This window comes from Thiopseudomonas acetoxidans (assembly GCF_030362935.1).
GTDB lineage: Bacteria > Pseudomonadota > Gammaproteobacteria > Pseudomonadales > Pseudomonadaceae > Thiopseudomonas > Thiopseudomonas acetoxidans.
The window spans coordinates 113444-228786 of record NZ_JAUCDY010000003.1; the positions used below are offsets into that span (position 1 = coordinate 113444).

Here is a 115343-nt window from a genome sequence, read left to right on the forward strand (position 1 = left end):
TTTTAAGGGGTTGCCTGCGTTTAAAAAAGCCTGGGTAAGTGTGCGCACTAATGAGCGCGAATACAGCAAGCTAGCCAATTTGGAAGAGGCAATTCGTTCGCTGCTGGGCGTAATTATGGCAACCTCAGCGTGCCCGATCCTTGGCCGTTTAAAGCCTATGGCGCACAGCCATTTACCCTTTGCAAGCAATAATGAGTTTACTCTGCGTACTATCTCCATGTATGTCATGCGCGAGTTTTTCCGTATGCATGAAGGGCAAACCCCAGACTGGCATTTAAATGACTTAACTAACGATTTCAAAGATTTGCAGCTGGTTAATCAAGCGCTATGGCATCGTATTAATGATGTATGTGCAGGGGATACCAACCTAAAAGCGCTGCTAAGTTTCTTCTCAATGGCTTCTAGCATGACGTATTCGCTTGATACTCAGCTGCAAAAAATCCGTTCACTAGTGATGGCCGACGATAACTTCGTTACACTTTAACCGTCACTTATTTAATCGCTGACTAATAAAACCCCTTGTATCTGCAAGGGGTTTTTAGTGGCACTTCGCATTTAAGGGTGTAGAAAAAATCTGGCAGCTGGAAAAAATGTCGGGGAACTTGGAAAATGTAAGCTCCCACAACAGCTGAGCCAAGCGACCGGCTGCGTGCAAACCGCTTTACTGTGGGACTGATAGCCAGGTGCTTGCTGAAGTCAGGAGAGTTTAGAAATCAGCTACACCCTTAAATGCGAAAGGCCTTTTTAGTTTGAGCCCAAGCAAACGTATAACCCACATCTCTTACGAGCCACCCCGAATTGCATAAAGCTCACGCGCGGCAGAATGACGCATCTTCACTTTTTTACGGAAGGAAGGAGTAAAGTTTTAAGCGCAAAAAGCATGCTTACTCAGCAATGCAATCAGGCAGCTTTAGGCAGGATTAAACAGGGCTTTACTCTAGCCCGCTGAACACCATCCATCATGCAAACATAGGTGAAACGTATGAAAACCAAGTTGTTGATATGTTCCATTAGCTTATCGCTTAGTGGTTTAGCTGTCGCCGGCACCCTTGAGAAACCAAATCTATCCGCAGCTTACCAAGCTAGCTTTCAGGGTGCTTGGAACAAAGCTGCAGCGGGGGAGTTGCCCGTTTATGAATGCACTCAGATTGTTGGAACTGCAACAAAAATGTTATCTGAGCCCACTACAGCTGTTGAAGCAAAGCACGCATACAAGGCGTGCTACGTTGACGCGATACTGAATTACTCTGAAGCATTTTTTAAACTCAATGCTCATGCATCAATAGAAAAAGACGGCATGCCCTACGGCTGCTCACTCTACTCACGTTATTTAAAGGGCCATGTTGTTTCTTTAGAAACCTATGCTGAACGTTTCGGTTTTAGCGCTACGCAATTAAACCACGAAATAAACACAAGGCTGCAAGAGCCTGCCTCTTTATGCCAAGTCGCATTAAATTAAGCACAAAGGCATCTTGTGATAGTCGGTGCAGCCAGTGGCTGGGTTTAGAAACTAATAGCCTGTACGCCTTTAGTTTCTAACCATTCTGCCGAAATAGGTGTAGATAAAGTCCCTTTGCAATAAAGGGATAGCACAACCACAGGAGCCATATCATGGTATCTCCAATTTCAAACAACCCTTTGTCCGATACCGGTAAATCTGCATCGAAAGCTAATCCTAAGGTTAAGCCCCAGGAGACAGTGCCGGAAGAAGCGCAAAAAGCAGCCGCAGCTAGCCCCCAAAGTCAACGTACGCAATTGGGCGCGCAAATTCTACAAGCGTCTTTGGATGTTTCTATCAGTGCCGGCAATGACGGGATGGCACTGCTATACCGCACTGCCATTGAGCACATTAATGAGCAGCTAGCCCCCGAACTAGGTCCCAACGCACTGCAGGGTGCAATGCAGCAAGACAATAGCGCAGAAGCCACGGCTGAACGAATCCTGTCACAATCAACTGCGTTTTTTGATGCCTATGCACGCCAACATCCCAATGAAGAGCCGGAAGAGGTCGTACGTAACTTTGTCAACTTAATCCGCGGTGGTTTTGAGCAAGGCTACAACGAAGCGGCCAACATCCTTAGCGGGCTAGGTGTAATGGGCGAAGGCTCCAATATCGCCGCTGAAATCGGCAAAACATTCGAGTTGGTGCAAAAAGGCTATGACGAATTCCTGCAGACTAAGCTAGAGGCATTACAAGCAGAAAAAGAGGGTGAAAACGCTGCAGAATAACTGATAGCAGTTTAGTCTAAATCCATTAACCAAAAAATCGGTCAGGGACTGTATCCACAGCTCCTAGCCGATTTATTCGTCAGCCATCAATCCGAGTTCTGCATGCTAATGAAAAATGCTTCGAATGCAGCTGCTGGTAATGGGCGAGAGAAAAGGTAGCCTTGACCGTAATCGCAGCCTATATCCAGTAATAGCTGGCGTTGTGCTTCAGTTTCGATTCCTTCGGCAATGACTTTCAGACCAAGCTTTTGCGCCATAATGACAATGGCTTCAGTTAGCACTAAATCGCTTTGCGCGGTATCAAGGTTTTGGATAAATGAGCGATCAATCTTGAGCTGATCAATGTCTAGATGTCTGAGGTAGGACAGTGCTGAGTAACCAACGCCAAAATCATCAATGGCAACATCAATCCCTGCATCACGGAACTGTAGAAGTTTATTTTTAACATCATCGTTAGCGTTAAGTAGCAATCCCTCTGTGATTTCAATGCTTAGAAACCTTGCCTCTAACTTTATCGTTTGCAAGTAAGCCAACCAATGCTCAATGTTTAATTGGTTACTTTGGAACTGCAGGGGTGACATATTTAACGAAATTTGTAACTCATGATTAAACAGTTCACACCAGCGCTTAGCTGTGGCGGCGGCTTCTCTAAATACCCAGTCGCCAATACTGACGATTAAGCCGGACTCTTCAGCCAACGGAATAAACTCAGCCGGACTAATCATGCCGCGCTCAGGGTGATGCCAACGTATCAAAGCCTCGGCCTTACAAATACGGCCAGAAACAAGTTTTGTAATCGGCTGGAAGTGCAGCTCAAACTGCTTGTTTTCGATGGCGCTGCGCATATCGTTGATCAGTTGCAGGCGATTACGAGCCTCATCGTGCAGTGCTTGGGTAAAGTAACTAAGTCGATTACGACCCAGCTCTTTAGATGCGTACATTGCTTGATCGGCGCTGCTGATTAAGAGTTCAAGATCCGTTGTGTCGTTCGGGCAGAAGGCGATACCTACGCTAGCCCCGACATAAATTGTTTTATCGCTGATCGAAAAAGGCTCTGCCAGTGCGCTGATAATTTGCTCGGCAATTTGCTCACCGTCGTTGATGTTTTTTAAGTTTGGCAAAATCACGCTGAATTCGTCACCACCCATACGCGCGACAGTATCGGTTTCCTGGACACAATTTTTGATTCGTCTTGCAGCCTGAATAAGCAGCTTGTCACCCATAGGATGGCCTAGGGTGTCGTTAACACCTTTAAAATGGTCGAGATCAATAAAGAGTAACGCGAGTAGTGCGTCTTCGTGCAAGGTCTTATGGATTTCCTGTTTTAAACGATCTTGAAACATATACCGGTTGGGTAAATCCGTCAGAAAATCATAGTTGGCTTGACGCCAAATTAACTCATCTGCATGCGCCTTACTGGTGATATCCGAGGCAACGGAGATATAGCGCAGAATGTCGCCTTTATCGTTACGAATAGCATTGGTAGTAAACCATGCTAGATATATTTCACCGTTTTTACAGCGGTTCCATACCTCCCCCTGCCAATAACCGCGCTGTGCAATACTTTCCGTCATGGCAGCGAAAAAATCAGCATCGTGACGATCTGAATGCAGAAGCACAGGGTCTTTACCGCGGATATCCTCAATACTGTAGCCTGTCAGCTTATTAAAAGCCGGGTTGCACGCGACGATTTTGTGTTCAGCATCTGTTACCAGCACGGCTTCTGAAATATTGGTGTATATGGATGACGCTAGATGAAGCTCCTCTTCAGCGCGCGCTCTATCTAAAGCAATGCCTAGCAAGTTGGCGGCACTTTCAATCAGAGCAATTTCCTGCTCGTCAGGACAGCTTGGTTTATCGCGGTAGATAGCAAAGGTTCCTAATACACTGCCGGATACGGATAAAATGGGTTCTGACCAACAGGAACCCAAACCCGCTTTAGCAGCAAAGTTTTTACTGATTTCCCAATAGGGATGAGCGCTGATGTCTTCGACAATCACACGTTGCCCCGTATAGGCAGCGGTCCCACATGAGCCGATACCTATACCAATACTAAAGCCATTAATAGCTTTGCTAAAAAACTCCGGCAGGCTAGGTGCAGCACCCGTAAAAAGGCGCTTTTTTTCTTGATCTAGAAGAAGGATTGAACACATAGACTCAGGGTAAATTGCCTCACTTAACTCGATAACATAAAGCATGATTTCATCAAGAGAGCAGCCTCTAGCCACTTTTTCCAAAGTGTGCTGGCGCATTTTTTCACGCCGTTCAGCCATTTTACGCTGAGAAACATCTTCAATTACCGAAACTGCATAGGCAAAACTAGTGTCTTTATTTCGAATTGCACGAACACTCAGGTGCGTATCAATTGCTTTACCGCTTCTACTTATAAAGCGTTTTTCCCGCGTGAATTCATCAATAGAGCCATCAATTAACTGTTGCAAAAAACTATTATCAGATTCTAGATCATCGGGGTGGGTTAGCGAGTCCCATGTCATACCTTCCAGCTCTTCGGCGGTATAGCCGAGCATATCGCAGAGTGCCTGATTAACTTCAAGCCAGTGTTTATCTGCACTACTCGCCGCCATACCCAGCATGGAACTTTCAAAATAAGCACGGTAATGTTGCTCGTTGGCACGTAAAGTTTCTAAGGTGCTTTGCCCTTGCTGTTCGCGGTCGAAGTTACCGGGAGCCGTACTCATGGTTGGCTCATTTGATTGTTTTCCTTCTTCGATTTCGCGCTCAGTTGTTTTAATCAAGATCTTTCTCGCTTTTATTGTAATTTTTATTACCAAAACGTCTGGGATTTTACTTAAAAAACTGCGAATAGCTATGAGTTGGTCGCTATGCGGCAATAATAAACAATGTAAAAGAAACTAGAACCTGTACCTAAGCACTACAGCAAAGCTATCCATGGAAAACTCATCAACAGTATGTTTCAACCGTTACTCGATATTTTCGACAGCTACTATCGCATGCGCCAGAGGTGGCCCAAGCTAATACGCTGCTCTGCATGTATGATAAACAGCAAGGCGTTAACTATTTGCATTTCCAGCTGTTGTGCAGTATATTGCGCGCCTGTTGAGTAGCGCTCAACTTTTGCGGTGAAGTGTCCGAGTGGCTGAAGGAGCACGCCTGGAAAGCGTGTATACGGGTAACCGTATCGAGAGTTCGAATCTCTCCTTCACCGCCATATTTTATTTTAAATCCCTGATTATCCAGGGATTTTTTTTTGCCTAAATCCTGGTTATATCCTCATAAGCGCTATATTTTAGCCTTAAGACGACGTTAAATATTTATTAAGCTGCACAGCGCTTATGCTATAGCTTTGGTTATAAAAACAGGGCTGTAGAAACACGGGCACCTTGCGTTTTACTTGGTTAGTCGACATATTCAAAGACTTCTTAGGTGTGGTTTGAATATGAATTTAAAATTTTTAGGGTGTAGAAAGGTTTTAATTGATCAATGCGAGGATAGCTACGGTCGCATTGCTGTGGATGCTATTGCTGGTTATAGATTTTTAGTGTTTGGTGAGAATGTAGAGCAAAGTTGCGTCAAAGTGGATAATCCGGCATGGCTGGAGTATCAATATACACGGGCGATGTTGCTGGGTGGGCTTTGTCATCCCTCGCCAGAAAGCGCTTTATTTTTAGGTTTGGGCTCAGGCGTTCTAACCCAGGCCTGTATGCTAGCTTTGCCGAGCCTGTATGACATCGAGGTAATTGAGCTACGTCCTGACGTGGTACGAATGGCTTCACAGCACCTTGGCTTTAATGCAGAGGATGAGCGTTTAACCTTGCGTTATGGTGATGCAATGGAGCTATTACAAACAGCAGAGCAGGCCGATTTGATTTTTATGGACCTCTATGATGAGAATGGTCCGGCGCGCGGTCATTTAGCATGGAAGTTTTTACAAGACTGCCGCGACAAGTTAAGCGAAAACGGCTGGTTGATAATTAATCAGTGGGCTACTGCGGATTACCAACCGTTGGCAGCAGCTTTGCTGCGCGGTGTGTTTGAGCATCATTATTGGGAGATCCCAGTAAAAGAGGGAAACGTTATTTTATTAGTCCCAGCCAGTCTCGAGCAAGACATACCTTTAGCCGAGCTCAGGCAGCGTGCAAAGCAGCTAACAAAAACATTAGGCTATAGGCTGGCTAGTGTTGTTGAGCGCATTCGAGCGCCTATTCTTTAGTTATTTGCGCGCAAGGACTGGTCGTCGCTTTGAAAATATACTCGGGTCACTTAGCTGTATTCAAATTAAGTAGGTAAGAATCAATGTCTTCTAAAAAACGTGCAAAAGAACGCCAAAAGGCTATGCGTCGCACCAGTCTTGTTGGCGCAGTCGTCAATCTAGCTTTAACCATTGGTAAAGTAATTTTCGGTATTGTGGGTCAGTCTCACGCGTTGATAGCTGATGGTGTGCACTCTTTGGCTGATTTGAGCACTGATTTGATGGTGTGGTTTGCCGCCAAGTACAGCAATCAGCCCGCTGATGAAGATCACCCCTATGGTCATGCGCGCATTGAAACCATGTTTACCGTAGCTTTAGGTGTCGTGCTTATTGTCACCTCTGTAGGGATTGCTTGGGACTCTGCGGAACGCTTATTGAATCCAAGCTTATTATTACAGCCTACGCCTATTGTTTTATTAATTGCTTTTATTTCTATTCTGGCCAACGAAGGGCTGTATCAGTACACCATGATCGCCGCGCGCAAGCACCGCTCATCACTGCTGAAAGCCAATGCGTGGCACCACCGTTCAGATGCGATTTCATCCGTTGTTGTACTGCTGGGTGTGGCCGGTAGCTTATTGGGCTTAACTTACCTTGATGCATTTGCGGCAGCAGTGGTAGCCTTTATGATTGCAAAGATTGGCTGGGAACAGGCTTGGAACTCAATCCGTGAGCTGATTGATACTGGTCTTGATGCTAAGCAGGTTAGCGCCATCAAAAAGCTGATTAAAAATATTGATGGTGTGCATGGCGTGCATATGCTGCGTACGCGGCGCATGGGGGGAAGCTCTATTGTTGATGTGCATATTCAAGTGGATGATTTTTTAAGCGTATCTGAAGGGCATCGTATTTCTGAACATGTGCGTCATATACTACTGGAATCCAATAAAGACATCGTAGATGTTGTGATTCATATTGACCCTGAAGATGATGAGGTGTCAGACCCAAGCAGTAAACTACCGTTACGCAGCGAGGTGCTTAAGGACTTGCGTAGCGTCTGGCAGGAAGACATTGAGTACCTGGATATGGAAAAAGTCGTGCTGCATTACCTTAATGGTCAAATCCATATTGAAGTTTTTGACCGTGCTGAGCCGGCACCCGAAGTCAGTGAGCGTTTGGTTGAAAAAGCACAGCAGCTTACATACGTAGGCCGTGTCAGCTGGTACTGTCCGCTAAGTCGGCGCTGAGTTCTAACCAAGTTCTTTCGCTGGTTTACTCGATTTTTATTAAGGTTTGAACGTAAAAACATTTACTGAGCTTGTAAAATTCGTCTAACGAAGTACAATGCATGCGCGCCCTATCTGGGCGATCTTCGATGGTGACTCTGTCGGTCCCTTCGCAACGATTATCCGTGAACCCGGTCAGGCCTGGAAGGGAGCAGCCGTAGCGGAGACATTGTGTGCCGAGGTGTGGCTGGCGGGGTCACCTCCAATCTTGCATTTATTGCGCATCTCATTATTTTTAATCTTAAAACCCATCTCTAAGCATGCATTTTTTCGTCTGCTCCGTTAGCATGTACGCTCGAAAAAATCTTAACATGGGGCGTTCATGAGTTATCAGGTGTTGGCACGCAAATGGCGGCCGCGTTCTTTCCGTGAAATGGTTGGTCAAGGGCATGTGTTAAAAGCATTGATTAATGCTCTAGACAGCCAGCGGCTGCACCATGCTTATCTGTTTACGGGTACGCGCGGCGTAGGAAAAACCACTATTGCGCGGATTATGGCTAAGTGCCTGAACTGTGAGCAAGGGGTTAGCTCTACTCCCTGTGGTGTGTGTTCCATTTGTCGTGAAATTGACGAAGGGCGCTTTGTCGATTTAATCGAAGTGGATGCAGCCAGCAAAACCAAGGTCGAAGATACCCGCGAACTGCTTGATAACGTGCAGTATATGCCCAGCCGTGGCCGTTATAAGGTGTACCTGATTGACGAGGTACACATGCTCTCTACCAGCTCGTTTAACGCCTTGTTAAAAACTCTGGAAGAACCACCGCCGCACGTTAAATTCTTACTGGCTACCACCGATCCGCAAAAATTACCGCCTACGGTGTTGTCGCGTTGCTTACAGTTTTCCTTAAAAAACATGCCCCCCGAATCTATCGTCGGGCATTTAAGCCATGTACTGGCTAGCGAAAATATTCCTTTTGAAGAACAAGCGCTATGGCTGCTAGGTCGAGCTGCTGATGGCTCTATGCGCGATGCCATGAGCTTGACAGATCAAGCCGTGTCTTTTGGTGAAGGTAAAGTGCTGGCGGAAGATGTACGCGCCATGCTGGGTACTCTAGACCAAGGACAGGTATTCAGCATTGCGAGCGCTTTATTAGCTGGCGATGCTCAGGCAATGCTCCAAGCCATTGCTGAGCTGGCAGAGCAGGGACCAGATTGGCAGGGTGTGCTAGCGGAGCTGTTAGGCGTGCTGCATCGCGTGGCGATTGCGCAGGTGATGCCCAACGCCATAGACAATGGTCAGGGCGATAAAGAGCAGATATTACAGCTTGCCCAAGCCATGCCCGCAGAAGACACTCAGTTTTATTATCAGGTGGCATTGATGGGGCGGCGTGACTTGCCATTATCCCCTGATCCGCGTGATGGTTTTGAAATGGTCATGTTGCGCATGCTAGCGTTCCGGCCCGCGAGTTTACCGGGTGCGCCGAGCACCCCACTGGTTTTTAACCAGCCGAAGTCATCAGAACCTGTGATGGCTTCGGCGCCGCCGCCAGCACCCGCGCAGACTGAGCCAGCAGCGCCACTTGCGCCTGAGCCTATTGTAACGGCAGAGCAGTCTACGTCACCAGAGCAGCCCGAAGAGCGCCCAGAGCCTGCTATAGAGCTCGATGTGCCCCCGGTAGAAACGACGGTGCTGGACAATTTGCCCGAAACGTTGGAAGCGCCTCCTGAGACTGTTAATTATGCTGAAGAAGAAAGGGAGCTTGATGATGAACAAGACATACCCGACTACAGTTATCTAGATTACGTAGAATCGCAGTCAGCTACTGATTCAATTCCAGAGGGTGATTTAAAGCCACATATCCCACCGGCCACCGGTTTGGCGGCTCGCTGGATTAGTCTATGTCAGCAACTGGACATCTCCGGCATGACAGCCAATATCGCTAGAAATTGCGCGTTGATAAAAGAAGAGGGCAATACCTGGTTGCTGCATCTTGATAGTGAACAGAGTGCACTCTTTAATGAAACACAGCAAAAGCGTATCAATGAGGCAGTCAACACTCAGCTAGGTCAAGAAATTCAATTGCAAGTTGAAATAGCGCCACTGACGGTAGAAACACCAGCTTTGGATTTAGCACGTAAACGAGCACAGCAACAACTTGATGCTGTGGCCTCATTAGAGCAAGATCCACTTATCCAAGCATTCAAGCAAGAATTAGGCGCTGTTTTTTGCGCTGAAAGTATAAAACCCATTAACCCAATTTAATTTGAGGACTCTATTATGAAAGGCGGTATGGCAGGCCTGATGAAACAGGCGCAAATGATGCAGGACAAGATGCAAAAAATGCAGGAAGAACTTGCCAATGCAGAAGTGACAGGCGAGTCTGGTGCAGGCATGGTTTCTGTGGTTATGACGGGGCGTCATGATGTGCGCAGAGTCAGTATAGATGACAGTTTGTTGGAAGAAGATAAAGAAATTTTAGAAGACCTTATTGCGGCGGCAGTAAATGATGCGGTGCGCAAAATCGAACAACGCAACGAGCAAGCTATGTCGGGTATAACGGCTGGAATGCAGTTACCACCCGGCTTTAAGATGCCGTTTTAGTTGAGTTTTTTCTATGTCCTTTAGTCCCGCTATTCGTGAGCTTGTAGAAGCGTTTCGTACCCTGCCAGGTGTTGGGCAAAAAACTGCCCAGCGCATGGCGCTGTATATTTTAGAGCGCAACCGTGCTGGCGGTGAACGCTTATCCCAAGCTTTGCAAACGGCTGTAGAACAGGTTGGACATTGCAATGAGTGTCGTACCTTAAGTGAGACAGATTTATGTCCAATCTGCGCGGATGAGCGACGAGACACAGGTTTGCTTTGCATTGTACAAGGACCGCTGGATGTGTTTGCTTTAGAGCAGACGGGCTACAAAGGGCGCTATTTTGTGCTGAAAGGTCATCTGTCTCCCTTAGATGGCCTTGGCCCAGAGGCCATCGGCATCCCTGAATTATTAAGGCATATTGATACGCATCAGTACACCGAGGTTATCTTGGCTAATAACCCAACGGTGGAAGGCGAGGCAACAGCGCATTACATCGCACAATTGCTACAAGATAAGCCACTGAGTCTGACACGTTTAGCTCAGGGTATGCCGATGGGTGGCGAGCTGGAAATGGTCGATGGTGGCACATTGATTCAAGCGTTTGCTGGGCGCAAGCCGGTGCAGTTTTAAGTTAGGCCTGCTCGATGTGTTCAGAACTTTGGGCTTTAGCAGGTGCGCACAATGAGGCGACACAGCAGCTAAGTATGCCGCAGTGCTAACAAAACCCCAGACTGGTTTGCAGTGCCGCCAAACCCATCTTTGACCAGCCCCACCAACTAAGCACTAGCAGGGCAGTCATCAGCAAGATAACTAAGGCCCAATACAGCTGTTTTTTACGCATTGCTTTGCTCCACAGGCAGCTCGCGGATAGACCAGTTTAAGGCTGCAGCGATAAGGCTTAGCGCAATAGACACGTACCAAACCATGTCATAACTGCCACTCACATCATAACCCCAGCCGCCGAGCCAGCCGCCCACAAAAGAACCTAACTGGTGAAACAAAAAAGCTATGCCGGTGAGCATCGACAAGTGGCGCACGCCGAACAGGGTCGCAATAGTACCGTTGGTTAAAGGCACCGTAGATAGCCACAACAGCCCCATGGCAATGCCGAACAAGTAGGCAGACAGCGCACTTACTGGCAAAAACACAAACAAGCTAATTACTACAGTGCGCAGCAAATAAATCCACACCAGCAGTCTAGGTTTAGAATAGCGACCACCCAGCCAGCCGGCAGTCCAGGTGCCTGCAATGTTAAACAACCCTACTAAAGCCAGTACCGCTGTGCCTACCTGTGCAGACAGTTGCTGATCCAATAGATAAGAGGGCAGGTGCACGCCAATAAAAACCACCTGAAAACCACACACTAAATACCCCATGCACAGCAGCCAAAAAGGCGTGTGACGAGCAGCTTGTTTGAATGCTGCTGCCACTGATGTTTTTGCCGTAGCAACACCGCTGGGTACGCTTTCTCGCAGCATCCAACTTACCGGCAGCAATAAAGCCACTAATACCGCACACACCAGTAAGGCAGCCGACCAGCCCAGCCACTCAATTAAACCTAAAGTGCCTGGTAGCATGGCAAACTGACCAAATGAGCCGGCAGCGCTAGCGATGCCCATTGCCATGCTACGTTTCTCTGGCGCAACACTACGGCCAACGGCTGAAAGCAGGATAGGGAATGATGTACCTGATAAACCAAACCCTATTAATAAGCCGCTGCTGATAATCAGGCTGGTTGAATCCGTTGCGTGGGCCATCATAAATAATCCCAGCGCGTAGATGCTGGCGGTAATGATGACGGTGATGCGCGTACCGTAGCGATCAGCAAACATACCCACAAAAGGTTGCGCTACGCCCCAAACTAAGTTTTGCATGGCAATGGCAAAAGCAAAAATCTCGCGCCCCCAGCCGAACTCTAGGCTCATGGGGTTTAGAAACAAACCAAACGCATGACGCACGCCAAGTGACACCGCTAAAATTATTGCGCTGCCGAGTAATAACAAGAAAATACTGTGTTTAGTGTTATTCGGGGTGGACATAAAAACTCGTTTTATAGGTTAGAAAAGCACTAGTAGGTATATTTCAACAGAAAACTGCAGATGCTGCACTGCTTATTGCCTGTCATGTTTTTGTTGGAACCCAGCCTCTAGACCAGAGCGCTTTATTGTAGGAGCGCAACTCTTGCGCGATGGGACTTTCAGCCAGCTCAAAAACCAAGTTTATGCAAATATTAACAGGCAAGGCTTGTTGGAGAGTTCAGTTTCTGGGTGAGGCAGGATATAAGGCTGGCATTAAGTGCTGCCGGTTAATCAATCGCGCATAAGATGCGCTCCCACAAAAGCTGTGCTCAGCCTCTAGACCAGAGCGCTTTATTGTAGGAGCGCAACTCTTGAGCTCCAACAGGTTCGATAAATGCTAGACTAGCGCACAATTTTTTTCGGATTTTAATGTGCAACACGCAGACTTTAAACAGCTTTCACAGCAAATAAATCAAGCGCTCTGCAAGGATCAGTACGCTTTACAGCGTCAGTTAGGTCAACTCAAGCGCCGGCCCAACGAGCAAGAATTCAACCAGTGGCAACAACGCCTCGAACGCTCGCTTGCCACCGTACAAACACGCCAAGCCAGCTTCCCAGTCATCAGCTATGACGAACAGCTGCCGATTGCCGAGCACCGCGAAGCCATTAAAGAAGCGTTAAGTAAGCATCAGGTGTTGGTGATTGCCGGTGAAACCGGTTCGGGCAAAACCACGCAGCTGCCCAAGCTCTGCTTAGAGTTAGGCCGCGGGGCGCAAGGCTTGATTGGCCACACCCAGCCCAGACGCCTAGCAGCACGCAGCGTAGCAAGCCGTATTGCAGAGGAGCTTAATACACCGCTCGGTGGCGTGGTAGGTTATCAGGTGCGTTATGAGGACCACAGTGATGACAACACTCTAGTCAAACTGATGACGGACGGCATCTTACTGGCCGAAACCGCCCGCGATCGTTTTTTGCACCGCTACGACACTCTAATTATCGATGAAGCCCACGAACGCAGTCTGAATATCGACTTTCTGCTCGGCTACATCAAAAATATTCTGCCCAAACGCCCCGACTTAAAAGTCATTATCACTTCAGCCACCATTGATCTGCAGCGCTTTTCCGAGCATTTCGATAATGCGCCTATCATTGAAGTGTCAGGCCGCACCTATCCGGTCGAAACCTGGTACCGCCCGCTGTTGGCCGAACGCGATGAGGACGGGCAAACACAAGAAGAAGACCTGAGCATTGAACAAGGCATTGTCCGCGCGCTGGCTGAGATTACCGATTACGAGCGCAGCCAAAAACGCCTCCCCGGTGATGTACTGGTGTTTTTGCCCGGTGAGCGAGAAATCCGCGAGTGCGCTGAGGTGTTGCGCAAAGCCGAGTTAAAACACACGCTTATTTTGCCGCTGTATGCGCGGCTCTCGCCCAGTGAGCAACAAAAAATCTTTCAGCCACAAACAGGGCGCAAGGTAGTGCTCGCTACCAACGTGGCCGAAACCTCGCTGACTGTGCCCGGCATTCGTTATGTCATCGACAGCGGCACCGCCCGCATCAGCCGCTACAGCTACCGTGCTAAAATTCAGCGTTTACCCATCGAAGCCATTTCCCAAGCCAGCGCCAATCAGCGGCAGGGCCGTTGTGGTCGGGTTGAGGCGGGTATTTGCATACGTTTATACAGTGAAGAAGATTTTCTTAATCGCCCAGAGTTTACCGATCCGGAAATCCTGCGTACCAACCTTGCGGCTGTTATTTTACAAATGCTGCATTTGCGTTTGGGCGCGATTGAAGACTTCCCATTTCTTGAGCCGCCAGAAGGTCGTGCTATCAGCGATGGCTTTACCATCTTGCAAGAGCTGCAAGCTGTTAGCCTGCAAGGTGAGCTCACGGCGCTGGGTCGACAGTTAGCGCGCCTGCCGATAGATCCAAGGGTAGGGCGCATGCTGCTAGCTGGTGCCGAGCACGGCAGTTTACGTGAGGTGCTTATCGTGGCCAGCTCATTGTCTGCACAGGATGTGCGTGAGCGTCCAGCGGATAAACAGCAGGCCGCTGACCAAGCCCATGCGCAGTGGAAAGACCCTGATTCTGATTTTGCCGCTATTATTAATCTGTGGCGTGACTTTGAAGAACAACGACTTGCTTTAGGGGCTTCGGCCTTGCGCCGTTGGTGTCGCAGCCAGTTTGTTAACTACCTGCGTCTGCGCGAGTGGCGCGATGCCCATCGACAACTGACCTTAATTTGTCGCGAATTGAAACTACCCTTTAATGACCAAGTCGCTGACTATGATGCGCTGCATAAAGCGTTGTTGCCCGGTTTGCTCAGCCATATCGGGCAGAAAACCGAAGACAACGATTATCTCGGCGCGCGTCAACGTCGCTTTCTGATTCATCCCTCCAGTGGTTTGGGGCGCAAACGCCCACAGTGGCTCATGGCGGCTGAACTGGTCGAAACCACAAGGCTCTACGCGCGCATGGTGGCACGAATTGATCCAGTGTGGGCGGAGCAGGCTGGCGAGCACCTGATTAAACGTACTTATCTGGAGCCACACTGGGAAAAGCGCCGCGGTCAGGTGGTGGCTTATGAGCAAATCACGCTCTACGGCCTGATTCTAGTCGGACGCCGCGCTGTGCATTATGGACCGCTGGACCCCGTATTAAGTCGCGAGCTGTTTATCCGTGAAGGCTTAGTCGGTGGCGACATTATCAGCCGTGCGCGCTGTTTGCGTGCAAACCGTGAACTGCTGGCCACGCTCGACAAGCTCGAAGCCAAGGCACGCCGGCGTGATATTTTGGCCGATGATGAAACCCTGTTTGCGTTTTATGATCGCCATGTTCCAGCGGATATTTACCAAACTACCAGTTTTGAGCGCTGGTACAAACGTGGCAGCGCTAAGCAAGCCGATCTGCTGATCATGACCGAAGCGGATGCCTTGCAGCGTGAGGCCAGCGAAGTCACGGGAGGGAAGTATCCTGACCACTTAGAATGGAATGGTTTGCAGTTGCCGCTAAGCTACGAGTTTGATCCCAGTCATCCGCGCGATGGCGTCACGCTCAGTGTACCTGTGCCCGTTTTACTGCAAATTCCACAAAGTCGTTTGCACTGGCTAGTGCCAGGAATGCTAGAAGAATTATGCATTGCCTTGGTGCGACAACTGCCTAAAGCCATCCGTAAAAACTTTGTTCCCGTACCGGACTTTGTCCGTGCGGCACTCGACAACATGCCCTTTGCTGAGGGCGAATTGACTGAGGTGTTAGCGCACCAATTATTGCGGATGACAGGCGTAAAAATTCCAGAAGATACGTGGAAAAACGCTTTTAACAACCTCGACAATCACTTGAGAATGAACGTTGAAGTTCTTGATGCAAAAGGAAAATGCTTAGGCGAGAGCCGTGACTTTTCTGCTTTGACCAGCCAATTTGGCGAGGCCAGTCAGACCGCGCTAGCTGAGTTGAAAAGTCAACAAAAGGACAACGCACCCGCCGAATTGGATGTGGCTGATTTCAAGCTTGAAGACTACCAGCAACAACAAATTGCCGGCCTGAGCATGACCGTCTATCCCGCCTTGGTGGAGCAAGAAGGGGTGGTGCAGCAAAGCCAGTTTGCCAGCCAAGTCCAAGCCGATTATGAACACCGCCGTGCTGTACAGCGCTTACTGGTGCAGCAGTGGGCCGAGCCGTGCAAATACATTCGTGAACAGCTTGGCAAGGACAATCAGCTGGCATTGCTCTATCGAGAGTTAGGACGCATTGAAGCGCTTAGCGAGGATGTGATGCTGGCTTGTGCTGAAGCACTGGTTCTGTCTGGGTTAGATAAGCTGCCGCGTGATTCAACCCAGATTATGCAGCTGGCTGAACAACATCGCGGCGCGGTAGTAGAGCAGAGCGAACAGCTAGTTAAGCGCCTGAAAGATATTCTGCAGCGTTGGCATGAGCTGAAAAAACGCCTTAAAGGCCGCATAGACCTTAGCATGGCCGTGGCGCTGAATGACATTAAAAGCCAGCTTGGTGGTTTGATTTATCCCGGCTTTGTTCGCGACACACCTAATCAATGGCTGCAAGAGTACCCACGTTACTTAAAAGCCATCGCCCATCGGCTTGATAAACTGGGCGCGCAATTGCAAAAAGACCGTGTCTGGACGCTGGAGCTCAGCGGCTACCTAGAAAAACTACAGCAGAAGCAAAGCAAGCATCAAAAAGAAGGCAAGCACGACCCTGAACTGCTGCTGTATCGCTGGATGCTGGAAGAGTACCGCGTCTCGTTGTTTGCTCAGCAGCTCGGCACCAAAATACCGGTGTCCGATAAGCGCATGGCCAAACAGTGGGCGCAGACGCTCGACTAGAGGTTGCGTGATACAAGTGAGTATGAATAAATAGAGCCATGAATAGACGCCAACTATTACAGCTTCTAGCCTTAAGCCCGCTAGTCACCTTAGTCGCATGTAAGCCTCAGCAGGTTCGCCGCTCAGTTGATGTGGGTCGACGAGTGGCACAAGGTGAACTCAAAGGCGCCATCGGCAGCCAGATTCCCTCCACAGGCATTCCGGAAGTCGACAGATTAGTCCGTGGGCAGCTTGAGCAATTGGCCAATAAGCTGGCTAAAAAGTGGGGCGACAAGCGGGTTGCCAGCAAAACCGAATACGTAAAATACAGCGATAAATACCAAACCCGTGCGGTGGTTAACTTTGATACGGGCGTGATTCGTGTGGAAACCATTGAAAAGAAAGATGCTAAAGCCAAGCTTGAGCAAGCTATCATTAGCACCTTATTAGCGCCTAGCGACCCATCTGGAGTGGACTTACTCAGCGACAAAGCGGTCAACATAGGCGCAGAACCCTTCTTACATGGTTTGGTCGTTGACCATCAAGGTCAAGCCATACGCTATGAGTGGCGAGCAGGGCAGTACGCCAAACATCTTCTGGCTAATGCCTATCAGCAGGATAAGTACAAAGGCAAAACCCGCTACTTCGTTAGCTTTGCCATGGTGCAAAACCATCATGCTAACTCACAGCACAAGTACGCCAGTTATGTGGCGCAGAATAGTCGCCGCTTTAAGGTTAAAAGCTCACTGATTTACGCGATTATGGAAGCGGAAAGTAGCTTTAATCCCTATGCCATCAGCCATGTGCCGGCCTATGGTTTGATGCAAATCGTGCCCACCACAGCGGGGCGTGATGCGCACCAGCTGATTTATAACAGGCCCGGAACACCCAGCAAAGACTATCTATTTATGCCGCAAAACAACATTCAGATGGGTGCTGCTTATTTGTCGATTTTAAATGACCGCTATTTAGCGCGAGTCACTCATCCGCTGTCGCGTGAATACTGCGTGATTGCCGGTTACAACACCGGTAGCGGTAATGTACTGAAAGCCTTCCACAGCAACCGCGATCAAGCCTTTGCCCAGATTAACCGCCTAAGCCCGGCGCAGGTTTATAACCAGCTAGTTGCCAAGCTGCCTTACGCCGAAACACGCCGTTACCTTCCCAAGGTTACCCAGTACCAACGTAAATACAGCTAAAAACTCCTATTGGAGCGCAGCTCCTGCAAATATTAACAGGCAAGGCTTGTTGGAGCCCAGCATCTGGGCGATTAGCATTAACCCTTCATACTTAAGCGTCAACATTAACCCCAATCGCGCATAAGATGCGCTCCCACGAGAGCGGTTTAGCCCGTGCAATTGCTGTGGGCTGCTTCTGTGAAGTGCTTCTGTGGGAGCGCAACTTTTGCGCGATGGGTCCTTCAGTCATTTCACAGGCCAATTACAGGGACTGGCTCTTCCAAAACCAGTAAAAAACTCATAGACAACGGCTTGCTTTAGCTATTGCAGTATGTTTGCAAATAATAACTATGCACAGCTAAAAGTTAGCTAGCAAAAGGCCATCAATAAAATATAAAATCACAACCGACTTCACTCTTGACTTTTCTAAGTGCTTGAAATAACTGGGTTTAATTTTAGTGCGCGTTTTTTAAGCATCCTGCTGCAGAGCTATAAACAATCGACCTTAGCGCCATGTGTTAGCAAGATACTCACAGAGTTATCCACAGGAGTTGTGGATAAAGAAAAGTATCGAGCTGGACGTCTTACTGCCAGCCCGATACAGCATCCTTTAAGGATTTGGCAACACACCATCAGCTCTAAACATGGCACGAATACCACGCAAAGCTTGGCGGGAGCGGTCAAGGTTTTCAATCAGGGCAAAGCGCACATGGTCGTCGCCATAATCACCAAAACCAATCCCTGGCGAGACACTGATTTTGGCATCAGCTAACAGTTTTTTAGAAAACTCCAGTGAGCCCATGTGTGCATAAGCCTCAGGTATTTTGGCCCAGATATACATGGAGGCTTTTGGCTTTTCTACCATCCAGCCTATTTCATGCAGGCCTTTGACCATCAAGTTGCGGCGCTGACGGTACTGTTCGGCAATATCAAGCACACACTGTTGGTCGCCTTCAAGCGCGGCGATGGCGGCTACCTGTACCGGCGTAAAGCTTCCGTAATCGTGGTAGCTTTTGATCCGTGCTAACGCGGCAACCAACTCTTCATTGCCGACCATAAAACCAATGCGCCAGCCAGCCATGTTGTAGCTTTTCGACATAGTGAAAAACTCTACGGCCACATCACGCGCGCCTGGCACTTGCAGTATAGAAGGTGGTTTCCAACCATCGTAAGCAATATCAGCATAGGCTAAATCATGCACCACGATAATATCGTGTTCGATAGCAAGCGCGACCACACGCTCAAAGAAATCCAACTCAACACATTGCGCGGTTGGGTTTGAAGGAAAGCCCAAAATAATCATCTTAGGTTTGGGGATAGAGTCGCGAATCGCGCGCTCTAATTCAGCAAAAAAATCCACACCCGGAATAAGGGGTACCGAGCGCACCTGCGCACCAGCAATCACTGCACCGTAAATATGGATCGGATAACTGGGGTTAGGCACCAGTACTGTATCACCCTGATCCAAAGTACCCAACATCAGGTGCGCCAGACCTTCTTTAGAGCCGATAGTAACAATTGCCTCAGTTTCCGGATCCAAATCCACGTCGTAACGTTCTTTGTACCAATGACAAATCGCACGACGCAAACGGGGAATGCCGCGAGAGGTGGAATAACCGTGCGTATCCTGCCGTGCTACCGTTTCCACCAGCTTATCAACGATATGCTGGGGTGTAGCGCCATCCGGGTTGCCCATGCTGAAATCAATAATGTCCTCGCCACGACGACGGGCGGCCATTTTCAATTCAGCAGTAATATTAAACACATAAGGGGGTAAACGATCGATACGCGCAAAGCGCCGAGAGCGACGAGTGTCGGACATGATAAATACCTTAAACGTAAGCGCCCAGAACCGTCTGAGCGACGTCGGCTCACTGCGAGCCAAGAAAGCAGGTTACGCCTGCACTTTGTGTTTTGCAAGAATCCCTGCTGATGGTAAAACCGCGATCGCGCATAAGATGCGCTCCCACATGGGCTTCAAGCATAAACCTTGGTGGAACCTAACTTCTGAGCAAAACAGGTTATAAAGCTAACTTAGATGCTGCCTGAAAATCACGAGCGCGCAAAAGTTGTGCTCCATAGATAGTTTAGGAGCCTCTGAATAACGTTACCGAGGACGCTAACACAAGGCGAAAACGTACGAAAAAGCGCAGTTTACACATAGTAAATGAGCATTTTGAGTACGTTTTTAACGCGGTGGTAGCTACGCAGGTAGTTATTCAGAGGCTTCTTTACAGCCCTCATTGCTAATTGGCTTGATTCAACTGATAGCCAATATCTATCGTGGCAGTAATTTTATATAAATAGATATATAAAATATAAATAGATAAAGTAAGCACAACTTAAACAAACCAAAGAGGTAACAGAGATGGAAAACCAAGCTCCTGTAGCATCTTTCCCACGCTTGAACGAAGCTGCTCCAGCATTTAAAGCAAACACCACACATGGTGTTAAATCACTTGAAGACTACCGAGGTAAGTGGTTGATTTTATTCTCTCACCCAGCGGACTTCACCCCAGTTTGTACCACTGAATTTATTGCCTTTGCTAAAGCTGCGCCTAAGTTTGCGCAGATGAACTGCGACTTGCTGGGCTTGTCTATCGACAGCTTGTACTCGCACTTAGCTTGGACGTTAAACATCAAAGAAAAATTCGGCGTGGAGATTCCATTCCCAATTATTGATGACATCAAAATGGAGGTAGCCAGTGCTTACGGCATGGTGCACCCAGGTGCGGCAGATACTCAAGCGGTACGTGCTACCTTTATCATTGACCCCGAAGGCATCTTACGTGCGATGGTTTACTACCCAATGAGCAACGGTCGTAGCATTGATGAGTTCGTGCGCTTATTGACCGCACTGCAGACCTCTGACAAGCATGGCGTAGCGACACCAGAAGCTTGGGTGCCAGGCCAGGATGTGATTGTTCCTCCGCCAAAAACCAGCGAAGCAGCCGACAACCGACCTAACGAAGGTTACAACACGGTTGACTGGTACTACTCAACCAAGTCACTCTAAGGTTAAAGCACAGGTGGGGTGCTGAACACCGCATCCAACATTAGCTGAAACTGCGGTCTTTGTGGCCGCAGTTTGCGTTGTGCATTCACTCACCCCATGGAGGCAACTATGGCCAGCTCATATCTACAAGTTGAAGGCTTTTTTGATCCCGACACTTGGACGCTCAGTTATTTGGTGCTCGATAGCCAAACCAATGCCTGCGCCATTATCGACAGCGTCTTGGATTACGATCCAAAGTCAGGACGTACCAGCACACAATCAGCCGATAAAATAATCGCTCGTGTCCAAGAGCTGGGCGCACAGGTGCAGTGGATTTTAGAAACCCATGTGCATGCCGATCATCTCTCTGCCGCGCCTTATTTACAGCAGGTGCTGGGCGGTAAGCTGGCTATTGGTTCGCGGATCACTCAGGTGCAAGACACCTTTGGCAAGCTTTTTAATCTGGATAGCGAATTCGCCCGAGATGGCAGCCAGTTTGATCGTTTACTAGTCGATGGTGATGTGCTCATGATTGGCGGTTTAAAGCTGATTGCTATGCATACACCCGGGCACACACCTGCATGCATGACTTACGTAGTTAGTGACGCCAGCCAACAGGTTGCCTTTGTTGGCGACACTTTATTTATGCCAGATTACGGCACGGCTCGCTGTGACTTCCCCGGCGGCGATGCACGCACACTGTATCAATCCATTAACAAAATTTTCAGTCTGCCAGACGACACTATGCTGTATATGTGTCACGACTACCAACCCGATGGCCGTGAGCTGCGCTATATCAGCTCCGTGGCTGAGCAGCGCGCCAACAACATCCATGTGCATCAAGGCGTGACAGAAAATGAATTTGTACAGCTGCGTGAAACGCGCGATGCCACCCTAGATATGCCCGTACTTATTTTGCCTTCAGTACAAATCAATATGCGCGCTGGGCATTTTCCACAGCCAGAAGACAATGGCATTGCTTACCTAAAAATACCGCTTAATTCATTGTAATAAAGCAGATTTAACTGGCGATGCCAGCATAAGTCGCTCGAAACACCTAATACATAAGTTAAATTCTCTCTGAATTCACCAATAAACAGGCGTAGACTAACGATAAATTTAGCTTAGTGAATGGTCCAATGCCTCAAACAATACGCCTTACCCAATACAGCCATGGTGCTGGTTGCGGCTGTAAAATTTCTCCCGATGTTCTCTCCGTTATCTTAGCCGGCAGGCGAGGCCGAGTTCTTAGCCGTCGCTCGCGCACAGTGCTTACAACTGACGCGTATCGGTGACTTTATCGCGCAGGGACCGCATGAGCTATACAGCCGTATGCAAGCGGCACCGGTTGTGGTGCTGACTGAAGACAAAGAAACCCGCATTGAGCGCATTCTGCGTGATTATGTGATCCGTCTGCATGAGGAGTTTGCTCAACTCTATGGGCAAGAGCAGGGCGATCAGCTCTATGTTGAACGCATGCAGCGCAGCCTGCTTAAAATACAAAGATGCCTAGGCCCCGAACGTCATCACGAAGTCCAGCAGCTGCTGAACCTGGGTTTACAACAGCAAATGCAAGGTGGACAGTTGGATGCACATCGCGCATGGATTGATATCTTGCTGAGCCAATATTACGACCCAATGTATCACTACCAGCAAAACAAAATTAAAGACCGCGTGGTTTTTACGGGCAACCATGCAGAGCTTTTGGCCTACCTGAGCAGCAATTCTCAAGCAAATTCTTAATCTAAAACAAGCGTTATACTTTGTGCTGACAGTAGAAGAAAGCCAAGGTGCGTATAAATAAAGCTAAGAATTTACGGGAGGATACTTATGAGCAGCTTGGCTGAATGGATTATCGAACAAACCTCGGATGCACTCATCTATGCCGACACTCAAGGCACTATTAAGCGCTGGAATCATGCGGCTGAAAAACTGTTTGGCTTTAGCGCAGAAGACGCTTTGGGTGAGAGTCTGGATATTATTATTCCTAAGCATTTACGCGAAGCGCACTGGCGCGGTTTTAATGCGGCGATTGCCAGCGGCAAGCTCAAACTTGCGGGCACGCCGACTTTAACCCGAGCAATGCATAAAGAAGGACATAAGCTCTATGTTGAGATGACCTTTGCGCTCGTGGTCAATGATACAGGTAAAGTACTAGGTAGCGTATCCATGGCACGGGATGTTACGGAACGCGTACAAAGAGAACGCGCAGCACGGAAATAGAAGAACTATACGTTGCACCAGGAAAAACAAAAAAGCCCCAATTAAGGGGCTTTAACGTTTCTGGTTACTGCGACTAATCGTCGTTGGCTACACCCAGAATGTGTAACAAGCTGAGAAACAGATTGTAGATAGAAACGTATAGGTTGATGGTTGCCATGATGTAGTTGGTCTCACCGCCGTTAATGATCTCACTGGTCTGGTAAAGAATTACCGCAGAGGAGAACAGGACAAAACCTGCACTAATCATCAGCTGAATGTTGGAGATTTCAAAAATCCAGCTCGCGATGATTGCGCCAAGCAAGACAAAGAAACCGACCATAATAAAGGTGCGTAGAAAGCTCATGTCTTTACGGGTAATCAGCACAAAGGCTGACAATCCACCAAACACTACAGCGGTCATGGTAAAGGCAGAGCTAATGACGCTTGCGCCGTTATTCATGCCCAAATAGAGATTCAAAATTGGCCCCAAGGTGTAACCCATAAAACCGGTTAGCGCAAAGGTGGTCAGCAAGCCCCAGCCAGAATTACGCAATCTCATGGTGGCGAAAAACAAACCGTAAAAACCAACCAAGGTAACTATTAGACCAGGGTGGGGCAGTTGCATTTGCTGTGAAACAAAAGCAACCAAGCCACTGAAAGCTAAAGTTAACGCGAGTAAGCCATAGGTATTGCGCAGAACTGAATTACCTGCGCGCTGGATAGCTACATCATGTGTGCTGTAACGCTGCATTAGTGTGTTACTCCTTAGTTGAGAATTATTACCGACGCCAAGCATAGCAAATTTGTTAAACAAAAGAAGTAAATATGTTTGACAGAATCTTTCAATCAGGTAGAATCACCGCCGCAAAGACGGAGGAGTGGCCGAGCGGCTGAAGGCAGCGGTCTTGAAAACCGCCGATGGGCAACTATCCGTGAGTTCGAATCTCACCTCCTCCGCCACATACTTAATTAAGCCCTTGATTTTCAAGGGTTTTTTTTCGCCTAAAGTTTGCGGTATACAAATTGGTATACAAGTCTGCAGGTATTCCAAAACTCGTACTTGGCGACTTGCTTGGATGCCCCAGGGTTGGCGGGAGCCAACCAATGGCTGGGAAAAAATAAACAGAATTAAATACTGAGTAAAAAGCAAGTGCCTTATGGTGATTAGCTCGGCAATCAGCGCCTGATCGCGGGACTCACTACTGAATTGAACGCTAACAATGCCATGATTTTTTAGGCCAGTAGACCAGTGCACGTTAATACTGTTTAAAGCATCGGTCACGACTGGGATTGTGCTGAGTGTCATCATTTTAACTTCTCCAAAAAGTCTGCCATTAGCCCCTGTATGGGATTAATGAGTTGAGGTACTTTTGTAGGCTATAACAGTTTTTGATTGGCGCAAGTGCAAGGCTAGAGGATACGATTACTCAGATACTCAGATACTCAGATACTCAGATACTCATTGCTATAAAAGCGACTTTATTTAAGTCTTTGCAGGTAGCCTGTGGCGTGCCTATAATACCACTGTTTTTTTATACAGTTATTTAGGTTCGGCTAATCATGCAAATCTTAATCATTGGCAAAAGTTGCAGCTCCACCTATATCGCTGACAAGAAGCTTGCTATCCCGTTTTTTCTCGATCGCGTTCCAGCTGGTTTTCCATCGCCGGCGCAAGATTATGTTGAGAGAACACTTGATCTTAATGAGCTGTGCATCAAGCATCCTGCGGCAACGTTTTTTGTCAGGGTTGAAGGTGATTCAATGATTGAAGCAGGCATTTATCCCAATGACGTTCTGGTGGTTGATCGCTCTGTTAGAGCAGAGCATGGTGATATTGTTATTGCCGGTTTTCATGGCGAACTGACTGTTAAAGAGCTTGAACTCAAGCCAGTGACGCGCTTGGTACCGCGTAATAAAGCCTACCCAGCCATTGAAGTGCCAGAAGGGTGCGAGCTGGATATTTTTGGTGTTGTCACCAGTGTCGTACGCAACATGCGGCGTAAGTCATCAGCCCAGCCATGAGCACTGTATTTGCACTCGTAGACTGCAATAACTTCTATGCCAGCTGCGAAAAACTGTTCCGTCCAGATTTAAAAAACGCCCCGCTGGTGGTGCTGTCCAACAACGACGGCTGCGTGGTGGCTCGCTCAAAAGAAGCCAAAGCGCTTGGCATTAAAATGGCTGTGCCTGTCTTTCAGATTCAGGAGCAAATACAGCAGCTTGGCATTCAGTTGTTTTCCTCAAATTACGCCCTGTATGCAGATCTTAGTTGTCGTGTCATGACCATCCTCGAAGGATTAGCCCCTAGGGTTGAGGTGTATTCGATTGATGAGGCATTTCTAGATTTAAGCGGTTTAGGCTCAACTGTGTCGCTGCTAGAGTTTGGTCAAAATATTAAAGAGACCATCGCGCAGTGGCTGGGTTTAAGCGTGTGCATCGGTATAGCGCCGACCAAAACGTTGGCGAAGCTCGCTAACCATGCAGCAAAAAAATACCCCGCCACAGGTGGTGTTGTTGATCTCACCAAGTACGAGCGGCAGCAGCGGCTGTTGGCCATTACCCCTGTCACTGATGTATGGGGGGTGGGGCGCAGGCTTGGCAAACGTCTGGAAATCATGGGTATTAAGACGGCGCTGGATTTAGCTCAATGTGCTCCTGCGACAATTCGCAACTCCTTTTCTATAGTGCTTGAACGCACTGTGCGCGAGCTGAACGGTGAATCCTGTTTAGACCTCGAAGAGCTGCCGCCAACCAAACAGCAGATCATGTGCAGCCGTTCATTTGGTCGCCGAATTACAACCCTTGAGCAGATGAGCGAGGCAATCGCGCAGTACACAGCACGCGCCGCGGAAAAGCTCCGCCAAGAGAATCAACAAGCCAAGATGCTGACGGTTTTTGTCCAGACCAGTCAATTTAAAGAAAGTCAAAAAACGTACAGCAACTCAGCCACCGGTGAGCTGATCTTGCCGAGCAGTGACACGCGGGAATTCAATGTCCTCGCGCTGCAATTACTCAAGCGTATTTGGCGCGAAGGCTACAGCTACAGCAAAGGCGGGGTGATGTTGTCTGATTTTTATGATCACGATGCCTACCAGCCGGGTTTGTTTGACGAAGTTGAGCAGCGTCCTAACAGTACAAAGCTGATGGCGGTACTGGATGAGATCAACCAAAGCGGTTTGGGTAAGGTGTTTCTAGCTCGGCAAGGCATGCAGAACACTTGGCAAATGAAGCGCGAGCACCTTTCTCCCGCCTATACAACCCGCTGGGCTGATTTGCCAAAGGTTAACTAAGAAGCAACGCTCTAGAGCGCTTTATAAGCCACCGCAGCAACTAAGAATGTGTTTGAAAAATCAGCCCATCCTCATGTTATATCGCCAATAGCGATTGTAAGTCTTTCTGCCAAAGTACTACTTGCCACCAAGATCATCCTCAAATCCTAAGCGCACAGCGGTTAGGGAATTGTTGGATTTGCATGTTCAAAGCAGCATAAAGCATTTTTAGGTACACTCAGTGTTTTTAAATAGCTTTTTCTGAACCAGCCAAAGGATTTGCTTGAATGCCCATAACGCCTTACCACGCCAAGTATTTCGCTTATGAGCTGACCCGCCAACGTCGTGGCGGCGATATGGACCGTATCTCTACGTCTTTGTTCGATGCTGAAGTAGATATCAATCCGCACCAAATTGATGCCGCCTTGTTTGCCTTACAGAACCCGCTCAGCAAAGGCGTGTTATTAGCCGATGAAGTGGGTTTGGGAAAAACCATTGAAGCCGCACTGGTGCTGTGCCAATACTGGGCAGAAAGGCGCAGACGCTTAATCATCATTTGCCCAGCAGCACTGCGTAAGCAATGGGCTAATGAGCTTAGCGAAAAATTCCAACTGCCCAATCAAGTGCTGGATGCCAAAACCTACAACGTCCTGCGCAAAGCCGGTGTGTATAACCCGTTTGAGCAAGAGACGATCAGCATCATTTCGTTCAACTATGCCGCACGCATGGCAGACAAGCTGCGCACTACGCCGTGGGATTTAGTGGTGATCGATGAAGCGCACAAACTGCGTAACGCGCACCGCGACAGCAACAAAACAGGCCAAGCAATTAAAATGGCCTTTGCGGGTTCAAGAAAGCTACTCCTTACCGCAACACCGCTACAGAACTCACTGATTGAATTGTATGGCCTATCGACCATTATTGATGAACAGTTGTTCGGTGATGTTAAAAGCTTCCGTCGTCAATTTATGCACGGTGAGCCAGACATTACGGGCTTACGCCACCGCTTAAAAGAATTCAGTAAACGCACCTTGCGTCGCCAAGTGCTCGAATACATTAACTACACCGAGCGCAAAGCCATTACCGTTCCATTTAACCCCAGCGACCAAGAACAAAAATTATACGACCTACTCAGCGGTTACTTACACCGTGCCGATAGCTACGGCATACCCTGGCGTCAACGGCACTTAGTGTCTTTAGTGATTCGTAAACTACTGGCCTCATCCACCGAGGCTGTTATTGAAACGCTCAATACCCTGTTAAAACGCCTCAAAAGCCTGCAACAAGCAGCGAGCACACAGCAGCAAGATTGGCTCGAGCAGTTTTTAAATGATGAAGACTTAGACGCAGAATGGCTAGAAGAACTGGAGCTTGAAGAAGGTGATACGGCCGAGCCAGCAATCGACCTAACTCAGCTCAAAGGGGAAATAGCCGAGCTAGAAAGCTACCGTGAATTGGCTCAAGGCATCCACAGCGACGCTAAGACCCACGCCTTGATCAAAGCCTTAGACATTGGCTTTCAGCGTATGCATGAACTAGGTGCAGAGCGTAAAGCCGTGATTTTCACCGAATCACGGCGCACCCAAGACTATTTGCATCAATACCTTGAACAGCATGGCTATGCTGGAAAGGTTGTAAATTTTAGTGGCACCAACACCAGTGCCGCCGTTACTGGTATTTACCAACGCTGGCTTAAAACCCACCAAGGCAGCGATAAGCTAACCGGTAGCCCAGCCGTAGACCGGCGCAGCGCTATTATTGATTACTTCAAAACCGACGCCGAAATATTAATTGCTACCGAGGCCGCTGCCGAAGGCATTAACTTGCAATTTTGCAGCTTGGTGATTAATTACGATTTACCCTGGAACCCACAGCGCGTAGAGCAGCGTATTGGTCGTTGCCACCGCTACGGACAAAAACACGATGTTGTAGTAATCAACTTTTTAAACCAGCGTAACGAAGCGGACCAGCGGGTGCTGGAATTGCTTACCGTTAAATTTGCGCTGTTTGATGGCGTATTTGGTGCATCCGATGAGCTGCTTGGCCGTCTTGAATCGGGTGTGGACTTTGAAAAACGTATCGCAGCCATTTACGACACCTGCCGTAGCCCAGAAGCTATTCAACACGGCTTTGATGAGCTGCAAAAAGAATTAGAAAGCAGCATCACCGAAAAGCTCAAAGAAACCGAAGCCAAGCTGCTTGAAAACTTTGATGAACAAGTGCATGAGCTGCTCAAAGTACAACAAGACAACGCCATAAAGCAGCTAGACCGCATCCAGCGTATGTTTTGGCAGCTCACCCATTTTATCTTGCGCGAGCAGGCCAGCTTTAATGAGCACGAGCTAAGCTTTGAACTGCATAAAAGCCTAAGCGTAGCCTCGCCTCAGGGGCGCTATCAACTTATTCAAAAAGGCAAAACCGCCGCCGAGCACAGCCATACCTATCGCTTAACACACCCTTTAGGCGAGCACGTGCTTAGCAGGGGTAGGAGCTTGCCTTGTCCTTTGGTCAAAATACAGTTTGACCTTTCTGGTTATCAAGGCAAAATCTCCGTCCTTGAAAATCTTAAAAGCGCTCAAGGCTGGCTAGAGCTTAACTTACTAGAGCTCGATAGCTTCCAGCGTGAAGAACATCTGGTGTTCAGCGCCTGTACCGATGAAGGCGAAATACTCGATACCGAGGCCTGTGAGCGCCTATTCAACTTAAGTGCTGAAGTGCTTGCCACCCAAACGACTGAACCACCGGCAAGCTTTACGCAACAGGTAGCACGGCAATTACAAGCCACACTGAGCCAAGCGCTGGAAGAGAACAATCATTACTTCAAGCGTGAACAAGAAAAGCTAGAAACCTGGGCCGATGAACAGATACAAGCGGCAGAACAAGCACTGGAAGACACCAAGCTTAAATTGCGCGACCTAAAAAGACAGGCCCGCCAAGCACAAAGTGTTGAAGAACAAAAAGCCGCACAAGAAGACATCAAAAAGCTCGAACGCCAGCAACGCCGCCAGCGTGAGCAAGTATTTGATGTAGAAGACCAAATTGAAGAGCGCCGCGACACGCTAATAGCCGCGCTTGAAAAGCGTATGCACCAACAAAGCAGTCACCAAACGCTATTTGAAATTCGTTGGCAGCTAACCTAATAAAGGCAATCAATAGGGTGAAAAATACTAAAATACAAGTGCAAGGCAGTGAAATAACAGTCTTCCGATTAGAGCAACACGATTTTATTTCTCTTACTGATATTGCCAAACACAAAACAGACGATAGTAGCGCGGCTATCGGTAACTGGATGCGCAATCGCAACACTATCGAATTCTTAGGTATCTGGGAGACGCTTTACAATCCTGAATTTAAACCCATCGAATTCGAGGGGTTTAAAAATCAAGCGGGATCAAATGCGTTTACGCTATCACCACGTAAATGGATTGAAACAACGCATGCCAAGGGGTTTGTTGTAAAGGCGGGGCGCTATGGTGGCACTTATGCGCACAAAGACATAGCAATCAAGTTTGCTAGCTGGATATCGGTTGAATTCGAATTATATCTCATTAAAGAGTTTCAACGCCTTAAAGAGGTAGAGCAAGAGCACCTTGGATGGAGTGTTAAACGCCAATTAACCAAGATTAACTATCGAATACACACCGATGCAGTAAAAGAGAACTTGATTCCTACTGCATTGACTGCTCAACAGGTTTCGTTGGTATACGCCACAGAAGCAGATTTGTTAAACATGGCATTGTTTGGGCAAACCGCTAAGCAATGGCGAGATAAAAACCCAGACAAAGAAGGCAACATCCGCGACTACGCTAATGTTTCACAACTAGTTTGCTTGGCTAACTTAGAAACACTCAATGCACATTTTATTCAACAAGGCATCGAGCAAACTAAACGTTTGGCACTGTTAAATAAAACGGCTATACAGCAAATGCGCTTATTGCTAGCAGATAAAGGGCTGCAAAAGCTGGCAGAGCAGCCCGATAAATAATGGCGTTTTTACAATGCCAAAGAGCGGGCTAAATGGGGAAATGAGTTATGCTGCCCATAAACAAGCCGTAGCAGAAGTAGTTTATAATTGTGCAGGTAACCAAAAGCCGCTATTACCAAAGGCGATAATGCGTACAAACAAAAACAAATGAAGTGATTAGGAAGCGATGCGCTTCTAAAACACATGAAATCCTTATCAACGCTCCGTTAGACTGCATTTTGAAATTATTTAGGAAACACCATGACACAGGTCGTAAAGCTTCGCGAAAAACTGGTTAATAAGCTTTCTGATTTATTTCAGCTGAATCAGCCCGATTTAGACTTTGGCTTTTATCGCATTATGCACGCCAAAGCGGCTGAAATTCAGCAGTTTATAGACCAAGACCTGCTAACCATTATTACCAATGCCTTTGGTCAGGCGGATGATAACCAAGTTGCGACAGCCCGGGGTAAGTACGAAGCGGCGATTCAGCAAGCGAAAGACTTTGGTGCGCCCAACCCAGAAGAAACCAAACCCGTGCAAGAAGCTAAAGCCGCTTACGATGCAGCACGGGAAAGCGGCAGCAATGAAGCGCAGGTATACGATCATTTGTATCGTTTTTTTGAGCGCTATTATGATGACGGTGACTTTATTTCACGCCGTTATTACACCCGTGAAACGGCCAGTAATGCTGCACCCTATGCCATTCCCTACAACGGCGAAGAAGTAAAGCTGCACTGGGCTAACGCCGACCAGTATTATATTAAGTCGGCGGAGTATTTCAGTAATTTCAGCTTTGATCTGCGCCAAGCCAAAGAAGTGCAAGCGCAAGACGGCTTAGATTTTGGGCAAAGCACGGAATCGCGCAAAGTGCATTTTCAGATTGTTGATGCCAGCGAAGGTGAACACGGCAATATCAAAGCGGCTGATAACGCCAAACGCGAATTTGTGTTGCATACGGCTCAGCCGGTGGCGCTTAATGATGCCAATGAGTTTATCGTCAATTTTGAATACCGCGTGCTTTCCAGCCAAGACGCGCTGACTAAAGAACAAGAAGAGGCCGTAAAAAAAGAGTTTGGCGCCAGCAACAAAGGCGACTTGCCTAACCTTCACATCACCCGCCAAATTCTTGCTGCGGCCAAAGCGCTAGATAGTTTACCCGCCGACTACCTAACGCTGCTTAGCACGCCTGCACCCACAGACAAAATCAAACAACGCCCGCTACTGGCGAAATACATCAATCAGTACACCAGCCGTAACACTATGGATTATTTTATCCATAAAGACTTGGGCAGTTTTTTACGCCGTGAGCTGGATTTTTATATTAAAAACGAAGTGATGCGTTTAGATGATATTGAAAATGCCGACGCCCCAGCGGTTGAAAGCTACCTCAGTAAAATCAAAGTGCTACGTCAAATTGCCCATAAGCTGATCGACTTTTTAGCCCAGTTGGAAGACTTTCAGAAAAAGCTATGGCTGAAGAAAAAGTTTGTTACCGAAACCAACTACTGCATCACCCTTGATCGCGTACCCGAAAAGCTGTACCCAGAAATCTGTGCCAACCAAGCTCAGCTAGAAGAGTGGATACAGCTGTTTGCCATTGATGACATTCAAGGCGACCTCAGCACGCCCGCATTTAGTAATCCGTTAACGTTAGAGTTTTTACAAGCCAACCAAAACTTATTGCTGGATACGCAGTTTTTTAGTGAAGAATTTAAAGCTCAGCTGTTGGCTAGCATTGAAGACTTTGATGAGCAGTGTGATGGGTTGCTGGTGCATTCGGAGAACTTTCAGGCGTTGCAGTTATTACAAGAGCGTTATCGAGAGCAGGTTAAATGCGTTTATATTGATCCTCCTTACAATACGGGTGGAGATGGCTTTCCATACAAAGACTCTTATAAACATTCATCTTGGTTATGTATGCTATTCAATAGGCTAAAAAGCACACCTAACCTAATGAATAAGACTGGAGCTATATTCGTTAGTATTGATGAAAAAGAATTACATAATTTAAAAATAATACTGAAGAATATTTTTGGAGAAGAAAACTCACTTGCGGATTTCGTCTGGCTTGCTGAGGGTAACTTTGATAATCAAGCAAAAATCAAGATGGCACATGAATATGTTGTCTCTTACGCCCTTAAAGAAAAAGATTTTGCACTACCGCCTGTAATTGATCCTTCAATTTCCGAAACTAGCAAGCTGTTCAACACAGAGATAAGAAACACTATAATTAAAAACGGGCCTAAAAATCCAGTAAGTGGGGTCAGTTTACCACCAGGGTTTCCTGCTAGCTTTGAGCGTGGAACTATTAGTAAAAGTGATGTCACTTGGCCACGTTACAGCTCTGATGTGGTCGTAGAAAACTATAAGTTGATCTACGAGGTAACTGGTGAAAGTGGATGGAGCTCAAAGTCACTTTGTGAAGATTTCATCAATAATAACTTACAACCTGTATTAGACAGTAAAGGGCAAAGTACTACTTTCTTAATTACGAATACCGGTGCTATTGAAGCCGTAAAAAAAAGAGATATACAGCAAAGCTATGTGACGTCAACTATAAAGGGGGTTGGCACCATTCAGTCCACGCGGGCCATGCTAAAAAGTATGGACTGTGAGTATAGCCACTATCCAAAGCCGCCAAAATTGATTTCCTATATTTCTTCAATGACTGGTTCTGAAAACCAATTAACCTTTGATTACTTCGCTGGCTCAGGCACAACAGGTCATGCAGTTATAGATTTAAACCGCGAAGATAATGGTAATCGTAAATACATCCTCGCTGAAATGGGCAACCATTTTGATACCGTACTCAAGCCCCGTCTTGCCAAAGTCGCTTATGCCTCGAAATGGAAAAACGGTAAGCCCGCCGCCCGTGATACAGGTATATCCCACTGTTTTAAATACATCCGCTTGGAATCCTACGAAGACACGCTTAATAACCTGCGCCTAGCGTCTGACCCTGTGCGCCAGCGTGCCATCGACGCCAATAGCCCGCTCAAGCAAGACTACATGCTGAACTACATGCTGGACGTTGAAACCCGCGGCAGTCAATCCTTGCTCAATATTGATGCCTTTGCCGACCCAACGGCTTACACCCTAGAAGTGAAAAAGCCAGGCAGCGATGAAAGCGTCGAGCGCACGGTTGATTTAATCGAAACCTTTAACTACTTAATTGGTTTACGCGTCGAGCATACCGCTGCACCGCAAGGCTTTAACGCTAAGTTCAAGCGCGTACAAGACGCTCATGCCCCACAAGGTCAAACCACGCGCCTAGTGCTCGATGGCCGCTTACAGCAAGACGACAACGGCCCTTGGTGGCTGCGTAAAATCGAAGGCTGGTTGCCAGCAGACCCCGCCAACCCAAACAATGGCGCACGCGATAAAGTACTAATCGTGTGGCGCAAACTCACCGGCGATTTAGAACAAGATAACCTCGTACTCGATGAATGGTTCAAAGCCCACCGCATCAACAGCCGCGACTTTGAATACGCCACCATCTACGTCAATGGCAGCAACAACCTACCCAACCTCAAAAAAGCAGAAGACCGCTGGAAAGTACGCCTAATCGAAGAAGAATTCATGCAACGCATGTGGGATGTGGAGGGGTAGATAATGCAATATATAAAAAAAATAAAGCTAAAAAACTTTAAAAAATTCAAAAAATTCGAGTTTGAGTTGCATAAAGGCTTGAATACGCTCATCGGCGATAATGAGTCGGGTAAAAGTAGTGTTCTTCAGGCTATTGAATTGGTTGCCTCTGGAAGTAGATATAAAGTTGAAAATTTAGGATTGGATGCTCTTTTAAATAAGGATGCAGTCAATGATTTTCTTCAATTACAGATAAAAACCTTTGAGCAATTACCTGAGCTGCATGCTGAGCTTTTTTTAGCTAAAGATGTTCAAGAGTTAAATGGAAAGTACAATACTGAAAATATCGAAACCACAGGATTGCACCTTAGCTGTATTCCAGATGAAAACTTGATTCAAGAAATTAATGAAGCCTTAAAAAACAATTCCAATTCTTTTCCTTATGAGTTTTACAGTATCAACTTCTTTGCCTTTTCTGGGGAGGGTTATACAGGGTACCGAAAAGCTTTAAAAACGTTATTGATTGATAACACTCAAATTAATTCTGAACATGCTAATAATGAATACATTAAAAGAGTGTTTGAGTCCACAGCAGAGCCAATTACAAGAGCAGAGCTTAATAATCAGTATAGAGAAGCTAAAGGTAATTTTAAGAACCAGCATTTAGTCGCACTAAATGCAACAATGGATGACTATATTTTCGATGTGCGTTCTGGTGCAAAGTACAGCTTAGAGTCTGATTTGACCCTTACTAAGGATGACGTGCCTTTAGAGCAGAGAGGTAAAGGACAGCAGTGCTTCGTTAAAACAGACTTTGCTTTATCCAGAAATAAAGATAAAGCTGCTATAGAAGTATTACTTATTGAAGAGCCTGAAAACCACCTGAGTTTTACTAATATGCATAAACTCATCTCAAGAATTGAAGAGACCGAGAAAGGCCAGAAAATAATTGCAACTCACAGTAGCTTAATTAGTACTCGTTTAGATCTGCGGCAATCTTTTTTACTTGCACCTGAGAGTCAAAATAAACCATTAACGTTAGAGTGTCTCGATAAAGATACGGCCAAGTTTTTTATGAAGGCACCTAACCATAATTTCTTAGAGTTCGCTTTATCACAAAAAGTAATTCTAATTGAAGGTGATGCTGAATATATGCTTCTTGAAGCGTTTTATAAAAATGTATCAGGCGGCACGCATGAAGATGATGGTGTGACTATTATTTCTGTTGGAGGAACAAGCTTTAAGCGCTATATGGAAGTAGCAAAAATACTTGGAATAAAAACAGCTGTAATTACAGACAATGATAAAAATTATCAAGAAAACTGTGTGGTTCGATATGGAACTCATACCAACGACTCTATCAAGGTTTTTAGTGACGAAGATAATACAAGGTATACCCTCGAGGCCTGCGTCTATCAGGATAATACAAGTGCATGCTCTGATCTTTTCCAGTCTAAAGATCAGTTACAGTCGATGTTAAATAACAAGTCAGAGGCTGCATTTAGATTAGTTGAAAATCATGCAGCTAACTTAATAGCTCCTAGTTATATTGAAGAGGCTATTCGATGGATAAACGAGTAGTTTTGGCTGTAGCAGGTGCTGGCAAAACCACCTACATCATCGACCAGTTAAAAGAAAATAGTAGGGCATTGTTAATCACTTATACAGATAACAATACTCGTAATATAAAAAATAGAATTATAAGTAAATATGGCTATATACCAGAAGGTATCAAAATACTTAGTTATTTTACTTTTATATACTCCTATTGCTTGAAGCCTTTGTGTGGGTATGAATTGAATTTAAAAGGAATTAATTTTGTTCAACAAATCCCTCCACAAATACTGTATACCAATAAAAAATCTCGAGAGCACTATATTGACTCATTTCAACGGATTTACTCTAACCGTATTTCAAAGCTGCTACTAGAATTTGAGCTAATGCCAGATGTGCTCGATAGATTAAAGAGATATTTTGACTGTATTTATATTGATGAGATTCAGGACTTCGCTGCAAATGATTTTAATTTTGTTTGCCAGTTATCTGGGTTTGAATCTGAAGTGGTTTTAGTTGGTGATTTTTATCAGCATACATTTGGTACAAGCAGTGATGGAAATACTCAAAAGGGTTTGCATGATTGTTTCGACAAATACTGTAAGAAACTAAAAAAATCTGGTTATCAAGTAGATATTATCTTGCTTTCTAATAGTTATCGTTGTCCGTCAGAGGTATGTGACTTTATTACGGATAACTTAGGTATACATATTGATTCTCATAAAGCCACATCTGGAAATATTAAGTTTGTAGATAGTTGCAAAGATGTGGATGCTTTATTCGAGAATGACAACGTAGTTAAACTTTTTTATCAAAATAGCAGTAAGTATCCTGGAAATACAGATAATTGGGGTAATGTAAAAGGACTTGATGACTTTGTGGATGTTTGTGTTGTGCTTAACCCCGCTACGTTAAAGGCATATCAAAATAACACTCTAAATGAGTTGGCAGCAACGACAAAAAATAAATTTTATGTCGCGTGTACACGAACAAAACAGAATTTATATTTTGTAGACGAGAAAAAATTAAAGAAATATAAAATATGAGAATTGATGCTGAAAAAGCACCAACAAAAGGCCAGTTTTTAATCTATCAAGCCGAAGAAAGTGAGCTAGCGTCGAAGGCAACCGTCAAAAAATATTTTACAGTTCACTGTGAGGGGAGTCCTGAAGTAAAGCTACCTAAATTATTTCAACAAACTGACACCTCCAAACAAAGCGGAGGTCGCTTAAATGACGACTGATAAAAAAGAAAATTCTCCTGTTTCATTAACAACCATGCCTGAAAGCTACGGTAACTGGTTGAGTGACTTAAAAAGCCGTATTCAAACTGCTCAACAACGTGCAGCGCGGGCGGTGAATCGTGAGCTGGTGGTGTTGTATTGGCAAATTGGCCAAGATATTTTACAGCGCCAAGAGGAGCAAGGCTGGGGTGCTAAAGTGATTGAGCGTCTTTCTCATGACTTGCGAGTTGCCTTCCCTGAGATGAAAGGGTTTTCTCGTGCCAATCTAATGTACATGCGTGCTTTTGCTGAAGCGTGGCCAGATCAAACAATTGTCCAACAGGCTGTTGGACAATTGCCTTGGGGACATAATCTAAAGCTGCAAACCAGCTTACCTAGCATCGAGCAAATAGAGCAGGGGCTAAAGGACAAATAACATGGCTAAAAAACCCACTAAAAAACAGCTCGCCTTTCGCAATAAGCTGGTATTAAACCAGTGGCTAATTAGCCTGTTTGGTATTGACCCTTTGGCCGAGCACAAACTGCAGGGCAAAACGATTCGCCCGTTTCATAAGCTGGCTGAGCCTATCCGTAATCCAAGCTTAGAAGGCTTGGACAAGGATAATTTGCATCATTTTTTCCATCACCTCGCTAACAGTCCGTTGTTCAGTCATGCAGGTGTGCAGCTGAATGACTTACAAATCAGCCGTGATCAGCTTATGGCCTATGAGCAAAATATTGTGCGCCATACGCAAGCGATTAATGAAAAACGTCATCGGCCGATTGTGTGGAAGTATTACCAGTGGCTTAGTCTGCTGTTTACTGAAGGAGCAAATGATGGGCAGTTATCAACCGCCTTTAACCCTTACCCCAAAAATCTTGAATCTGGTTGCCGCCATCAGTGAGCAACTGGGGCGTTATGACGAGCGTGAAAATAAAGCTCAAGCGCTACGCTTAAGACGCGCCAATCAAATCCGTACTATTCAAGGAACGTTGGCGATTGAGGGTAATAGCTTAAGTGTAGAGCAAATTACCGCCGTGCTTGAGGGCAAGCCGGTGATTGCCCCGCCACGTGAGGTGCAAGAAGTTAAAAATGCTTTGGCGGTATATGAGCGCTTTGCACAGTTTAATGCACTCAAAGAAGAAGATTTATTACACGCGCATCAACTGCTCATGCTTGGCCTTATGGATGAGGCGGGCCAGTATCGTAGTAGTGGCGTGGGCGTGATGAGTGGTCAAGAAGTGGTTCATATGGCGCCACCTGCCAAGCAGGTTCCTCGTTTAATGCGGGACTTATTCGCTTGGTTAAATAATACGGAGCACCATGCCCTGATTGCCAGCGCGGTTTTTCATTATGAGTTTGAGTTTATTCATCCTTTTGCGGACGGTAATGGCCGTATGGGCAGGCTGTGGCAAAGTATCATTTTGGCAAACTGGAACCCTGTTTTTGCCAATTTGCCTGTTGAATCACTGGTTTATCAGCATCAACAGGCGTATTACCAGGCCATTGCACAAAGTACAGCGCAAACCGATTGCGCCGCTTTTGTTGAGTTTATGCTGGAAACCATCGCCAATACCTTTACCCAACTTATTAACAAAGATAGGTTGGGTAAAGAGTTGGGTAAAGAGCTAAGCGATAGCCAGCAGGCCATTCTTAGCTTGGTTATGCTTGATCATAAAGTCACCATAAAAGAGCTGGCAGCGCAGTTAGGAATAAGCACAACCGCCGTTGAAAATAACATTAAAAAGTTAAGGGAATTAGCCTTGTTAGAGCGCAAAGGCGGTCGTAAAGACGGTTTTTGGCAGATTAACAACTAGAACCAGGCAAGTGGCTGAGCTTAAGCAGGATAACAAGATGGATAACACAATCACCGAAACGCCAGATCCGGCCAAAGGCCAGTTTTTAATTTACCAAGCCGAAGATGGTAAGTTGAAGCTTGATGTGCGCTTTGAAGATGAGTCGGTATGGCTATCGCAAAAGCTAATGGCCGAACTATTTCAAAAGGATGTACGCACCATTAACGAGCATATTCAGAATGTTTACGACGAAGGGGAGCTTGCATCTGAAGCAACTATCCGGAAATTCCGGATAGTTCAAACTGAAGGCAAACGCCAAGTTGCTCGCATGGTTGATTACTACAACCTCGATATGATTATTTCCGTTGGCTACCGTGTGAAAAGCCGTGTAGCCACACGCTTTCGTATTTGGGCAACCCAGCAGCTGTCTGAGTTTATCCGCAAGGGTTTTTTGCTGGATGACGAGCGCTTAAAAAACCCTGACCAGCCCTTTGATTATTTCGAAGAGCTGGAATGACCGTGATGTGTTAACCCATGCGGGTAAAATATCCCACGAGATGGCTAAGCAACATGCAGAGCTTGAATATGAAAAATTTCACCGTCTGCGTATTCAGCAAACAGACCAGCAGCCCAGCGATTTTGAGCAAGTAGTGAAACACCTGCAGCAAGAGTTAAAAGATAAATAACATGGCTAAAAAAACCACTAGAAAGTCTACTAAAAAGCAACTCGCCTTTCGTAATAAGCTGGTATTAAACCAGTGGCTGATAAGCCTGTTTGGTATTGACCCTTTGGCTGAACATAAGCTGCAGGGTAAAACGATTCGCCCGTTTCATAAGCTGGCTGAACCTATCCGTAATCCAAGTTTAGAAGGCTTAGACACGGATAATTTGCATCATTTTTTCCATCACCTCGCTAACAGTCCGTTGTTCAGTCATGCAGGCGTGCAGCTGAATGATTTACAAATCAGCCGTGATCAGCTTATGGCCTATGAGCAAAATATTGTGCGCCATACGCAAGCGATTAATGAAAAACGTCATCGGCCGATTGTGTGGAAGTATTACCAGTGGCTTAGTCTGCTGTTTACTGAAGTTTACTTAGACCGGTTTTTCAACGATAGCCATGTGTTGCTTGCTGCATTAAATGGCTTTGTCGAGCGCTTTAATCAGCACTGGCGTGATTACGCCGATGTACCAGCCTATGAGCTAGAAGACCTGAATAAAATCTGCTTGCAAAACTCAACGGGTAGCGGCAAAACCTTATTAATGCATGTCAACGTGCTGCAATACCGCCATTACGCCACGCAGTATGGCAAGGCGAATGCGCTGTCGCGAATTATTTTGTTAACCCCAAACTCAGATTTATCAAAGCAGCATAGAGATGAATTTCACGAAAGCGGAATTTCTGCTGGCGAATATTTAGCATCACGTGGTGGCTTGTTTGGTGCCGCTGCTGGTTTAGGCCATGTGGACACCTTAGAAATTACCAAGCTGGCTGACAAAGAAGGCCCAAACACTATTGCTACGCGCAGCTTAGGTGACCAAAACCTACTGCTCGTCGATGAAGGGCACCGTGGCTTAAGCAATAAAAATGAAACCGGCGTTTGGTTTCACCGCCGCGCCAGCCTGTGTGACAAAGGCTTTAGTTTTGAGTACTCGGCGACTTTTGATCAAGCCGTATCTGGAACCGGTCATGAAGATGATTACGCCAAAGCCGTGCTGTTTGACTATTCCTACCGCTGGTTTTACGAAGATGGTTTTGGCAAAGATTACCAAATTCTCAACTTGCCGCGGTCGTTCGAAGAAACCCGTGCGCTTTATATCACGGCCTGCTTGCTGAAGTTTTATCAGCAGCTGTGCATTTATGACGATAAAAAACATCAGCTCAGTGACTTCAATATAGAAAAGCCACTCTGGGTGTTCGTGGGTAGCACTGTTTCGTCTGGCAAGCTGGGCAAAGATGAGCAGCTGGTGGCGACAGACGTGGCGTTGATTATTCAGTTTATTGCTGAGTTTTTAGGTAACGAGTCGCAAGCTATAAGCCGTGTGCATGAGCTATTGACCGGTAAGGGCCAGGACACGGGCTTACTCGATGCCAACGGCAATGATATTTTTGATAGCGCATTTAATTATTTAGCAAAAAAAATCAATGCAGGTGAAAAGGTAGCAGAGCTATACCGTGATATTTTGCAGCGTGTATTTAACAACCAATCAGGTGGTCAACTCGTACTGGAGCGCGTTAAAGGCGATTCGGGTGAGATAGCCTTACGTATTGGTAACGCAGAAACACCCTTTGGTTTGATCAGTGTGGGGGATGCCAAAGGGTTGTGTGACCACATCAGTAGCTTTGCTAATCAGCAAGCTATTCCATTGGCTATAGCTGAGAGCGATTTTACCCATACCCTGTTTGCCAGTGTGAAAGAATCCAATTCGCCGGTGAATCTATTGATTGGTTCCAAGAAGTTTGTTGAGGGCTGGGACTGTTGGCGTGTGAGTACCCTGGGCTTAATGCATGTGGGCTCCAGCGAGGGCGCACAGATTATCCAGCTGTTTGGTCGCGGCGTACGCTTGAAAGGCTACCAGTGGAGTTTGAAGCGCTCGGGTCACTCTCAGGCAACTGTTCGACCTCCTTATATTGAAGAGCTGGAAACACTGAATGTGTTTGGTATCAAAGCTGACTTTATGGAGAAGTTCCGTCAGTTCTTAAGTGACGAGGGGTTGCCAGGGAATGAGCAGCGTAAGGTCATTCAGATCCGGTTAAATGTGACGCACGATTTTGGTAAGAAGCTAAAAATTCTGCGCCCTAAGCGTAAGGATGACGACGGCAAAGAATACGACTTTAAAACCGATGCCCGTATCCCAAGTCTGCATAGTGTTCCTGATTACCTGACAAAAAACCGGGTGGTGGCTGATTGGTATCCCCGTATCGGTGCCATTGCCTCACGTGATGCTAGCGATGCCGTGACCAAAGAAACGGTTAAGTTAGGTGCTCAGCACTTGGCATTTTTAGATTACGATCAATTGTATTTTGAGCTGGAGCGTTTTAAAAATGAGCGTAGCTGGTACAACCTCAATATCAGCAAAGAGGGCATTAAAGCACTGTTAAGGGACTCCAGCTGGTACCAGCTGTACTTGCCTAAAGCACGGCTTAACCCAAACAGTTACGCCGGTATTTTATTGTTGCAGCAAGTGGCCACTGAGCTGCTAAAGCGTTTTGCCGACCATTATTACAATTACGCTAAGCGTGATTATATGGAGCCGCGTTTAGAGTTGCGGGAACTTACGCAAGCCGATGAAAACATCCCACAGGAAGAGTTTTATCAGCTGATTGTCGATGGCAGTGAAGAGCAAGTTATCCAAGCGATTGAGCAAGTTAAAGCGGAGATAGCACTGGGGAAAGCTGATCTGTTGCAAGTAGGTGATATTAACGCGCTGAACCTCAAACAGCATTTATTCCAACCTTTACTGCACCTGCGTAAAGGCAGCAAAATTGCTATCCAGCCAGTGGCTCTTAATGAAAGCGAGTTTCAGTTTGTTGAGGATTTGAAAGACTGGTGTGACCAGCACCAAGAACGTAACGAACAAGAAGGTGTAGAGCTGTTTTTACTGCGTAACCGCAGTCGTGGCAAAGGGGTAGGCTTTTTTGAAGCAGGGGGATTTTACCCGGATTTTATTTTGTGGATGCTCAAAGACAACAAGCAATACGTGACCTTTATCGAGCCGCATGGTTTGCTGCATGAAGGCCCAGGCAGCGAAAAAGTTATGTTCCACCAAAAAATCAAAGCGGTAGAGAAACGCTTAGCTGATCCTGGTGTTGTTTTGAACAGCTTTATTCTGTCTTGGACTGAGTATGCTCAGCTCGACTGGGGCGCGCAACAAGCAGAGCTAGAAGCCAAACACGTGCTGTTTATGACCAACGATAGAGAGCAGTATTTGGACAAGATGTTTGAGAGGATAGGCTAGGTTGCTGGCTGGGGTAGTGTTGTGCTGCGCACGCTGTTCTTGCTTGCCTTTGCAGTGCAGTCCTGGTCGGTCGAAGTAGGCCAGGATGCTCTGGCGTATTTTTTCAGCGTTTTACCAAAGCTTTTACCTCGGTGACTGCTTTGGGCAAGTGGTTGTCCGTGTAGGTCATGCTTAGGTTGACACACAGGGGGGGTTGTTCAGCGTCTCCTTCAGTTTGTTTATGAGTAAAGTGTGATCTATGCACATGGCTTAACATTGCAGCTCATTTAGAATCCACCCCAGTCTGTTTATCACGCCTTGGTATTTTTCTAGGGATTGTCTGTTAAAACCAGCGGATCTATGTAGCAGTACTGCTGTATTTGAGGAGAGGGACAGGATGTCCGTCAGTCTAAAAATATTACGCATTGCTGTTCTGGCAGGATGCAGTGTCGCTCTTTGCGGCTTGCAGGCAGCGCCCTTGCCGGGTGACCGTGATCTGGCCCGTGAGCGTCAGCAGCGACTGCTGCAGGAGCAACAGCAGCGGCTGGATGAACTGCAAAGCCTGCCCGGTGCTCTACCCGATGCAGGCGCAGTGACTGCATCCGCGGACGACCGTTGTATTGACATTCAGCAGGTGGCACTGGCGGGCGTTACCTTGCTCAAGCCGGCAGTGCAGGCCGTCTTGATCGCCCCTTACCAGAAGCAATGCCTGACAGTCGCGCAGATCAACCAGCTGCTGCAAGACATCACCCATGCCTATATTGAGCGCGGCTATGTAACGACTCGGGCTTATCTACCCGCCCAGGACTTGGGTGGCGGCCAGCTGCACATTCAGGTGATGGAAGGGCGTGTCGAAGCGTTGGATGGGGCGGGCGTGCTGCTTCCGCAAGAGCTGCGCATGGTACTGCCCCTGCACGTCGGAGAGGCTTTCAATATTCGCTCGCTGGAGCAGGCAGTGGATCAGCTGGGTCAGCTGCCGTCCCGGCAGGTGCAGTTTGATTTACAGCCCGGCGAGGAAGCCGGTGGCAGCCGGGTGGTGGCTCGCGGCGAGCGCAGCAAACCTTGGCGTGTGGGCTTGAGCCGCCATAACGATGGCCAGCGCAGCACCGGCGAGCAGCAATGGAGCAGCTGGCTGGCCTGGGACAGCCCGTTGGGGTTGGCCGACCAGTTAAATATCCGCGGCAGCAAGGATGCGGTCAGTGACCGTTACCGCCACTCGGCCAGCCATGGTCTGAGTTATCAGCTGCCCTATGGTTGGTGGACCTTCAATTACCACTATAACCACAGCTATTACCGTACCCGCACCGAAGGGCAGGGCTTTTCGTTTGTGCTCGATGGCGTCAGCACCACTCAGGCACTGACCGCCGAGCGGGTGATACACCGTGACAGCACCAGTAAAACGGCCGTGAATGTTGGTATCAGTCACATACGCGGCCGCAACTATCTGGACAACTATCTGCTGGATGTCTCCAGCCAGCGCCTGACTGAATATCAACTGGGCTTTAACCATGGCCGGCGCATTGGCAGCGCCTTTCTCAACCTGGATCTGGGTTGGCAACGGGGTAGCGGCGCACTGGATGCCCAGCGCAAGGGCAACCCCAAAGGCTGGCAGCCGGTGGCCCGCTATAACAAGTACACCCTGACCGCCAGCTACCTGCAACCCTTCCAGCTGGCCGGTGAGCGTTTCAGCGTTGACAGCCTGTTCAGCGCCCAGCGCAGCGAGGATGTGCTCTACAGCCCACAACGCTTCAGCCTGGGCGGTTTGTACTCCATCCGTGGCTACAAAGACCAGAGCCTGACCGGCGACAGCGGTTACTACTGGCGTAACCAACTGCGCTGGAGCCGCCCAGTCACCTGGCACTGGTTACAACCCCTGCTGCAGCAATACAGCCTGCTGGCGGCCTACGACCTGGGTGCCATTCGTGGTGATAAATATAACCACGAAAGCAGCGGACGCATGGCCAGCCATGCATTTGAATTCAGCGCACAGGGCGAACATTTGGCCCTGTCGCTCACCAGCGCCCACACCCTGTCCCGCCCGGACGCCCTTGAACGCAAGGAAAGACCGGTTTATTTCCGCATCGACGTGTTCTTTTAACAGGATAGTGAAATGAATACCCAAAGCCCCTTGTTTAAAACCATTGCCAAGCTACTGATTGCTGTGATGTGGGCGCAGCCCCTGCACAGCATCGCTGCTAACCTGAACGTGGATCATCAGGGCGGTGGCAACACTCACATTACCTCGGCCAATAACGGCGTTCCAGTGGTTAATATTGCCACCCCCAATAGCAAAGGACTATCGCATAACAAATTCACTGACTATAACGTAGGTCAGCAGGGGCTAATCCTTAACAACAGCACCGACAAGCTAACCAGCACTCAACTGGGCGGCATCATTTTTGGCAACAGCCAGCTGGGTGGCAAGGCCGCCAACACCATTCTGAATGAAGTCACTGGCGGCCAGCGCAGCCAGCTCAAGGGTTACACTGAAGTGGCGGGCAAACAGGCGCATGTGATTGTGGCTAACCCGCATGGCATTACCTGCGATGGCTGCGGCTTTATCAACACTCCGCATGCCACCCTGACCACCGGTCAGCCGATGCTGGAGCGAGGGCAACTCAAAGGCTATGACGTGAACGGCGGCGACATTGAAATTGCCGGTGCAGGGCTCAACGCCACCAATCTCAGCCGCTTTGACCTGATCACCCGCAGCGCAAAAATCAACGCCGAACTGCACGCCAACGAACTCAACATCATCACCGGCCGTAACCAGGTGGAGGCGGGCACGCTCAAAGCCACTGCCAAAACTGACACAGTCAATGATCAACCCTTGTTGGCCATCGACAGCTCGGCGCTGGGCGGCATGTATGCCGGTGCCATCCGGCTGGTTGGTACCGAAGCTGGCGTAGGCGTGAAACTGGCCGGCGACATGGCCGCCAGTGCCGGTGATATCCGGATTGATGCCAATGGCCAGCTGGTGATTGCACGGGCAGCAGCCGGACAGAACCTGCAGTTGACTGCAGAGAGTATTGAGCTTGAAAAGGATGCTTATGCCGGCAAGAAGGCACAAATTACAGCTCAAACACTGCGTGTGCAGGACAGTCTGGCAGCAGGCGAGCTGATCGAAATCGAGGCGACGCGCTTCGAGAACACAGGGGTTACAGAGGCCGGTATTCGAACAGATGGTACAGCCCAGTCCGCCGGGCAGGTGGTTGTAAAGGCAGAGCAGGTTGTCAACAGTGGCGAGCTGGCCAGTCATGGCACGCTCGAAATGGCTGTGCACAGCCTGGATAACAGGCAAGGCCATATCAGCAGCACGACTATGGGCAGCATCTACGCAGATGATATAAACAACCACCAGGCCCACATCGTATCGCAAGGTGATCTGAACATTGCAGCGCAGGAGCTGAATAACGGAGATGGAGTGCTGCTGGCAGAGCGCAAGCTCACCGTGCAGGCGAACGCTGTGACCAATGCTGAGGACGGGTTATTGGCCGCGGGTACGGACGCTGACATTCTACTGTCAGGCGGCTTAAATAATGCGGGCCGTATTCAGGCTGGACAAGACTTGAGCGTGCACAGCGGGTCGGGAGCGCTTGTCAACAGCGGAAGCCTGGGTGCCGGCGCAGACGTACAGCTGACCGCAGCGCAGATACGCAATGATGAAGGAGTGATTCTAAGCGGTGGTGATCTGCAACTGACCGGCGAGGAGATTATTAATCGACGTGGCGATATGTTTAGCCTCGGCAGGGTGCTGATTACAGGGCAAGAACAAAACGGAATAGGCGGCCGGTTCAGCAACCTGTCCGGAACGGTAGAATCTGTGGATGATCTGCAGATACAGGCTGCCCAGATTGAAAACGCACGTGAGGATTTCGCTACACGCACCTATAAATATTCAGCTCGGCTGGTGCATGTGGGTTGTACTGACTGTAGCGGTGATAAGGAAAACTCACTTTTTCGGCTGGATGAGATTGATCGTACAGAAGTCACTCGCAACAGTCCGCAAGCGATGCTCTTGTCGGGTGGCGATATGCGGCTGCAGGGCCGGCAGGTGGATAACCGCTACAGCCTGATGGCTGCAGCCGGTAACTTGCATATTGATACACAGCGGCTGAACAACCAGGGAGCACAAACCGGTGATGTGTCCCAGTCGAGAGTTCTGGTATCCCATCGTGTACGCTCAACATCCGGACAAGTGTCTGCGGCCAACACATTCAGTGCCCGTAATTGGCACGGTAGTTCTAGTTATAATCCAGGCAATATCGCTGGTGAATTGAACAGCTTTATTAACAGCCATATTTATGGTGAGTACAGTCGCGCTGAACCGGCTTTGAGTAATGTGGAGTACCACCATGCGACTCTGCAGGCTGCCGGTAGCATACACATTGATGCAGAAGAGCAGCTCAACAACAGCCTGATTCGGCCATCTTTTATTTATGTATCAGATGGGCGTCGCGACGATGGTGATATTACCACTTTGGTACCGCTCAACCCTCAGCAGATGACCGATCTTACGCAGCAGCCGGTCGGAATTCCTGAATTTGTATTGCCCCAGGGTAGCAATGGCTTGTTCAACATCAACCGTAACCCTGGGCATAACTACCTGATTGAAACCAACCCCGCTCTAACGCAAATGCGCCAGTTTCTCAGCAGTGATTATTTACTGGGCGAACTGGGTCTAAGCCCGGAAAACATGCAAAAGCGCTTGGGTGACGGCTTGTATGAGCAAAAACTCATGCGTGAAGCATGGGTCGCCCGCACGGGGCAGCGGTTTATCGCCGGTCTGGACAGCGACGAAGCCATGTTCCGTTACCTGATGGACAACGCCATTGCCAGCAAGGAAGCCCTCAACCTGTCGGTCGGTATCAGCCTCAGTGCCGAACAGGTGGCCGCCCTGACCCACGACATCGTCTGGATGGAAGAGCGCGAAGTCATGGGCGAACTGGTACTGGTGCCGGTACTGTACATGGCTCAAGCGGAAGGTCGTTTGGCCCCCAATGGTGCCTTGATTCAGGGCCAGGATCTGGCTCTGATCAGCGGTGGCGACCTGAGCAACCAGGGCACGCTACGCGCCACAAATAACCTCAGCGCCCAGGCGCAAACCATTCAAAATAGCGGCCTGATGCAGGCCGGCGAACGCCTGAGCCTGCTGGCTGAAGACAGCCTGTACAATCGCCAGGGCGGCATCTTGGCCGGGCGTGATGTAGACCTGACCGCCCGCACCGGCGACATCCTCAACGAGCGCAGCATCACCCGTCACGAAAGCGCTCTGGGCACCAGCCGCTGGGAAACCAGCTTCGCCGACAATGCCGCCCGCATCGAAGCGGCCAACAGCCTGAGCCTGAATGCCGGTCGTGACGTGCTCAACTTGGGTGGCGTACTGGCAAGCGGCGGCGATATGCAAATCACGGCTGGCCGTGATGTCAGCCTGTCCTCGGTGGAAGAACGTCACAGCATCAGCCGTGGTAGCCATTACCTCAACAGTCAGACGGCCCAACTCATCAGCGACACTGTCGCCGGTGGTAACTTGGACATTCAGGCAGGACGCGATCTGAGCGCCGTGGCCAGCCGCATCGAATCCGGACAAGACATGCAACTGGTGGCCGGCAACGACCTGACACTGGCCTCAGCAGCCAATGAAAGCCACCACTACAGCAAAAGTAAAAAGCGAACCAGCCAGCGTGACCTGATCCAGCAACAAGGTACAGAAGTTATTTCCGGCGGCAGTTTTGCTGCAGTCTCTGGTAATGATCTGACGCTGATTTCCAGCAACGTAACTGCCAGTAACGAAGCCTATCTGGTCGCCGGCGGCAAAGTGCAACTGCTGGCCGAACAGGATCTGGACTACAGCTTCTTCGAGAAAAAGAAAAAAGGCAGTTTTGGCCGCAAAAGCTACCGCATGAGTGAAAGTGACAACAGTGCCGCAGTCGTATCGTCCATCCAGGCTGGTAGCGATTTGCTTATCCATGGTGCTGAAGCCATTGTGACTCAGGGAGCAGAGCTTAAAGCGGGCCAGCACCTTGAATTGCAATCAGGCGGTGATATCCTGTTGCTGGCAGCGGAAAACAGCAGCAGTCAGGCCAGTGCCAAGTCGAAATCGGGGTTGTTGTCGAGCAAGGGAAAAACCAGTAGCCAAAGCCAGACACAGGTTGTTGGCACAACGGCCGATGCGGGTAGTATTCTGATTGCTGCTGGGCAGGACTTGCAGGTCAGTGCAGGCGACCTGCGAGCGCAGGGTGACATGGCGTTGCAGGCAGGACGTGACGTTGAACTGTCCAGCGCCATGCAATACAGCAGCCAAAGCCAGAGCAAGCACTCAAGCAAGCTTGGCTTCAGCCATCATGCCTTGTTGACGCACACGCAAAAACAGCAAGCCGCTGAACAGGGCAGCGGTACAGCGGTGGGCAGCTATCTCAGTGCTGACAACCTGTTAATTAACAGTGGGCGTGATACCGATATTCAGGGCAGCACCCTGATTAGCGAGCGTGATATGCGCGTAAGTGCTGGCCGTGATTTGCATATTGGCAGCGCGGAAAATACTTCATATAACACCACATCATCCAGCCGCAAGAAAACCGGCGAGGTCGGTAGCTGGTGGCAACCGGCCACAGGTCAGGTGAAACAAACAGTCAAAACACAAGGCGAAACGCTTCAGCAAAGCGGTAGTCAGCTGGCTTCATTGACCGGAAATATCAGTCTGCAAGCGGGTGAAACTTACCAACAAACCGCCAGTAATGTGCTGGCCCTTGAGGGTGATATTCATATTCAGGGCAAGCAGGTGAATATTGAGGCTGGCTATGATCAGCTCAGTCACTCAGAAACACGCAGCGCCAATCGCACTGCAGTCGGTGGCACCGTCAGTATTCCGGTAGTGAATGCCATTCAGGGCATGCAGCAGGTCAACAAAGCACGTGAACGCACTGATGACCCGCGTATGCAAGCACTGGCCGCAGCCACATTGGCCATGCAGGGCAAAGCCGCCTATGACAGCGCTCAGGCATTGTATAACGGCAATGTCGGCGGGATTAAAATCAGCCTTAACCTGAGCAATAACAACAGCAAAAGCCACAGCACACAGCAGGGGCAAAATGTATCCGCAAGCAGCGTGATAGCTGGAGGTGATATTCACGTTCAGGCCACCGGCGCACAGGATAGCGATCTGAATATCATTGGTAGTCGCCTGTCCGCCGAGCAGGACATCAAGCTGGCTGCTGATCGTCACATTCTCCTGCGTGCGGCAGAAAATACCGCCACACAAAGCAGTAAAGAAAGTGGCGGAGGCTGGAGTGTGGGCGTCGGGTTTGGCTTGGGTGGTTCGCAAAACGGCTTCACGCTGGAACTGGCGGCCAACCAGTTCCGTGGCACGTCAGATGGCAACGATAGTCTGTGGAGTAACACCCAAGTTGAAGCGGGTCGGGAGGTGCATCTGGAATCCGGTGCCGATACCCGCTTGCAGGGCGCAGTGGTCACGGGTGAACAGGTCACCGCAGAGGTTGGCGGCAATTTGTTGCTGGAAAGTTTACAGGATCGCAGCACCTACCAGTCCAAACAAAGCAGCTCCAGCGCTGGTGTCAGCCTGTGCATTCCACCGTTTTGTGCCGGTACCAGCACCGCCAGTGCCAGCCAAAGCAGCAGTAAAGCCCAGGGTGATTACGCCAGCGTCAACCAGCAAACCGGTATTCAGGCAGGCGACGGCGGTTTTCAGCTCAAGGTTAAAGGTCACACTGACCTGACCGGTGCCGTGATTGCCAGCAGTGAGCAGGCGGTACAGGACGGGCTTAACCGACTGGAAACCGGAACTTTGGTGGTGCGGGATATTGAGAATTACAGCAAATACAAAGCCAGTTCATCCGGACTGGTGGCCAGTGTTGGCTTTGGTATTGGTCAAGAAAATAAGGCAGCCGCCACAACGGATCAGGACAACAGCTATAGACCTGACCTGACGGGCTCGGCAGTCAGCAAGATTTCGGGCAGCGATAGCGGTGTAACTCGCTCTGGCATCAGTCAGGCTGACATCGTTATTACTGACTTGAAGGCACAGCAGGAACTGACAGGCCAGACGGCCACTGCCGTGTTGGACAAACTGAATGATGCAGTACGTTCCGGTGATGACTCGGGTGGCATTGATAAAAATTGGGACGGCAAACAACTTGAGCGGGTGGTACAGGCTAATGCGGAGATTATGACGGCCTTTAGCCAACAGGCGGGTCATGCAGTAAGCGCCTATGTCCAGAATAAACGGGAAGAGCTGCTGGAACAGAAACGCAATGCTGACAATATCGCAGCACAGGATGAGATTCAGGAGCAAATCAACGCGCTCAACACTCAGGAGCGGGTGATGAAAACAGTGATTGGCGCGCTAACCGGCCAACTGGATACTGCTGTTGCTCATGCGGTATTGCAAGAAGCGGCGGATCAGATGCGTCAGTACAGCATCGAAAGCTCCAGCCGCTTTGCCGGGGTGATTGTTGGCGAAGATGAGCACGGCAATCCGCTGGTACTGAGCAACATCTCCGGCGACAGCGCCGGTGTACGGGGTGATGGTATCAAGCTGGGCGGTGTACGGGTGGATCTGGATTTGATTTGCGGCAAGGACAATAGTCGTTGTGCAACGTTAGAAGATGCCAATGGGAATCAGGTTTTGGATAGTAAAGGCATCCCAGTGTTGAAGTTGGAAAATGGCATGGTTGTTTATGATCCGAAAAAAGCAGAAATGACTTTTGAAGAGTTCCAGGAAACCAAAGACGGCCAGAAGATGAGTGGCTTGACTGGAGGAGTGCAAGGGTTTGAAGGAACCATGGCAGGCAAACCCTATGCGCCAAACAGCTTCTGGGATTACATGGTGGAAAGCTTTGCGGGTACTCACGATACTATCGGTGGAGGTATTACTGGACTGTATGACGAGCAGGGTAATACCACTCGTGGACTTAGTGATGCACAAAGTACGATATACAACACATGGAGTGCCATAGCGATTCTTCCATCAGCACCTTTTGCTATGTCAGAGGCATTGCCATCTGAAGCTTGGCAGGTATTAGATATTTTATTGAAAGGATGGAGATAATGAGAGTTACAATGTTTTTTATTGGTCTGTTCGTCCTTTTGGCTGGTTGCTCGTATCCAGTAATACTTGTGGGGCCTAGGCCTAAAGACAGTCCCCTACGAATAGAATCTTGGGTAAAGGCAGATACCAGTGCTGAGCAGCGAGTTTTGGATTCTATTGATTGCAAGGGAAATGAAAAAGGCGATCCGGTTTTTAGCCAAATAAATATTCAGGAGGCTATGCAGCCAGAAGATAAAGATCAAAGGGCTGCAAGAGATAGAATGTATGATAACTGGGAAAGATGTATGTTAAACAAAGGTTATCGATACACAGGGCAGTGTTTTCCATCGGAGTTTTCACGATCAAGGCCAGCCTGTGGTGCGCCTTAAGTTAGCAGTTATAAAACTTTCGGCAGTGATAGCAGCGTCACTCGCTCTGGCAACAGTCAGGCTGACATCGTTATTACTGACTTGAAGGCACAGCAGGAACTGACAGGCCAGGCGGCCACTGCCGTGTTGGACAAACTGAATGATGCAGTACGTTCCGGTGATGACTCGGGTGGCATTGATAAAAATTGGGACGGCAAAAAACTTGAGCGGGTGGTGCAGGCTAATGCTGAGATTATGACGGCCTTTAGCCAACAGGCGGGTCATGCAGTAAGCGCCTATGTCCAGAATAAACGGGAAGAGCTGCTGGAACAGAAACGCAATGCTGACAATACCGCAGCACAGGATGAGATTCAGGGACAAATTAATGTTCTGAATACTCAAGAGCGGGTCATGAACGTCGTGATTGGCGCTCTGACCGGTCAACTGGATACCGCGGTTGCCCATGCTGTGTTGCAAGAAGCTGCGGATCAGATGCGCCAGTACAGCATCGAAAGCTCCAGCCGCTTTGCCGGGGTGATTGTTGGCGAAGATGAGCACGGCAATCCGCTGGTACTGAGCAACATCTCTGGTGACAGCGCCGGTGTACGGGGTGATGGTATCAAGCTGGGCGGTGTACGGGTGGATCTGGATTTGATTTGCGGTGCTTATAATCAGCGCTGTGCAACCTTGGAAGATACCAATGGAAATCAAATTTTAGACAGCAAAGGTATTCCCGTGTTGAAACTGGAAAATGGCATGGTGGTTTACGATACAGATAAAGCAGGTATGTCTTTTGAAAAATTCAGATTAACCAAAGACGGCCAGAAAATGAGTGGCCTGACCGGAGGTGTCCAAGGGTTTGAAGGCACTATGGCGGGCAAACCCTATGCGCCAAACAGCTTCTGGGATTATATGGTGGAAAGCTTTGCGGGTACTCACGATACTATCGGTGGAGGTATTACTGGACTGTATGACGAGCAGGGTAATACCACTCGTGGACTTAGTGATGCACAAAGTACGATATACAACACATGGAGTGCCATAGCGATTGCTCCGTCTGCACCTTTTGCCATGTCAGAGGCGCTGCCGTCTGAAGCATGGCAGGTGCTGGAGATTTTATTGAAAGGAGGGCGGCAATGAGGCGTGGAATACTGCTGGTTGGCCTGTTTGCGGTTTTGGCTGGTTGCTCGTATCCAATAATTCTTGTCGGGCCTAGACCTTCCGAACCCGGTCCCCCACGAATAAAGTCCTGGATAAAGCCAGACACCAGTGCCGAGCAAAGGGTGCAGGATTCCAAAGAGTGTGGCGGTACACCACTTGGTTCCAGTTTTAATGATGAACAGATAGAAACTGAACGACAGTCAGGTGAGCTTATCCTGGCTCCATTGTCTAGGCTACATCATAAATGGGAGAGATGTATGTTGGGCAAGGGCTATCAGTATATTGGGCAATGCTACTTAGATGATTCTGTCTCACGTAATAGGCCAGCCTGTGGTGCACCTTAGATGCTCAACATCATCCAGCCGCAAGAAAACCGGCGAGGTCGGTAGCTGGTGGCAACCGGCCACAGGTCAGGTGAAACAAACAGTCAAAACACAAGGCGAAACGCTTCAGCAAAGCGGTAGTCAGCTGGCTTCATTGACCGGAAATATCAGTCTGCAAGCGGGTGAAACTTACCAACAAACCGCCAGTAATGTGCTGGCCCTTGAGGGTGATATCCATATTCAGGGCAAGCAGGTGAATATTGAGGCTGGCTATGATCAGCTCAGTCACTCAGAAACACGCAGCGCCAATCGCACTGCAGTCGGTGGCACCGTCAGTATTCCGGTAGTGAATGCCATTCAGGGCATGCAGCAGGTCAACAAAGCACGTGAACGCACTGATGACCCGCGTATGCAAGCACTGGCCGCAGCCACATTGGCCATGCAGGGCAAAGCCGCCTATGACAGCGCTCAGGCATTGTATAACGGCAATGTCGGCGGGATTAAAATCAGCCTTAACCTGAGCAATAACAACAGCAAAAGCCACAGCCCACAGCAGGGGCAAAATGTATCCGCAAGCAGCGTGATAGCTGGAGGTGATATTCACGTTCAGGCCACCGGCGCACAGGATAGCGATCTGAATATCATTGGTAGTCGCCTGTCCGCCGAGCAGGACATCAAGCTGGCTGCTGAACGTCACATTCTCCTGCGTGCGGCAGAAAATACCGCCACACAAAGCAGTAAAGAAAGTGGCGGAGGCTGGAGTGTGGGCGTCGGGTTTGGCTTGGGTGGTTCGCAAAACGGCTTCACGCTGGAACTGGCGGCCAACCAGTTCCGTGGCACGTCAGATGGCAACGATAGTCTGTGGAGTAACACCCAAGTTGAAGCGGGTCGGGAGGTGCATCTGGAATCCGGTGCCGATACCCGCTTGCAGGGCGCAGTGGTCACGGGTGAACAGGTCACCGCAGAGGTTGGCGGCAATTTGTTGCTGGAAAGTTTACAGGATCGCAGCACCTACCAGTCCAAACACAGCAGCTCCAGTGCGGGTGTCAGCCTGTGCATTCCACCGTTTTGTGCCGGTACCAGCACCGCCAGTGCCAGCCAAAGTAGCAGCAAAGCCCGGGGTGATTACGCCAGCGTCAACCAGCAAACCGGTATTCAGGCAGGCGACGGCGGTTTTCAGCTCAAGGTCAACGGTCGTACCGACCTGACCGGTGCCGTGATTGCCAGCAGTGAGCAGGCGGTACAGGACGGGCTTAACCGACTGGAAACCGGAACTTTGGTGGTGCGGGATATTGAGAATTACAGCAAGCACAAAGCCAGTTCATCCGGACTGGTGGCCAGTGTTGGCTTTGGTATTGGTCAAGAAAATAAGGCAGCCGCCACAACGGATCAGGACAACAGCTATAGGCCTGACCTGACGGGCTCGGCAGTCAGCAAGATTTCGGGGAGCGATAGCGGTGTAACCCGCTCTGGCATCAGTCAGGCTGAAATCGTCATTACGGATTGGCAAGCGCAACAGGAATTGACAGGCCAGACGGCCACTGCTTTGCTGGACAAACTCAATGATGCAGTACGTTCCGGTGATGGCTCGGGTGGCATTGATAAAAATTGGGACGGCAAACAACTTGAGCGGGTGGTACAGGCTAATGCGGAGATTATGACGGCCTTTAGCCAACAGGCCAGCCATGCGGTCAATGCCTATGTTCATAGCAAGCGGGAAGAACTGCTGGAACAGAAGCGAAATGAAGGTGACCCGAATGTGCAGGAGAGTATTCAGGGACAGATCAATGCACTCAACACTCAGGAACGGGTAATGAAAACAGTGATTGGCGCTTTGACAGGTCAACTGGATACCACCGTTGCTCATGCGGTATTGCAAGAAGCGGCGGATCAGATGCGTCAGTACAGCATCGAAAGCTCCAGTCGTTTTGCTGGGGTAATTGTTGGCGAAGATGAAAATGGCAACCCTTTGATTTTGAGCAACATCTCTGGTGACAGCGCCGGTGTGCGTGGTGATGGCATCAAGCTGGGCGGTGTGCGGGTGGATCTGGATCTGATTTGCGGTGCTAATAATCAGCGCTGTGCGACACTCAAGGATGAAAATGACCAAGATATTTTGGACAGTCGCGGTATTCCTGTGCTGGAACTGGAAAACGGCATGGTTAGCTATGACGTAAAAAAAGCAAAAATGCCTTTTGATGATTTCTTATTAACCAAAGACGGCAAGAAAATGAGCGGCCTGACCGGAGGCGTACAGGGGCTTGAAGGGACCATGGCAGGCAAACCCTATGCGCCAAACAGCTTTTGGGATTATATGGTGGAAAGCTTTGCGGGTACCCACGATACCATTGGTGGTGACATTACTGGGTTGTATGACGAACAAGGGAATACCACTCGAAGGCTCAGTGATGCACAAAATACGGGATATAACATCTGGAGTGTTATTGCGATTGCTCCATCTGCTCCTTTTGCGTTATCAGAAGCACTTCCATCTGAAGCTTGGCAGGTTTTGGAGCTTTTGCTGAAGGGGCAACAATAATGAAGGTTGTAATATTTGCTCTTTGTCTAATCGTGAGTTTGAGCGGCTGCGTGGTCGGATTTGGCGTGGCTTCTGAACCCGGCCCTCCAGAAATAGAATACTGGATAAAGCCAGACACCAGTGCTGAACAAAGGGTGCAGGATTCCAAAGAGTGTGGTGGCTCGCCACTGGGTGCAAACTTTAGTCGCAAACAGCTAGAAGCCGAGGGGCAACCCGGTGAGCATATTTTTCTGGGTCCACTGTCCAGACTGCATGATAAATGGGAAAGATGTATGTTGAGCAAAGGCTATCGATACACTGGGCAGTGTTTGGATAATTCTGTTTCACGTAGTAGCCCAGCTTGCGGTGCGCCCTAGATGAACAAAGTAAAAATAAGCGGTCTGACGCGGAGGCGTACAGGGGCTGGAAGGCACCATGGCTGGCAAACTCTATGCGCCAAACAGCTTTTGGGATTACATGGTGGAAAGCTTTGCGGGTACTCACGATACCATTGGTGGTGACATTACCGGGCTGTATGACGAACAAGGGAACACCACAAGAGGACGATCTGAAAAAATTAAGTTGATATATGAAGCTTGGAGTGCCATAGCTATTTTACCATCCGCTCCATCCGCTCCATTCGCTTTGTCAGAAGCTCTGCCCTCAGAGGCATGGCAAGTACTGAATATTTTGATAAAAGGTGATGTTAATTGAAGTCCAAGATATTGATTTTTTTCATACCATTTGTTTTTTCTGGTTGTGGTATCGGTGGTTATTGGATGAACGGGAATCCGTTTGTATCTGAACCAGGCCCCCCAGCAATAGAATACTGGATAAAGCCAGACACCAGTGCTGAGCAAAGGGTGCAGGATTCCAAAGAGTGTGGTGGCTCAACACTTGGTGCAAACTTCAGTGATAAACAGATGGAGGCTGAGCGGCAATCTGGTGAGAGAGGATATTTTGCTCCCCTTGCTAGGCTGCATGACAAGTGGGAGAGATGTATGTTGAGAAAAGGCTATCAGTATACTGGACAGTGTTTAGACAATTCTGTTTCACGTAGTAGTCCAGCCTGTGGTGCGCCCTAGATGAAAAAATGAGAGTGAGCGACTTGACCGAGGGCGTTCAAGAGCTTGAAAGCATCGTGGCAGGCAAACCCTATGCGCCAAACAGCTTTTGGGATTACATGGTGGAAAGCTTTGCCGGTACTCACGACACTATCGGTGGTGGAATTACTGGATTGTATGACGAGCAGGGAAATACCACTCGTGGACTTAGTGTACATCTCTCCCATTTATGATGCAGCCTGGCAAGAGGAGCAGAATATCCTTTTTCACCAGGTTCTCGCTCAGTTTCTATTTGTTGCTCATTAAAACTTGAACCCAGTGAATACATGGCTAAAAGCACAGACAAAGGCTGAGCCTGATGAGATTACCGTGTTGATGGAGGCAACCGGTATCTACCATGAAAATCTTGCTTATTATCTTTTTGAGCACGGTTATCAGGTCTGTGTTGTTAACCCGGCCCGAACCAAAGAATTTGCATCCAGTCTGGGCAATACTCACAAGACAGATGCCAAAGACAGCCAGATATTAGCTCTCTATTGCCACAGAATTCATCCTGAACTTTGGCAGCCGGAACGCCCGGAAATTCGTGAGCTAAAAGCACTTCTGGCACGTTTAGAGGCATTGGAGACAGACTTAAACCGCGAGACTAATCGCTTGGAGAAGGCCGAGTTTAACTGTTCGTCAGAGCGTGTCATTGAGTCATTAAACCTGATGATCGAACAGCTAAAAGCGGAGAAAAAGCGGCTTGAAGATGATATAGACAACCACATTGGCCGCTACCCACAGTTGAGAAAAGATCGTCAGTTAATGGAAAGCATCCCGGGCGTAGTGCCGATAATCTCTCGCTTAATGCTCAGCATTTTGCACAGTCGTTCATTCAGAACAGCGGGGCAAGTTGCTGCATTTTTAGGGTTAGTACCCCGAATACAGCAGTCTGGGCAATGGAAAGGCCGTAGCCGTCTAAGTAAACAAGGGCCCGCTAATGTCAGAGCAAAGCTGTATATGGCCGCAGTTGTTTGTTTGAAATATAACCCGGATATCCAGGCGCAATGCCAGCGCCTTATGGAAAACGGCAAAAGCAAAATGCAGGCTTTAGGAGCCGGAATGCGTAAGTTGGTACAGATTTGTTTTGGCGTTGTAAAACATCAAAGCGAATACCGCCCGCAAGTGGTTAGCTAACCCTTTACGGACGGTTCGGAGAGATGGTATCTACAGGAGCAGCTAAGCCCGGCAGGGTTCTCATCGCGCATAAGATGCGCTCCCTCAATCCCACAATCCCACAATCCCTCAATCCCACAGTAAAGCAAAGCGCTTTGCACGCAGCCGATTGCTTGGCACAGCTCTTGTAGGAGCTTACATTTTCCAAGTTCCCCGACATTTTTTGCAGCTGGCCAGATTTTTCTACACCCTTAAATGCTAAGAGCCTAAATACCAAGTGCCCATAGCCTTCTTATCCTGTTGTCTGTCGCCCATAAATAAAATAGGCAACCTCGCCATCACTCTATAAAGCGTTTTTGCGCTTGCGGATCGCGCTACGAATTAGCGCTGCAAACACACCTAACATGCCACCTAGCACAATGCCGATGGCGACGATTAGCTTTTTGTTAGGCTTGATTGGAGTGGCAGGTACTTCGGCTGCTTCATCAATGGTTACCACGGAAACATTTGTGTCATCCAGTTTATAAGCGCGCAACAGTTCTAACTGTGTATTGAGCTCACGAAAACCAGCAATAAACGGCTCATCACTGGTGCGTTTTTGCAGCACATCCAACTGGGCACGTAAGGTTTTTGCGCCACGAGTGTAGATCAAATCATTATCGATGTAGCGGTTACCGCCCAACGAGGCTTTGTTTTCTAAGCCGATAGACTCAGCGATATAGAGAGCTTCTTTCAGTAAGTTGACTTGATCTTCACGTTCTCTTTTTGCTATAGCAAGAAGTGAATTGGTTTTAACAGTCAAAGCATCAATATGCACCCTTTGCTCTGCTTCAATATTATTTTCTATTTCGAGCTTAGCCGCGGTAATCGCACGTGCAATATATTGCTTAACCCAGTCAGCTGCTTCAGTAGGGTTGTCTAACTCTGCGCTAACCAAGTACAAGTTTGGGTTAGTTTTAGCATCCCCCTGCTTAACACTAAGTATTCTATTAAAGGTTTTAAGTAAGCTTTCACGGCTATTTTTTTGTTGCTCAGCGCTGAGTGATGGCAAATACACTTCTTCAAAAAAAGCATTACGCAACTGTGAAGAGTTAAGGTTTGTTTTGAAAATGCTATAAACTTCATTTGCAGTCAGCTCTTTCACCCCAGTATTACGAAAAGCTTCCATGCGTCCCTCGTTATAACCTTGAATCGCATAAGCCGGCGGAGGTACTAATGTCGCTTGCGTCTGATAAATTGGTGTTGCTGCAAGCGCATAGAACAGCGCCAGCCCAGTGACCACGGCGGTGATAATAACGATAAGAATTTTTTCTTGCCAGATCGACTGAAACAGCTCAAAAAGATCAATTTCATCTGCATCTGGAGCAGTATTATTAGGCATGTGCGGCACGGGGATATTTGAACTCACATCGGCTCCTTGTTTGTTTTTCTGCATTTCTGGACGTGCTGGCCTCGCCCAAACGGATACGTCCTTGATCACCAAAATGTGAACGGGTCGTATATTAAGCGCTAGCAATATATTTTGCTAGTTTAAGGATGGCTTCATGTCGAGCTACAGTCATTTGTGGTGCATGAGGAAAAAAGAAAGTGGCGTATCCTGTTGGGCGTAACCATAGCGAAACACTGTGGAAAACTGCTGCTAAACTGCAATCACACCCGTAAAAAACAAAATTGCTGCGACGCAGAACATCGCGACAAAGCCCACGGGGATGCCCATCAGGTGCCTTAAGATAGGCCCCATGCTAGCTAAGGTGTGGGCGGTGTAAGCCCAGCCGCCAATAAACGCTAAAACGATTAAAAGCACTGCAATAATGGTCAATGTAATACTCCTTTGTATGTTTGCCATTGTCGTCTGTTTGGGGCTGCAAGTGCATGGTTGAGCCAGTTTAGCCCACACTATAACCGTGCACTTTTTCATCTTATAAGCAAATAGCTTTAGCGGACTTGATAGTTATCTGTTTTTAAAAACAAAGCTTGGCTAACAACCGTTACGTTACGTCATTAAACCTTAATAAACGGAACTTATACACTTACAGGTGAATCGCTACGAGAGCGACGTTTTTGTTATACTTTTCATTAAACTTAAGCAAAAATTTCTGGAGTAGGGCATGAGCTACGATTTTGATCTATTTGTCATCGGGGCAGGTTCTGGTGGGGTGCGGGCATCGCGATTTGCAGCGGGCTTTGGTGCCAAAGTAGCCGTAGCAGAAAGCCGCTATCTTGGCGGTACCTGTGTCAATGTGGGTTGCGTGCCAAAAAAACTCATGTCCTATGCGGCCCAATACTCAGATGAGTTTGCGCTCAGTGAAAGCTTTGGTTGGGACGCGCAGGTGAATGGTTTTAACTGGCAGACGCTGATTACGCACAAGAATAGAGAAATAGGGCGTCTAAATGATATCTACGGCAATCTGCTCAAAAACAGTGGCGTGACGTTGCTGGAAGGTCACGCGAAAATTGTTGATGCACATACGGTTGAGGTGAATGGCGAGCAGCATAGCGCAGCATATATTTTATTAGCTACCGGCGGCTGGCCGCAAGTGCCTGATATCCCTGGCAAAGAGTATATTACCGACTCCAACCAAGTGTTTTACTTGCCAGAACAGCCTAAGCGCGTATTGGTCGTGGGCGGCGGTTATATTGCACTGGAGTTTGCTTCAATTTTTAATGGTTTGGGCAGCCAAGCTTATTTATCCTACCGCGGCGATTTATTTATGCGCGGCTTTGATCTGGATATTCGTGAGCATGTGCGTGACATTATGCAAGAAAAGGGCGTTGAGCTGATGTTCAACACCCAAGTTGAGCGTATTGAAAAAGGTCAAAACAGCGTACTCACTGCTTTTTTCCAAGATGGCAGCACTTTGGAAGTGGATTGCATTTTCTACGCAACAGGCCGTCGTCCTATGCTGGATGATTTAGGGTTAGAAAATGTCAATGTGCAGTTAGATAAAGCCGGTTTGGTGGTGGTTAACGAGCATTATGAAACCAGCGAGCCGAGTGTTTTGGCCGTTGGCGATCTGATCGAAGGACCACAATTAACCCCTGTTGCGCTGGCTGAAGGAATGGCCGTGGCGCGTCGTTTATTTAAACCTGAAGAGTACCGTCCGGTTGATTACCGTGATATTCCAACGGCGGTGTTTACCTTGCCTAATATAGCCACCGTGGGTTTATCGGAAGAGCAAGCCACTGCTGAAGGCTACAAAATAAGCGTATTTACCAGCAAATTCCGCCCAATGAAACTGAGCTTTTCACAGCAAACAGAACGTATTTTTATGAAGCTGATTGTTGATAAGTCAACCGACAAAGTTTTAGGTTGCCATATGGTTGGCCCAGATGCAGGTGAGTTGATTCAAGGTTTGGCAGTAGCGATTAAGGCGGGAGCTACTAAAGCTGTGTTTGATCAAACAATAGGGATTCACCCAACTGCGGCGGAAGAGTTTGTCACCATGCGCACCCCAACACGTTAGTTGGGGCCGCATAGCGCATTATTAGTGCTAGCTAGTAGGTATCTTAGTGGTGCAGATGCTCAGCGCCAGTGCCGGCGTTCATGCCTTTCACTTGCACCTCAAGCTCCACGCTTCCAGCTTGCTCAAAATCAAGGCGAATAGGGAAGTGTTCGCCTTCTTTTAACGGCTGTTTTAAGCCAATGAGCATCACGTGATAGCTGCCGGGCTTAAGCTCTAAAGTACCGTTGGCGGGCACATCAATAAACTCGACCTCAACCATTTTCATCAAGCCGTCTTGGTGAATGTGGTTGTGCAGCTCTGTTTTTTCCGCTACGGGTGAATAGGCGCTCATTAAACGATCGGCACGACCTTGATTATAAATGTTGACGAACGTTGCGCCTGTATGAGCCGTGGGCGGCAATGCCCGCGACCAGGGTTGTTCAATACCTATGCTTGCAACTGTAGCAACATACTGACCTTTGATAGCTTCCGCTGCATGTACCGTGGACTCCGCAGCGTACGTGAACGGACTAAAACCAATGATGACTGCTAGTAAACTGTTTTTAAAAAATGTACTACGCATATGTGTTTCCTTTGTAAGTTGAGTATTAGGGCAGCGAGAGAATACCAAAACGCTGCTGGAGCAAGGATGCGGTGTATTGCAGCAGCCGTTCTATTGAGCTAACAGCCATTGTTGAGTCAGATAGGGCTTATCTACAAAGGCTGTTCTGAGCTCAATATGCTTTATAGCTAATTTAACATAATATTTATTATAGCTCATTTATGCATTATCTGAATCAGAACCCTGTGGCTCTAGCAAATCGTCAAAGTCTGTTTTAAGGTTGGTTTCCATCGACTCAAGCTCTGCCAACAAGCTACTAAAACTCAACTCACGCAGTGGCGTGCTTTCACTATCGTCATGCTGTGTTGATTCACTGTCCTCAGCGCTCACGCTTTTATCCACTGTCTCAAGTAAATTTTCTTGTAGCTTGTCAAACGCTGTGCTCAGATCACGAACTTCTTTTAGTGGCGGCAGCTGGTCTAAACTGGATAAATTAAAATAATCTAAGAAGGCTTTAGTAGTTGCCAACATAGCCGGCTTGCCGGGAACATCTTTATAACCAACCACTTTAATCCAGTCTCGTTCTTGCAGCGTTTTTATTATCTGACTGCCCACAGCCACACCACGCACATCTTCAATTTCGCCACGCGTGACTGGTTGCTTATAAGCAATCAAGGCCAAGGTTTCCAGCAAGGCTCTTGAATAACGTTGCGGGCGTTCTTCCCAGAGCCGGCCTATATAGTGGGCAAACTCTTGACGGATTTGGATGCGATAACCACTGGCAAGCTCTTTCAGCTCCAGTGCGCTGCCTTGCAAATTGTCTGCTAACTTTCGTAAACCTTGCTGAATAGTTGCTGCATTTAGCTGTTCTGCAGCAAATAGCTCTACCAGCAAGCTCATATTGAGCGGTTTGCCATGAGCCAGTAATACGGCTTGTAAGATAGTGGCGAGCTGGTCAGAGTGCTTTGCTACTGTGGTCATGAGTTACAGGCTCTTAGATAGATTTGTGCATAAGGCTGATTTTGCACTATTTCAATCAAGGCTTCACGCACCAGTTCCAAAATCGCCATAAAAGTAACCACCACACCTAAACGCCCTTCTTCGAGAGTAAATAACTGACTAAAGGGTACAAATTCATCGGCGGCTAAACGCTCTAAAATCAAACTCATACGCTCACGAGTCGACAGCGTTTCGCGGCTAATTTGATGACTTTCATACAGGTCGCTACGATGCAACACCTCAGCGAAGGCGCGTAACAGCTCGTCCAAATTTACTTCGGGCAGGCTATGCGAATTCTTTTGCTTTTCTATCTGTAACAGGGGAAGAAATACGTCGCGCCCTACTCTAGGCAGCTCATCAAGTTTTTCAGCCGCTTCTTTGAAGCGTTCGTACTCTTGTAAGCGGCGGACTAATTCAGCTCTTGGGTCTTCTTCATCTTCATCAGCCATACTCTGCTTTGGCAGCAGCATACGTGATTTTATTTCTGCTAACATGGCTGCCATCACGAGGTATTCTGCCGCCAGCTCTAAGCGCGCATCCTTCATGATTTCAACATAGCGCATGTATTGCTGGGTAATTGCTGCGACTGGAATATCAAGGATATCGACGTTTTGTTTGCGAATTAGGTACAGCAGCAAATCCAGCGGACCTTCAAAGGCTTCTAAAATTATTTCCAATGCATCAGGTGGAATATACAGATCCTGTGGCAGCTGATTTAAAGCTTGGCCATAGACCAGAGCCAGCGGAAGCTGCTCAGGATGCTGCGCTAATTCACTTGATGTTTGCATGCTAACCTATTGATTAATAAACGCACTTACGTCGCCAGAACCAACCCGCAACACTTCAGGCTCTTCATCAACCAAGCTGATAACCGACGAGGCTTCATGGGTACCGTAACCGCCATCAATAATCAGATCGACTTGGTTCTCCAGCAAGTCACGAATCTCATAAGGGTCGCTCAAAGGCTCGGTTGCACCGGGCATAATCAAGCTCACGCTCATCAATGGCTCACCCAGTTCTTCCAACAACGCTAAGGCGATTGGATTGCTGGGTACACGCAAGCCAATGGTGCGCCGCTTAGGGTGCATTAGCATGCGCGGTACTTCACGGGTGGCGTTTAAGATAAAGGTGTAAGGACCAGGCGTGTGCGCTTTTAACAAGCGAAAAGCTGTCGTATTGACCTTGGCATACAGCCCCAGCTCCGATAGATCGCGGCATAACAATGTAAAGTTGTGCTTGTCATCTAAGCGACGTAACAAGCGAATACGGTCTAGGGCAGGCTTGTCCCCTACTCTACAGCCGACGGCGTAAGACGAGTCCGTTGGATAAATAATGACGCCACCCTGTTTAATAATATCAACGACTTGGCGAACCAAGCGGTTTTGCGGGTTTTCCGCATGGATTTGAAAAAACTTCATTTCGTTAAACTCCTGTAGCCAGCTGCAAATCAGCTGGTAAGGCAAATTTATGCCATAAATACTCTAAATCTGTAGCTGGTGTTCGATACAGACCGACCTCAGAAAATTGATGCGGCGCATGAAAGTCACTGCCGGCACTGACGGATAAGGAAAACTCTCGAGCCAATATGGATAGTGCACCTACATGCTCTGCTGGTTGCAGGCCATTACTGACCTCTAAGGCATGGCCGCCGAGTTCAACAAAGTCGCTGATTAAGCGCCGTCTTTTGCTACGGGTAAAATCATACTGATACGGGTGCGCCAGACTTATCCAAGCCTGCGCCTCAGTCAAAGCGTGCATGACTTGCTCTAATGTTGGCCAGTGTTGCTTGATATCACCTATTTTCCCTGTGCCGAGCCATTTTTTAAAAGCCTCGCTGTGGCTTTTCACATAACCAGCCTGCACCATAAACTCAGCAAAATGAGGCCTAGCTGGGGGCGTTTGTACTTCACCCAACTGCTTTTGAACCTCCTTGGCTCCAGCCAGCGTATCCGCAAAGCCGGCTTTACTTAAACGCTGTGCTATTTCTTCTGAGCGTAACAAACGCGCATCATATAACTCATCAATAAGCTCGGTTAACACTTTGTTTTCCATAGAGAAATCAAAGCCTAAAACATGGATCGTTGCTCCGCCCCATAAACAGGACAGTTCAACCCCATTAACCAGGTGCATTCCTAGCTCTTGCGCCGCTGTGCGTGCCTGTTCAATGCCTGCAAGGGTGTCGTGGTCGGTTAACGCCAACAGCTTTACGCCTTGGCTATGAGCACGCTTTACCAGCTCAGCAGGCGATAAAACCCCGTCTGATGCTGTGCTATGACTGTGTAAATCAACTTTCATAAGGACTACTTTTACCAAACTTTGCTATTATGCGTGCTCTATTATAGAGGTTGCCTGCACTGTGAAACAATTTATTGATTTTATTCCGTTATTATTATTTTTTATCGTCTTTAAAACTGAACCCAGAGACATCGAGCTGCTTGGTCAAAGCTGGGTGCTGGGCGGTATTTTTAGTGCTACCGCTGTACTTATTATTAGTTCTGTGGTGGTTTACGGTACGTTATTTATCGTGCATAAACGCCTAGAAAAAACTCAATGGCTCACTCTACTTGGCTGTTTGTTTTTTGGTGGCTTAACTCTAGCCTTTCACAGCGAAACCTTTTTGAAATGGAAAGCCCCAGTGGTCAACTGGCTGTTTGCGTTAGGCTTTGCTGCCAGTCACTTTATTGGTAAGCAGCCGCTGATTCGACGCATGATGGGGCACGCCGTTGAACTGCCTGACTCTGTTTGGACTAAGCTTAATATCGCATGGGTAGCATTCTTTTTGGTGTTAGGCGGCACGAATTTATTTGTCGCTTTTACCTTCCATGAAATCTGGGTCGACTTTAAAGTATTTGGCAGCCTTGGCATGACCCTTGTGTTTTTAATTGCCCAGGGCGTTTTTATCGCGCGTCACATCAAACCCGCACCTGAAGATAACACAAAGGAGATATAAAAGTGCTGTATGCCATTATTGCGACTGATGTAGAGAACAGTTTAGAAAAACGTATGGCCGCGCGCCCTGCCCATCTTGAGCGTTTGCGTGAATTACAAAATCAAGGCCGTTTAGTTTTAGCCGGCCCAACTCCGCATATTGATAGCGAAGACCCAGGTACTGCCGGTTTTTCAGGCAGCTTAGTGGTTGCTGAGTTTGCTTCCTTAGCGCAAGCACAAGCATGGGCTAACACCGATCCCTATGTAAGTGCTGGCGTGTACGCACAGGTGCAAGTAAAACCTTTTAAACAAGTATTTCCCCAGTAAAAATATGCAAACAAGCCGGATTTTATTGGTTGATGACGACCAGGAGCTGTGTGCATTGTTGAAGGATTGGCTAAGTCAGGATGGCTTTGATATTACTGCCATGCATGATACAACCAGCGCGCGCAGCTATCTGCACACTCAAGAATTGCCCGATGCTGTGATACTCGATGTCATGTTACCCGACGGCAATGGCTTGGAGTTCTTGCGTACCCTGCGCACGCAACATAAAGGCTTGCCGGTGCTAATGCTCTCAGCGCGCGGCGAGCCAACCGACCGCATTCTAGGCCTTGAGTTGGGCGCCGATGATTACCTTGCCAAGCCCTGCGACCCAAGAGAGCTCACGGCGCGACTTAGGGCTGTGTTGCGCCGCAGTCAAAGCGCGGCGCTCTCTACTGTAGAAGAAGCCACAACGCCACTTATTGCATTCGATGATTTAGAATATAACCCTGCCACCGGTGTATTGCTGGTGAATAACGATGAAGTCAGTTTGACTGTCTCTGAGGGTAAGGTGCTAGAAATATTATTACAAAATCCTGGCGTGCCTATCGATAAACATAAGCTCACAGAGCTCGCGCTTGGACGCAAGCTGACCTTGTATGACCGCAGCATAGATATGCATATCAGTAATCTAAGAGGCAAAATAGGCACGCATCCCAACGGTGAGCCGCGTATCTTGTCTATCCGTGGGCGTGGCTATTATTATGCGCCTCATAAACCCTTAGAAAGCTCTGAATAATTTCCTGCGTTGTTAGGGTGTCGTTATTTTCTTTACCCACACTTTACAATCTGCTGACCGCGCTTTACATAGAGCAAGGCATACTAACTCCATGCCGGACACACCGGACATTACCAAGGAGAAATCAGATGCGTATTCAATTAACAGCCCTTGCCTTAGCCGCCTTACTACCCTTCAGTGCCCTGCAAGCAGCAGAAACTGCTAAACAGCCGGACGCTAAAGCGCAGCAGCAGGAATTAAGACAAAACTACTCTGGCCCACGTCTCAACCAAGAACAGCGCGACAAGATGCAAGAAATGCGTCAAGCGCACCGCCAAGAGCAACAAAAGCTTTATCAGCAAACATGGGAAAAGATCCCTAAAAAAGACCGTGATGCATACGACAAAAAGCGCGAACAAATGCTGGAAAAAAACCGCTCACAGATGCGCGCAATCTTAACTCCAGAACAACAAAAAGCGTTTGACCAAATGCGTGAGCAAAAGCTGGAACGACAAAAACAAAATATCGGTAGAGTTGGACAAGGCAAAGCCGGTAAAAACCGACAAAAAAACCAATACAAGATGCACAGACAGTATCGTGACTGTGATATGTATTAAACCAGTAACCACCCACCACGCTGCTGCTTAAGCACTAGGCAGCAGCGTTTTTATTTCAGGGGTTAGCATGCGATCGTTATTTTGGCGGGTTTTAGGTGCTTTTTGGTTAGCGCTTATCTTAACGGGCACACTAACCTTTCTATTGACGCGCTTCTTTAATCAAGATGCTTGGATACTGTCCCACCACCCTGCTTTTTCCCAACTGACTGAGCAATGGCTGCAGCTGTATGAGCAAGGCGAGTTATCCCAAGCCCAGCAAGCCTTGCATAAATTACGACAAGAACACCGTATTTACACCCAGGTCTTTGATGAAGACGGCCAGCTTGTTTCGACCAGCAGCAGAATGCGTAATGCGCCAATCAATATAAACAACCCGTCAAACAATACACATTCAAGCTGGCGCAGACTGGCGCAAGAAATTAGCACGCCACAAGGAAATACCTTCTTATTTATTCACCGCATTCCGCGCTCTGAACTGGCTAAATGGCAATACGGACATGGTTTTGGTCCATTGCTGCTGGTGCTTGTCGCGGTGGTTGTTTTAACACTAATTAGTCTGTTATTAACCTTCTCCATTACTCGCCCCCTTACGCGCTTACGCCATGCTGTGCGTGAGCTGGGAGAATCGGCTTATCAACAAAAACATTTGGCCGAACTGGCCCAGCGCAAAGACGAGTTTGGTGTGTTGGCTGCTGACTTCAACAAAATGGGGCAACGCCTGCAAAACATGCTCAACAGTCAACGCCAGTTGCTACGGGATGTCTCTCACGAATTACGCTCCCCTTTAGCGCGTTTGCAGGTTGGTTTAGCCTTAACTGAGCGTGCACCGGCGCAAAAACAACAGGAATTCTGGCCAAAGCTTGCCTTGGAGTGCGAGCGTCTTGATACCCTCATTAATGAGATGCTGGTATTAGCGCGCATGGAGCAAGAAACTCCTAAACCAGAAAGCTTTGAATTGTGCGCGTTATTGCATGAGCTACAAGATGATTGCGCATTTTTTACGCCTGAGCAGCAGATACAACTTAACTGCCCTAGCCCCGTAAACTTAAACCTGGCAAAAAGCCTTTTGCAGCGCGTCCTAGATAATCTGTTGCGTAATGCGGTACGTTTTAGCCCAGCGGATAAACCGGTTGAAATACAGGTCGTGCTACATAGCAATAAGCTGGTTATCACAATTAGAGACCACGGTCCCGGCGTGAATGACAGCTTGTTAAGCCAGCTCACGCAGCCCTTTGTACGGGAAAAAAACCAGCAAACCACAGGCTATGGTTTGGGCTTAACTATTACCGAACGTGCTGTGCACCAATTAGGTGGTCAACTTAGCCTAGCCAATCACAGGCATGGCGGTTTTATCGCTACCATTGAATTGCCCTATTTTAGTTAGGCCAGCTGCTAACAAACTCCGCTGGCTCTAACTGCGCTCCTATTTTACAGTCGCTGGAAGGCGTGCCTACATACATATAGCCGATAATTTGCTCATTTTCTTGCAGTCCAAGCTGCTGGGTAACGTGTTTATTATCTGTCATTTCACCAGAGCGCCAAAACGCACCTAGGCCTTGCGCTTGCGCCGCCAGCAACAAACCATGAGCTGCACAACCTGCCGCGATAATCTGCTCATACTCAGGCACTTTAGGGTGCTCTTGTTTGCAGGCGATAATAACAATGATCATCGGCGCTCTTAATGGCATTGCACGTGCCCGCTTGATCTGCTCGGCACTGGCTTGTGGGTTTTGGTGTATTAATGCCTTTGCATACAACTCACCCAATGCTTCACGCCCCTGCCCCTCTATGGTCAAAAAACGCCACGGTCGAACCTGACCATGATCAGGTGCTCTTAAAGCAACACGATACATAATATCTAGCTGCTCAGCATTCGGAGCGGGCGCCTCTAAGCGCGACATTGAAGTGCGTGTAAGCAATAAATCTAATGCGTCCATAAGTGTTCCTAATGCTGCTTGTAAGAAGAGTATACTAATACATTCGGCAATTTTTAGCGGCGGAGAAAATAGTGTTTCGATTAAGTCTAGCTAGAAAAAATAGCCATGTTATTATTGTGGTCGTGTAAAACAGGGATCTCCATATAATGAAGCAAGATGCAACTTCAAACACGTATTATGAAACCACTAACCTTCTGCTATCTGAATATTACTCGCGCACTTTAGCTTATTTACTGATTGCGGCTACTGTAGCGACAGGATGCTATCTAAAGCACTTCAATAATAACACTCTCATTTGGTTGATTCCTTTTGCTTTGCTGTACCCTCACTTTGTTAAGTTGCTGATAGAGCACTTCAAAGATCCTGCAGGAGCCGCCCAACAACAAAGCTTTAGATTTATCGATGCTGCCTTGATGGGTGGCTTTACTGCCCTCGTCGGCTTCTCCTTGATCCCCTCTTTATTAGCGGCATTGATAGTTGTCTTTTCTGCACTGATTCATGGTGGGATAAAAGCATTACTGGCCGGCTGCTTGGCGTTTATTTCAACGGCGTTGGCGCTATGGTTTTTCTTGCAACCGCCACTTATGTTGCAAACACCCTTGCTTATATCCACAGCCGCTTTTGCAGCCGCTGCTCTTTATTTTTGCTATATGGCGTATTACGTGTATTTTCAGGGAATGCTTCTATCAAAAGCCAAGGAACAGGTTAAACGTGAACAGGCTAAAGCTGTACATCTGGCCCACAGCTTGGCTAAATATTTATCTCCACAGGTGTGGGAATCTATTTTCTCTGGCAAACGTGGTGTAAAGCTAGAAGCACAGCGTAAAAAGTTAACGGTGTTTTTTTCCGACATCAAGGGTTTTACCGAGCTGTCTGAAGAGCTTGAAGCGGAAGCGTTAACCGATGTGTTAAATACTTACTTGAATGAAATGTCTAAGATCGCACTTAAGTATGGCGGCACTATCGATAAGTTTATCGGTGACAGCGTGATGATTTTCTTTGGTGACCCCAGCACGCATGGCGCTAAAAAAGATGCCCTGGCTGCGGTTTCCATGGCCATTGAAATGCGTAAGCATATGAAGGTACTACGCCAGCATTGGCGCACGCAAGGCATTGATAAACCTCTGGAAATACGCATGGGTATCAACACAGGTTATTGCACAGTCGGTAACTTTGGTGCAGAAACGCGTATGGATTACACCATTATTGGACGTGAAGTAAACTTAGCGAGCAGACTTGAAAGTGCCGCTGACGCCAACGAAATTCTTATCTCAACCGAAACCTACTCGCTGGTTAAAGACGTGGTTATGGGACGCGACAAAGGTCAGATACAAGTAAAAGGCTTTACCCGTCCGATACAGATTTTCCAAGTTGTTGACTACCGCCGAGATCTGGGCGAGACACGCAGTTTTGTCGAGCACGAGCTGTCAGGCTTTTCCATGTACATGGATACCAACAACATTCAAAGCTACGACAAAGAGCGCATTATTGAAGCTTTAAATCAGGCCGCTGAACATTTACGCGACAAAATCATTTAAGGAATGCATACGCCTGTTCAGTAGTAAAAGGCCAGTATAATTCAGCCTGCGTATCTAGGCGCATAACCACAGGAATATGTATCCCGTAGCGTTCCACCCACTCTTCCTTCTCAATGATATCTACCCATTCTATTTGCAAGGGCAGTACGCTCAATAGCGGTGCCAAAATAGCCTCTGCTTCATCACAGAGATGGCAACCTAGTGTGCTGAAAAGAATGCAGTGCAACATGGATTGGCTCCGAGACTGTTATTTTTTACATATTTTAGCCGTAAAAAAAGGGAGGATAAATCCTCCCTTTTTTGTGCAGTGAAACTAGAACTTAGTTCTGGTTTTCCATCTGCTGACGAATCAACTCACCAATGGTAGTTGGTCCAGCTGCTTCAGTTTCTTGCTTACGCAACTCTTTCATTGCATCTTTTTCATCTTCAACGTCTTTAGACTTGATGGACAAGTTAATGACGCGAGACTTGCGGTCGATGTTGATGATTTTAGCTTCAACTTCGTCGCCTTCTTTCAGTACGTTACGCGCATCTTCAACACGGTCGCGGCTGATTTCTGATGCTTTCAATACAGCTTCTACTTCATCGGCTAGGACAACAATAGCGCCCTTGGCATCAACTTCTTTAACAGTACCGCGAACGATAGTGCCTTTTTCGTTGAGTGATGCATAGCTGGAGAAAGGATCGTCTTCTAGCTGCTTAACGCCAAGAGAAATACGCTCACGCTCTGGATCTACGGAAAGAATAACGGTTTCTAGCTCATCACCTTTCTTGTAGTTGCGTACGGCTTCTTCGCCTGCTTCGTGCCAGCTGATGTCTGACAAGTGAACCAAACCATCAATACCGCCGTCTAGGCCGATAAAGATACCGAAGTCAGTAATGGACTTAATGGTACCTGAGATTTTGTCGCCCTTGTTGAACTGGCTAGAGAAGTCTTCCCATGGGTTAACTTTACACTGCTTGATACCCAAAGAAATACGACGACGCTCTTCATCGATGTCCAGAACCTGAACTTCAACTTCATCGCCCAACTGAACCACTTTGGAAGGATGAATGTTTTTGTTGGTCCAATCCATTTCAGAAACGTGTACCAGACCTTCAACACCTTCTTCCAGCTCAGCAAAGCAGCCGTAGTCTGTGAGGTTGGTAACGCGAGCCATGGTACGAGTACCCTCTGGGTAACGACCTTTGATTGCAATCCATGGATCTTCACCCAATTGCTTCAGGCCTAGAGATACGCGGTTACGCTCACGGTCAAACTTAAGCACCTTAACGTCAATTTCATCGCCAACGTTAACGATTTCGCTTGGGTGCTTAATACGCTTCCAAGACATGTCGGTAATGTGCAGCAAGCCATCTACGCCGCCCAAGTCAACAAACGCACCGTAGTCAGTGAGGTTCTTAACAATACCTTTAATTTGCTGACCTTCTTGCAGATTTTCTAGCAGCGCATCACGCTCAGCACTGTTTTCTGCTTCAAGAACGCTACGACGTGATACAACAACGTTGTTGCGCTTTTGGTCTAGCTTGATAACTTTAAATTCTAGCTCTTTACCTTCGAGGTGAGCAGTGTCACGTACTGGACGTACATCTACCAGTGAGCCCGGCAAGAAGGCACGGATACCGTTGACATCAACAGTGAAACCACCTTTAACCTTACCGTTAATAATACCGGTAACCACTTCCTCAGCATTGAAAGAGGCTTCGAGAACCAGCCATGACTCTGCGTTTTTGGCTTTTCTGCGGGATAACTTGGTCTCACCGAAACCGTCTTCAACCGCATCCAGTGCTACGCGAACCACGTCACCCACTTTAATGGTTAGTTCACCTTGCTCGTTGTAGAATTCTTCAACGGGGATAACGCCCTCTGACTTCAAGCCAGCGTCAACAGCAACCCAGTCGCCGTCGATGCTTACGATCATACCTTCAATGATCGAGCCTGGTTGCATATCAAGAGTTTTTTGGCTTTCTTCAAAAAGTTCTGCAAAGCTTTCGCTCATGTTTAATCCTGCTATTGAGAGTCATTCGACCCTATCCACATTCCAGACAATGTGGTCTGTATTTATAAGTACAAAACCTAGTTAATGTTTTCTGGATTAACCCGGCTTTATTAGAACGTTGTATTACAACGATTATCCAGTTAGGCCCCTTGAAGTGGCTTCACTTAGAATATGGTTTACTACCTGTTCGATGGTCATAGTGGTTGAATCAAGAACCACTGCATCTTCTGCAGGTTTTAAGGGTGCTATAGGGCGATTTATGTCGCGTTCATCACGCGCACGGATCTCCTCTACAAGATCCGCGAGATTAACAGTTTCGCCCGAATCCTTCAACTGTAAATAACGACGTCGCGCACGTTCTTCAGCACTGGCGGTTAAAAATACCTTCAACGGCGCCTCAGGGAAAATAACAGTTCCCATATCACGACCATCAGCAACGAGCCCTGGTAGTTCTCTAAATGCATGCTGACGTTTTAAAAGCCCTTCACGCACACTAGGCAAGGCAGCAATTTCAGAAGCAAATGTGCCTACCGTTTCACTACGAATTGCGCGACTAATATCGGCACCATTAAGCAAAATGCGCTCGCCAGTAAACTCAACCGGAAGCTGCGCGGCCAGTGTACGCAAGCTCGCTTCATTGGTGCGTGCGATGCCTGACTGCTCGGCAGCCAATGCCAGTATGCGGTACAGCGCGCCCGAGTCTAGAAGGTTCCACCCAAGAGCCTGAGCCACCAGCGCGGTAGCTGTACCTTTGCCTGAACCGCTAGGTCCGTCGATTGTGATTACCGGAATTACGCTCATGCTTGTGTCTCCGCGTTGACTGAAACGTGCATACCCACTTGCGCACATAAGGTTAAAAAATTGGGGAAAGATGTCGCCACATGCTGGCTGTCATGGATATATATTGGCTGCGTAGCACGCAAAGAGGCCACACTGAAGGACATGGCTATGCGGTGATCACCATGCGCCCAAACTTCGCCGCCGCCCATTGGCCCGCCATCAATAATGATCCCGTCCGCTAACGTTTCTACTTGTACACCTAGCGTGGTTAAACCTTCGGCCATTACCTGAATGCGGTCGCATTCTTTAACCCGCAATTCTTCTGCGCCGCGCAAGACCGTTCGCCCTTGCGCACAGGCTGCTGCAATAAAGAGCACGGGAAACTCATCAATTGCCAGCGGAACCAACTCTTCTGGCACCTCTATACCTTTAAGCGAGGCACTGCGTACGCGAATATCCGCCACACGCTCACCGCCCACTTCACGAATACGCTCCAAGCTAATATCTGCACCCATTAATTTCAGGATATCGATAACACCTGTGCGGGTTGGGTTAATGCCTACATGCTCAAGCACTAGCTCTGAGTTTTCCGCGATGCTGGCCGCCACCATAAAGAACGCCGCTGATGAGATATCTGCAGGCACTTCAATATGCGTGGCGGTGAGTTTATGTCCACTTTCAATTTTCGTTTTAGCGCCATGCACTTCTACCGGATAACCAAAACCTTGCAGCATGCGTTCGGAGTGATCGCGGGTTGGCGCAGGCTCCGTAACAGAAGTTGTACCTTTGGCATACATACCCGCCAGCAATAAGCAGGATTTAACCTGTGCGCTTGCCATTGGCATATCATAATGTATGCCGGTAAGTGGATGACCACCACGGATAGTTAAGGGTGGACGCCCTTCTGCTGCTGTCTCAATCATCGCACCCATTTCACGTAGCGGCTTGGCGATACGGTTCATTGGCCGTTTAGTTAGCGAGGCATCACCAGTTAAGATGGTATCAAAAGCTTGTCCAGCTAAAATTCCAGACAGCAAACGCATGGTAGTGCCTGAGTTGCCGACATAAATAGGTCCCGGTGGCGCTTGTAAACCATGTAGCCCCACGCCATAAATGACAACGCGTCCTTCGTGTGGACCTTCAATCACCACACCCATGTCGCGAAATGCTTGGATAGTAGCCAAAGCATCTTCACCTTCCAAAAAGCCTTCAACTTCGGTCGTACCCTCAGCTAATGAGCCCAGCATAATAGCGCGGTGGGAAATTGACTTATCACCCGGCACACGAATGCACCCGTTAACATTACCGCCAGGGTTGGCGAGAAAAACCAAATCATTATCAAGCATAGTTTGTATATAAGCCCGTTGTGCCAAAATTGTATTAAAGTGTTCGCGTGCAGCGCGTGCACGGGTGAAAACCCCCAGTAAGTAGTGACTGTCACCCTCTGCTATTGCTTGGCGCAGCACGACCAAATCCGCATTAAGCTCATCCAGTTGATGCAGCACTGCGTCCTTGTTGGATAGAAAAATGTCATGCCACATCACCGGGTCACTGGCGGCAATGCGGGTGAAGTCACGAAAACCACCTGCGGCATAGCGAAAAATTTCTAGGTTTTCGCTGCGTTTAGCCAGAGAATCAACCAAACCAAACGCCAGCAAATGCGGTAAATGGCTGGTGGCTGCCAACACACGGTCGTGGCTTTGCACATCCATGCATTCCACATCGGCACCAGTCGCCGACCACAGCTGGCGCACTCTAGTCAAAGCTAGCTCAGCGGTGTGCGCATGAGGCGTTAAAATAACTTTGTGATGCTTAAATAACGTAGCATCCGCGGCGGTTACTCCACTGCGCTCCGAACCGGCTATTGGATGGGCCGGCACAAGATTATGCGGCAAGTAGCCAAACGCACGTTGCGCAGCGGCAACAAAAACGCCTTTTACACTCCCCACATCGGTAATGACACAGGAGTCAGCCAGTTTAAGTTGCGCCAATTGTTGCAGTATTTTTTCTGTCGCCAAGACAGGCACTGCCAGCACTATGGTATCGGCGTGCAGAACGGCGGCCGGCAAGTCTTGACTGGCACTGTCCACCACGCCCATGGCAACTGCTTGCTGACACGAATCCAGAACGGTATCCACACCTACAACCTCAGCATACAGGCGCGTTGGGCGTATTGCCTTAGCTAGGGATGAGCCAATTAAGCCCATACCCACAATGACCAGCCTACCTAATGTTGTTGTTTTTACTGTAGGCATAGCCTTATCAACCATCGGATAAAATCTGTTTTAACACAGTCAGAAAGCGCGCGTTTTCTTCATGAGTGCCTATGGAAACCCGTAAAAAATTAGGCATGCCATAGCCTGCGACTGGGCGCACAATAACGCCGCGCTCCAGTAAAGCTTGGTTAATTGCGCTGGCATCCTGTTGGAAATCAACCGCAATAAAGTTGCCCTTTGAGTTAATCCATCGTAAGCCCAAGGCATTCAGTCCTAACTCCAACTGCTCCATACCCTGCTCGTTTGCCTGACGGCTGCGGAATAAATAATCCTCATCCTCAAGTGCAGCGCAGGCGGCAACTAGCGCCAAGCTGTTGACGTTAAAGGGTTCACGAATACGGTTGATTACATCGGCAATTTGCGCTGAGGAAATCGAGTAGCCGACCCGTAAACCGGCTAAACCATATGCCTTAGAGAAGGTGCGAGTCACAATTAAATTGGGATAGTTAGCCAAGTATTTCATACCGTCTGGCAACTCTGAACTGGCGGCATATTCAATATAGGCTTCATCCAGCACCACTATCACATGCTCCGGTACAGCGGCTAAAAACTGCTCTAGACTGGTGACATCAAACCAAGTGCCGGTTGGGTTATTAGGATTGGCAACGAATACCACACGGGTGTTTTCGTCAATCTCTTGCAGCATCGCTTCAAGATCATGACCGTAGTCTTTGGCTGGCACCACACGGCACTCAGCACCAGCGATAGTGGTGGCTATGGGGTAAACAGCAAACGCATACTGACTGAATACTGCGTTCAAACCCGGCGCAAGCCAGGCTTGTGCTACTAAGTCCAAAATATCGTTGGAGCCATTACCCAAGGTGACTTGCTCAGGCTCAACGCCATAATGCTCAGCCAGCTTTTGCTTAAGTATAAAACCATTACCGTCAGGATAGCGGGTTAACTCAGGCAGCTCTTTTTCTATTGCTGTCAACACCTTAGGGCTAGGTCCTAAAGGGTTTTCATTGCTGGCCAGTTTAACAATATCGGCTGGATTTAAGTCTAATTCACGCGCCAGTTCTTCTATAGGCTTGCCCGGAACATAGGGAGAGAGTCCTTGCAGATTAGGGCGCGCCAACGCTAAAAAATTACAGGTCATATAATAGTTGCCTTTGGCTTGGTTAGAGCACAGCTTTTGGATAAGAGCCTAATACTTTGACGCCTACCGATTTTGCGGTAATTTTCTCAAGCGCATCTTTAACCAGTGGGCTCTTTTGGTGGCCGACTAAGTCAATAAAAAACACATAGGTCCACTTACCACTGCGTGATGGACGCGTTTCAATGCGGGTTAAGTCAACACCGTTGTCATGGAAAGGTATCAAAAGCTCGTGCAATGCACCGGGCTTATTGCTTACCGAGACAATTACGGAGGTTTTATCCTCGCCTGATGGCGGCACTGCGTCATTACCAATAATCAAAAAACGTGTTGAGTTATCGGGACGGTCTTCAATTTTTTCAGCTAGAACAGTTAAACCGTAAAGCTTTGCGGCCATATCGCCAGCGATTGCCGCACTACTCCACTCGCTTTTAACTCGTTTAGCTGCTTCAGCGTTACTAGAAACGGCGACGCGTTCAACATTCGGATAGTGAGCATCCAGCCATTTGCGGCACTGCGCTAACGACTGGGCATGAGAGTAAATGCGGGTAATGTGATCGGTTTTCGTGTTCTCACCCACCAGCAAGTGATGGTGGATGCGCAGCTCGACTTCACCGGTAATAGAGATATCGTGCTCTAAAAAGCTATCCAGCGTGTGGTTGATCGCACCCTCGGTCGAGTTTTCCACCGGCACTACGCCGTAGCTAACAGCGCCAGCCACGACCTCACGAAAAATCTCATCAATAGCCGCCATGGGCTTGGCAATCACTGACTGTCCGAAATGCTTTAATGCCGCAGCGTGCGAAAACGTACCTTCTGGGCCTAGATAAGCCACTGTTAAGGGCTTTTCGAGTGCTAAACAGGCGGACATAATCTCGCGGAATAGACGTGCTGTTACCTCACTGTCCAGGGGGCCTTTGTTCAGCTCCATAATGCGTTTCAACACCTGAGCCTCACGCTCGGGTCGATAAAACACGGGCAGCTCTCCTTCCGCAAGATTCGCCTCTTTGACGCGACCCACTTCTTGAGCACAGCTGGCACGCTCGTTGATTAGCTCAAGGATTTTCTCATCAAGGCTATCAATGCGTACACGTAGTGCCTGCAATTCTTGTTCGCTCATTTAGGCTTTTTCCTTCTCAAAGGCTCGCATATAGTCAATCAATGCTTCTACGGCAGCCATAGGGACTGCGTTATAAATCGAAGCACGCATGCCACCAACTGAGCGGTGACCCTGCAGATTAAGCAATGCTCGCTCTTGCGCACCGGCTAAAAATGCTTGCTCCAAACGTGCATCCGCCAAACGAAACGGGATATTCATCCACGAACGGGCGCTTTTACTGATTGGGTTAGTATAAAAATCGCTCTTATCAATGTACTCATAAAGCAGGCGTTGCTTCTCAAAGTTAAGCTTGGCCATACCTTCAACACCGCCCTGCTCTTTAAGCCACTTAAATACCAAACCGGATAAGTACCATGAGAACGTAGGTGGCGTGTTGTACATCGAACCGTTGTCCGCTGCTACTTTATAATCAAGCATAGTTGGGCAGCTAGCACGCGCCTTACCCAGCAAGTCTTCGCGCACAATGGCGACGACCAAACCGCTAGGACCGATATTTTTCTGTGCACCCGCGTAGATCATGCCAAAACGGCTTACATCAACTGGTCGAGATAAAATATCGGAAGACATATCCGCTACTAGGGGTACGTCTCCTGATTCAGGAATCCAGTCAAACTGCAGACCACCGATAGTTTCATTGGTGGTGTAGTGCACATAGGCAGCTTGTTTATTCAGCTGCCATTCGTTTTGTCCAGGAATAGAAAAATAGTCATATTTTTTAGCAGAAGCAGCCACATTGATATTTCCATAACGTCGAGCTTCATCAATGCTTTTGCGCGACCAAATGCCGGTATCGATGTAATCAGCACTGCTGCTTTCCGGCAAAAAATTCAGTGGAATTTGTGCAAATTGTTGACTGGCACCGCCCTGCATAAACAGCACTTTGTAGTGTTCAGGGATGCTCAGTAAATCGCGCAGATCTTGCTCTGCCTGATTCGCGACTCCCACAAACTCATCACTGCGATGGCTCATTTCCATGATGGAAACGCCTTTACTCTGCCAGTCTAACAGTTCTTTTTGTGCCTGCTGTAGCACTGCCTCAGGAAGTGCCGCAGGACCTGCGCAAAAGTTATAGGCTCTTTTAGTCATGGAGTTTTACTCTTGATTGGTTGCAGATTCTGTTGAGTCCTGCGCGGCATCGGTATCAGCGTCCGCCTCAGTCTCATCCAGTGGTAAGTCATCAGTATCAGAAGGCTCTTGTACCCGTTCAATGCCCACCAAGTGTTCATCTTTGGACAAACGAATAAGAGTAACGCCTTGGGTGTTGCGCGACTGACTGGAAATCTCATCAACACGGGTACGTACTAGGGTGCCCTGGTCAGAAATCAACATGATTTCCTCTCCGTCGTGCACCTGCACCGCTCCGACCAATGCGCCGTTACGCTCATTTTGCACTTGTGCGATAACACCCTGCCCGCCACGTCCACGCAGTGGGAACTCGCTAAGCGAGGTGCGCTTGCCATAGCCTTTTTCTGAAGCTGTCAGGATGTAAGCCTCTTGCTCAGGAATTAGCATGGAGATTAAGCGTTGCCCTTCTGGTAAACGCATACCGCGCACACCACGAGCCGTACGACCCATTTGGCGAACTTTGCTTTCTTTGAAACGAATCACTTTGCCGCCGTCAGAGAACAGCATGACATGCTTGGAGCCATCAGTAATAGCTGCAGCAATCAGGGTATCTCCCTCATCTAAGCGCAAGGCAATCAGACCTGAGGTACGCGGGCGACGGAACTGAATGAGTGGTGTTTTCTTGACTGTACCTTTGGCGGTCGCCATAAAGATGTAGGCACCGTCGGCTTCGTCATACTCCAGCTCATCCGTGCTGTCATCTTCATCCTGCTCAACTGCAGTATCCGCGACCTCGATAACCTCATCGTCATCATTGTCGTCTTCACCGGCTTGTGCATTAAGTGCTTCTAGGTCAATTTCCAGCATCGCGGTAATGCGCTCGCCTTCTTCCAATGGGAGCAAGTTGACCAGTGGACGACCACGTGAGGTGCGTGACGCTTCCGGGATTTCAAAGGTGCGCAACCAGTACACTTTACCTTTACTGGAGAACAGCAGTAGCGTGGCATGGCTGTTAGCTACCAATAGATGTTCGATATAGTCTTCTTCTTTAACGCCTGTGGCTGACTTGCCACGACCACCGCGACGTTGCGCTTGATACACCTCAAGCGGCTGACTCTTGGCATAACCACCGTGCGAGATAGTCACTACACGTTCTTCTTCAGGAATCAGGTCAGCAATGGTCAAATCAACCTGTGATGCGCAGATTTCCGTACGACGTTCATCGCCATAATCACGCTTAATCTGTTGCAGCTCTTCACAAATCACTTCAAGTAAACGCTCTTCACTACCCAAAATGGCCAGCAGCTCGCCTATTTGTTGCAGAATCTCCTGGTATTCGGTGAGCAGCTTTTCATGCTCCAGCCCTGTTAGGCGGTGCAAGCGTAATTCTAGAATGGCTTGCGCCTGTTCTGGCGATAGGTAATACAGCCCTTCACGCAAACCATATTGTTCAGCGAGTCCATCTGGACGGCATGATTCTGCGCCAGCGCGCTCAACCATTTCCACCACAGAGCCTGATGCCCAGCCCACTGCCAATAAACGCTCTTTAGCTTCTGCTGGCGTGGGCGATTTTTTGATTAGCTCAATAACTGGGTCAATATTGGATAATGCAACAGCTTGGCCTTCTAAAATATGGCCTCGCTCACGTGCTTTACGCAGTTCAAATACGGTACGGCGGGTCACCACTTCGCGGCGGTGACGCACAAACACTTCAAGCAGATCCTTAAGGTTCAGCAAACGCGGCTGGCCATCGACCAATGCGACAGTGTTAATACCAAACACCGTTTGCATCTGGGTTTGCGCATAGAGGTTATTCAGTACTACCTCTGGCACTTCACCACGACGCAGCTCAATGACAACGCGCATACCGTCTTTATCAGACTCATCACGTAATTCACTGATACCTTCGATTTTCTTTTCTTTAACTAACTCAGCGATTTTTTCAATCAGCCTAGCTTTGTTGACCTGATAGGGCAGCTCATTAATAACAATTTGCTGACGTCCGCCTACTTTATCAATGTCTTCAACCTCAGTGCGCGCACGAATATGAACACGGCCACGACCGGTGCGGTAGGCCTCGATAATACCGGCGCGCCCATTAATAATCGCCGCCGTTGGAAAGTCTGGTCCGGGAATGAACTGCATCAAATCATCAACGCTAATCTCGGGGTTCTCAATCAGCGCCAAGCAGCCATTAATGACTTCAGTGAGGTTGTGAGGTGGAATATTGGTGGCCATACCCACCGCAATACCAGAAGAGCCGTTGATTAGTAGGTTGGGAACTTTTGTCGGCATAACCGCCGGGATTTGCTCGGTACCATCGTAGTTGGGTACCCAGTCAACGGTTTCTTTATCCAAGTCAGCTAGCAATTCGTGCGCTAACTTAGCCATACGCACTTCGGTATAACGCATTGCTGCAGCGCTATCACCATCAACCGAACCAAAGTTACCCTGACCATCTACCAGCATGTAGCGCAATGAAAATGGCTGCGCCATCCGTACAATGGTGTCGTATACAGCAATATCACCGTGCGGGTGATATTTACCGATAACATCACCCACCACACGGGCAGATTTCTTGTAGGGTTTGTTCCAGTCATTACCCAGTTCTTTCATCGCAAATAGAACGCGACGGTGTACGGGTTTTAAACCGTCACGCGCATCGGGTAATGCACGGCCCACGATTACGCTCATGGCATAGTCGAGGTAGGATTGACGCATCTCATCTTCGATGCTGATCGGCAAAATTTCTTTGGCTATGTCACCCATGGAAGCATGGTTCCTTATTGATTAGTGATGCAATTTAACTGGCGAAGTATAGCACATTTAGCTTTAGTCGCGCCTAGGGGTGCGTTGTAGTTGTGAAACCATTGACTTAATATCCTTGCTTAGGCTTCATCGCTGGCACTCAGTGCAGCGCTGCATGGCTCATTAACTGCTGCATTTTCTCCAACGTGGGCTGCTCAACCACTCCACGCTCGGTCACTATTACATCCACCAAATGTGCTGGAGTCACATCAAACACTGGATTAAACGCAGGCACAGATGCAGCTATTTGCACTCCCGCTACTGTAAACAGCTCATCGGCCGTGCGTTCTTCAATCACGATATCGGCGCCTGTTTGCAGTTGCATATCAATCGTTGAACTGGGCGCGACCACCATCAAACGTACATCGTGATAGCGGGCTAATACCGATAGCTGATACGTACCTATCTTGTTGGCCACATCGCCATTGGCCGTAATGCGATCCGCCCCCACAATCACCCACGTAATATCTCCTTCGCGCAATAAATGTGCAGCGGCTGAGTCAGCGTTCACCGTTAACGGAATTTTATCGCTGGCTAGCTCCCAAGCGGTTAAACGCGAGCCTTGCAACCAAGGGCGAGTCTCATCCACATGCACATGATTGACCAAACCTGCCAAGTACGCAGCGCGCACAACGCCTAAAGCTGTGCCGAAACCGCCGGTTGCCAAGGCCCCGGTATTGCAGTGGGTCAATACGTGCTGAGGCGCTTCGCAATGATGTCGAATAACCTCCATCCCCAGCTGCGCCATAATCAAATTGGCTTCACGATCGCTGTGATAAATCTCTAGCGCCGCCTGCTCCAGCAGAGGCAAAGGGGAGGTTTGGGCAGGAACTTTAGCTAAGACACTGCGCATACGCTCAATAGCCCAAAATAAATTGACGGCTGTGGGTCTGGATGCAGCCAACTGTTGCAAATCCTCTTCCATGGCACTGCGCCAACTGTGCGGCTCATCCTGATAGCGCTGCCGCGCCGCCAATACCACAGCAAAAGCGGCAGCTATGCCAATAGCCGGCGCACCGCGTACCACCATATCGCTAATGGCCTGGGTCACTTGCACCGAGGTTTGGCACTCAATCCAGCTTTCATTTAAAGGCAGCACGCGTTGATCCAGCAGCCATAAAGCGCCCTCTTTCCATTCAAGCGCCTTAATACGCTCAGCGGCTATCAGTTGTTCACGCATCGTTTTCACCCGTAGAAAAATGCGGTGTAGTATAAAGGATGCGTGGCAAAAGTGCCTGTACCTCGCACAATAGAATGTCTTGCTTTAGTCGGTATTGCTGACAAACGTCCTGCATCCTCGGCGAATAGCTGAAATTCTTAACCTGCCAGCTGCTCTCTTGCAGCTGCTTTGGCTATACTCTGCCACTTGAATATTCCAAGGATTTTTTGCATGACATCACAAGCACACCTAGACTTACTTATTCTACCCAGATGGCTGGTACCTGTTGAGCCTGCCGGTGTCGTGCTTAGCCATTACGCACTAGGTATTAGCGGCGATAAAATCAGCCTGATTGCACCTCGCGAACAAGCACTCAAACATCCTGCAACGCAGGTACTAGAGCTGCGAGAAAGCCTGCTTATACCGGGATTGGTTAATGCCCACGGCCATGCGGCCATGTCCTTGTTTAGGGGGCTGGCTGATGACCTGCCCTTGCATACTTGGTTGCAAGAACATATCTGGCCGGCTGAGTCCAAGTGGGTTAATGAGCATTTTGTTCAGGATGGCGCAGAACTGGCGATTGCCGAGCAACTGCTCAACGGCATTACCTGTTTTTCTGATATGTATTTTTATCCAGAAATCCTGTGTCAACAGGTGCACCACAGCGGTATACGTGCGCAAATCAACATGCCCATTATAGACTTCCCAATGCCCGGCGCACGGGACACAGATGAGGCTATACGCCAGGGTTTAAGCCTGTTTGATGATTTTAAACACCACCCACGTATCCAGATTGGTTTTGGCCCGCACGCACCCTACACAGCTAATGACGAGAATCTAAGTAAGGTACTCACCCTAGCTAATCAATTAGATATCCCAATACAAATGCATGTGCATGAATCTGCACATGAAGTACAGGAGAGTCTGGACAAATACGGACAGCGGCCATTAGCGCGTTTAGCTAAACTGGGTTTACTCGGCCCGCGTTTCCAAGCCGTGCATATGACGCAGGTAAATAACGAGGATATTGAGCTGCTCGTGCAAAACAACTGCAGCGTTATTCACTGCCCTGAATCGAACCTTAAGCTTGCCAGCGGTTTTTGCCCAGTTGAGCGCTTATGGCAGGCAGGTGTTAATGTCGCCATAGGCACAGATGGTGCTGCCAGTAACAACAACCTGAACCTGCTCGAGGAAACCCGGACCGCTGCTCTACTGGCTAAAGCTGTGGCCAACGACGCCAGCGCGCTCAATGCTCACCAAGCGTTGCGTATGGCAACCTTGAACGGCGCACGTGCCTTAGGCATGGAGGAGTTGGTTGGTAGTTTAGAAGTGGGCAAGCTGGCTGATTTGCTCAGTGTTAATCTGTCGGCTCTTGCAACGCAGCCTGTCTACGATCCGGTTTCACAACTTATTTATGCCGCCAGCAGCGAGCAGGTTGAGCATGTGTGGGTCGGTGGAAAACAGTTACTCGCTAACCGCCAGTTGTTACGCATGAATACGCAAGAGATAAAGCACAAAGCCATGTTCTGGCAAGAAAAGATATCTAAAACAAACAACTAGAGCTCTTTATTGAAGCAAAATATCGTTCAATAACTCTGCAAACAATCTTAAAGCCGCTGCACAGTGCAGCAAAAATCGGTCAAAGCTGGCATCATATGCAGCATTATTTTAACCAAATTACAGGAATCTCCATGCCAAACGTCGATCAGTTGGAAGTTGCTAAATTCGAAGCCTTGGCTCATCGCTGGTGGGATCGCGAAAGCGAGTTTAAGCCCCTGCATGACATTAACCCACTGAGAGTTAACTGGATTGATTTGCGCGCACCACTGGCCGGCAAGCGCGTCTTGGACGTGGGTTGTGGCGGCGGCATCTTAAGTGAAGCCATGGCGCTGCGTGGCGCCAAAGTCACCGGCATTGATATGGGCGAAGCACCTTTAGCCGTTGCCCGTCTGCATCAGTTAGAAACTGGCGTTGAAGTGGATTACCGGCAAATTACTGCCGAGCAGCTGGCAAAAGAAATGCCAGAGCAGTTTGATGTGGTCACTTGCTTGGAAATGCTTGAGCACGTCCCCGACCCCGCCTCGATTATTCAGGCGTGTTATCACTTGGTGAAACCGGGTGGACAGGTGTTTTTCTCTACGATTAACCGCAACCCCAAGGCCTATTTGCTAGCCGTGGTGGGTGCTGAGTATGTGTTACGCATGCTGCCGCGCGGCACGCACGATTACAAGAAGTTTATCAAACCATCTGAGCTGGGCGCCTGGAGCCGTGAAGCAGGTTTGCACACCCACGACATTATCGGTTTAACCTACAACCCGCTGTTAAAACGGTACAAGCTAGAAAGCAATGTGGATGTAAACTATATGCTGCATTGCAGCAAGCCACTCTGATTCAACATGAACATACGGGCGGTTTTATTTGATCTCGACGGCACTCTTGTGGATAGCGCCCAAGACTTTATTGCCATCCTGCAGCAGATGCGGCATGAACGCGGCATGCCGGCAATCGACGAGAGTTGTATTCGGCGACAGGCTTCCGCGGGTGCAGTCGCCATGGTTAGCACGGCGCTGGAGTTAACAGCCAATGATGCTGAATTTAGCGCCTGCAAAGATGATTTTTTGCAGCGCTACCAAGATAATTGTACGCGCTATACACGTCCCTTTGCAGGTTTGCCCGAACTGCTTCGCCATCTGGACCAACAGCTTATTCCTTGGGGCGTAGCAACCAATAAGCCTGTGCAATTTGCTGAGCTTATTGTGCAGCAGCTAGGTTTGCTTGAACGCATGGCTGTGCTCGTTTGTCCCGAGCACGTAAACCAAGCCAAACCTGCACCTGATATGCTACTGCTGGCCTGCCAAAAACTTGGCATTGAACCCAGTCAGGTTATCTACCTAGGCGATGATCAGCGCGACATCCAAGCGGCTAAGGCAGCCAACATGCCCAGTATTGCGGTCGGCTATGGCTATCACAAACACACCGACAACCCACAAAGCTGGGGGGCAGACCATTTTATTGCGCAATCAGAGCAACTTCTGACCGAATTAAAACCCTTATTATTTACCAACGAGAGAGTTGTAAATGTTTGATTACAAAGCAAAACCCGATCTATTAAAAGATCGCACTGTATTAGTAACAGGTGCTGGTCGCGGTATTGGCGCTGCCGCCGCAAAAACCTATGCTGCTCACGGAGCGACTGTGCTTTTGTTGGGTAAAACAGAAAGCAATCTTAACCAAGTCTATGATGAGATCAGCGCTGCAGGACATCCAGAACCTGTAGTGGTACCACTGGATCTGGAACACGCCACAACTGTTCAAATTGATGAGCTGGGTGCGATGATTGAACAAGAATTTGGCTGTCTTGACGGTCTGCTGCACAACGCTTCTATTCTTGGTCCGCGCACGCCCATTGAACAACTCGCTGATGAGAAGTTCGCTCAAGTCATGCAGATAAACGTGCAGGCAACTTTTTCTTTGACGCGCGCACTTCTACCCTTATTGCGCCTGTCCAAAGATGCGTCAATTATTTACACCTCCAGCGGTGTGGGCCGCGTAGGTCGTGCGTATTGGGGCGCGTATGCCGTCTCTAAATTTGCTACTGAAGGCTTAATGCAAGTAGTAGCTGACGAGCTGGATGAAACCCATGTCCGTGCTAACAGCGTGAACCCCGGCGCGACCCGTACCTCTATGCGCGCCACCGCCTATCCGGGCGAAAACCCAAACAACAACCCAACTCCCGAAGAGATCATGCCGGTTTACCTGTACCTCATGGGTCCTGACAGCCAAGGCATCAACGGCCAGGCTTTAAACGCGCAATAACACCCCCCATGTAGAGCACCCAGTTTAACCGCTGCGTGCTCTTTCTTTGTCTTCATAGCAAACCTGCCTCCTTTGCTCAGCGTCAAAAAACAATAGCAATTTATGTCGGTGACATTATATTGCCACCCTCGCCTTTGAAACGCCTAATCTTCGCAGACAAAAAGCATAACCCGTTGATTTATAAGTATAATTAGAAGGTGGCACGAAAATAGCTTTAGCCTAGGAAACCAAAAAGAACTAAGTGAGTTGTTACTATGAGCATGCCACAGGTTTCCAATGTAGTTGATTTCGAGTTAGCTCAATTAATGCGGGCGGACTCCCAAGCTAAAACTGCTGCTATTAAGTCTCCTGCCAGTTACACCGAAGTAAGTCAGCTGATTAGTGGTCAGTTACAGACCACTTTAGAAGTTGCTGAGATTTTAGAAATCTTCTTTCAAAGCAGTCAGTATTTAGTGCGCTATGACGCTCTGCATTACATACATGCCACGCAAAGCGTCAATGTAATAATCGGTAGCGCGAATGCGCTTTATGCAGTGAATTACCGCTTAACCTTTCAAGGCGAATACTTGGGTGATCTGTTCTTACAACGCTCGAAAAAATTTCATGAGCAAGAACTCATCAGCTTTGAAAGCCTTACTACCAGCCTGATTTTCCCGCTGCGCAATGGGCTGAAATACCATGCCGCCATTCAAAGCGCCTTGCTAGATCCACTAACTGGTGTTGGTAATCGCGCCGCCATGAGCAAAACCCTGCAGCGTGATATGGACACGGCTCGACGTGCTAGGCAACCGCTGTCCATTATTATGCTGGATATTGATTACTTTAAAAACATCAACGATAACTACGGCCACGCCTGTGGCGATAAGGTGCTGACTGAAATTGCTCAGTTACTGCAGGTGCAACTACGCACCAGTGATGCAATCTTCCGTTTTGGCGGTGAGGAGTTTTTGATTACTTTGCCCAACACCTGCAGTGAGTACGCACAGTTAGTGGGCGAGCGAATTCGCCATGCCATTGAAAGCTTGGTTGTCGACTTTGAAGGGCAAGCAGTAACTTTATCTGCCAGTTTAGGCTGCGCCACCTTGCATGACGCTGAAGAACAAGACAGCTTTATTAAGCGCTCTGACTATGCGCTGTATACAGCTAAGCGAAATGGGCGTAATTGCTTACAGGTTGCAGGCTAGTATTAGTCTGCAACCTCAACAACGGATAAGGTTTTTAAAAACTAAGCACGTGGTTTCTTGTAACGCGCTGCCCTTGTATTCACCGGCTTTGCGAGCCTGCGCTCTTGGCGCTGCACCTTCTCACGGTGTTTTTGCGTAATTTCAGGCAGTGCAACTGGCTCAAGTTGTACTTCTTTACTCAGAATATCGATCTCGTACTGCGTCATTTCCCGCCAGCGACCCACACTGATATCAGCAGTCAAAAATACCGGCCCAAAACGCACACGCTTCAAACGGCTAACGACCACCCCCTGGGATTCCCATAAGCGACGCACTTCACGGTTGCGCCCTTCCATCACCACACAGTGATACCAGCGGTTTAAACCATCGCCTTCGGGAGCCACCTGAACATCGCTAAATTTGGCCATACCGTCCTCTAGCATGACACCTTTCTTCAGATTTTCGATCATTTCCTCAGTCACTTCACCACGCACGCGCACCGCATACTCACGGTCCATATTGTACGAGGGATGCATCAAGCGATTAGCCAGCTCACCGTCCGTAGTAAACATCAGCAAGCCCGTGGTATTGATGTCTAAGCGCCCGATATTAATCCAGCGCCCGCCTTGCAGCTTAGGTAGGCGAGAAAAAACCGTTGGCCGTCCTTCTGGATCGTGACGGGTGCAGACCTCACCTTCTGGCTTATTATAAATAATAACGCGGCGCAAAACACCTTGTTTTGGATCTTGCTTAACAGGTCGCCCGTCCACGCTCAGGCTGTCCCGAGCAGACACTCTTTGTCCTAAGGTAGCGCGCTTATCGTTAACCTGAATACGACCGTCTTTTATCCATTGCTCGGCTTCTCGGCGCGAGGCAATACCTAAACGGGCTAAAACTTTCTGTAATTTTTCTCCAGCTGGTGGCTGGATGGGTGTATCTGACATAGTGGCACCTCCCGGTGGGCATAACTGATTTGTAAAACTAAAAAAACAAGCCTGAACAGGAAGTATCAGGCTTTATGTGTAAAGCGCCAGGCGCGATGTATTTTGCTGTTACGGGCAAAATCAGTATCGATAGTTTGCGCACTGATTTCTTCTACTTGATACTCTTCGCTGAGTTTGGCATCCAATTCAAAACGGCGAAAATTGTTGGAAAAGTATAGCACACCTGCCGGAGCCAGAAGACGCATAGCTTGTTGCAATAAAGGCAGCTGATCGCGTTGCACATCAAAAAAGCCCTGCATGCGCTTGGAGTTAGAGAAAGTAGGCGGATCGATAAAAATTAAATCGTAGCTACCTTGCTGTTCAGCGAGCCAATGCATCACATCGGCTTGAACCAGTTGATGCTTTTCAGAAAAACCATTTAACGCTAAATTACGTTTGGCCCAATCTAGGTAGGTTTTTGACAAATCCACGCTGGTGGTTGTTCGCGCACCACCGATTGCCGCATGCACCGTAGCAGCGCCGGTATAGCAGTATAGGTTAAGAAAACGTTTGCCCTGGGCTTCCTGCTGAATCCGCATACGCATGGGACGGTGATCTAAAAACACACCGGTATCCAGATAATCAGTCAGATTAACCAGCAGCTTAGCCCCGCCTTCCTGCACTTCTAAGAACTCACCCTTATCAGCTTGGCGTTCGTATTGACGCAAACCTGCTTGACGCTCACGACGCTTTAATACGATGCGCTCACTGGGTATATCTAATGCCTGAGGGATTGCTGCTAAGGCATCCAATAAGCGTGCCTGCGCTTTATCAGCATCCACTGAGCTGGGCGCTGCATATTCCTGCACATGCACCCAATCACCGTAGATATCAATCGCCAATGCATATTCCGGCATATCGGCATCATAGAGGCGGTAACAACTGATTTGATTTTTGTTCAGCCATTTATTGAGCTGTTTGCGGTTTTTTTGCAGTCGGTTAGCAAACATTTGCCCACCCGCACTGAGCATGGCGGGTTCTTGTTTGGTATCATTGGCAGCCGTATCACCCTGCTTGTGTTTCTGCCCCGCCAAAACAAACTGTTCTGGCTGTACATCAAACAGCAACAAGCGACACGGGATAGCGCCGTTAAAAAAAGCATATTGCTTATGGCTGCGTAAACCCATACGCCGTCCCAACTCAGGCGCACCGGTAAAAATCGCGGCCTGCCAGCCCAAGCACTGAGTACGTAAACGCTCGCCTAGATGTTGATAGAGATACAGTAAACTCGCTTCATCACCTAAGCGTTCGCCATAAGGCGGATTACATACCGCCAAACCGGCTTGGCCTTGATCCGGCTGCGGTGCGAACGTTGCTAATTCACCCTGATAAATTTTTATCCATTCTGACAATCCAGCACGTTCAATATTGTTACGTGCGGGTTGAATCAGTCTTGGGTCGGCTTCATAGCCGCGAATCCATAGCGGTGGCTGATTTAAACCCTGCTCAGCACGCTGCTTGGCTTCCTCGGTTAAACGCTGCCAAATTGCCGGCACATGCCCCAACCAACCATTAAAACCCCAGTACTCTCGCTGCAAGCCTGGCGCTATATCAGCTGCCATCATGGTACCTTCAATAAGAAACGTACCCATGCCGCACATGGGATCGCTCAATGCGTAACCTTGTTTAGCCAGTTGCGGCCAACCGGCACGCAGCAAAATAGCAGCAGCGAGGTTTTCTTTTAAAGGTGCCGCACCCTGCTGCAATCGATAACCACGCTGGTGCAGACTCGCGCCGGACAGGTCTATAGCCAAGGTAAATTGACCACGCTGAATATGAGCGTGCACACGCAAATCGGGTTGATTTTTTTCAACAGTCGGGCGATTTCCAAGCTTGTCGCGCAGTGCATCAACAATGGCATCTTTGACCTTCAGCGCACCAAAGTGGGTGTTATCAATGCCGCTGCCACGACCGCTAAAGTCAACCGCAAGACTGCCTTTAGCATCAAGATGTTCATACCAGTCAATACTTTGCACGGCGGCATAAAGCTCGTCGGCATTACCAATTTTCACTTGGGCCAACACCAATAACACACGGTTAGCCAGGCGTGACCACAGGCACATACGGTAGGCATCTTCTAGGCTTGCCAGGCCACTAACACCGGCAGGACGCTCTTTGGCCTGTTGCAAACCCAGTGACTGTGCTTCTTCAAGCAGCAAACCTTCAAGACTTTTGGGGCAGGTAAGTTCTACTGAGTACAATTTGGACTGTGTCATTCTTGTTGCTTACCTGCTTGGCTGTTACGCATACTTGCTATCGCATCCACCGACTCACGAATCAAAGCCGGACCTTGATAAATAAAGCCCGAATAAATTTGTACCAAACTAGCGCCGGCAGCAATTTTTTCAGCTGCATGCACACCTGAGGTGATACCACCCACAGCAATAATAGGTAAGCGCCCGCTTAAATATTCAGCCAACACCTTAACCACATGGGTGCTTTGCTCAAGTACTGGGGCACCCGACAAACCGCCAGCCTCATCGGCATAACGCATGCCTTCAACGCCCTTGCGTTCCAGCGTCGTATTGGTCGCAATAATGCCGTCCATACCGCAATCCAGTACGATTTGTGCCACCTCAACAATTTCTTCATCGCTCATATCCGGCGCTATTTTTACGGCTATGGGAACGCGTTTGCCGTGCATCTGGGTAAGGTCTTCTTGGCGCTGTTGTAACGCTGTTAACAACTCTCTTAAAGAATCACCAAACTGCAGGCTGCGTAAACCAGGAGTGTTGGGCGAGCTGATATTAACGGTGACATAACTGGCATGCTGGTACACCTTATCTAAGCAAATCAGATAATCATCCACAGCACGCTCAACTGGAGTGTCTACGTTTTTGCCGATATTAATACCCAGCACACCAGAGAATTGAGCGTTTTTAACCCGCTCCAGCAGGTAATCCACCCCTTTGTTATTAAAACCCATGCGGTTAATAATCGCCTGCGCTTGCGGCAAACGAAATATACGCGGTTTGGGGTTGCCGGGTTGCGGTCTTGGCGTGATGGTGCCAATTTCGATAAAACCAAAACCCAGAGCTGACAAACCTAAGATAGCATCACCGTTTTTATCTAAACCTGCCGCCAAGCCTACGGGATTGGGAAAGTCTATGCCCATCACTGTGGTCGTAAGCTGTGCTGTTTTTTTGCAAAAAACGTTGCTCAAACCTAATCGACCAGACATGCCTAGCAAGTCAATTGACAAGTCATGACTGGTTTCTGGTGACAGTTTAAACATTAATTTGCGAGTTAATTTATACATGTATTTGGCTTTAATCGATTAGAGGATGAATGATGGGCAAACAAAGCAGCATTATAACTATATGCTACTCTGGTAACAGCGAAATAAGTTTCCCGTCCTTATCGAAGGTCATAACAAAGCTACCATGAACACCCTCATGGGTAAGGTAAGGCTGTAAATGTTTTGCAGGAAGGCTTACGCTACGCCCTTCCCTACTGCGAATAAATACGCGATTAGCGGTTCCTTGATAAACTCGCAGAAATTCATCAGCGGATAGAGAAACATCTAAATGCAAGCGAAACATGGCCGACTTCCACTCAAAAATCAACAATCACTCTTGAACTAATTATAAATAGGACTTATAAACGTTGCTGCTATTTGCATAAGGTTTTACAGGCATGAATCAACCAACAAGCAATTCAATTTTATCGCGCATTGGTGCTACCTTGACAAGGCGCTCTGCGCAACAAAACCGCCTGTTTACCGTTAAACAAGTTGCCAGCAGCGTGCAGCTTGCTTTTCCAACACTAAAGCTGCCAGAGCTCAGTATACATTGGAAACAGAATCTAAACTTACAACATCTAGTGAACCTGCCGCGCAACGCCCTTTCTGGGCCTGTGCAAGAAGACAAAGCCGCTGCACATGCCTTTCTTAAAAACATCGTCTCTACTGAAGAGTACACGCTTAGCCTGTTTGATCTGCGTGACATCTACGGCATCAACCTTAGTTTGCCGCAAGCTCAGCAATACCAAAGCCTAGAAGATATTTCCGGTAGTGAGCTGTGTCGAGATATTCGCATTATTAGCATGCGCGATTTCGACAAAGTCTTAAACAGGGCCATTCCTGAGTTTAAGCAAAAAAAAGCGATACAACTGCTTTCTGCCTCATGGCTTGGTTTGAATTATTTTTGGGCACCCGAACAACGCTCGCTTGAACTGACCTGCGCTATTGTCTATGCCCGTCGCCGCGAGTTACCACTGAACAAGCCCGTGCTCGTTAATCGAATTGTATTAAACAAATCAGAATTGGCTGTATTACAGCAACACTACCATGTGCTTGCCATGCCAGAAAACGCTTGGGACGAAAACTCTTTCATGCAATATCTGATCAACTACCGTGTGCCTTACGCCCGCCTACCCTTATTGCGCGGCTCACACCCTATCGAAGTTTTGCTCTTACCGCGCCACGAAACAGGCTCCGACACCCTGGGTTTAGGTTTACGAAAAGCAGGCGCACAGGACGCCACAGAGTTTCTGTTAACCCTCACCAACTAGCCTGCCCTGCTACATCTTTGCAAATATAAACTTGTCAGCGGCTAACTACTGTATATAATGCCAGTTACTGTGTTAATAAACAGGTATCTTGTTATGGTAAAGCTTACTAAGCGTCAGGCTGAAATTTTAGAGTTTCTCAAAGCATGGATTAGCGAACACGGCTATCCACCTACTCGTATTGAAATGGCACAACAGCTTGGCTTTCGCTCGCCTAATGCTGCTGAAGATCACCTTAAAGCTCTAGCACGCAAAGGTGTTATCGAAATGATTTCTGGCGCCTCACGCGGTTTGCGCATTATGGACTTTGAGCCAGAGCAGCTCCCTTTAGCTGAAAATGAACTACCCATTATTGGCCGAGTTGCCGCTGGCGCTCCTATTCTGGCTGAACAACACATAGAAAATACCTGCCAGATCGATCCGGGCTTCTTCCATCCCAAAGCCGATTATTTGCTACAAGTACGTGGCATGAGCATGAAGGATATTGGAATTCTGGACGGCGATTTGCTTGCTGTACACAGCACACAGGTTGCTCATAACGGACAGGTTGTAGTGGCACGTCTTAATGATGAAGTAACAGTCAAACGTTATAAACGCGAAGGGAATATTGTCTGGCTCATTGCTGAAAACGAGGAATACGAGCCTATCAAGGTTGATTTACGCCAACAAGAGTTGGTTATCGAAGGGTTGAGTGTTGGCGTTCTTCGCCGCTAATGGAGTCAATGATGTCTATTTATTATGCGCAACGTACTCAACTTACACTTTTTGATCAGCAAGCGGCCAAACCGCTGCCGCTGCTTGAACAGCCCCACACCCCTACTGCTATTAACTCTGAGTTTTGCAGTGAGTTGGCGCTTTCTGGGCAGCCACGTCAGTGCTTGGCCTTATTAGGCCCGATGCTTAAAGCGTTAAGCGAGCAACAAGAGCAGCGTTGGCTAACGTTAGTCTCACCGCCCGTTGAGTTAACTCGGCAATGGCTTAAGGGGACGGGATTAAACACTGAGCGCACGCTCATTATTTACCCTAAGGGATTGCAAAGCAGCCAAGAACTGGTCTGCCAAGTACTGGGTTTGGGACGCAGTCATACGGTAGTTAGCTGGTTAAATCTTGTCGCTCCCGCTGCCCGGCAACGTTTGGCAGAAGCTGCCCAGCAAGGTAACGCCCAGAGCATCAATATTGCGCAAAGCTGGTAAACACAGTGTCCAGCAATGCGGGTGAAGTGCCCGCATTGCGCAACAATCGAGTTCAACTAGTCGCGCTCAATACTGTTAAAAGCTTTTTCCCACTCTTTCGTTTCTTTTTTAGACACCCCACCCAGCACTTCCAACGCTTGGCGTAAGCGGTAACGCGTAAGGTCGGGCCCCAAAATCACCATTGCATCCAGTACCGAGACCGAGCTGGCTTGCCCAGTAATGGCAACAAACATCAGCGGCATAATATCGCGCAGTTTGAGCTCTAAAGCTGCACCAGCTTGATTAATGCAGTCGGTAATCGCTTCTTTATTCCACTGGCGCAAGGCTTCAAGCTCCCACAAGACAAACTGCAAGGTTTTACGCACCTGCTGCTCATCCAGTTTTTTATGAGCTAATTGCTCGGGCGTGATTTGTACTGTGCCGGAAAAGAAAAAACTCGCCAAAGGTGCGATTTGGCTAAAGTTCTCTACACGTCCTTGCACATGCGGAGCAATCTGCATCAAATAATCAGGATTAAACGCCCACTTCTGCACGCGTTGAGCAAACTCTGTTACCGGCAGTTCACGCAACCATTGACCGTTAAGCCAGGATAATTTTTCAATATCAAAAATCGGACCGCCCAACGATACACGCTGAATATCAAAATGCTCAATCATCTCCGTAAGTGAGAACTTCTCGCGCTCATCTGGCATCGACCAGCCCATACGGCCCAGATAGTTCAGCATCGCTTCTGGCAAATAACCCATACGCTCGTAATAAGTAATGGAGGTTGGATTTTTACGTTTGGATAGCTTGCTCTTGTCTGGGTTACGCAGCAACGGCATATAACACAACTCGGGCTGTTCCCAACCAAAATCTTCATACAGCTTGATAAGTTTTGGTGCCGATGACAACCACTCTTCACCACGCAGCACGTGGGTTATGCCCATCAAATGGTCGTCCACTACGTTAGCTAGGAAATAGGTTGGTAAGCCATCAGCCTTCATCAATACCTGCATATCCATGCGGTCCCAACCAATTTCCACATCACCACGCAACATGTCTTTAACAACGCAAACACCCTCAGTAGGAACCCGCATGCGAATGACATACGATTCACCGGCAGCGACACGTTGCTGGGCTTGGCCAGCCTCAAGATGGGAGCAATGGCCATCATAAGCAGGTGTTTGCTTATTAGCCATTTGCTCTGCACGCACAGCATCTAGACGTTCAGACGAGCAAAAACAATGGAAAGCATGACCTTTCTCAACCAGCTCATTGGCGTATTTTTGGTAAATTTCACTGCGCTCCGATTGGCGGTAAGGACCATGTGGGCCGCCTACGTCGGGACCCTCATCCCACTCAATGCCCAGCCAGCGCAATGCTTCATAAATTTGTTGTTCGGACTCTTTGCTTGAGCGCACTTGGTCGGTATCTTCGATACGCAAAACGAACTGACCGCCATGCTGGCGAGCAAAACACATATTGAACAGTGCGATATAGGCTGTGCCTACATGGGGGTCGCCTGTTGGCGAGGGAGCAACACGGGTACGAACAACTTTAGTCATTAGGTTTCTCAGTAAAAAATATTTAAAAACAGGTTAGTATCTTAGCAAATCTAATTGACCGCCCACCACCTGCACGCAGCCAATTGCATAGTAACTCAATTTTTTTGTTGTTTGCGTAAAGGTTCCACTCTGTACGGAAGTCTATTAAACTGATTCGCGATTCAAGCAGCCTTATGTGTTTTGCCAAGGCTGCAAACAATAAAAACGACTATAAAAAAGGTACCTTATATGAGCAAATCTACTCGCACTATTAGTAAACTTTTTGCTGCCATGGCTCTGGCGGGAGCTGCAACCTACAGCATGGCTGCAGAACCCATCAAAATAGCCTTGGCGGGTCCTGTTACCGGCCCAGTTGCACAATACGGCGACATGCAAGCCATTGGTGCCAAGATGGCCATTGAGCAAATTAATAAGGCTGGTGGCATTAACGGCAGCATGCTTGAGTCAGTTACCTACGATGACGCTTGTGACCCTAAGCAGGCTGTGGCAGTAGCTAACAAGATTGTTAATGATGGTATTCGCTTTGTAGTCGGTCACCTCTGCTCGGGTTCCACTCAGCCCGCGGCAGAAATCTATGAAGAAGAAGGCATTTTAATGGTAACGGCCGCTTCGACTACGCCCGAGATTACTCAGAAAGGCTACACACTTATTTTCCGCACCATCGGTCTAGACAACATGCAAGGTCCTACCGCGGGCAAATATGTGGTTGAGCAGCTTAAGCCAAAGCGCGCTGCTGTTTTGCATGACAAGCAACAGTACGGTGAAGGTATCGCTACCGCTGTTAAACACGCGCTAGACGAAGCTGGCATTCCTGTTGCCCTGTTTGAAGGGGTGACCGCGGGTGACAAAGACTTCTCAGCACTGATTGCCAAAATGAAAAAAGAAAACGTTGATTTCGTTTACTTTGGCAGCTACCACCCAGAGATGGGCATGCTGTTACGTCAATCGGCTGAAAGCAACTTCAAAGCCAAGTTCATGGGCCCAGAAGGTGTAGGTAACAGCGATATCTCTGCGATTGCCGGCGATGCGTCAGAAGGTATGCTGGTAACCCTGCCTAAAGCCTTTGATGAAGACCCAAAGAACGCCCACTTGGTTGAAGCCTTTAAAGCCAAAGGTGAAGATCCACGTGGTCCTTTTGTATTCCCAGCCTATGCTGCTGTACAGGTGATGGCGGATGCGATGAAAATTAGTAATTCAACTGATCCAGAAGCCGTTGCTGATGCCTTGCGCGCCAACCAATTTGATACCCCAACAGGTGTATTAGAGTTTGACGCAAAAGGCGACTTAAAAGACTTTAGCTTTGTAGTCTACGAGTGGCACGCTGACGGCAGCAAAACTGCTTTAACTCAGTAATTTTTCTGCCCAACCAGGCTTCTAATCGCAGAAGTCTGGTTTTGCTTTTTGGTTGGACAAAAGGTTATGACCGAAGCTTTTTTTTACTTTATACAACAATTACTTAACGGCCTAACCTTAGGTAGTACCTACGCGTTAATTGCCATTGGCTACACCATGGTGTACGGCATCATTGGCATGATCAACTTTGCCCATGGTGAAGTTTATATGATCGGAAGTTACGTGACCTTTATAGCGCTCACGGGCTTAGCTATGATGGGTTTAGAAAGCCTGCCCTTATTAATTCTCGGTGCTTTTTTGCTTAGCATGATTGTCACCAGTGCCTACGGCTACAGCATTGAACGTGTTGCTTACCGCCCATTACGCGGCAGTAACCGACTGATTCCTCTAATTTCTGCTATTGGTATGTCGATTTTTTTGCAAAACCTTGTCCGTATCGGTCAAGGCGCGCGTGACGTAGCCATGCCCAGCTTAATTTCTGGCAACATTACTTTAGGAACTGACGAGTTCCATGCCAGCCTGTCTTATATGCAAATTATTATTTTCGTCACCACTTTCGTAGCGATGCTCGCACTGTCTATTTTTATTAGTCGCTCCCGAACAGGTCGCGCATGTCGCGCCTGTTCCGAAGACATCAAAATGACCGGATTACTGGGCATCAACAGCAACGCCATTATTGCGATTACCTTTGTGATTGGCGCTGCATTGGCTGCTATTGCTGGCGTATTACTCAGTCTGTACTACGGCGTGGTTAATCCCTACATCGGTTTTATGGCAGGACTTAAAGCCTTCACCGCCGCGGTACTGGGCGGTATCGGCAGTATTCCCGGCGCCGTTTTGGGCGGTTTAGTGCTAGGTGTTACCGAAGCCATGACCTCGGGTTACTTCAGCACTCAATACAAGGATGCCGTTGCTTTTGCATTGCTGGTATTAATTTTATTGTTTCGCCCTACAGGTATCTTGGGTCGTCCTGAAGTGGAGAAAGTGTGATGCGGTTGCACTTCAAAGCGGCTATTTTTTCAGCCATTGTCGTTTGTATTCTTAGCGCAATTTTACTTGGCGTGCGTCTGACACAGGTCGGCACACAGCTTACCGTGGTCGTTGCGGATAACAGTGTGTATTGGAAAATTGGTACTGCAGCGCTGATTATTTTTCTGTTTAACCTGTTCCGTGACGCTATAGATAAGGCATGGAGCAACCTACCCAAACCCGAACACAGCGTAAACCTAACTAACCTACTGGCCAAGCCACGCATTCAAACGGTGGTTTGGTGCTTCTTTATTGCGGCGGCGATTGTGTTCCCCTTTTACGGTAGCCGCAGCCAGATAGACCTGGGTACGCTGGTACTTATTTATGTCATGCTGGGCTTGGGTTTAAACATTGTTGTGGGTTTGGCTGGTTTGCTGGACTTGGGCTACGTCGGCTTTTACGCCGTAGGTGCTTACACCTATGCCCTGCTCGCGCAACATTTTGGTGTGGGTTTTTGGACCGGCTTGGCCGCAGCAGGTGCCATGGCAGCCTTCTTTGGTTTTATTTTAGGCTTCCCCGTCTTACGATTACGTGGCGATTACTTAGCCATTGTGACGCTGGGCTTTGGTGAGATTATTCGCATCATGCTCAACAACCTCACCGAACTTACCGGCGGCCCTCGTGGGATAGGCAGCATTCCTAAACCTACTTTGTTTAATCTTGAGTTTACTCGCCGTGCGCCTGAAGGTGTACAAAGCTTTCATGAGTATTTTGGCATCGCTTTTAACACCAACCACCGCGTCATGTTTTTATATTTACTCGCGTTACTCTTGGTACTCATCACCCTCTTTATCATTAACCGTTTGATTCGTATGCCGATAGGCCGCACGTGGGAAGCCATGCGCGAAGATGAAATTGCGTGCCGCTCGCTCGGGCTGAATCCAACCAGTATCAAGCTTAGCGCCTTTACCATAGGTGCTACCTTTGCCGGTTTTGCCGGTAGCTTCTTCGCCGCGCGCCAAGGCTTTATTAGTCCAGAATCCTTCACCTTTATTGAGTCGGCAATTATTTTAGCGATTGTGGTGCTGGGCGGCATGGGCTCGCAAATAGGCGTGATACTGGCTGCAGTTATCATGACGATTTTGCCCGAGTTGGCACGTGAGTTTAATGAATACCGCATGCTGCTCTTTGGTTTAATGATGGTACTGATGATGATTTGGCGTCCACAAGGTTTGCTCCCCATGAAGCGTCCACATGTGGAGCTGCGCTCATGAGTAAAACAATCTTAGAGGTTTCCGATCTATCAATGCGTTTTGGCGGGCTTTTAGCCGTAGACGGTGTAGCGCTAAAAGTCGAGCAAGGGCAGATCGTATCCATGATCGGACCTAACGGAGCAGGCAAAACCACAGTATTTAACTGCTTGACTGGTTTTTATAAACCTACAGGCGGTGTCATCCGCTTTAAGGGTGAAGAAGTCCAAGGGCTACCCGGCTTTAAAATTGCCCGCAAAGGCATGGTACGAACCTTTCAGCATGTGCGCTTATTTAAAGATATGACTGTGCTGGAAAACTTGCTGGTGGCGCAACACCAGCTACTTAACACCAAGCTCTTGGCCGGACTGTTTAAAACCCCCAAGTATCGCGCCGCTGAACAACGCGCACTTGAGCAGGCGACGTACTGGCTGAAAAAAGTAAACTTATTGGAAGACGCCAATCGTGAGGCGGGTACTTTAGCCTACGGTCCACAGCGTTATTTAGAAATTGCACGCTGCATGGTCACCAACCCTAGTTTGCTGATGCTGGATGAGCCTGCAGCAGGCCTGAACCCCAGCGAAACCGATAATTTAAAGCAACTTATCAATGACTTACGCAATGAGCATGCAATGACAGTGTTATTGATTGAGCATGATATGAAGTTGGTGATGGATATTTCTGACCACATTATAGTGATTAACCAAGGCGCTCCTTTAGCCGCTGGCACACCGGATGAAGTGCGTAATAATCCAGCCGTGATTAAAGCCTACTTGGGTGAGGAGTAAGCGCATCATGTTAAGCATGAGTAATATCTGCACTTTTTACGGCAAAATTCAAGCACTGCATGATGTATCCATCAAGGTGAACCGTGGGGAAATCGTTACATTAATTGGTGCCAATGGCGCAGGGAAAACCACCCTGATGATGACGCTATGCGGTGATCCACAAGCCGCCAGCGGAGAAATCATCTATGAAGGTCAATCCCTGCGCGGCAAAACCACTGCACAAATTATGCGTATGGGCATGGCGATTGTGCCCGAAGGCCGCCGGGTATTTGCGCGTTTAACCGTTGAAGAAAACCTCGCCATGGGCGCGTTTTTCTGTGACAACAAAGATGTTCGTGAAGAGCGCTTAGAGCGCGTACTAAGCCTGTTTCCGCGTCTGCATGAACGTTTTCAGCAGCGTGCCGGAACCATGTCGGGCGGTGAACAGCAAATGCTGGCGATTGGCCGCGCGCTGATGAGTGAGCCACGCTTGTTATTGCTCGACGAGCCTTCCCTTGGTCTTGCGCCCATTATCATTCAGCAGATTTTCACCATCCTTGAGCAGTTACGTGAGGCTGGCGTAACCGTATTTCTCGTTGAACAAAACGCTAACCAAGCCTTAAAGCTGGCCGACCGTGGTTATGTTATGGAACATGGGCGTATTGTGCTGGAAGACACGGGCGCTAACCTGTTAAGCAACGAGCAAGTACGCCAAGCCTACTTGGGTGGTTAATCTATTCAATAATTTCCTGATGCCAACCACCACCCAAAGCACTTATTAGCTGCACACTGGCGGTTAGCTGTCGGGCTTGTAAATCCAGCAAGGTACGCTCAGCATTCAGCGCTGTGGTTTGTGCGCTGCTCACCGCTAAAAAGTCCACCATACCGGCTTGATACTGGTTTTCAATCAGCTGCAACGCTTCTTGCGCTGCCGCACTGGCTTGCGCTTGCACGCGGTATTCATCTTGCAAACTTAGCAGCTGCACCAGCGCATCCTCTACTTCAACAATGGCTTCTAAGGTGGTTTGCCGGTACTTGGCCACCTGTTGATCATAGCTTGCTTGGGCTTGCTGGGATCGTGCGCGACGCGCGCCCGCATCAAACAAACGTAAATCAAACTGCGGGCCAATCGACCAAAAACGATTCGGCGTATTCAGCAGTCCTGACCATTGTTCCGAGCGGTAACCGCCGCTGGCATTGAGTGAAAAGCTAGGAAAGTAAGCAGTTCTAGCCACGCCGATTTCAGCATTGGCTGCCATCACCCGTCGTTCGGCTGCAGCAATATCAGGGCGACGCTCCAATAGACTTGATGGAATATCCTTTGGCAGTACGGGCACAGCGGGCAAACCTGCTTGCGCGCTTACTTGAAAACCCGTAGCCGGTTGTCCTAACAACAGGGCAATACTGTGTTGCAAACGCCGGCGCTGGCTGTTCAAGTCCAGCAACTGCGCTTCGGTGCTGCGAAATTGCGTCAACGCTTGGCTGGTATCCGCTTTAGTAACCATGCCGCTTTGATAACGGTTTTCGGTGATTTTCAGTACGCGTGCGTATGCGTCAAGATTGCGCTGCACAATGCGGATTTGCTCGTCCAGCGTGCGTAATTGAATGTAGTTTTGCACCAGTTGAGCTTGCAAGCTCAAACGAAGCGCTGCCCAATCAGCCGCACTGGCATCGGCACGCGCCTGCCCTGCCTCTACTTGACGACGCACCTGTCCCCAAAGATCGAGCTGCCAACTAAGGCCAAGCTGCACATTTTTGTTTTTAGTGATCTGGTCACGTCCTTGTGCTGAACGCGTGCTGCTACCTTGCGCACTAAGCTGCGGGTACAGCTCTGAACGGGTACTTCCTAACGCCGCCTGGGCTTCACGCCAAGCAGCTTCAGCAGCTGCCAGATTTTGGTTACTGGCATCGAGTGTGTGCAGCATGCCTGTTAATAGCTCATCCTGATACAGCTGCCACCACGGACCTTTGTCCGCCAAATCAGCAGGTTCAGCGTGCTTCCAGCCTTCAATCTCGGTGAACTGCTCAGGTAATGGCTGTTCAGGGCGCTGATAGTTGGCTCCCAGCATACAGCCCGACACAAACAGCATCGCCCCAGCCATTAAAAAAGCCCGACTTACTTTTAACATGCCTAATCCTTTCATTAAATTCTGCATAGCCTGTTATCCCAGCTCGGTTACTCGGTGCTTACCTGCACTTCTACATTCGTTTGCTTGCGGCTAAAGCGCTGGCTAAGCCGGTCAAAAAATAAATACACCGCCGGTGTGCTGTAAAGCGTTAATAATTGACTTAACAACAGTCCGCCAACAATCGCCAAACCCAGTGGCTGCCGCATTTCGCTGCCTTCAGCCCCCACCACCAGCAAAGGCAACGCGCCCAGAATAGCGGCCATAGTGGTCATCATAATCGGGCGGAAACGCTGCACGGCGGCGCTGACAATAGCGTGCTCAGGCTTTATTCCCTGATCGCGCTGCAGATGTAAAGCGAAATCAATCATCAAAATTGCATTTTTCTTAACGATACCAATCAGCAAAAACAAGCCTAACAGCGATATCAGGCTGAACTGGCCGCCAGTCAGTTTTATCGCCAGCAAAGCACCTACTCCAGCCGACGGCAAGGTCGATAAAATCGTCAGTGGGTGCACATAGCTTTCATACAACACTCCCAGCACCAAATACACAATGGCTATCGCCACCAACAGCATGCCGCCTTGCATGCTTTGACTTTGGCGGAAAAAGCCCGCCGTACCGCCCAAACGCCCCTGCACTTCGGTTGGCAGACTGATTTGCGCCATGGCTCGCTCAATAGCGACACTAGCCTGGTCCAAACTAACACCCGGCGCCAGTGCAAAACCGATGCTTTCCACCGCAAACTGTCCGTCATGCTGCACGCTTTCGTTTTGCAGGCTGGACTTCCAGCGGGTGAAGGCGGACAACGGAATTCGCTCACCTTGCGCGCCAATCACGTGAATTTGCTCCAGCACTTTGGGCGAGCCGATAAAACGCGGGTCAACCTCTAACACTACGCTGTACTGGTTCAGCGTTTGATAAATCGTTGAGACTTGCCGCTGACTAAAGGCATTATTGAGTAACTCTGTGACCATCGCCATGTCTACGCCCAGTCGTGCGGCTTGAACGCGATCAACCTCTAATGACAACTGCTGCGCGCCACGACCTTCGCGGGTATCAATATCGGTCAACTCCGGTAAAGCGCGTAATGCATCACGCACCTTTGGCTGCCAGTGGCGCAAATCATCCAAGTCGCTGGCAAGCAACACATATTCATGCTGCGTATTGCCCCCTTCGCGCCCGCCAATAAACAAATCTTGCTCAGGCATTAAAAAGAGTCGTGAGCCAGGTAGTTTTGGAATTTGGTTACGCAGGCGATCAACCACTTCTTGCGCTGTTTCGTCACGCTCATTCACAGCGTTAAGGCGCACAATCAAAAACGCATTACTGCCACCGCTAATAAAACCTGCCACGCTTTGCACATCAGCATCCTTTAGCAAGGCTTGCCGATAAGCTTCCATTTTTGGGCGCATGGTGTGGTATGACAAACCATCATCACTACGAATCATGCCTCTTAACTGTCCCGTATCTTGCTGAGGCATAAAGGTTTTGGGCACATCAATAAACAACCAAACACTTGCACCGATCGTCAGTAGCAAACCCAGCAGCATCAAGGGCTGAAACCTCAGCGTCCAGGTTAAACTGCGCTGATACGCCTGCAACATAGCTGTACCCTTGCGCTCCAACCAAGTAGGTTCACGCTCGGGCAACTCCTCTTTGAGCCAGCGCGCACACATCATCGGCGTCAGGGTCACAGACACTAATAAAGAAATTAAAATAGCCACCGTCAGGGTGATAGAAAACTCTCGAAACAGCCGCTCAATAAGACCACCCATAAACAGAATCGAGACAAACACTACCACTAACGACAGATTCATCGACAGCAAGGTAAAGCCCACTTCTTTAGCACCCAATAACGCTGCTTGTAGGCGTGTTTTTCCTAGTCGGATATGGCGAGTTATATTTTCCAGCACCACAATGGCGTCATCCACCACCAATCCGGTGGCAATAATCAACGCCATCAGTGACAGGTTATTAAGCGAAAACCCAAGCAAGTACATCACTGAGAAACTGCCAATCAGCGAAACCGGTACAGCAAAAGCAGGAATAATCGCCGCACGCCAGTGGCCTAAAAACAGCAACACCACCAAAATCACCAACGCGGTCGCAATCAACAATGAACGTTCAGCCTCATACAGCGTGGCACGGATTACGGGGGAGCGGTCCATGGCCACCTGCAACTGTGCGGATTCGGGCAACACCGCTTGCAAGCTAGGCAACTCATCTTTGATGGCGGCTATCGTCGCAATAATATTGGCACTGGCTTGACGGTTAATCACCAGCAGTACGGCATCCTGATCATTAAAAAAACCGCTGTTGTAACGGTTTTCCACATCATCGGTCACGGTCGCCACATCGCCCAAACGTAACGCTGCACCATCCTGATAGCGAATAATCATCGGTGCGTACTCAGCGGCACTATACAGTTGGTCATTAGCTTGCAACTGCCAATGGCGCAGACCCTGCTCTAACTGTCCTTTTGGCCGTTGTTGGTTAGCGCTGGCAATGCTTTGACGTACCTCATCAAGCGCAATGCCGTAATGTTCTAACAGGCGTGGCTCCAGCTCGACCCGCACGGCTGGCAACGAGCTGCCGCCAATCTGCACATCACCCACGCCCTGAATTTGCAACAGTTTTTGCCCGACGATGGACTCGGCCAAGTCATACAGCTTGCCGCGCTCCAGCACATCACTGGTGAGCGCCAACACCATAATGGGGGATTGAGTCGGATTGACCTTGCGGTAGGTTGGCATGCTGCGCATACCGCTGGGTAATAATTCCCTAGCCGCATTAATGGCCGCCTGCACTTCACGCGCAGCCGCGTTAATATCTCGACCTAAATCAAACTGCACCATAATCCGCGTACTGCCCTGAAAGCTGCGACTGGTCATCTGACTAATACCGGAAATACTGCCCAATGAACGCTCTAAGGGCGTGGCCACGGTGGCGGCCATCACCTGCGGACTGGCGCCGGGCAAGCTGGCTTGCACGGTAATGACTGGAAAATCCATATCCGGCAAAGGTGCAACAGGCAGCAGACGAAACCCTAAAATCCCCAACAAAACAATAGCAATGCACAGCAGCGTCGTGGCGACGGGGCGGTAAATAAAGGGCGCTGAAAGATTCACGGCTAAGCCTCTTCCTGCAACTGTAGCTGGCGATTGGCTGGGCTAAGGCGATCAAAAAACAGATAAATCACTGGCGTGGTGTACAGGGTCAGCAACTGACTGAGCAACAAACCGCCCACCATCACCAAACCCAGTGGCTGGCGCAATTCTGCACCCGAGCCTGTTGCCAGCATTAAAGGCACTGCCGCAAACAAAGCCGCCAAGGTGGTCATTAAAATAGGTCTAAATCTGAGCAGCGCAGCTTGATAGATAGCCTTTTCAGCGGACATGCCCTGATGACGCTCTGCATCCAAGGCAAAATCAATCATCATAATGGCGTTTTTCTTGACGATGCCAATCAGCAAGATAATGCCGATAACGGCAATCATGCTTAGGTCATTGCCTGTCAATAACAACGCCAGCAAAGCACCAATAGCCGCTGATGGCAGTGTCGAAAGAATGGTAATCGGGTGGATATAGCTTTCATACAGCACCCCGAGCACCAGATACATGGTCACTACCGCTGCTAGAATCAACCAAAGCGTGCTCGATAGCGAGGAGCGGAAAGCCGCGGCAGCACCTTGAAAATGGCTTTGAATCGCATCAGGCATCACCAAGTCGAACTGTGCTTGTTCAATGACCGCCACCGCCTCACCCAAGGACACGCCAGGGCTGAGGTTAAACGACACTGAAACGGCTGGAAACTGGCCTATATGATTGAGCAGCAACGGTGCGGACTTTTCTTCAATGCGTACCAAATTAGCCAAACGCAAAGATTCACCTGTACTGCTGCGCACATGCACATTATGCAAACGCGCTTGCGCATCATCAGAATTTGCTAGCGCTTCTAAGACCACACGGTACTGACTGGTTTGGGTAAAAATGGTCGAGATTTGCCGCTGACCAAAAGCATCATACAACGCATCCGTGATGGCACTGATACTCACCCCTAAACGTCCGGCCAAGTCACGGTCGATATGCAGGTAATACTGTAAACCAGCAGCTTGCAGGTCACTCGTCACATCTCGCAACTTGGGATGCTGCTGCAAGTACTCAATCAGCTCAGGAGCCCAGCGAGCGAGCAACTGCGGATCAGCAGATTCCAGACTAAACTGGTATTGAGTACGGCTAACCCGGTCTTCAATGCTCAAGTCCTGCACGGGCTGCAGAAACAGTTCAATCCCCAGCACCTGTGCCAACTCAGGACGCAGACGTTCAATCACCTGTCCTGCACTGACGTCGCGTTCGGCAAAAGGTTTAAGGTTAATCAACACCCGCCCTGTATTCAGCGTGGGGTTATCACCGTCCACACCAATCTGTGCCGACACACTGCGTACCGCTGGGTCCTGCAGCAAAACATCCGTCAGACGCTGCTGGCGCTCTGCCATAGCAGCAAAAGAAATCGTTTGTGGTGCTTCAGAGACGCCCTGAATCACTCCGGTATCCTGCTCAGGAAAAAACCCTTTCGGCACCCACATCCACAACAACGCCGTCAGTAAAAAAGTCGCCACGGCCACCAGTAACGTCAACGTTTGATGTCCCAAAACCCACGTTAAGCTGCGTGCATAGCCGGCAATGATACGACTCAACCAATCTTCTTGTTGTTGCTTAGCCTGAGGCTTTAACAGGCGTGCGCACATCATCGGTGTCAAAGTCAGAGAAATAACCAAAGAAATCAGGATTGCAACGGCCAAAGTAATCGCAAATTCACGGAACAAACGCCCCACCACATCCTGCATAAACAGCAGCGGAATCAGTACCGCAATCAAAGAAAACGTCAGTGAAATCAAGGTAAAGGTAATTTGTTTGGCACCCTTAATGGCGGCATTGAGCGGCGTTTCGCCTTGCTCGATATGACGAGCAATGTTTTCCAGCATAACGATAGCATCATCCACCACAAAGCCCGTGGCGATGGTTAACGCCATCAGCGTCAGATTGTTCAGTGAGAATCCCGCCAAATACATCACGGCAAAGGTGCCAATCAACGACAAAGGCACCACGATGGAAGGTATCAACGTGGCGCTTAGCTTCTTGAGAAATAACAGCGTTACCAAAACCACCAGAATGACAGCAAGCACCAACTCAAATTGCACGTCTTTAACGGCAGCACGAATAGTTTGTGTGCGGTCGGTGAGTACCCGCACCTCAACACCTGCCGGCAGGGTTGCGATAATACTGGGCAGCAACGCTTCGATACGCTCAACCACTTCAATCACATTGGCTCCGGGTTGGCGCTGGATATTGAGCAATACAGCTTGCTGTGAATCCGCCCATGCTGCTAAGCGTTCGTTTTCTGCGCCTTCAATAATACTGGCCACATCAGCTAAACGCAGCGCACGGCCGTCTTGATATTTTAAAATTAGTTGCGCGTAATCTTCTGCGCTACGTAATTGATCATTAGCATCCAGTTGAGTAATGCGCGACGGCCCATCAATACTGCCCTTGGGCTGATTGACGTTAGCACGAGCAATCAAGTTACGCACATCCGCTAAGCTCAAGTCTGCGGCGGCCAAAGCCTGTGAATTAGCACGAATACGCACCGCGGGGCGCTGACCACCACCCAAACTGACCAAGCCTACCCCGTTAATTTGCGCGATTTTCTGTGCCATACGGGTATCGACCAGATCATTGACCTGCGGTAAGGGCATACTTGCTGAAGTAATAGCGAGGGTCAAAATCGGGCTGTCTGCTGGATTCACCTTGTTATACACCGGCGGTGCAGGCAAATCGTTGGGCAACAAGTTCATAGCTGAATTAATCGCTGCCTGTACTTCCTGTTCAGCCACATCTAAGGAAATATCCAAGCTAAAACGCAGGCTAATCACCGAGGCGCCACCCGAGCTGGTAGACGACATTTGCTCTAGTCCGGGCATCTGCCCAAACTGACGCTCAAGCGGTGCGGTAACCGAGCTGTTCATCACCTGTGGGCTCGCACCGGGATACAGCGTCATCACGCGAATCGTTGGATAATCCACCTGCGGCAACGCTGAAACCGGCAGTAATCCATACGCCAGCACGCCCAATAAAAAAACCGCCACCATCAATAACGTGGTCGCAACCGGGCGCAGAATAAAAATACGTGAGAAATTCATTATTAACGCTGCTGTGAACGACGGTTTGAATCAGGTTGCTGTTCAGGCTTGTCAGCTGATACGGCTGGTGCTTCGCTGCTGCCATCAGCGCGGATAACCTCTACTTTACTGCCGTTTTTCAAACGGTCCACGCCCTCGATAACCACAGAGTCGCCCGCACTCAAGTCCGCACTAATCACTGAATAGTTCGCATCAGACTGCGTCACCTTTACCTGGACCATCTGGGCAGTACTGTCTGGCAAGACGCGCCAAACAAAACGACCTTGACTGCCAAACTGCAAGGCATCATTAGGCACCAAAAGAGCCTGTTCATGTTTCGCAACCTGTAAGCTTACATTCACAAATTGCTGTGGAAACAAAAGGTTATCCTTGTTAGCTAGACGCGCTTTTAAGCGCAGCGTGCCTGTTGCAGCATCGACTTGGTTATCCATACTATCCAGAACGCCCTCTGCTAGCAGCTCCGTTTCATCACGATTCCAAGCCAATACTTTAAGTGGTTGCCCTTTGCTAACGGCTTGCTGCACGGAACCAATGGCTTGTTCAGTGATGGTAAAACCTATACCTATGGGTTGGTGCTGCGTCAAAGTAACCAGTACCGTATTGCCGGCTGCTACATGATTGCCTACGTCTAGCGCGCGCAGGCCTAAGCGTCCGCTAATGGGCGCGGTAATACGGCTGTAATCCAAGTTAAGCTTGGCAGCATCACGTTGTGCCTCACGAACTTTTAATGTGCCCTGTAACTGATTTACAGTGGCCTGCTGATGCTCCACTGTTTGCTGAGCAATAGAGTCATCCGCTCGTAACTCTTGATAACGCTTTAAGTCCAACTGAGCGCTAGTCAACTGAGCACGGGTTTCCTGCAATGCCCCCTCGGCTTGCAATAAAGCTGCCTTATAGCTACGCGCATCTATCTCTGCAAGCAAGTCTCCCTGCTGCACCGACTGGCCTTCTTCAAAATGAATACGCTCTAAAATACCACTAACCTGACTGGTCACCTCAGCCTTACGCCAAGCGGTAACCGTGCCTAGTGCTTTAATCTGCTCAACAAACACATCCTGGCGTACCTTAGCCACACTGACCGGTACAGCATCCTGCATAAAGCCACGCCCCATGCGCGGCCCTGCTGCTTTATCTGTCGGCGACTGACTCGCTTGCCATGCCCAATAAACCAGCGCCAGAACCACTAGAGTTAGCACCGACCAGAGTATTTTTTTCTTAGTTGTTACCGAAGAATGCGTACTAGACACAGAATTGGACTTCCCTAGACTTTATCAGAGCGTAAAAGATAGCAGGCTCAGAGAAAATTAGCAGCGGCTTTACTTTGAATTTACTGATTGATTACTGACCAAGCCTTTAGGTTAGAACCAGAAATCCTGTGGGAGCGCATCTTATGCGCGATGCGGACTATAAAACCAACTTAGGAGTTGCCGCAAAGTCACCATCGCGCAAGAGTTGCGCTCCTACGAGTGCAGAACCCATACACACAGCTACGTTAGACCACGAAATCCTGTGGGAGCGCATCTTATGCGCGAAGCGAACTATAAAACCAACTTAGGAGTTGCCGCAAAGTCACCATCACGCCAAATTTACACCAACAAATAAAAAACCCCTAAGCAATCAAGTGCTTAGGGGTTTAATATGGTGCCCGGAGCCGGAATCGAACCGGCACGAAGTTACCTTCGAGGGATTTTAAGTCCCTTGCGTCTACCTATTCCGCCATCCGGGCGGATGACTTTTGGGCTAGCTAAGTATGCAGCTCCAACAGGCGCAAGAATATATAGCTTTCCTTTGCTAAGTGCAAGTCTTTTAGAAGAACAGCGCTAAAAAACACCCCGTTAGACTTTAAATTCCTATTAAATGAGGCATCCAAAACCAATAAAACACGTGAGTTACAGGCAATTAGTCTAAAAACTAGCTCGTTGTTCTCTTTTTTAAAGTTTTTTATTCTCAACTAGTTTACTTAATCCAGCGAATGCGTAACATATGACATAGTCAGTCCGTTATTCGACGGATTGTTTCTTAGCAAACTGATTTTCTCAGGGGAAAAAAATGAAAAACATCCTTAAACTTTCTGCTTTAGCCTTAGCTGGTGCTTTGACTGTTGGTTGTGCTGGCGTTTCTAGCGAGCAAGTAACTGCTATCGAAAACACTGCAGCAAGCGCACAAGCACGTGCTGACGAAGCATACAACAAAGCTAGCGAAGCTTTGGCTGCTGCTCAGCGTGCACAGCAAACTGCTGACGAAGCTAACGAGCGCGCACTGCGTATGTTAGAAAAAGCTAGCCGCAAGTAATATTGTGTTAGCAAAAAAGCCGACTCTAGGGTCGGCTTTTTTTATGACTGTTATTCAATTAATACATCCTTTATTAGTTCTTCTGATGCATTCGCTTCAGCAGTTCCGCTTCAGCGTGCGATAGCCCGCAGGCCTGCTGTAAATCTTCTGTTGTTGCCCCAAGAGATACCAAGCGCGCGGCCTCTATAAAAGACAGGCTGCTTGGATCTCGCTGCTCCATCTGCATAAGCTTCTCAGGCAAAGGTGCTACCTGCTGGCGCAGGTTATGCAGCTCTTCCCCCATCTGAATGCTGCCTGTTAAATAGTTATCTAATCTGCGGCTTAGCGCCTTGACTTGCTGCTCTATACTTTGCTCTAGAAAATCAAGTTCTTCATGTATGTTGCGTATTTTACGCAACAATACAAAACAAACACCGACCAATAACAGTATTAACAGGATTGCTATTGCCAGAAGCCCGTATTGCATTAAAAACCATCCAGTTCAGCCCACTCTTGCTCGGACATCATTTTCTCGAGTTCAACCAGAATTAACAGTTCACCGTTTTTATTACAAACACCCTGAATAAACTTAGCGGCTTCGTCATTACCCACATTAGGTGCAGTTTCTATTTCAGACTCACGCAAGTAAACCACTTCGGCAACGCTATCCACCAAAATGCCTACAACCTGCTTATCAGCCTCAATAATCACAATACGCGTGTTATCCGTGATTTCTGCTGAGGGCAAACCAAAGCGTTGACGCGTATCTATCACTGTAACTACGTTACCGCGCAAGTTAATAATGCCTAACACGTAGCTTGGCGCACCCGGAACTGGGGCAATTTCACTGTAACGTAAAACCTCTTGCACCTGCATTACGTTGATGCCATAGGTTTCATCATCTAGACGAAAAGTAACCCACTGTAACACTGGGTCATCAGAGCTTTGTGCAGATGAATTCTTCATCGTTTTTAACCTCAATCTAGGCAGAGTTGCTCAAAATATTTTACGAGAAAACCTGAAGCTTACAGCTTATATAGAAATTCTCAATTTTACTTTTAACTATAGAGACTTATCGACCGTTACACGTTTATCTTTATCAGTAATAAGTTTGGCTAAGGCCTCAACATCTAGCAGCGCGCACATATGCTCAATAACCGTACCAGCAAGCCAAGCACGCTGGCCGCGTTTTAAACGCCACTTAACTTCATCTGGACGCAACAAGATGGAGTTACGCACTTGGTTTACCGCTAAGCCCCACTCATGTCCGTCGATAGATATTACAAAGCTAAAGTCTTTTCTAAGTTCAGGATTATAGCGCTCCGGCATAACCCAACGTGCTGTATCCAATACTTTTAAGTTGCCGGCCGGGGTGGACATAATACCAATAAACCACTCGGGCTGAGCAAATATCGGCGTGATATCATCTTCGCTGAGTTGATAAATGCTGCCCAAGCAAATGAGTGGGACGGCTAGCGTTAGCCCTGCCACATCAAACAATAAGCACTCAAAAGGCTGTTGCGACCAAGCTGGCTTTTCATCTGCAACCGGCTGCAGCTCTGGCTGCATCTCAATATCAATCTTAGTTTCAACCTGCTGTTCAACAACAATTTTTGGCGTGGTAAAAGTTGGCAGTAATATCGGTGCCAGCGGCTTTTCTTCAAGCATCACTGGCTTAGGCTCATTGAATTGTTCAATTTCAGCCTCTTGTAACAAGCCATCTAAATAATTCTGTAACGCTGTTTGTGATTTGTTCGTTTTCATCATAGCAACCTATCTATGATTACCTAAGCGAGCTTTTGCCCTTGACGTTCTTGACTGCGGCTTATGCTTTGACTAAGTAAAAATTTTAATAATGATCTGTATGCCAAAACAGAATGACTTTTTTTATCGTAGTTGGACGGTACAACGCCCGCCTGACTGGCATCTCTTAACTTGGTATCAATGGGAATAAACGCATGCCATAAATGCTCTGCATAATTGCTGCGCAGATTGCGTAGCGTTGATAAAGATGCCTGTGTCCGCCGATCAAACATAGTGGGTACAATGGTATAGGGCAATTTTTCTTTACGTGAGCGATTTACCATATTGATGGTACTCACCATGCGCTCTAAACCTTTTATCGCCAAATGCTCAGTTTGTACCGGAATGATTAAATGTTCGCTGGCAGCCAACGCATTCACCATCAAAATACCTAACAAGGGCGGATTATCCAAAATGGCAAAATCATACTCATCCCATAACAGCGCTAAAGACTTGGCCAACACCAAACCCATACCGTCCTGCCCTAGCGACTGGCGCTCTAATACGGCCACAGCTGTACTTGAGGGGAATAAGTCAATATTTTTATGGCTGGTTGTTACTCGAATACGATCGGGCAGATCAGCAGGGACTTTTCCGCCATGCGCAAACAAGTCATAGCAACTGTATTCAATGGTGTCAGGATCATAGCCAAAATAACTGGTTAGTGAGCCATGCGGATCCAGATCAACCACTAGAACACGCCTTCCAGCATCGGCTAGCAGCCCTGCCAAAGCGACTGTTGTGGTGGTTTTACCTACCCCACCTTTTTGATTTGCTACAGCCCAAACCTTCATTAGACTCTCCCACCGCACATCTTGTTACTACTTAAAACAAACGACGGCTTTTTGACTATCTGTAAAACAGGTTAACGTTGAGCTTTATAATGCAATCAGTATGCCAGCTTTGCTAGTCTCTTGCTCGAACGGGCTCATGGCGCCCTTCGGTATTGCGTGAAATGATTAAGACAACCCGTCTGTTTCGAGCACGACCCTCGGCTGTCGCGTTACTGGCTATAGGATGATGCTCACCATAACCAACGGCGGCTAGACGACTTGGTTTTACTCCGTCCATGGCTAACATTCTTACAATGCTAGCAGCACGATGAGCCGATAATTCCCAGTTTGTAGGATAGGCTTTGGTATTGATGGGTAAGTTATCAGTAAACCCTTCGACCTGAACAGGGTTTTCATAAGGCGCTAAAATCTTGGCGATTTTTTCAATGATTTCAAATGCCTCTTGATGAGGAATGGCATCTGCACTTGGAAATAACAAACTTGAGCTTAGTTCTAATTCAAGCCACATCTCATTGGCACGAATATGCAACTGACCGTCACCCATTAAGTTAGCAAATTCACCCTGAATATTTTCCGCAATCATTTCCAACGGATCGCGCTCATCAGCCTCATCAAAATCACTATTGCCACCCTCAATACCACGTACTCGTTCATCACCGACGGGAATGGGTTTTATAGAGCGTTCTTGCTGATTAAAAACACCATCTAAGGCGTCAGAAAGAATCTTATATTTGCCTTCGTTAACCGAGGAAATGGAATACATTACGACAAAGAAAGCAAACAGCAGTGTTATAAAGTCTGCATAAGAAACCATCCAGCGCTCATGGTTGGGGGGGTCTTCCTGTCGCCGTCTACGCGCCATGGCTATTCCATAAAGCCTTGCAGCTTGATTTCAATAGAGCGCGGGTTTTCACCATCAGCAATGGACAGCAACCCTTCTAAAAGCATTTCACGATAGCGTGTGTGACGTATGACCACAGATTTTATTTTACCTGCCACGGGTAATAGAAATAAGTTTGCTATAGCAACACCATAAATAGTGGCGACGAAAGCCACAGCAATACCACTACCTAATTGGGAAGGATCCGCTAGATTGCCCATTACATGAATCAAACCCATGACTGCACCGATAATACCCACCGTAGGCGAGTAACCACCCATCGCTTCATAGATTTTGGAGGCCTGCAAGTCGCGGTCTTCCTGAGTGTAGAGGTCCACTTCAAGAATGCTGCGAATAGCTTCTGGCTCCACGCCGTCCACCAAAAGACGTAAACCTTTTTGGGCATAGGGATCAGGTTCTGACTCCGCAACGGACTCAAGCCCTAAC

Annotated in this window: 93 protein-coding genes, 3 tRNA genes, 1 other RNA gene and 3 pseudogenes (2 of these 100 running past the window's edge); 62 read left to right on the top strand and 38 right to left on the bottom strand. The window is 48.4% G+C overall.

Annotation, left to right across the window (positions count from 1 at the left end):
* The 3 genes from QEZ41_RS03805 to QEZ41_RS03815 form a co-directional block, all read left to right on the top strand.
* Positions 1–484 carry the 3' portion of a DUF6901 family protein gene (locus QEZ41_RS03805; RefSeq protein ID WP_289410059.1) on the top strand. Its footprint begins 209 nt before the window's first position, so only the last 484 of its 693 coding nucleotides appear in the window; its start codon lies off the left edge, out of view; the stop codon is at positions 482–484.
* A 498-nt stretch (positions 485–982) separates the two neighbouring features.
* Positions 983–1459, top strand: coding sequence for a hypothetical protein (locus tag QEZ41_RS03810; RefSeq protein ID WP_289410060.1), 477 nt, complete (start codon positions 983–985; stop codon positions 1457–1459).
* A gap of 152 nt (positions 1460–1611) precedes the next feature.
* A complete protein-coding gene (locus QEZ41_RS03815; RefSeq protein ID WP_289410061.1) occupies positions 1612–2229 on the top strand; it encodes a DUF5610 domain-containing protein in 618 nt (205 codons plus the stop codon).
* 86 nt (positions 2230–2315) lie between these two features.
* Here QEZ41_RS03815 and QEZ41_RS03820 read toward each other — a convergent pair whose 3' ends face one another.
* Positions 2316–4985 carry an EAL domain-containing protein gene (locus QEZ41_RS03820; protein ID WP_289410062.1) on the bottom strand — a complete coding sequence of 890 codons (2670 nt, stop codon included), beginning with the start codon at positions 4983–4985 and terminating at the stop codon, positions 2316–2318.
* Between the two features lie 344 nt (positions 4986–5329).
* Here QEZ41_RS03820 and QEZ41_RS03825 point away from each other — a divergent pair.
* The 7 genes from QEZ41_RS03825 to recR all read left to right on the top strand — a co-directional run bounded on the left by QEZ41_RS03825 (position 5330) and on the right by recR (position 10841).
* Positions 5330–5419, top strand: a tRNA-Ser gene (locus QEZ41_RS03825).
* A 228-nt stretch (positions 5420–5647) separates the two neighbouring features.
* Positions 5648–6421, top strand: a complete 774-nt coding sequence (locus QEZ41_RS03830) for a spermidine synthase (RefSeq protein ID WP_289410063.1) — start codon at positions 5648–5650, stop codon at positions 6419–6421.
* Positions 6422–6504: 83 nt separating this feature from the next.
* Positions 6505–7647: a cation diffusion facilitator family transporter gene (locus QEZ41_RS03835; protein ID WP_289410064.1), complete on the top strand. Its 1143-nt coding sequence runs from the start codon at positions 6505–6507 to the stop codon at positions 7645–7647.
* A 138-nt stretch (positions 7648–7785) separates the two neighbouring features.
* An RNA gene (gene ffs / locus QEZ41_RS03840) (signal recognition particle sRNA small type) lies at positions 7786–7882 on the top strand.
* 126 nt (positions 7883–8008) lie between these two features.
* A complete protein-coding gene (gene dnaX, locus QEZ41_RS03845; RefSeq protein WP_289410065.1) occupies positions 8009–9889 on the top strand; it encodes a DNA polymerase III subunit gamma/tau in 1881 nt (626 codons plus the stop codon).
* Between the two features lie 12 nt (positions 9890–9901).
* Complete coding sequence (locus tag QEZ41_RS03850) at positions 9902–10228, top strand: YbaB/EbfC family nucleoid-associated protein (protein WP_289410165.1); 327 nt, start codon at positions 9902–9904, stop codon at positions 10226–10228.
* 13 nt (positions 10229–10241) lie between these two features.
* The gene (gene recR / locus QEZ41_RS03855) at positions 10242–10841 is read left to right on the top strand and encodes a recombination mediator RecR (RefSeq protein ID WP_289410066.1); all 600 of its coding nucleotides are present in this window, start codon (positions 10242–10244) and stop codon (positions 10839–10841) included.
* A gap of 85 nt (positions 10842–10926) precedes the next feature.
* Here recR and QEZ41_RS03860 read toward each other — a convergent pair whose 3' ends face one another.
* Positions 10927–11052 carry a hypothetical protein gene (locus QEZ41_RS03860; protein ID WP_289410067.1) on the bottom strand — a complete coding sequence of 42 codons (126 nt, stop codon included), beginning with the start codon at positions 11050–11052 and terminating at the stop codon, positions 10927–10929.
* Entirely contained in the window at positions 11045–12250 is a 1206-nt protein-coding gene (locus QEZ41_RS03865; RefSeq protein ID WP_289410068.1) for an MFS transporter, read from the bottom strand. The genes QEZ41_RS03860 and QEZ41_RS03865 overlap by 8 nt, the downstream gene beginning before the upstream one ends.
* A gap of 410 nt (positions 12251–12660) precedes the next feature.
* Here QEZ41_RS03865 and hrpA point away from each other — a divergent pair, with 410 nt between their 5' ends.
* Positions 12661–16572 carry an ATP-dependent RNA helicase HrpA gene (hrpA, locus tag QEZ41_RS03870; RefSeq protein ID WP_289410069.1) on the top strand — a complete coding sequence of 1304 codons (3912 nt, stop codon included), beginning with the start codon at positions 12661–12663 and terminating at the stop codon, positions 16570–16572.
* A gap of 38 nt (positions 16573–16610) precedes the next feature.
* Positions 16611–17750 carry a murein transglycosylase domain-containing protein gene (locus QEZ41_RS03875; protein ID WP_289410070.1) on the top strand — a complete coding sequence of 380 codons (1140 nt, stop codon included), beginning with the start codon at positions 16611–16613 and terminating at the stop codon, positions 17748–17750.
* Positions 17751–18339: 589 nt separating this feature from the next.
* Here QEZ41_RS03875 and alaC read toward each other — a convergent pair.
* Positions 18340–19551, bottom strand: coding sequence for an alanine transaminase (gene alaC / locus QEZ41_RS03880; RefSeq protein WP_289410071.1), 1212 nt, complete (start codon positions 19549–19551; stop codon positions 18340–18342).
* A gap of 546 nt (positions 19552–20097) precedes the next feature.
* Here alaC and QEZ41_RS03885 point away from each other — a divergent pair.
* From QEZ41_RS03885 to QEZ41_RS03905, 5 genes and pseudogenes are all read left to right on the top strand, one after another.
* Positions 20098–20745, top strand: a complete 648-nt coding sequence (locus QEZ41_RS03885; RefSeq protein ID WP_289410072.1) for a peroxiredoxin — start codon at positions 20098–20100, stop codon at positions 20743–20745.
* 108 nt (positions 20746–20853) lie between these two features.
* Complete coding sequence (locus tag QEZ41_RS03890) at positions 20854–21735, top strand: MBL fold metallo-hydrolase (RefSeq protein ID WP_289410073.1); 882 nt, start codon at positions 20854–20856, stop codon at positions 21733–21735.
* Positions 21736–21863: 128 nt separating this feature from the next.
* Positions 21864–21950, top strand: a pseudogene (locus tag QEZ41_RS03895) (hypothetical protein); the annotation flags it as partial.
* Positions 21951–22023: 73 nt separating this feature from the next.
* Positions 22024–22467, top strand: a complete 444-nt coding sequence (locus QEZ41_RS03900; RefSeq protein WP_491737239.1) for a hypothetical protein — start codon at positions 22024–22026, stop codon at positions 22465–22467.
* A gap of 87 nt (positions 22468–22554) precedes the next feature.
* Complete coding sequence (locus tag QEZ41_RS03905) at positions 22555–22947, top strand: PAS domain-containing protein (protein WP_289410075.1); 393 nt, start codon at positions 22555–22557, stop codon at positions 22945–22947.
* Positions 22948–23020: 73 nt separating this feature from the next.
* Here the strand turns inward: QEZ41_RS03905 and QEZ41_RS03910 are convergent, their stop codons facing one another.
* On the bottom strand, positions 23021–23677 hold the full coding sequence (locus QEZ41_RS03910) for a Bax inhibitor-1/YccA family protein (RefSeq protein ID WP_289410076.1): 657 nt from the start codon (positions 23675–23677) through the stop codon (positions 23021–23023).
* A 121-nt stretch (positions 23678–23798) separates the two neighbouring features.
* Here QEZ41_RS03910 and QEZ41_RS03915 point away from each other — a divergent pair.
* The 24 genes and pseudogenes from QEZ41_RS03915 (at position 23799) to QEZ41_RS04030 (ending at position 57921) form a co-directional block, all read left to right on the top strand.
* A tRNA-Ser gene (locus QEZ41_RS03915) sits at positions 23799–23886 on the top strand.
* A 600-nt stretch (positions 23887–24486) separates the two neighbouring features.
* Positions 24487–24948, top strand: a complete 462-nt coding sequence (gene umuD / locus QEZ41_RS03920) for a translesion error-prone DNA polymerase V autoproteolytic subunit (protein WP_289410077.1) — start codon at positions 24487–24489, stop codon at positions 24946–24948.
* Positions 24945–26216, top strand: coding sequence for a translesion error-prone DNA polymerase V subunit UmuC (gene umuC, locus QEZ41_RS03925; protein ID WP_289410078.1), 1272 nt, complete (start codon positions 24945–24947; stop codon positions 26214–26216). Before umuD ends, umuC begins: the two co-directional genes overlap by 4 nt.
* Positions 26217–26482: 266 nt before the next feature.
* The gene (locus QEZ41_RS03930) at positions 26483–29335 is read left to right on the top strand and encodes an SNF2-related protein (RefSeq protein WP_289410079.1); all 2853 of its coding nucleotides are present in this window, start codon (positions 26483–26485) and stop codon (positions 29333–29335) included.
* A gap of 17 nt (positions 29336–29352) precedes the next feature.
* Complete coding sequence (locus QEZ41_RS03935; RefSeq protein WP_289410080.1) at positions 29353–30180, top strand: KilA-N domain-containing protein; 828 nt, start codon at positions 29353–29355, stop codon at positions 30178–30180.
* Between the two features lie 240 nt (positions 30181–30420).
* Positions 30421–33771 carry a site-specific DNA-methyltransferase gene (locus QEZ41_RS03940; protein WP_289410081.1) on the top strand — a complete coding sequence of 1117 codons (3351 nt, stop codon included), beginning with the start codon at positions 30421–30423 and terminating at the stop codon, positions 33769–33771.
* A 3-nt stretch (positions 33772–33774) separates the two neighbouring features.
* On the top strand, positions 33775–35331 hold the full coding sequence (locus QEZ41_RS03945; RefSeq protein ID WP_289410082.1) for an ATP-dependent nuclease: 1557 nt from the start codon (positions 33775–33777) through the stop codon (positions 35329–35331).
* The gene (locus QEZ41_RS03950; protein WP_289410083.1) at positions 35316–36350 is read left to right on the top strand and encodes a DEAD/DEAH box helicase family protein; all 1035 of its coding nucleotides are present in this window, start codon (positions 35316–35318) and stop codon (positions 36348–36350) included. Before QEZ41_RS03945 ends, QEZ41_RS03950 begins: the two co-directional genes overlap by 16 nt.
* Complete coding sequence (locus QEZ41_RS03955) at positions 36347–36547, top strand: hypothetical protein (protein ID WP_289410084.1); 201 nt, start codon at positions 36347–36349, stop codon at positions 36545–36547. Before QEZ41_RS03950 ends, QEZ41_RS03955 begins: the two co-directional genes overlap by 4 nt.
* Positions 36537–36932 (top strand): annotated as a pseudogene (locus QEZ41_RS03960) (DUF1016 N-terminal domain-containing protein); the annotation flags it as partial. The gene QEZ41_RS03955 and the pseudogene QEZ41_RS03960, both read left to right, overlap by 11 nt.
* A gap of 31 nt (positions 36933–36963) precedes the next feature.
* The gene (locus QEZ41_RS03965) at positions 36964–37431 is read left to right on the top strand and encodes a hypothetical protein (protein ID WP_289410085.1); all 468 of its coding nucleotides are present in this window, start codon (positions 36964–36966) and stop codon (positions 37429–37431) included.
* Positions 37364–38344, top strand: a complete 981-nt coding sequence (locus QEZ41_RS03970; protein WP_289410086.1) for a Fic family protein — start codon at positions 37364–37366, stop codon at positions 38342–38344. The genes QEZ41_RS03965 and QEZ41_RS03970 overlap by 68 nt, the downstream gene beginning before the upstream one ends.
* Before the next feature lie 37 nt (positions 38345–38381).
* Entirely contained in the window at positions 38382–38840 is a 459-nt protein-coding gene (locus tag QEZ41_RS03975) for a virulence RhuM family protein (RefSeq protein ID WP_289410087.1), read from the top strand.
* Positions 38815–39009: a hypothetical protein gene (locus QEZ41_RS03980; RefSeq protein WP_289410088.1), complete on the top strand. Its 195-nt coding sequence runs from the start codon at positions 38815–38817 to the stop codon at positions 39007–39009. The genes QEZ41_RS03975 and QEZ41_RS03980 overlap by 26 nt, the downstream gene beginning before the upstream one ends.
* A 1-nt stretch (position 39010) precedes the next feature.
* Positions 39011–42283 carry a DEAD/DEAH box helicase family protein gene (locus QEZ41_RS03985; RefSeq protein WP_289410089.1) on the top strand — a complete coding sequence of 1091 codons (3273 nt, stop codon included), beginning with the start codon at positions 39011–39013 and terminating at the stop codon, positions 42281–42283.
* 376 nt (positions 42284–42659) lie between these two features.
* Entirely contained in the window at positions 42660–44360 is a 1701-nt protein-coding gene (locus QEZ41_RS03990; protein ID WP_289410090.1) for a ShlB/FhaC/HecB family hemolysin secretion/activation protein, read from the top strand.
* A 12-nt stretch (positions 44361–44372) separates the two neighbouring features.
* The gene (locus QEZ41_RS03995; RefSeq protein WP_289410091.1) at positions 44373–51329 is read left to right on the top strand and encodes a hemagglutinin repeat-containing protein; all 6957 of its coding nucleotides are present in this window, start codon (positions 44373–44375) and stop codon (positions 51327–51329) included.
* Complete coding sequence (locus QEZ41_RS04000; RefSeq protein WP_289410092.1) at positions 51329–51697, top strand: hypothetical protein; 369 nt, start codon at positions 51329–51331, stop codon at positions 51695–51697. Before QEZ41_RS03995 ends, QEZ41_RS04000 begins: the two co-directional genes overlap by 1 nt.
* Before the next feature lie 81 nt (positions 51698–51778).
* On the top strand, positions 51779–52816 hold the full coding sequence (locus tag QEZ41_RS04005; RefSeq protein ID WP_289410093.1) for a hypothetical protein: 1038 nt from the start codon (positions 51779–51781) through the stop codon (positions 52814–52816).
* Between the two features lie 321 nt (positions 52817–53137).
* The gene (locus tag QEZ41_RS04010; RefSeq protein ID WP_289410094.1) at positions 53138–55699 is read left to right on the top strand and encodes a hemagglutinin repeat-containing protein; all 2562 of its coding nucleotides are present in this window, start codon (positions 53138–53140) and stop codon (positions 55697–55699) included.
* Positions 55699–56055: a hypothetical protein gene (locus QEZ41_RS04015; protein ID WP_289410095.1), complete on the top strand. Its 357-nt coding sequence runs from the start codon at positions 55699–55701 to the stop codon at positions 56053–56055. The genes QEZ41_RS04010 and QEZ41_RS04015 overlap by 1 nt, the downstream gene beginning before the upstream one ends.
* A gap of 58 nt (positions 56056–56113) precedes the next feature.
* Positions 56114–56392: a hypothetical protein gene (locus QEZ41_RS04020; RefSeq protein WP_289410096.1), complete on the top strand. Its 279-nt coding sequence runs from the start codon at positions 56114–56116 to the stop codon at positions 56390–56392.
* 379 nt (positions 56393–56771) lie between these two features.
* Positions 56772–56975, top strand: coding sequence for a hypothetical protein (locus QEZ41_RS04025; RefSeq protein ID WP_289410097.1), 204 nt, complete (start codon positions 56772–56774; stop codon positions 56973–56975).
* Between the two features lie 85 nt (positions 56976–57060).
* Positions 57061–57921, top strand: a complete 861-nt coding sequence (locus QEZ41_RS04030) for an IS110 family RNA-guided transposase (protein ID WP_289410098.1) — start codon at positions 57061–57063, stop codon at positions 57919–57921.
* A 322-nt stretch (positions 57922–58243) separates the two neighbouring features.
* Here the strand turns inward: QEZ41_RS04030 and QEZ41_RS04035 are convergent, their stop codons facing one another.
* Positions 58244–59308 carry an LPS O-antigen chain length determinant protein WzzB gene (locus tag QEZ41_RS04035; protein ID WP_289410099.1) on the bottom strand — a complete coding sequence of 355 codons (1065 nt, stop codon included), beginning with the start codon at positions 59306–59308 and terminating at the stop codon, positions 58244–58246.
* Between the two features lie 231 nt (positions 59309–59539).
* A complete protein-coding gene (locus QEZ41_RS04040; RefSeq protein WP_289410100.1) occupies positions 59540–59719 on the bottom strand; it encodes a hypothetical protein in 180 nt (59 codons plus the stop codon).
* 289 nt (positions 59720–60008) lie between these two features.
* Between QEZ41_RS04040 and gorA the strand changes: the two genes are divergently transcribed.
* On the top strand, positions 60009–61364 hold the full coding sequence (gene gorA / locus QEZ41_RS04045) for a glutathione-disulfide reductase (protein WP_289410101.1): 1356 nt from the start codon (positions 60009–60011) through the stop codon (positions 61362–61364).
* 43 nt (positions 61365–61407) lie between these two features.
* Here the strand turns inward: gorA and QEZ41_RS04050 are convergent, their stop codons facing one another.
* The 5 genes from QEZ41_RS04050 to QEZ41_RS04070 form a co-directional block, all read right to left on the bottom strand.
* Positions 61408–61926: a copper chaperone PCu(A)C gene (locus QEZ41_RS04050; RefSeq protein WP_289410102.1), complete on the bottom strand. Its 519-nt coding sequence runs from the start codon at positions 61924–61926 to the stop codon at positions 61408–61410.
* A 198-nt stretch (positions 61927–62124) separates the two neighbouring features.
* On the bottom strand, positions 62125–62886 hold the full coding sequence (gene scpB, locus QEZ41_RS04055) for an SMC-Scp complex subunit ScpB (RefSeq protein WP_289410103.1): 762 nt from the start codon (positions 62884–62886) through the stop codon (positions 62125–62127).
* A complete protein-coding gene (locus QEZ41_RS04060) occupies positions 62883–63692 on the bottom strand; it encodes a segregation and condensation protein A (protein WP_289410104.1) in 810 nt (269 codons plus the stop codon). Before QEZ41_RS04060 ends, scpB begins: the two co-directional genes overlap by 4 nt.
* A 6-nt stretch (positions 63693–63698) precedes the next feature.
* The gene (locus tag QEZ41_RS04065; protein ID WP_289410105.1) at positions 63699–64322 is read right to left on the bottom strand and encodes an L-threonylcarbamoyladenylate synthase; all 624 of its coding nucleotides are present in this window, start codon (positions 64320–64322) and stop codon (positions 63699–63701) included.
* Positions 64323–64326: 4 nt separating this feature from the next.
* Complete coding sequence (locus tag QEZ41_RS04070; protein ID WP_289410106.1) at positions 64327–65199, bottom strand: PHP domain-containing protein; 873 nt, start codon at positions 65197–65199, stop codon at positions 64327–64329.
* A 61-nt stretch (positions 65200–65260) separates the two neighbouring features.
* Between QEZ41_RS04070 and QEZ41_RS04075 the strand changes: the two genes are divergently transcribed.
* The 5 genes from QEZ41_RS04075 to QEZ41_RS04095 all read left to right on the top strand — a co-directional run bounded on the left by QEZ41_RS04075 (position 65261) and on the right by QEZ41_RS04095 (position 68875).
* Entirely contained in the window at positions 65261–65854 is a 594-nt protein-coding gene (locus QEZ41_RS04075) for a septation protein A (RefSeq protein ID WP_289410107.1), read from the top strand.
* A 2-nt stretch (positions 65855–65856) separates the two neighbouring features.
* Positions 65857–66159, top strand: coding sequence for a YciI family protein (locus QEZ41_RS04080; protein WP_289410108.1), 303 nt, complete (start codon positions 65857–65859; stop codon positions 66157–66159).
* Positions 66160–66163: 4 nt separating this feature from the next.
* A complete protein-coding gene (locus tag QEZ41_RS04085) occupies positions 66164–66895 on the top strand; it encodes a response regulator transcription factor (protein ID WP_289410109.1) in 732 nt (243 codons plus the stop codon).
* Positions 66896–67023: 128 nt separating this feature from the next.
* On the top strand, positions 67024–67491 hold the full coding sequence (locus QEZ41_RS04090; RefSeq protein ID WP_289410110.1) for a hypothetical protein: 468 nt from the start codon (positions 67024–67026) through the stop codon (positions 67489–67491).
* Positions 67492–67558: 67 nt separating this feature from the next.
* Positions 67559–68875 carry a sensor histidine kinase gene (locus QEZ41_RS04095; protein ID WP_289410111.1) on the top strand — a complete coding sequence of 439 codons (1317 nt, stop codon included), beginning with the start codon at positions 67559–67561 and terminating at the stop codon, positions 68873–68875.
* Here the strand turns inward: QEZ41_RS04095 and QEZ41_RS04100 are convergent.
* Positions 68868–69428: an NAD(P)H nitroreductase gene (locus tag QEZ41_RS04100; protein ID WP_289410112.1), complete on the bottom strand. Its 561-nt coding sequence runs from the start codon at positions 69426–69428 to the stop codon at positions 68868–68870. The two genes, QEZ41_RS04095 and QEZ41_RS04100, sit on opposite strands and share 8 nt — an antisense overlap.
* Positions 69429–69574: 146 nt before the next feature.
* Here QEZ41_RS04100 and QEZ41_RS04105 point away from each other — a divergent pair, with 146 nt between their 5' ends.
* The gene (locus QEZ41_RS04105) at positions 69575–70966 is read left to right on the top strand and encodes an adenylate/guanylate cyclase domain-containing protein (protein ID WP_289410113.1); all 1392 of its coding nucleotides are present in this window, start codon (positions 69575–69577) and stop codon (positions 70964–70966) included.
* Here QEZ41_RS04105 and QEZ41_RS04110 read toward each other — a convergent pair.
* The 9 genes from QEZ41_RS04110 to mtnA form a co-directional block, all read right to left on the bottom strand.
* The gene (locus QEZ41_RS04110; RefSeq protein ID WP_289410114.1) at positions 70959–71195 is read right to left on the bottom strand and encodes a glutaredoxin family protein; all 237 of its coding nucleotides are present in this window, start codon (positions 71193–71195) and stop codon (positions 70959–70961) included. The two genes, QEZ41_RS04105 and QEZ41_RS04110, sit on opposite strands and share 8 nt — an antisense overlap.
* 91 nt (positions 71196–71286) lie before the next feature.
* Positions 71287–72966: a 30S ribosomal protein S1 gene (rpsA, locus tag QEZ41_RS04115; RefSeq protein WP_289410115.1), complete on the bottom strand. Its 1680-nt coding sequence runs from the start codon at positions 72964–72966 to the stop codon at positions 71287–71289.
* Positions 72967–73098: 132 nt separating this feature from the next.
* The gene (cmk, locus tag QEZ41_RS04120) at positions 73099–73767 is read right to left on the bottom strand and encodes a (d)CMP kinase (protein WP_289410116.1); all 669 of its coding nucleotides are present in this window, start codon (positions 73765–73767) and stop codon (positions 73099–73101) included.
* The gene (locus QEZ41_RS04125) at positions 73764–76016 is read right to left on the bottom strand and encodes a bifunctional prephenate dehydrogenase/3-phosphoshikimate 1-carboxyvinyltransferase (protein ID WP_289410117.1); all 2253 of its coding nucleotides are present in this window, start codon (positions 76014–76016) and stop codon (positions 73764–73766) included. The genes cmk and QEZ41_RS04125 overlap by 4 nt, the downstream gene beginning before the upstream one ends.
* Positions 76009–77121: a histidinol-phosphate transaminase gene (gene hisC / locus QEZ41_RS04130; protein ID WP_289410118.1), complete on the bottom strand. Its 1113-nt coding sequence runs from the start codon at positions 77119–77121 to the stop codon at positions 76009–76011. Before hisC ends, QEZ41_RS04125 begins: the two co-directional genes overlap by 8 nt.
* Positions 77122–77143: 22 nt before the next feature.
* Entirely contained in the window at positions 77144–78238 is a 1095-nt protein-coding gene (gene pheA, locus QEZ41_RS04135; RefSeq protein WP_289410119.1) for a prephenate dehydratase, read from the bottom strand.
* A complete protein-coding gene (gene serC / locus QEZ41_RS04140; RefSeq protein ID WP_289410120.1) occupies positions 78239–79324 on the bottom strand; it encodes a 3-phosphoserine/phosphohydroxythreonine transaminase in 1086 nt (361 codons plus the stop codon).
* Between the two features lie 6 nt (positions 79325–79330).
* Positions 79331–82072 (bottom strand): DNA gyrase subunit A, encoded by a 2742-nt coding sequence (gyrA, locus tag QEZ41_RS04145; protein ID WP_289410121.1) that lies wholly within the window; start codon positions 82070–82072, stop codon positions 79331–79333.
* A 139-nt stretch (positions 82073–82211) separates the two neighbouring features.
* Positions 82212–83291 carry an S-methyl-5-thioribose-1-phosphate isomerase gene (gene mtnA / locus QEZ41_RS04150; protein WP_289410122.1) on the bottom strand — a complete coding sequence of 360 codons (1080 nt, stop codon included), beginning with the start codon at positions 83289–83291 and terminating at the stop codon, positions 82212–82214.
* A 210-nt stretch (positions 83292–83501) separates the two neighbouring features.
* Here mtnA and QEZ41_RS04155 point away from each other — a divergent pair, with 210 nt between their 5' ends.
* The 5 genes from QEZ41_RS04155 to QEZ41_RS04175 all read left to right on the top strand — a co-directional run bounded on the left by QEZ41_RS04155 (position 83502) and on the right by QEZ41_RS04175 (position 88270).
* Positions 83502–84830 carry a TRZ/ATZ family hydrolase gene (locus QEZ41_RS04155; protein WP_289410123.1) on the top strand — a complete coding sequence of 443 codons (1329 nt, stop codon included), beginning with the start codon at positions 83502–83504 and terminating at the stop codon, positions 84828–84830.
* Positions 84831–84961: 131 nt separating this feature from the next.
* The gene (ubiG, locus tag QEZ41_RS04160; RefSeq protein ID WP_289410124.1) at positions 84962–85660 is read left to right on the top strand and encodes a bifunctional 2-polyprenyl-6-hydroxyphenol methylase/3-demethylubiquinol 3-O-methyltransferase UbiG; all 699 of its coding nucleotides are present in this window, start codon (positions 84962–84964) and stop codon (positions 85658–85660) included.
* 6 nt (positions 85661–85666) lie between these two features.
* Positions 85667–86356, top strand: a complete 690-nt coding sequence (locus QEZ41_RS04165; protein ID WP_289410125.1) for an HAD-IA family hydrolase — start codon at positions 85667–85669, stop codon at positions 86354–86356.
* Entirely contained in the window at positions 86349–87086 is a 738-nt protein-coding gene (locus QEZ41_RS04170) for a YciK family oxidoreductase (protein WP_289410126.1), read from the top strand. The genes QEZ41_RS04165 and QEZ41_RS04170 overlap by 8 nt, the downstream gene beginning before the upstream one ends.
* A 254-nt stretch (positions 87087–87340) precedes the next feature.
* On the top strand, positions 87341–88270 hold the full coding sequence (locus tag QEZ41_RS04175) for a GGDEF domain-containing protein (protein WP_289410127.1): 930 nt from the start codon (positions 87341–87343) through the stop codon (positions 88268–88270).
* A 50-nt stretch (positions 88271–88320) separates the two neighbouring features.
* Here the strand turns inward: QEZ41_RS04175 and rluB are convergent.
* The 4 genes and pseudogenes from rluB to QEZ41_RS04195 form a co-directional block, all read right to left on the bottom strand.
* Positions 88321–89193: pseudogene (gene rluB / locus QEZ41_RS04180) on the bottom strand (23S rRNA pseudouridine(2605) synthase RluB); the annotation flags it as partial.
* Between the two features lie 65 nt (positions 89194–89258).
* Entirely contained in the window at positions 89259–91448 is a 2190-nt protein-coding gene (gene rlmKL / locus QEZ41_RS04185) for a bifunctional 23S rRNA (guanine(2069)-N(7))-methyltransferase RlmK/23S rRNA (guanine(2445)-N(2))-methyltransferase RlmL (protein WP_289410128.1), read from the bottom strand.
* On the bottom strand, positions 91445–92491 hold the full coding sequence (locus QEZ41_RS04190) for a quinone-dependent dihydroorotate dehydrogenase (RefSeq protein WP_289410129.1): 1047 nt from the start codon (positions 92489–92491) through the stop codon (positions 91445–91447). Before QEZ41_RS04190 ends, rlmKL begins: the two co-directional genes overlap by 4 nt.
* Positions 92492–92555: 64 nt before the next feature.
* Positions 92556–92774: a DUF2835 domain-containing protein gene (locus QEZ41_RS04195; protein ID WP_289410130.1), complete on the bottom strand. Its 219-nt coding sequence runs from the start codon at positions 92772–92774 to the stop codon at positions 92556–92558.
* A 94-nt stretch (positions 92775–92868) separates the two neighbouring features.
* Here QEZ41_RS04195 and QEZ41_RS04200 point away from each other — a divergent pair, with 94 nt between their 5' ends.
* From QEZ41_RS04200 to sulA, 3 genes are all read left to right on the top strand, one after another.
* A complete protein-coding gene (locus tag QEZ41_RS04200; protein ID WP_289410131.1) occupies positions 92869–93744 on the top strand; it encodes a DUF6685 family protein in 876 nt (291 codons plus the stop codon).
* A gap of 93 nt (positions 93745–93837) precedes the next feature.
* Positions 93838–94455, top strand: coding sequence for a transcriptional repressor LexA (lexA, locus tag QEZ41_RS04205; protein WP_289410132.1), 618 nt, complete (start codon positions 93838–93840; stop codon positions 94453–94455).
* An 8-nt stretch (positions 94456–94463) separates the two neighbouring features.
* Entirely contained in the window at positions 94464–94934 is a 471-nt protein-coding gene (sulA, locus tag QEZ41_RS04210; RefSeq protein ID WP_289410133.1) for an SOS-induced cell division inhibitor SulA, read from the top strand.
* A gap of 56 nt (positions 94935–94990) precedes the next feature.
* Here the strand turns inward: sulA and gltX are convergent, their stop codons facing one another.
* Positions 94991–96481 carry a glutamate--tRNA ligase gene (gene gltX / locus QEZ41_RS04215; RefSeq protein ID WP_289410134.1) on the bottom strand — a complete coding sequence of 497 codons (1491 nt, stop codon included), beginning with the start codon at positions 96479–96481 and terminating at the stop codon, positions 94991–94993.
* Between the two features lie 228 nt (positions 96482–96709).
* Here gltX and QEZ41_RS04220 point away from each other — a divergent pair, with 228 nt between their 5' ends.
* The 5 genes from QEZ41_RS04220 (at position 96710) to QEZ41_RS04240 (ending at position 101553) form a co-directional block, all read left to right on the top strand.
* A complete protein-coding gene (locus QEZ41_RS04220) occupies positions 96710–97834 on the top strand; it encodes a branched-chain amino acid ABC transporter substrate-binding protein (protein ID WP_289410135.1) in 1125 nt (374 codons plus the stop codon).
* A 66-nt stretch (positions 97835–97900) separates the two neighbouring features.
* A complete protein-coding gene (livH, locus tag QEZ41_RS04225; protein WP_289410136.1) occupies positions 97901–98824 on the top strand; it encodes a high-affinity branched-chain amino acid ABC transporter permease LivH in 924 nt (307 codons plus the stop codon).
* Entirely contained in the window at positions 98824–100077 is a 1254-nt protein-coding gene (locus QEZ41_RS04230; RefSeq protein ID WP_289410137.1) for a high-affinity branched-chain amino acid ABC transporter permease LivM, read from the top strand. The genes livH and QEZ41_RS04230 overlap by 1 nt, the downstream gene beginning before the upstream one ends.
* Positions 100074–100841 carry a high-affinity branched-chain amino acid ABC transporter ATP-binding protein LivG gene (livG, locus tag QEZ41_RS04235; RefSeq protein ID WP_289410138.1) on the top strand — a complete coding sequence of 256 codons (768 nt, stop codon included), beginning with the start codon at positions 100074–100076 and terminating at the stop codon, positions 100839–100841. The genes QEZ41_RS04230 and livG overlap by 4 nt, the downstream gene beginning before the upstream one ends.
* A 7-nt stretch (positions 100842–100848) precedes the next feature.
* Positions 100849–101553, top strand: a complete 705-nt coding sequence (locus tag QEZ41_RS04240; RefSeq protein ID WP_289410139.1) for an ABC transporter ATP-binding protein — start codon at positions 100849–100851, stop codon at positions 101551–101553.
* Position 101554: 1 nt separating this feature from the next.
* On the opposite strand, the gene QEZ41_RS04245 is transcribed toward QEZ41_RS04240, so the two are convergent.
* The 5 genes from QEZ41_RS04245 to QEZ41_RS04265 form a co-directional block, all read right to left on the bottom strand.
* Complete coding sequence (locus tag QEZ41_RS04245) at positions 101555–102949, bottom strand: efflux transporter outer membrane subunit (protein WP_289410140.1); 1395 nt, start codon at positions 102947–102949, stop codon at positions 101555–101557.
* A gap of 47 nt (positions 102950–102996) precedes the next feature.
* The gene (locus QEZ41_RS04250) at positions 102997–106077 is read right to left on the bottom strand and encodes an efflux RND transporter permease subunit (RefSeq protein ID WP_289410141.1); all 3081 of its coding nucleotides are present in this window, start codon (positions 106075–106077) and stop codon (positions 102997–102999) included.
* A 2-nt stretch (positions 106078–106079) separates the two neighbouring features.
* Entirely contained in the window at positions 106080–109148 is a 3069-nt protein-coding gene (locus QEZ41_RS04255) for a multidrug efflux RND transporter permease subunit (RefSeq protein WP_289410142.1), read from the bottom strand.
* A gap of 2 nt (positions 109149–109150) precedes the next feature.
* Positions 109151–110395 (bottom strand): efflux RND transporter periplasmic adaptor subunit, encoded by a 1245-nt coding sequence (locus QEZ41_RS04260; RefSeq protein WP_289410143.1) that lies wholly within the window; start codon positions 110393–110395, stop codon positions 109151–109153.
* A 392-nt stretch (positions 110396–110787) separates the two neighbouring features.
* A tRNA-Leu gene (locus QEZ41_RS04265) sits at positions 110788–110874 on the bottom strand.
* 323 nt (positions 110875–111197) lie between these two features.
* On the opposite strand from QEZ41_RS04265, the gene QEZ41_RS04270 reads away from it, so the two are divergent.
* A complete protein-coding gene (locus tag QEZ41_RS04270) occupies positions 111198–111440 on the top strand; it encodes an Lpp/OprI family alanine-zipper lipoprotein (RefSeq protein ID WP_289410144.1) in 243 nt (80 codons plus the stop codon).
* A gap of 73 nt (positions 111441–111513) precedes the next feature.
* Here QEZ41_RS04270 and QEZ41_RS04275 read toward each other — a convergent pair whose 3' ends face one another.
* The 6 genes from QEZ41_RS04275 to QEZ41_RS04300 all read right to left on the bottom strand — a co-directional run.
* Positions 111514–111906 (bottom strand): DUF2802 domain-containing protein, encoded by a 393-nt coding sequence (locus QEZ41_RS04275; RefSeq protein ID WP_289410145.1) that lies wholly within the window; start codon positions 111904–111906, stop codon positions 111514–111516.
* Positions 111906–112385: a chemotaxis protein CheW gene (locus QEZ41_RS04280; RefSeq protein ID WP_289410146.1), complete on the bottom strand. Its 480-nt coding sequence runs from the start codon at positions 112383–112385 to the stop codon at positions 111906–111908. The genes QEZ41_RS04275 and QEZ41_RS04280 overlap by 1 nt, the downstream gene beginning before the upstream one ends.
* Before the next feature lie 96 nt (positions 112386–112481).
* Positions 112482–113183, bottom strand: coding sequence for a chemotaxis protein CheW (locus QEZ41_RS04285; protein WP_289410147.1), 702 nt, complete (start codon positions 113181–113183; stop codon positions 112482–112484).
* Positions 113184–113206: 23 nt separating this feature from the next.
* A complete protein-coding gene (locus QEZ41_RS04290; RefSeq protein ID WP_289410148.1) occupies positions 113207–114016 on the bottom strand; it encodes a ParA family protein in 810 nt (269 codons plus the stop codon).
* Between the two features lie 112 nt (positions 114017–114128).
* Positions 114129–114878 (bottom strand): flagellar motor protein MotD, encoded by a 750-nt coding sequence (gene motD / locus QEZ41_RS04295; RefSeq protein WP_289410149.1) that lies wholly within the window; start codon positions 114876–114878, stop codon positions 114129–114131.
* A gap of 2 nt (positions 114879–114880) precedes the next feature.
* Positions 114881–115343 carry the 3' portion of a flagellar motor protein gene (locus QEZ41_RS04300; RefSeq protein ID WP_289410150.1) on the bottom strand. The gene runs 278 nt beyond the window's last position, so 463 of the gene's 741 nt are visible here — the last part of the coding sequence; the start codon falls outside the window, past its right edge; the stop codon is at positions 114881–114883.

Excerpts from the sequence above, each read along its gene's own strand:
- QEZ41_RS03810 (WP_289410060.1), top strand. The coding sequence starts at position 983 with ATGAAAACCAAGTTGTTGATATGTTCCATTAGCTTATCGCTTAGTGGT.
- QEZ41_RS03815 (WP_289410061.1), top strand. The coding sequence starts at position 1,612 with ATGGTATCTCCAATTTCAAACAACCCTTTGTCCGATACCGGTAAATCT.
- QEZ41_RS03830 (WP_289410063.1), top strand. The coding sequence starts at position 5,648 with ATGAATTTAAAATTTTTAGGGTGTAGAAAGGTTTTAATTGATCAATGC.
- QEZ41_RS03835 (WP_289410064.1), top strand. The coding sequence starts at position 6,505 with ATGTCTTCTAAAAAACGTGCAAAAGAACGCCAAAAGGCTATGCGTCGC.
- dnaX (WP_289410065.1), top strand. The coding sequence starts at position 8,009 with ATGAGTTATCAGGTGTTGGCACGCAAATGGCGGCCGCGTTCTTTCCGT.
- recR (WP_289410066.1), top strand. The coding sequence starts at position 10,242 with ATGTCCTTTAGTCCCGCTATTCGTGAGCTTGTAGAAGCGTTTCGTACC.
- QEZ41_RS03860 (WP_289410067.1), bottom strand. The coding sequence starts at position 11,052 with ATGCGTAAAAAACAGCTGTATTGGGCCTTAGTTATCTTGCTGATGACT.
- QEZ41_RS03865 (WP_289410068.1), bottom strand. The coding sequence starts at position 12,250 with ATGTCCACCCCGAATAACACTAAACACAGTATTTTCTTGTTATTACTC.
- QEZ41_RS03875 (WP_289410070.1), top strand. The coding sequence starts at position 16,611 with ATGAATAGACGCCAACTATTACAGCTTCTAGCCTTAAGCCCGCTAGTC.
- alaC (WP_289410071.1), bottom strand. The coding sequence starts at position 19,551 with ATGTCCGACACTCGTCGCTCTCGGCGCTTTGCGCGTATCGATCGTTTA.
- QEZ41_RS03885 (WP_289410072.1), top strand. The coding sequence starts at position 20,098 with ATGGAAAACCAAGCTCCTGTAGCATCTTTCCCACGCTTGAACGAAGCT.
- QEZ41_RS03890 (WP_289410073.1), top strand. The coding sequence starts at position 20,854 with ATGGCCAGCTCATATCTACAAGTTGAAGGCTTTTTTGATCCCGACACT.
- QEZ41_RS03905 (WP_289410075.1), top strand. The coding sequence starts at position 22,555 with ATGAGCAGCTTGGCTGAATGGATTATCGAACAAACCTCGGATGCACTC.
- QEZ41_RS03910 (WP_289410076.1), bottom strand. The coding sequence starts at position 23,677 with ATGCAGCGTTACAGCACACATGATGTAGCTATCCAGCGCGCAGGTAAT.
- umuD (WP_289410077.1), top strand. The coding sequence starts at position 24,487 with ATGCAAATCTTAATCATTGGCAAAAGTTGCAGCTCCACCTATATCGCT.
- umuC (WP_289410078.1), top strand. The coding sequence starts at position 24,945 with ATGAGCACTGTATTTGCACTCGTAGACTGCAATAACTTCTATGCCAGC.
- QEZ41_RS03930 (WP_289410079.1), top strand. The coding sequence starts at position 26,483 with ATGCCCATAACGCCTTACCACGCCAAGTATTTCGCTTATGAGCTGACC.
- QEZ41_RS03940 (WP_289410081.1), top strand. The coding sequence starts at position 30,421 with ATGACACAGGTCGTAAAGCTTCGCGAAAAACTGGTTAATAAGCTTTCT.
- QEZ41_RS03945 (WP_289410082.1), top strand. The coding sequence starts at position 33,775 with ATGCAATATATAAAAAAAATAAAGCTAAAAAACTTTAAAAAATTCAAA.
- QEZ41_RS03950 (WP_289410083.1), top strand. The coding sequence starts at position 35,316 with ATGGATAAACGAGTAGTTTTGGCTGTAGCAGGTGCTGGCAAAACCACC.
- QEZ41_RS03955 (WP_289410084.1), top strand. The coding sequence starts at position 36,347 with ATGAGAATTGATGCTGAAAAAGCACCAACAAAAGGCCAGTTTTTAATC.
- QEZ41_RS03965 (WP_289410085.1), top strand. The coding sequence starts at position 36,964 with ATGGCTAAAAAACCCACTAAAAAACAGCTCGCCTTTCGCAATAAGCTG.
- QEZ41_RS03970 (WP_289410086.1), top strand. The coding sequence starts at position 37,364 with ATGGGCAGTTATCAACCGCCTTTAACCCTTACCCCAAAAATCTTGAAT.
- QEZ41_RS03975 (WP_289410087.1), top strand. The coding sequence starts at position 38,382 with ATGGATAACACAATCACCGAAACGCCAGATCCGGCCAAAGGCCAGTTT.
- QEZ41_RS03985 (WP_289410089.1), top strand. The coding sequence starts at position 39,011 with ATGGCTAAAAAAACCACTAGAAAGTCTACTAAAAAGCAACTCGCCTTT.
- QEZ41_RS03990 (WP_289410090.1), top strand. The coding sequence starts at position 42,660 with ATGTCCGTCAGTCTAAAAATATTACGCATTGCTGTTCTGGCAGGATGC.
- QEZ41_RS03995 (WP_289410091.1), top strand. The coding sequence starts at position 44,373 with ATGAATACCCAAAGCCCCTTGTTTAAAACCATTGCCAAGCTACTGATT.
- QEZ41_RS04000 (WP_289410092.1), top strand. The coding sequence starts at position 51,329 with ATGAGAGTTACAATGTTTTTTATTGGTCTGTTCGTCCTTTTGGCTGGT.
- QEZ41_RS04010 (WP_289410094.1), top strand. The coding sequence starts at position 53,138 with ATGATTCTGTCTCACGTAATAGGCCAGCCTGTGGTGCACCTTAGATGC.
- QEZ41_RS04015 (WP_289410095.1), top strand. The coding sequence starts at position 55,699 with ATGAAGGTTGTAATATTTGCTCTTTGTCTAATCGTGAGTTTGAGCGGC.
- QEZ41_RS04020 (WP_289410096.1), top strand. The coding sequence starts at position 56,114 with ATGGCTGGCAAACTCTATGCGCCAAACAGCTTTTGGGATTACATGGTG.
- QEZ41_RS04025 (WP_289410097.1), top strand. The coding sequence starts at position 56,772 with ATGAGAGTGAGCGACTTGACCGAGGGCGTTCAAGAGCTTGAAAGCATC.
- gorA (WP_289410101.1), top strand. The coding sequence starts at position 60,009 with ATGAGCTACGATTTTGATCTATTTGTCATCGGGGCAGGTTCTGGTGGG.
- QEZ41_RS04050 (WP_289410102.1), bottom strand. The coding sequence starts at position 61,926 with ATGCGTAGTACATTTTTTAAAAACAGTTTACTAGCAGTCATCATTGGT.
- scpB (WP_289410103.1), bottom strand. The coding sequence starts at position 62,886 with ATGACCACAGTAGCAAAGCACTCTGACCAGCTCGCCACTATCTTACAA.
- QEZ41_RS04060 (WP_289410104.1), bottom strand. The coding sequence starts at position 63,692 with ATGCAAACATCAAGTGAATTAGCGCAGCATCCTGAGCAGCTTCCGCTG.
- QEZ41_RS04065 (WP_289410105.1), bottom strand. The coding sequence starts at position 64,322 with ATGAAGTTTTTTCAAATCCATGCGGAAAACCCGCAAAACCGCTTGGTT.
- QEZ41_RS04070 (WP_289410106.1), bottom strand. The coding sequence starts at position 65,199 with ATGAAAGTTGATTTACACAGTCATAGCACAGCATCAGACGGGGTTTTA.
- QEZ41_RS04085 (WP_289410109.1), top strand. The coding sequence starts at position 66,164 with ATGCAAACAAGCCGGATTTTATTGGTTGATGACGACCAGGAGCTGTGT.
- QEZ41_RS04090 (WP_289410110.1), top strand. The coding sequence starts at position 67,024 with ATGCGTATTCAATTAACAGCCCTTGCCTTAGCCGCCTTACTACCCTTC.
- QEZ41_RS04095 (WP_289410111.1), top strand. The coding sequence starts at position 67,559 with ATGCGATCGTTATTTTGGCGGGTTTTAGGTGCTTTTTGGTTAGCGCTT.
- QEZ41_RS04100 (WP_289410112.1), bottom strand. The coding sequence starts at position 69,428 with ATGGACGCATTAGATTTATTGCTTACACGCACTTCAATGTCGCGCTTA.
- QEZ41_RS04105 (WP_289410113.1), top strand. The coding sequence starts at position 69,575 with ATGAAGCAAGATGCAACTTCAAACACGTATTATGAAACCACTAACCTT.
- QEZ41_RS04110 (WP_289410114.1), bottom strand. The coding sequence starts at position 71,195 with ATGTTGCACTGCATTCTTTTCAGCACACTAGGTTGCCATCTCTGTGAT.
- rpsA (WP_289410115.1), bottom strand. The coding sequence starts at position 72,966 with ATGAGCGAAAGCTTTGCAGAACTTTTTGAAGAAAGCCAAAAAACTCTT.
- cmk (WP_289410116.1), bottom strand. The coding sequence starts at position 73,767 with ATGAGCGTAATTCCGGTAATCACAATCGACGGACCTAGCGGTTCAGGC.
- QEZ41_RS04125 (WP_289410117.1), bottom strand. The coding sequence starts at position 76,016 with ATGGTTGATAAGGCTATGCCTACAGTAAAAACAACAACATTAGGTAGG.
- hisC (WP_289410118.1), bottom strand. The coding sequence starts at position 77,121 with ATGACCTGTAATTTTTTAGCGTTGGCGCGCCCTAATCTGCAAGGACTC.
- pheA (WP_289410119.1), bottom strand. The coding sequence starts at position 78,238 with ATGAGCGAACAAGAATTGCAGGCACTACGTGTACGCATTGATAGCCTT.
- serC (WP_289410120.1), bottom strand. The coding sequence starts at position 79,324 with ATGACTAAAAGAGCCTATAACTTTTGCGCAGGTCCTGCGGCACTTCCT.
- gyrA (WP_289410121.1), bottom strand. The coding sequence starts at position 82,072 with ATGGGTGACATAGCCAAAGAAATTTTGCCGATCAGCATCGAAGATGAG.
- mtnA (WP_289410122.1), bottom strand. The coding sequence starts at position 83,291 with ATGCGTGAACAACTGATAGCCGCTGAGCGTATTAAGGCGCTTGAATGG.
- QEZ41_RS04155 (WP_289410123.1), top strand. The coding sequence starts at position 83,502 with ATGACATCACAAGCACACCTAGACTTACTTATTCTACCCAGATGGCTG.
- ubiG (WP_289410124.1), top strand. The coding sequence starts at position 84,962 with ATGCCAAACGTCGATCAGTTGGAAGTTGCTAAATTCGAAGCCTTGGCT.
- QEZ41_RS04165 (WP_289410125.1), top strand. The coding sequence starts at position 85,667 with ATGAACATACGGGCGGTTTTATTTGATCTCGACGGCACTCTTGTGGAT.
- QEZ41_RS04170 (WP_289410126.1), top strand. The coding sequence starts at position 86,349 with ATGTTTGATTACAAAGCAAAACCCGATCTATTAAAAGATCGCACTGTA.
- QEZ41_RS04175 (WP_289410127.1), top strand. The coding sequence starts at position 87,341 with ATGAGCATGCCACAGGTTTCCAATGTAGTTGATTTCGAGTTAGCTCAA.
- rlmKL (WP_289410128.1), bottom strand. The coding sequence starts at position 91,448 with ATGACACAGTCCAAATTGTACTCAGTAGAACTTACCTGCCCCAAAAGT.
- QEZ41_RS04190 (WP_289410129.1), bottom strand. The coding sequence starts at position 92,491 with ATGTATAAATTAACTCGCAAATTAATGTTTAAACTGTCACCAGAAACC.
- QEZ41_RS04195 (WP_289410130.1), bottom strand. The coding sequence starts at position 92,774 with ATGTTTCGCTTGCATTTAGATGTTTCTCTATCCGCTGATGAATTTCTG.
- QEZ41_RS04200 (WP_289410131.1), top strand. The coding sequence starts at position 92,869 with ATGAATCAACCAACAAGCAATTCAATTTTATCGCGCATTGGTGCTACC.
- lexA (WP_289410132.1), top strand. The coding sequence starts at position 93,838 with ATGGTAAAGCTTACTAAGCGTCAGGCTGAAATTTTAGAGTTTCTCAAA.
- sulA (WP_289410133.1), top strand. The coding sequence starts at position 94,464 with ATGATGTCTATTTATTATGCGCAACGTACTCAACTTACACTTTTTGAT.
- gltX (WP_289410134.1), bottom strand. The coding sequence starts at position 96,481 with ATGACTAAAGTTGTTCGTACCCGTGTTGCTCCCTCGCCAACAGGCGAC.
- QEZ41_RS04220 (WP_289410135.1), top strand. The coding sequence starts at position 96,710 with ATGAGCAAATCTACTCGCACTATTAGTAAACTTTTTGCTGCCATGGCT.
- livH (WP_289410136.1), top strand. The coding sequence starts at position 97,901 with ATGACCGAAGCTTTTTTTTACTTTATACAACAATTACTTAACGGCCTA.
- QEZ41_RS04230 (WP_289410137.1), top strand. The coding sequence starts at position 98,824 with ATGCGGTTGCACTTCAAAGCGGCTATTTTTTCAGCCATTGTCGTTTGT.
- livG (WP_289410138.1), top strand. The coding sequence starts at position 100,074 with ATGAGTAAAACAATCTTAGAGGTTTCCGATCTATCAATGCGTTTTGGC.
- QEZ41_RS04240 (WP_289410139.1), top strand. The coding sequence starts at position 100,849 with ATGTTAAGCATGAGTAATATCTGCACTTTTTACGGCAAAATTCAAGCA.
- QEZ41_RS04245 (WP_289410140.1), bottom strand. The coding sequence starts at position 102,949 with ATGTTAAAAGTAAGTCGGGCTTTTTTAATGGCTGGGGCGATGCTGTTT.
- QEZ41_RS04255 (WP_289410142.1), bottom strand. The coding sequence starts at position 109,148 with ATGAATTTCTCACGTATTTTTATTCTGCGCCCGGTTGCGACCACGTTA.
- QEZ41_RS04270 (WP_289410144.1), top strand. The coding sequence starts at position 111,198 with ATGAAAAACATCCTTAAACTTTCTGCTTTAGCCTTAGCTGGTGCTTTG.
- QEZ41_RS04275 (WP_289410145.1), bottom strand. The coding sequence starts at position 111,906 with ATGCAATACGGGCTTCTGGCAATAGCAATCCTGTTAATACTGTTATTG.
- QEZ41_RS04280 (WP_289410146.1), bottom strand. The coding sequence starts at position 112,385 with ATGAAGAATTCATCTGCACAAAGCTCTGATGACCCAGTGTTACAGTGG.
- QEZ41_RS04285 (WP_289410147.1), bottom strand. The coding sequence starts at position 113,183 with ATGAAAACGAACAAATCACAAACAGCGTTACAGAATTATTTAGATGGC.
- QEZ41_RS04290 (WP_289410148.1), bottom strand. The coding sequence starts at position 114,016 with ATGAAGGTTTGGGCTGTAGCAAATCAAAAAGGTGGGGTAGGTAAAACC.
- motD (WP_289410149.1), bottom strand. The coding sequence starts at position 114,878 with ATGGCGCGTAGACGGCGACAGGAAGACCCCCCCAACCATGAGCGCTGG.